The sequence below is a fragment of the Pseudomonas sp. JUb42 genome, from assembly GCF_024807945.1.
Taxonomy (GTDB): domain Bacteria; phylum Pseudomonadota; class Gammaproteobacteria; order Pseudomonadales; family Pseudomonadaceae; genus Aquipseudomonas.
Map to the genome: position 1 here is coordinate 1 of NZ_JANUFD010000019.1, position 112,455 is coordinate 112,455.

Annotated in this window: 110 protein-coding genes and 2 pseudogenes (1 of these 112 only partly in view); 38 read left to right on the forward strand and 74 right to left on the reverse strand. The window is 60.4% G+C overall.

Annotated elements, in window-relative coordinates; genetic code table 11:
• Positions 1-358 precede the first annotated feature (358 nt).
• The 4 genes and pseudogenes from M2401_RS34835 to M2401_RS29645 form a co-directional block, all read right to left on the reverse strand.
• A complete protein-coding gene (locus tag M2401_RS34835) occupies positions 359-1,213 on the reverse strand; it encodes a methyl-accepting chemotaxis protein (protein ID WP_409034009.1) in 855 nt (284 codons plus the stop codon).
• 9 nt (positions 1,214-1,222) lie between these two features.
• Positions 1,223-2,302, reverse strand: a pseudogene (locus M2401_RS34840) (cache domain-containing protein); the annotation flags it as partial.
• Between the two features lie 223 nt (positions 2,303-2,525).
• Positions 2,526-3,494, reverse strand: a complete 969-nt coding sequence (locus M2401_RS29640; protein ID WP_259109342.1) for a hypothetical protein — start codon at positions 3,492-3,494, stop codon at positions 2,526-2,528.
• Between the two features lie 183 nt (positions 3,495-3,677).
• Entirely contained in the window at positions 3,678-3,917 is a 240-nt protein-coding gene (locus M2401_RS29645; protein WP_259109344.1) for a hypothetical protein, read from the reverse strand.
• Positions 3,918-4,189: 272 nt separating this feature from the next.
• On the opposite strand from M2401_RS29645, the gene M2401_RS29650 reads away from it, so the two are divergent.
• From M2401_RS29650 to M2401_RS29665, 4 genes are all read left to right on the forward strand, one after another.
• Complete coding sequence (locus M2401_RS29650) at positions 4,190-4,744, forward strand: carboxymuconolactone decarboxylase family protein (RefSeq protein ID WP_259109346.1); 555 nt, start codon at positions 4,190-4,192, stop codon at positions 4,742-4,744.
• A gap of 61 nt (positions 4,745-4,805) precedes the next feature.
• On the forward strand, positions 4,806-5,528 hold the full coding sequence (locus M2401_RS29655) for an SDR family oxidoreductase (protein WP_259109347.1): 723 nt from the start codon (positions 4,806-4,808) through the stop codon (positions 5,526-5,528).
• Between the two features lie 48 nt (positions 5,529-5,576).
• On the forward strand, positions 5,577-6,215 hold the full coding sequence (locus tag M2401_RS29660; RefSeq protein WP_259109349.1) for a glutathione S-transferase family protein: 639 nt from the start codon (positions 5,577-5,579) through the stop codon (positions 6,213-6,215).
• 19 nt (positions 6,216-6,234) lie between these two features.
• Positions 6,235-7,347 (forward strand): alkene reductase, encoded by a 1,113-nt coding sequence (locus M2401_RS29665; RefSeq protein ID WP_259109352.1) that lies wholly within the window; start codon positions 6,235-6,237, stop codon positions 7,345-7,347.
• 198 nt (positions 7,348-7,545) lie between these two features.
• Here M2401_RS29665 and M2401_RS29670 read toward each other — a convergent pair whose 3' ends face one another.
• The gene (locus M2401_RS29670; protein WP_259109354.1) at positions 7,546-8,517 is read right to left on the reverse strand and encodes a carbon-nitrogen hydrolase family protein; all 972 of its coding nucleotides are present in this window, start codon (positions 8,515-8,517) and stop codon (positions 7,546-7,548) included.
• Between the two features lie 312 nt (positions 8,518-8,829).
• Positions 8,830-9,579 (reverse strand): SDR family oxidoreductase, encoded by a 750-nt coding sequence (locus M2401_RS29675; RefSeq protein WP_259109356.1) that lies wholly within the window; start codon positions 9,577-9,579, stop codon positions 8,830-8,832.
• A 191-nt stretch (positions 9,580-9,770) separates the two neighbouring features.
• On the opposite strand from M2401_RS29675, the gene M2401_RS29680 reads away from it, so the two are divergent.
• Positions 9,771-10,682 (forward strand): LysR family transcriptional regulator, encoded by a 912-nt coding sequence (locus tag M2401_RS29680; protein WP_259109358.1) that lies wholly within the window; start codon positions 9,771-9,773, stop codon positions 10,680-10,682.
• Here M2401_RS29680 and M2401_RS29685 read toward each other — a convergent pair whose 3' ends face one another.
• The 12 genes from M2401_RS29685 to M2401_RS29740 all read right to left on the reverse strand — a co-directional run bounded on the left by M2401_RS29685 (position 10,683) and on the right by M2401_RS29740 (position 23,273).
• Positions 10,683-12,296, reverse strand: coding sequence for an acyl-CoA synthetase (locus tag M2401_RS29685; RefSeq protein ID WP_259109360.1), 1,614 nt, complete (start codon positions 12,294-12,296; stop codon positions 10,683-10,685).
• Between the two features lie 107 nt (positions 12,297-12,403).
• Complete coding sequence (locus M2401_RS29690) at positions 12,404-13,273, reverse strand: oxaloacetate decarboxylase (RefSeq protein WP_259109362.1); 870 nt, start codon at positions 13,271-13,273, stop codon at positions 12,404-12,406.
• A 14-nt stretch (positions 13,274-13,287) separates the two neighbouring features.
• A complete protein-coding gene (locus M2401_RS29695; RefSeq protein ID WP_259109364.1) occupies positions 13,288-14,682 on the reverse strand; it encodes an MFS transporter in 1,395 nt (464 codons plus the stop codon).
• A gap of 105 nt (positions 14,683-14,787) precedes the next feature.
• Positions 14,788-15,480, reverse strand: a complete 693-nt coding sequence (locus M2401_RS29700) for a GntR family transcriptional regulator (protein WP_259109365.1) — start codon at positions 15,478-15,480, stop codon at positions 14,788-14,790.
• Positions 15,481-15,639: 159 nt separating this feature from the next.
• Entirely contained in the window at positions 15,640-15,984 is a 345-nt protein-coding gene (locus M2401_RS29705; protein WP_259109367.1) for a DUF3325 domain-containing protein, read from the reverse strand.
• A complete protein-coding gene (locus tag M2401_RS29710; protein WP_259109369.1) occupies positions 15,981-17,486 on the reverse strand; it encodes a PepSY domain-containing protein in 1,506 nt (501 codons plus the stop codon). The genes M2401_RS29705 and M2401_RS29710 overlap by 4 nt, the downstream gene beginning before the upstream one ends.
• Complete coding sequence (locus M2401_RS29715) at positions 17,483-17,788, reverse strand: DUF3649 domain-containing protein (protein WP_409034006.1); 306 nt, start codon at positions 17,786-17,788, stop codon at positions 17,483-17,485. The genes M2401_RS29710 and M2401_RS29715 overlap by 4 nt, the downstream gene beginning before the upstream one ends.
• On the reverse strand, positions 17,782-20,169 hold the full coding sequence (locus M2401_RS29720) for a TonB-dependent siderophore receptor (protein WP_259109371.1): 2,388 nt from the start codon (positions 20,167-20,169) through the stop codon (positions 17,782-17,784). The genes M2401_RS29715 and M2401_RS29720 overlap by 7 nt, the downstream gene beginning before the upstream one ends.
• Before the next feature lie 119 nt (positions 20,170-20,288).
• The gene (locus tag M2401_RS29725) at positions 20,289-21,230 is read right to left on the reverse strand and encodes a FecR domain-containing protein (protein ID WP_259109373.1); all 942 of its coding nucleotides are present in this window, start codon (positions 21,228-21,230) and stop codon (positions 20,289-20,291) included.
• On the reverse strand, positions 21,227-21,754 hold the full coding sequence (locus M2401_RS29730) for a sigma-70 family RNA polymerase sigma factor (RefSeq protein ID WP_259109375.1): 528 nt from the start codon (positions 21,752-21,754) through the stop codon (positions 21,227-21,229). The genes M2401_RS29725 and M2401_RS29730 overlap by 4 nt, the downstream gene beginning before the upstream one ends.
• A 124-nt stretch (positions 21,755-21,878) precedes the next feature.
• The gene (locus M2401_RS29735) at positions 21,879-22,553 is read right to left on the reverse strand and encodes an SDR family NAD(P)-dependent oxidoreductase (protein WP_259109377.1); all 675 of its coding nucleotides are present in this window, start codon (positions 22,551-22,553) and stop codon (positions 21,879-21,881) included.
• An 87-nt stretch (positions 22,554-22,640) separates the two neighbouring features.
• The gene (locus tag M2401_RS29740; protein WP_259109379.1) at positions 22,641-23,273 is read right to left on the reverse strand and encodes a transcriptional regulator; all 633 of its coding nucleotides are present in this window, start codon (positions 23,271-23,273) and stop codon (positions 22,641-22,643) included.
• Between the two features lie 177 nt (positions 23,274-23,450).
• Here M2401_RS29740 and M2401_RS29745 point away from each other — a divergent pair, with 177 nt between their 5' ends.
• Both M2401_RS29745 and M2401_RS29750 read left to right on the forward strand, forming a co-directional pair.
• Positions 23,451-23,828, forward strand: coding sequence for a hypothetical protein (locus M2401_RS29745; protein ID WP_259109381.1), 378 nt, complete (start codon positions 23,451-23,453; stop codon positions 23,826-23,828).
• Between the two features lie 119 nt (positions 23,829-23,947).
• On the forward strand, positions 23,948-24,694 hold the full coding sequence (locus M2401_RS29750) for an ABC transporter substrate-binding protein (RefSeq protein ID WP_259109383.1): 747 nt from the start codon (positions 23,948-23,950) through the stop codon (positions 24,692-24,694).
• A gap of 36 nt (positions 24,695-24,730) precedes the next feature.
• On the opposite strand, the gene M2401_RS29755 is transcribed toward M2401_RS29750, so the two are convergent.
• From M2401_RS29755 to M2401_RS34850, 4 genes and pseudogenes are all read right to left on the reverse strand, one after another.
• Positions 24,731-29,131, reverse strand: a complete 4,401-nt coding sequence (locus M2401_RS29755) for a response regulator (RefSeq protein ID WP_259109385.1) — start codon at positions 29,129-29,131, stop codon at positions 24,731-24,733.
• Positions 29,132-29,183: 52 nt separating this feature from the next.
• The gene (locus tag M2401_RS29760) at positions 29,184-30,341 is read right to left on the reverse strand and encodes a two-component system response regulator (RefSeq protein ID WP_259109387.1); all 1,158 of its coding nucleotides are present in this window, start codon (positions 30,339-30,341) and stop codon (positions 29,184-29,186) included.
• A gap of 201 nt (positions 30,342-30,542) precedes the next feature.
• The gene (locus tag M2401_RS34845) at positions 30,543-31,406 is read right to left on the reverse strand and encodes a methyl-accepting chemotaxis protein (protein WP_409034010.1); all 864 of its coding nucleotides are present in this window, start codon (positions 31,404-31,406) and stop codon (positions 30,543-30,545) included.
• Positions 31,401-32,357, reverse strand: a pseudogene (locus M2401_RS34850) (MCP four helix bundle domain-containing protein); the annotation flags it as partial. The gene M2401_RS34845 and the pseudogene M2401_RS34850, both read right to left, overlap by 6 nt.
• Here M2401_RS34850 and M2401_RS29770 point away from each other — a divergent pair.
• The 6 genes from M2401_RS29770 (at position 32,356) to M2401_RS29795 (ending at position 37,591) form a co-directional block, all read left to right on the forward strand.
• Positions 32,356-32,715 (forward strand): hypothetical protein, encoded by a 360-nt coding sequence (locus tag M2401_RS29770; RefSeq protein ID WP_259109391.1) that lies wholly within the window; start codon positions 32,356-32,358, stop codon positions 32,713-32,715. The pseudogene M2401_RS34850 and the gene M2401_RS29770 sit on opposite strands and share 2 nt — an antisense overlap.
• A 62-nt stretch (positions 32,716-32,777) precedes the next feature.
• Positions 32,778-33,380, forward strand: coding sequence for a TetR/AcrR family transcriptional regulator (locus M2401_RS29775; protein WP_259109393.1), 603 nt, complete (start codon positions 32,778-32,780; stop codon positions 33,378-33,380).
• Positions 33,381-33,677: 297 nt separating this feature from the next.
• Positions 33,678-34,448: an alpha/beta fold hydrolase gene (locus tag M2401_RS29780; protein WP_259109395.1), complete on the forward strand. Its 771-nt coding sequence runs from the start codon at positions 33,678-33,680 to the stop codon at positions 34,446-34,448.
• Positions 34,449-34,568: 120 nt separating this feature from the next.
• Positions 34,569-35,252 carry a type 1 glutamine amidotransferase domain-containing protein gene (locus M2401_RS29785; RefSeq protein WP_259109397.1) on the forward strand — a complete coding sequence of 228 codons (684 nt, stop codon included), beginning with the start codon at positions 34,569-34,571 and terminating at the stop codon, positions 35,250-35,252.
• Positions 35,253-35,335: 83 nt separating this feature from the next.
• Positions 35,336-36,076: an SDR family oxidoreductase gene (locus M2401_RS29790; RefSeq protein ID WP_259109399.1), complete on the forward strand. Its 741-nt coding sequence runs from the start codon at positions 35,336-35,338 to the stop codon at positions 36,074-36,076.
• Positions 36,077-36,313: 237 nt separating this feature from the next.
• Entirely contained in the window at positions 36,314-37,591 is a 1,278-nt protein-coding gene (locus tag M2401_RS29795) for a CynX/NimT family MFS transporter (RefSeq protein ID WP_259109401.1), read from the forward strand.
• Between the two features lie 2 nt (positions 37,592-37,593).
• Here M2401_RS29795 and M2401_RS29800 read toward each other — a convergent pair whose 3' ends face one another.
• The 5 genes from M2401_RS29800 to M2401_RS29820 form a co-directional block, all read right to left on the reverse strand.
• Positions 37,594-38,568 (reverse strand): GlxA family transcriptional regulator, encoded by a 975-nt coding sequence (locus M2401_RS29800; protein ID WP_259109403.1) that lies wholly within the window; start codon positions 38,566-38,568, stop codon positions 37,594-37,596.
• A gap of 5 nt (positions 38,569-38,573) precedes the next feature.
• Positions 38,574-39,116, reverse strand: a complete 543-nt coding sequence (locus tag M2401_RS29805) for a cysteine hydrolase family protein (protein ID WP_259109404.1) — start codon at positions 39,114-39,116, stop codon at positions 38,574-38,576.
• A 222-nt stretch (positions 39,117-39,338) separates the two neighbouring features.
• The gene (locus tag M2401_RS29810) at positions 39,339-41,309 is read right to left on the reverse strand and encodes an FUSC family protein (RefSeq protein WP_259109406.1); all 1,971 of its coding nucleotides are present in this window, start codon (positions 41,307-41,309) and stop codon (positions 39,339-39,341) included.
• Positions 41,309-42,217, reverse strand: coding sequence for an HlyD family secretion protein (locus M2401_RS29815; RefSeq protein WP_259109408.1), 909 nt, complete (start codon positions 42,215-42,217; stop codon positions 41,309-41,311). Before M2401_RS29815 ends, M2401_RS29810 begins: the two co-directional genes overlap by 1 nt.
• A 12-nt stretch (positions 42,218-42,229) precedes the next feature.
• Entirely contained in the window at positions 42,230-42,418 is a 189-nt protein-coding gene (locus tag M2401_RS29820) for a DUF1656 domain-containing protein (RefSeq protein WP_259109410.1), read from the reverse strand.
• Between the two features lie 141 nt (positions 42,419-42,559).
• Between M2401_RS29820 and M2401_RS29825 the strand changes: the two genes are divergently transcribed.
• Together M2401_RS29825 and M2401_RS29830 are read left to right on the forward strand one after the other, a co-directional pair.
• Positions 42,560-43,360: a helix-turn-helix domain-containing protein gene (locus M2401_RS29825; RefSeq protein ID WP_259109412.1), complete on the forward strand. Its 801-nt coding sequence runs from the start codon at positions 42,560-42,562 to the stop codon at positions 43,358-43,360.
• Between the two features lie 209 nt (positions 43,361-43,569).
• A complete protein-coding gene (locus M2401_RS29830; RefSeq protein WP_259109414.1) occupies positions 43,570-44,889 on the forward strand; it encodes an MFS transporter in 1,320 nt (439 codons plus the stop codon).
• Between the two features lie 72 nt (positions 44,890-44,961).
• Here the strand turns inward: M2401_RS29830 and M2401_RS29835 are convergent, their stop codons facing one another.
• Positions 44,962-45,876: a LysR substrate-binding domain-containing protein gene (locus M2401_RS29835; RefSeq protein ID WP_259109416.1), complete on the reverse strand. Its 915-nt coding sequence runs from the start codon at positions 45,874-45,876 to the stop codon at positions 44,962-44,964.
• Between the two features lie 111 nt (positions 45,877-45,987).
• Between M2401_RS29835 and metC the strand changes: the two genes are divergently transcribed.
• The 4 genes from metC (at position 45,988) to M2401_RS29855 (ending at position 49,497) form a co-directional block, all read left to right on the forward strand.
• Positions 45,988-47,139, forward strand: a complete 1,152-nt coding sequence (gene metC / locus M2401_RS29840) for a cystathionine beta-lyase (RefSeq protein ID WP_259109418.1) — start codon at positions 45,988-45,990, stop codon at positions 47,137-47,139.
• Between the two features lie 127 nt (positions 47,140-47,266).
• Positions 47,267-48,088: a transporter substrate-binding domain-containing protein gene (locus M2401_RS29845; protein WP_259109420.1), complete on the forward strand. Its 822-nt coding sequence runs from the start codon at positions 47,267-47,269 to the stop codon at positions 48,086-48,088.
• 3 nt (positions 48,089-48,091) lie between these two features.
• Positions 48,092-48,742 carry an amino acid ABC transporter permease gene (locus M2401_RS29850; RefSeq protein WP_259109422.1) on the forward strand — a complete coding sequence of 217 codons (651 nt, stop codon included), beginning with the start codon at positions 48,092-48,094 and terminating at the stop codon, positions 48,740-48,742.
• Positions 48,739-49,497: an amino acid ABC transporter ATP-binding protein gene (locus M2401_RS29855; protein ID WP_259109424.1), complete on the forward strand. Its 759-nt coding sequence runs from the start codon at positions 48,739-48,741 to the stop codon at positions 49,495-49,497. The genes M2401_RS29850 and M2401_RS29855 overlap by 4 nt, the downstream gene beginning before the upstream one ends.
• A 128-nt stretch (positions 49,498-49,625) precedes the next feature.
• On the opposite strand, the gene M2401_RS29860 is transcribed toward M2401_RS29855, so the two are convergent.
• From M2401_RS29860 to M2401_RS29880, 5 genes are all read right to left on the reverse strand, one after another.
• Entirely contained in the window at positions 49,626-50,966 is a 1,341-nt protein-coding gene (locus M2401_RS29860; RefSeq protein ID WP_259109426.1) for an MFS transporter, read from the reverse strand.
• Between the two features lie 114 nt (positions 50,967-51,080).
• On the reverse strand, positions 51,081-51,761 hold the full coding sequence (locus M2401_RS29865) for a GntR family transcriptional regulator (protein WP_259109428.1): 681 nt from the start codon (positions 51,759-51,761) through the stop codon (positions 51,081-51,083).
• Complete coding sequence (locus M2401_RS29870) at positions 51,758-53,467, reverse strand: dihydroxy-acid dehydratase (protein ID WP_259109430.1); 1,710 nt, start codon at positions 53,465-53,467, stop codon at positions 51,758-51,760. The genes M2401_RS29865 and M2401_RS29870 overlap by 4 nt, the downstream gene beginning before the upstream one ends.
• 15 nt (positions 53,468-53,482) lie before the next feature.
• Positions 53,483-54,826 carry an FAD-dependent oxidoreductase gene (locus M2401_RS29875; RefSeq protein ID WP_259109432.1) on the reverse strand — a complete coding sequence of 448 codons (1,344 nt, stop codon included), beginning with the start codon at positions 54,824-54,826 and terminating at the stop codon, positions 53,483-53,485.
• Positions 54,827-54,987: 161 nt separating this feature from the next.
• The gene (locus M2401_RS29880; protein ID WP_259109434.1) at positions 54,988-55,680 is read right to left on the reverse strand and encodes a glutathione S-transferase family protein; all 693 of its coding nucleotides are present in this window, start codon (positions 55,678-55,680) and stop codon (positions 54,988-54,990) included.
• A gap of 102 nt (positions 55,681-55,782) precedes the next feature.
• On the opposite strand from M2401_RS29880, the gene M2401_RS29885 reads away from it, so the two are divergent.
• On the forward strand, positions 55,783-56,682 hold the full coding sequence (locus M2401_RS29885) for a LysR family transcriptional regulator (RefSeq protein ID WP_259109437.1): 900 nt from the start codon (positions 55,783-55,785) through the stop codon (positions 56,680-56,682).
• 4 nt (positions 56,683-56,686) lie between these two features.
• Here the strand turns inward: M2401_RS29885 and M2401_RS29890 are convergent, their stop codons facing one another.
• Positions 56,687-57,601 carry a helix-turn-helix domain-containing protein gene (locus tag M2401_RS29890; protein WP_259109439.1) on the reverse strand — a complete coding sequence of 305 codons (915 nt, stop codon included), beginning with the start codon at positions 57,599-57,601 and terminating at the stop codon, positions 56,687-56,689.
• Between the two features lie 163 nt (positions 57,602-57,764).
• On the opposite strand from M2401_RS29890, the gene M2401_RS29895 reads away from it, so the two are divergent.
• The gene (locus M2401_RS29895) at positions 57,765-58,520 is read left to right on the forward strand and encodes an SDR family NAD(P)-dependent oxidoreductase (RefSeq protein WP_259109441.1); all 756 of its coding nucleotides are present in this window, start codon (positions 57,765-57,767) and stop codon (positions 58,518-58,520) included.
• Between the two features lie 139 nt (positions 58,521-58,659).
• On the opposite strand, the gene M2401_RS29900 is transcribed toward M2401_RS29895, so the two are convergent.
• From M2401_RS29900 to M2401_RS29915, 4 genes are all read right to left on the reverse strand, one after another.
• On the reverse strand, positions 58,660-59,064 hold the full coding sequence (locus M2401_RS29900) for a VOC family protein (RefSeq protein ID WP_259109442.1): 405 nt from the start codon (positions 59,062-59,064) through the stop codon (positions 58,660-58,662).
• Between the two features lie 187 nt (positions 59,065-59,251).
• Positions 59,252-59,557: a protealysin inhibitor emfourin gene (locus tag M2401_RS29905; RefSeq protein ID WP_259109445.1), complete on the reverse strand. Its 306-nt coding sequence runs from the start codon at positions 59,555-59,557 to the stop codon at positions 59,252-59,254.
• A gap of 15 nt (positions 59,558-59,572) precedes the next feature.
• Positions 59,573-60,634, reverse strand: a complete 1,062-nt coding sequence (locus M2401_RS29910; RefSeq protein WP_259109447.1) for a M4 family metallopeptidase — start codon at positions 60,632-60,634, stop codon at positions 59,573-59,575.
• 61 nt (positions 60,635-60,695) lie between these two features.
• Positions 60,696-61,658 (reverse strand): LysR family transcriptional regulator, encoded by a 963-nt coding sequence (locus M2401_RS29915; RefSeq protein ID WP_259109449.1) that lies wholly within the window; start codon positions 61,656-61,658, stop codon positions 60,696-60,698.
• 133 nt (positions 61,659-61,791) lie between these two features.
• Here M2401_RS29915 and M2401_RS29920 point away from each other — a divergent pair, with 133 nt between their 5' ends.
• The gene (locus tag M2401_RS29920) at positions 61,792-62,532 is read left to right on the forward strand and encodes an AzlC family ABC transporter permease (protein ID WP_259109452.1); all 741 of its coding nucleotides are present in this window, start codon (positions 61,792-61,794) and stop codon (positions 62,530-62,532) included.
• Positions 62,529-62,855, forward strand: a complete 327-nt coding sequence (locus tag M2401_RS29925; RefSeq protein ID WP_259109454.1) for an AzlD domain-containing protein — start codon at positions 62,529-62,531, stop codon at positions 62,853-62,855. The genes M2401_RS29920 and M2401_RS29925 overlap by 4 nt, the downstream gene beginning before the upstream one ends.
• A gap of 87 nt (positions 62,856-62,942) precedes the next feature.
• Here the strand turns inward: M2401_RS29925 and M2401_RS29930 are convergent, their stop codons facing one another.
• Entirely contained in the window at positions 62,943-64,364 is a 1,422-nt protein-coding gene (locus tag M2401_RS29930) for an MFS transporter (RefSeq protein ID WP_259109456.1), read from the reverse strand.
• Positions 64,365-64,481: 117 nt separating this feature from the next.
• Here M2401_RS29930 and M2401_RS29935 point away from each other — a divergent pair, with 117 nt between their 5' ends.
• A complete protein-coding gene (locus tag M2401_RS29935; protein WP_259109457.1) occupies positions 64,482-64,712 on the forward strand; it encodes a hypothetical protein in 231 nt (76 codons plus the stop codon).
• A 353-nt stretch (positions 64,713-65,065) separates the two neighbouring features.
• Here the strand turns inward: M2401_RS29935 and M2401_RS29940 are convergent, their stop codons facing one another.
• On the reverse strand, positions 65,066-65,452 hold the full coding sequence (locus M2401_RS29940) for a DUF4260 domain-containing protein (RefSeq protein ID WP_259109459.1): 387 nt from the start codon (positions 65,450-65,452) through the stop codon (positions 65,066-65,068).
• 99 nt (positions 65,453-65,551) lie between these two features.
• Between M2401_RS29940 and M2401_RS29945 the strand changes: the two genes are divergently transcribed.
• Entirely contained in the window at positions 65,552-66,436 is an 885-nt protein-coding gene (locus M2401_RS29945) for a LysR family transcriptional regulator (protein WP_259109461.1), read from the forward strand.
• Between the two features lie 2 nt (positions 66,437-66,438).
• Here the strand turns inward: M2401_RS29945 and M2401_RS29950 are convergent, their stop codons facing one another.
• The 4 genes from M2401_RS29950 to M2401_RS29965 all read right to left on the reverse strand — a co-directional run bounded on the left by M2401_RS29950 (position 66,439) and on the right by M2401_RS29965 (position 70,549).
• Positions 66,439-67,242 (reverse strand): alpha/beta fold hydrolase, encoded by an 804-nt coding sequence (locus M2401_RS29950; protein WP_259109463.1) that lies wholly within the window; start codon positions 67,240-67,242, stop codon positions 66,439-66,441.
• Between the two features lie 143 nt (positions 67,243-67,385).
• Positions 67,386-67,625 carry a hypothetical protein gene (locus M2401_RS29955; protein ID WP_259109465.1) on the reverse strand — a complete coding sequence of 80 codons (240 nt, stop codon included), beginning with the start codon at positions 67,623-67,625 and terminating at the stop codon, positions 67,386-67,388.
• Between the two features lie 364 nt (positions 67,626-67,989).
• Positions 67,990-69,174, reverse strand: coding sequence for a M20 aminoacylase family protein (locus tag M2401_RS29960; protein WP_259109467.1), 1,185 nt, complete (start codon positions 69,172-69,174; stop codon positions 67,990-67,992).
• Between the two features lie 49 nt (positions 69,175-69,223).
• Positions 69,224-70,549 (reverse strand): MFS transporter, encoded by a 1,326-nt coding sequence (locus M2401_RS29965; RefSeq protein WP_259109469.1) that lies wholly within the window; start codon positions 70,547-70,549, stop codon positions 69,224-69,226.
• 160 nt (positions 70,550-70,709) lie between these two features.
• Here M2401_RS29965 and M2401_RS29970 point away from each other — a divergent pair, with 160 nt between their 5' ends.
• The gene (locus M2401_RS29970) at positions 70,710-71,627 is read left to right on the forward strand and encodes a LysR family transcriptional regulator (protein WP_259109471.1); all 918 of its coding nucleotides are present in this window, start codon (positions 70,710-70,712) and stop codon (positions 71,625-71,627) included.
• Positions 71,628-71,802: 175 nt separating this feature from the next.
• Here M2401_RS29970 and M2401_RS29975 read toward each other — a convergent pair whose 3' ends face one another.
• The 4 genes from M2401_RS29975 to M2401_RS29990 form a co-directional block, all read right to left on the reverse strand.
• Entirely contained in the window at positions 71,803-72,342 is a 540-nt protein-coding gene (locus M2401_RS29975; RefSeq protein WP_259109473.1) for a TetR/AcrR family transcriptional regulator, read from the reverse strand.
• Between the two features lie 148 nt (positions 72,343-72,490).
• Positions 72,491-73,282, reverse strand: coding sequence for an SDR family oxidoreductase (locus M2401_RS29980; protein WP_259109475.1), 792 nt, complete (start codon positions 73,280-73,282; stop codon positions 72,491-72,493).
• A gap of 13 nt (positions 73,283-73,295) precedes the next feature.
• Positions 73,296-74,621 (reverse strand): MFS transporter, encoded by a 1,326-nt coding sequence (locus M2401_RS29985; protein ID WP_259109478.1) that lies wholly within the window; start codon positions 74,619-74,621, stop codon positions 73,296-73,298.
• 47 nt (positions 74,622-74,668) lie between these two features.
• Positions 74,669-75,607: a 3-keto-5-aminohexanoate cleavage protein gene (locus M2401_RS29990; protein WP_259109480.1), complete on the reverse strand. Its 939-nt coding sequence runs from the start codon at positions 75,605-75,607 to the stop codon at positions 74,669-74,671.
• Between the two features lie 151 nt (positions 75,608-75,758).
• On the opposite strand from M2401_RS29990, the gene M2401_RS29995 reads away from it, so the two are divergent.
• Positions 75,759-76,787: an AraC family transcriptional regulator gene (locus tag M2401_RS29995; protein WP_259109482.1), complete on the forward strand. Its 1,029-nt coding sequence runs from the start codon at positions 75,759-75,761 to the stop codon at positions 76,785-76,787.
• 5 nt (positions 76,788-76,792) lie between these two features.
• Here M2401_RS29995 and M2401_RS30000 read toward each other — a convergent pair whose 3' ends face one another.
• The 4 genes from M2401_RS30000 to galB all read right to left on the reverse strand — a co-directional run bounded on the left by M2401_RS30000 (position 76,793) and on the right by galB (position 80,819).
• A complete protein-coding gene (locus M2401_RS30000) occupies positions 76,793-78,058 on the reverse strand; it encodes an OprD family porin (protein ID WP_259109484.1) in 1,266 nt (421 codons plus the stop codon).
• Between the two features lie 228 nt (positions 78,059-78,286).
• Positions 78,287-79,369, reverse strand: a complete 1,083-nt coding sequence (locus M2401_RS30005) for a 4-oxalomesaconate tautomerase (RefSeq protein WP_259109486.1) — start codon at positions 79,367-79,369, stop codon at positions 78,287-78,289.
• Positions 79,369-80,088: a 4-carboxy-4-hydroxy-2-oxoadipate aldolase/oxaloacetate decarboxylase gene (locus tag M2401_RS30010; protein ID WP_259109488.1), complete on the reverse strand. Its 720-nt coding sequence runs from the start codon at positions 80,086-80,088 to the stop codon at positions 79,369-79,371. The genes M2401_RS30005 and M2401_RS30010 overlap by 1 nt, the downstream gene beginning before the upstream one ends.
• The gene (galB, locus tag M2401_RS30015) at positions 80,085-80,819 is read right to left on the reverse strand and encodes a 4-oxalmesaconate hydratase (RefSeq protein ID WP_259109490.1); all 735 of its coding nucleotides are present in this window, start codon (positions 80,817-80,819) and stop codon (positions 80,085-80,087) included. The genes M2401_RS30010 and galB overlap by 4 nt, the downstream gene beginning before the upstream one ends.
• A 183-nt stretch (positions 80,820-81,002) precedes the next feature.
• Between galB and M2401_RS30020 the strand changes: the two genes are divergently transcribed.
• Both M2401_RS30020 and M2401_RS30025 read left to right on the forward strand, forming a co-directional pair.
• Positions 81,003-82,184, forward strand: coding sequence for a LysR family transcriptional regulator (locus tag M2401_RS30020; protein ID WP_409034011.1), 1,182 nt, complete (start codon positions 81,003-81,005; stop codon positions 82,182-82,184).
• A gap of 192 nt (positions 82,185-82,376) precedes the next feature.
• Entirely contained in the window at positions 82,377-83,660 is a 1,284-nt protein-coding gene (locus tag M2401_RS30025) for an MFS transporter (protein WP_259109494.1), read from the forward strand.
• A gap of 68 nt (positions 83,661-83,728) precedes the next feature.
• Here M2401_RS30025 and M2401_RS30030 read toward each other — a convergent pair whose 3' ends face one another.
• From M2401_RS30030 to M2401_RS30050, 5 genes are all read right to left on the reverse strand, one after another.
• Positions 83,729-84,499 (reverse strand): SDR family oxidoreductase, encoded by a 771-nt coding sequence (locus M2401_RS30030; protein ID WP_259109496.1) that lies wholly within the window; start codon positions 84,497-84,499, stop codon positions 83,729-83,731.
• 189 nt (positions 84,500-84,688) lie between these two features.
• A complete protein-coding gene (locus M2401_RS30035) occupies positions 84,689-85,846 on the reverse strand; it encodes a GGDEF domain-containing protein (protein ID WP_259109497.1) in 1,158 nt (385 codons plus the stop codon).
• Between the two features lie 128 nt (positions 85,847-85,974).
• Positions 85,975-86,688: an arsenical resistance protein ArsH gene (gene arsH, locus M2401_RS30040; protein ID WP_259109499.1), complete on the reverse strand. Its 714-nt coding sequence runs from the start codon at positions 86,686-86,688 to the stop codon at positions 85,975-85,977.
• Positions 86,689-86,707: 19 nt separating this feature from the next.
• A complete protein-coding gene (locus tag M2401_RS30045) occupies positions 86,708-87,178 on the reverse strand; it encodes an arsenate reductase ArsC (protein WP_259109501.1) in 471 nt (156 codons plus the stop codon).
• Between the two features lie 43 nt (positions 87,179-87,221).
• Positions 87,222-87,578: a metalloregulator ArsR/SmtB family transcription factor gene (locus M2401_RS30050; RefSeq protein WP_259109503.1), complete on the reverse strand. Its 357-nt coding sequence runs from the start codon at positions 87,576-87,578 to the stop codon at positions 87,222-87,224.
• 197 nt (positions 87,579-87,775) lie between these two features.
• Here M2401_RS30050 and M2401_RS30055 point away from each other — a divergent pair, with 197 nt between their 5' ends.
• Positions 87,776-88,978, forward strand: a complete 1,203-nt coding sequence (locus M2401_RS30055) for a diguanylate cyclase (protein ID WP_259109505.1) — start codon at positions 87,776-87,778, stop codon at positions 88,976-88,978.
• A 12-nt stretch (positions 88,979-88,990) separates the two neighbouring features.
• Here M2401_RS30055 and M2401_RS30060 read toward each other — a convergent pair whose 3' ends face one another.
• From M2401_RS30060 to M2401_RS30075, 4 genes are all read right to left on the reverse strand, one after another.
• Entirely contained in the window at positions 88,991-89,782 is a 792-nt protein-coding gene (locus M2401_RS30060) for an ABC transporter ATP-binding protein (protein WP_259109507.1), read from the reverse strand.
• A gap of 17 nt (positions 89,783-89,799) precedes the next feature.
• Complete coding sequence (locus M2401_RS30065; RefSeq protein ID WP_259109509.1) at positions 89,800-90,537, reverse strand: ABC transporter permease; 738 nt, start codon at positions 90,535-90,537, stop codon at positions 89,800-89,802.
• A gap of 14 nt (positions 90,538-90,551) precedes the next feature.
• Positions 90,552-91,271, reverse strand: a complete 720-nt coding sequence (locus M2401_RS30070; protein WP_259109511.1) for an ABC transporter permease — start codon at positions 91,269-91,271, stop codon at positions 90,552-90,554.
• A gap of 422 nt (positions 91,272-91,693) precedes the next feature.
• Positions 91,694-92,590 (reverse strand): LysR substrate-binding domain-containing protein, encoded by an 897-nt coding sequence (locus tag M2401_RS30075; protein WP_259109513.1) that lies wholly within the window; start codon positions 92,588-92,590, stop codon positions 91,694-91,696.
• A gap of 104 nt (positions 92,591-92,694) precedes the next feature.
• On the opposite strand from M2401_RS30075, the gene M2401_RS30080 reads away from it, so the two are divergent.
• The 3 genes from M2401_RS30080 (at position 92,695) to M2401_RS30090 (ending at position 95,822) form a co-directional block, all read left to right on the forward strand.
• Positions 92,695-93,483 carry a 2OG-Fe(II) oxygenase gene (locus M2401_RS30080; protein WP_259109515.1) on the forward strand — a complete coding sequence of 263 codons (789 nt, stop codon included), beginning with the start codon at positions 92,695-92,697 and terminating at the stop codon, positions 93,481-93,483.
• 102 nt (positions 93,484-93,585) lie between these two features.
• Complete coding sequence (locus tag M2401_RS30085; RefSeq protein ID WP_259109517.1) at positions 93,586-94,443, forward strand: transporter substrate-binding domain-containing protein; 858 nt, start codon at positions 93,586-93,588, stop codon at positions 94,441-94,443.
• A 206-nt stretch (positions 94,444-94,649) separates the two neighbouring features.
• On the forward strand, positions 94,650-95,822 hold the full coding sequence (locus M2401_RS30090; RefSeq protein ID WP_259109519.1) for an HPP family protein: 1,173 nt from the start codon (positions 94,650-94,652) through the stop codon (positions 95,820-95,822).
• Between the two features lie 12 nt (positions 95,823-95,834).
• On the opposite strand, the gene M2401_RS30095 is transcribed toward M2401_RS30090, so the two are convergent.
• The 11 genes from M2401_RS30095 to M2401_RS30145 all read right to left on the reverse strand — a co-directional run bounded on the left by M2401_RS30095 (position 95,835) and on the right by M2401_RS30145 (position 106,394).
• The gene (locus M2401_RS30095; RefSeq protein WP_259109521.1) at positions 95,835-96,716 is read right to left on the reverse strand and encodes an NAD(P)-dependent oxidoreductase; all 882 of its coding nucleotides are present in this window, start codon (positions 96,714-96,716) and stop codon (positions 95,835-95,837) included.
• 23 nt (positions 96,717-96,739) lie between these two features.
• Entirely contained in the window at positions 96,740-98,083 is a 1,344-nt protein-coding gene (locus M2401_RS30100) for an MmgE/PrpD family protein (RefSeq protein WP_259109523.1), read from the reverse strand.
• Positions 98,084-98,272: 189 nt separating this feature from the next.
• A complete protein-coding gene (locus M2401_RS30105; protein ID WP_259109525.1) occupies positions 98,273-99,040 on the reverse strand; it encodes an SDR family NAD(P)-dependent oxidoreductase in 768 nt (255 codons plus the stop codon).
• Positions 99,037-99,861: an N-acyl homoserine lactonase family protein gene (locus M2401_RS30110; RefSeq protein WP_259109527.1), complete on the reverse strand. Its 825-nt coding sequence runs from the start codon at positions 99,859-99,861 to the stop codon at positions 99,037-99,039. The genes M2401_RS30105 and M2401_RS30110 overlap by 4 nt, the downstream gene beginning before the upstream one ends.
• 44 nt (positions 99,862-99,905) lie before the next feature.
• Positions 99,906-100,667, reverse strand: coding sequence for a carboxymuconolactone decarboxylase family protein (locus M2401_RS30115; RefSeq protein WP_259109529.1), 762 nt, complete (start codon positions 100,665-100,667; stop codon positions 99,906-99,908).
• A gap of 163 nt (positions 100,668-100,830) precedes the next feature.
• Complete coding sequence (locus M2401_RS30120) at positions 100,831-101,220, reverse strand: cupin domain-containing protein (protein ID WP_259109531.1); 390 nt, start codon at positions 101,218-101,220, stop codon at positions 100,831-100,833.
• On the reverse strand, positions 101,217-102,128 hold the full coding sequence (locus M2401_RS30125; RefSeq protein WP_409034007.1) for an NAD(P)-dependent oxidoreductase: 912 nt from the start codon (positions 102,126-102,128) through the stop codon (positions 101,217-101,219). Before M2401_RS30125 ends, M2401_RS30120 begins: the two co-directional genes overlap by 4 nt.
• Positions 102,129-102,153: 25 nt before the next feature.
• Positions 102,154-103,506 (reverse strand): MFS transporter, encoded by a 1,353-nt coding sequence (locus tag M2401_RS30130; protein WP_259109532.1) that lies wholly within the window; start codon positions 103,504-103,506, stop codon positions 102,154-102,156.
• A 51-nt stretch (positions 103,507-103,557) separates the two neighbouring features.
• Positions 103,558-103,953, reverse strand: coding sequence for a carboxymuconolactone decarboxylase family protein (locus M2401_RS30135; RefSeq protein ID WP_259109533.1), 396 nt, complete (start codon positions 103,951-103,953; stop codon positions 103,558-103,560).
• An 82-nt stretch (positions 103,954-104,035) separates the two neighbouring features.
• Positions 104,036-105,463, reverse strand: coding sequence for an aldehyde dehydrogenase family protein (locus M2401_RS30140; protein WP_259109534.1), 1,428 nt, complete (start codon positions 105,461-105,463; stop codon positions 104,036-104,038).
• Between the two features lie 40 nt (positions 105,464-105,503).
• Entirely contained in the window at positions 105,504-106,394 is an 891-nt protein-coding gene (locus M2401_RS30145) for an NAD(P)-dependent oxidoreductase (protein ID WP_259109535.1), read from the reverse strand.
• Between the two features lie 162 nt (positions 106,395-106,556).
• On the opposite strand from M2401_RS30145, the gene M2401_RS30150 reads away from it, so the two are divergent.
• Positions 106,557-106,883, forward strand: a complete 327-nt coding sequence (locus M2401_RS30150; RefSeq protein ID WP_259109536.1) for an NIPSNAP family protein — start codon at positions 106,557-106,559, stop codon at positions 106,881-106,883.
• 143 nt (positions 106,884-107,026) lie between these two features.
• On the opposite strand, the gene M2401_RS30155 is transcribed toward M2401_RS30150, so the two are convergent.
• Positions 107,027-107,707 carry a GntR family transcriptional regulator gene (locus M2401_RS30155; protein ID WP_259109537.1) on the reverse strand — a complete coding sequence of 227 codons (681 nt, stop codon included), beginning with the start codon at positions 107,705-107,707 and terminating at the stop codon, positions 107,027-107,029.
• A 260-nt stretch (positions 107,708-107,967) separates the two neighbouring features.
• Here M2401_RS30155 and M2401_RS30160 point away from each other — a divergent pair, with 260 nt between their 5' ends.
• The 4 genes from M2401_RS30160 to M2401_RS34360 all read left to right on the forward strand — a co-directional run bounded on the left by M2401_RS30160 (position 107,968) and on the right by M2401_RS34360 (position 110,586).
• On the forward strand, positions 107,968-108,240 hold the full coding sequence (locus M2401_RS30160; RefSeq protein ID WP_259109538.1) for a CopG family ribbon-helix-helix protein: 273 nt from the start codon (positions 107,968-107,970) through the stop codon (positions 108,238-108,240).
• The gene (locus M2401_RS30165) at positions 108,240-108,515 is read left to right on the forward strand and encodes a type II toxin-antitoxin system RelE/ParE family toxin (RefSeq protein ID WP_259109539.1); all 276 of its coding nucleotides are present in this window, start codon (positions 108,240-108,242) and stop codon (positions 108,513-108,515) included. The genes M2401_RS30160 and M2401_RS30165 overlap by 1 nt, the downstream gene beginning before the upstream one ends.
• 8 nt (positions 108,516-108,523) lie before the next feature.
• On the forward strand, positions 108,524-108,982 hold the full coding sequence (locus M2401_RS30170; protein WP_259109540.1) for a GNAT family N-acetyltransferase: 459 nt from the start codon (positions 108,524-108,526) through the stop codon (positions 108,980-108,982).
• Positions 108,983-109,089: 107 nt separating this feature from the next.
• A complete protein-coding gene (locus tag M2401_RS34360) occupies positions 109,090-110,586 on the forward strand; it encodes a methyl-accepting chemotaxis protein (protein WP_310504163.1) in 1,497 nt (498 codons plus the stop codon).
• 231 nt (positions 110,587-110,817) lie between these two features.
• Here M2401_RS34360 and M2401_RS30180 read toward each other — a convergent pair whose 3' ends face one another.
• A protein-coding gene (locus tag M2401_RS30180) for a TonB-dependent receptor (RefSeq protein ID WP_259109541.1) crosses the window boundary here: on the reverse strand, positions 110,818-112,455 show its 3' portion. 765 nt of this gene lie beyond the right edge of the window; only the last 1,638 of its 2,403 coding nucleotides appear in the window; the start codon falls outside the window, past its right edge; the stop codon is at positions 110,818-110,820.

The following is a 112,455-nucleotide window of genomic DNA, read 5'->3' on the forward strand; positions in this document are numbered from 1 at the left end:
TTGATTCAGTTGTTAAAGAGCGGTGGGTTGATTCTTTCGTCTCAACCGAGGCGCGCATTCTACAGCGTCCTCTGTATCTGTCAAGCGGTTATTTTCATTACTTCATCAACGAAATCAACTACTTAACCCCGCACCAACATCGAGATGCTCGTTAGCGGGAGGCGAATAATACAGGATTAAAACACCTGGTCAACCCCAGTCCGATAATTCTTTTAACCATCAGCAGACCCCGGCTTGCCACAATGAGAATGCCCTGCTTGCGCCCCGCTGCCGCCGGTGTAACGCACCGCGGCACTGGACGACAGCATGCCGCCCAGGCTCACGCTGCTTATATAAGCAGGTTCAGACGCAAACCCGGTCAGTATTTGAAACGCCCCACCAAACCTTTGAGTTGCCCGGAGATATCAGTCAAACGCCCAGAACCGCTCTGTGCCGAATGGGCGAACTCTTCGACCAACTGGGCGTCGGCATGGATTTGCGCAATGTGCCGGTTGATTTCTTCGGCTACCTGGTGCTGCTCCTCCGCCGCCGTGGCGATCTGTGTGTTCTGGTCGCGAATGGCGTCCACTGAAAGCCGGATTTTATCGAAGCTGTTGCGGGCCTGTTCGATACATTCCACGCTGGTTTGCGAGAACTGCAAGCTACCCTGCATCTGCTGCGTTACTTCCTGGGTACGCTTTGCCAGATTGCCGAGCAAACTATCAATCTCACCCGTAGAGTCGGCGGTACGTCTTGCCAGGGCGCGCACCTCGTCGGCGACCACGGCAAATCCACGCCCCTGATCACCCGCCCGTGCGGCCTCGATCGCCGCATTGAGTGCCAGAAGATTGGTCTGCTCAGCGATCGAACGAATGGTGTCGAGGATGCTATTGATGTTTTTGCTGTCCTGTTCAAGCTTCTGCATGGTATCGGTGGATTGCTGCAGATCCTGGCTCAACTTCAGAACGCTGCCCGTGGCCTCGCTGATGTGCTTCTGGCCGTCATGCACATCCCGATATCCATCGTCTGCACTCGAAGCGGCCTGACTGCAAGAGCGGGCAACTTCGTTGGCGGTTGCCACCATTTCATTGAAAGCCGTACTGACAAGCTCCACCGCTTCGCGCTGACGACCGGCGACTCGATCCATATTCTTAGCGACCTCGTGGGTATCAGCCGCTGCACTTTGCAACTCTGACGAAGCGCCACCAATACGCTGCATCAGATGAGCGATCATCCCCAGAAATTGGTTAAACCACCCAGCCAGTACCGCTGTTTCGTCCTTGCCCTGGACTTTGAGTTGACGGGTCAGGTCGCCCTCGCCTTCAGCTATTTCCTGCAAACCATCGGCGACGCCCCGGATAGGTCGCACGATAACACTGGCAAAACTTGCACCGACGATTGCGAAAATGATGGCCAGCGCACCGGCGATAGCTGCGATCAGCCAGGTAAGACTGGATGATTTGGCCATCACCTCGTCGCGCTCAATTAGGCCAATGAACCGCCATCCCAGTCCTTTTGAGCTGACCACGTTGGCCATATATACCTTGCCATCAATCTCGATCTGAGTCGCGCCATCGCCACCTTTGGCAAGGGCCGCATAATTGGCACCGAGGTCAGCCATCGGCTTGAAGTTGTGCTTCGCATCACTGGGATCGACAAGCACGTTGCCGTTAGCCTCGACCAGCATCAGGTAGCCGCTGTCACCCAGCTTGATATTTTTGACGAGTTCGGTCAGTTGCTTGAGAGACACGTCAAGACCGACCACGCCGACCAGACTACCCGCAGCGTCAGTGACCGTATGAACAGTACCGATCAGGGATACATCATCCGGAGCCCAGTAATAGGCGCCCGTACGCACAGTCATGCCCGGTGCGGCGAGGGCAGCCTTGTACCAGGGACGCTGGCGCGGGTCGTAGTTGGAAATCTTGGGATCGTCAGGCCAGCTGGCGTAGCCGCCGTCGCTCAAGCCGAGGGAAAGATAAGCCGTCGTAGGATGGCTCTTGGCGAAGCCATCGAAGATATCCAAGAGCTTATGGTTAGTCTCGGTGAGCGGCAGTTTCGCTGCATCAGCAGCGATGTAACTCTTCAAATCCTTGGCCAGGACGATACGAGGGTCTTTGGCGATGTACTCGACGTTCTGACTGATACCGTCGAAGAACTGTGTCATTCCGTTATCGATCTGGCGGATTTCCCGGCCGCTGCTATCGACGAAATTGTCCCGCGCGGCGTCGCGTACGTTCACTACCACCAGCGCCGCAACCACAATAACGGGAAGACAAGCGATAGCGGCGAATCCCCACGTCAGCTTCTGTTTGATATTCATGATTTCTTCCGTAGGGTTTATAGGTTTTAGTCGGCAGAAACAACGGCAACGCTGTGGTTGATTTTTAGACGGACAGCCACTCACCACTCCTTAAGACTTATCGACCGAGGCCACATATTCCTGAATGCCACTCGCGCGTCTGCAGATGAATAGCATGGTTTCAGATGTTCGGAGCCTGGCTATCGGCTTGCGGCCTCGAAACCGGGCCGACGAGTGAGGGGTATCAGGGATTGGATTTCATCCGGCCGCAGATTGCCGTGCGCAGGCAACCCCAGGCAATTGCTCCGATGATCAGCACCTCGCCTGCGCCAATCAGCAGGTTGAATGAAAATGCGATCGGTTGCTCGGCCCAGTAAAAAATCGTCGACCCCGTGCGAAAGCCGCTGACGCGCAGCCGCCCGGTAAACAGAGCGGGCACCAATGCGACGACGTTTACCAACTCCAGCACTGCCAGGAAGGCGCCCAGCAAGGTCAGCAGGGCGCGTGCAGGAACGCCCGGTTTTTCGGTCGACTCAGACGCAGGCGTGAGTTCCTTTCCTTTAAGCTTGAGTTGCCTGGCGCCCTTCCAGGCACTCTTGCGGGTGGGTGCTGGAGCTGGCCGATATGAGGCTGGCGTCGCACCGGCCGCTGAAGCCGCGACGACCTCGGTGGGCACGGCCACGCTCAGGTAGTCCGCCAGCTCACGCAGCCACAAGTCGGTGCGTTTGCTGCCCGGCACGATAGGAACATTGTCGGTCGTCAAGCGGTGCTCGGTGCCATCGCGCATCACCAGCCACAACTGGGTGTAGGCCGGCTCGGCTTGCGGGCGGCGGCGAAGTTCGAGGTATTTGGGCGCATCAATTCTGAATACCGAATGCACACGCTCGCGGCGTCCGAAAAAGTTGCGGGTGCGACGCTTGCCTTCACCGGCGAGTCGCGACAGCAGCAAAGTCTCGCGCAGGCCGGTGTAAACCATCAGCATCAGGCCAAGGGCTGGAATCAGCAGCAGCCCGAGAACCATCAGTAATAAGGACAGTGGATCCAGGTCAGTCGGCAGAGAATCGCCATCGACAATCGCCAGTACGACAAAAGCCAGCGGCGCGATAAAGCCAAGTCCGGCTGTCAGCAGCACGAACCCGCTTTGCAGCAGATTGCGCGAGTGGATGTGCAGGTCATCCTGCGCGGTGCGCTCGAAACGATGTCCAATCAACATAATGCGCCGCCTTTAAGACCGCTCTCAGGATCGTGACAAGCGGCTGCACGCCGCGGACCAGGATTGTGTTTCAGGCAGCGCAGAATAGCTCATGCCGAAGTCGCCGGGTGGGATGCCGGTCTTGTACAGACAAACTAAAAGCCCAGACGTATGCCTGGGCCTGGATAGGATTATCAGCACTTACTATTCCGCATCAATAAGGCTATCCGTCTTCGCTGTGCCGTTATCTCGATGGGTCTGGGCATCCTGATCAGAGCCCGGATTGCCGGGTGGCGGGTTCCAGTCTTCCGGTCGTTCGTCAGCACCCTGTTTTGGCTCGGAGTCGGCTCGTTCAAGGCCTGAGTCATGGTCCTCTCCCGTATCCAGCGTTTTTTCGTCGGGGCCCGGATATGCCGCCTCCGGTCCATTATTCTCGATCGCCATAACGGCTCTCCCATCTGCGGCGCAGGACATCTGCGCATAAGAGTGTGAAAGGTAGCGCGAGGAGGAAGTGCCACTAAGCCGACGGGCGGAGCTCGCATCACGCGCCACTGCGCCTGTGCTCGCCAGCAAGTTGGCTCTTGCCGAAGCCCTGCCTTGACCACCACTTATTCCCCCCAAGCATGACTCATATGCCCCTGCCCTGCGTTCCGCAGCCCGTCCGGTAACAGCAAGATAGCCCCAGCACTCTTGCTGCCCCATCCAAGGACACTGCGATGACTACTTTTACCCGTCACACCCTCGATACCGCTCCAGCCGAATCCCAACCCATTCTGGCAGCCGTCAAAGGCGCCTTTGGCTTTGTGCCGAACCTGCAGGGCCACATGGCCGAATCGCCGGAGTTGCTCGCCGGTTACAGCCAGCTGTGGGACTTGTTCGGCAAAAGCACACTGACAGCCCATGAGCAGCAAGTGGTTTACCTGACCTCCAACTTTGAAAACAACTGCTACTACTGCATGGCCGGTCACACCACCCTGGCCAAGATGATCGAGATGCCCGCCGATGTCATCGAAGCACTACGGGCAGGTAGCGTGATTCCTGACGCGCGGCTTGAGGCCTTGCATGTGTTCACCACGGCCGTGGTCCGTGAGCGTGGGTTCGTCGGTGATGCAGGCGTCGAAGCCTTTCTGGCAGCAGGCTTCACTCGGCGCAATGTGCTTGAGGTAGTGCTCGGCGTCGCCACCAAGGTGATGAGTAACTACACCAACCACCTGGTGCATACCCAACTGGACCCGTTCATGAAAGGCAACGAGTGGACCAAACCGGTCTAAACGGTCGCCTGGGCCTGCCCTCCCTCAGCCCGTCCTGCGGGCTGTTCTCCAAGGAACACAAATGAATAGCCGTACTTTCCTGATTACCGGTGCCAGCAAAGGCATCGGCCGGGCGCTGGCCCAGTCCCTGGCGGATGCCGGTCACCGCGTTGTCGGCATTGCCCGTCATGCCGATGACACTGACTTCCCCGGCATTCTGGTTCCGGTTGATCTAAGCGATCGCCAGCAAACACAGCAGGCCCTTGATGAACTGGCCCGGCAATACCGCTTCGATGGATTGGTGAACAACGTTGGCCTGGTACGCCCGCAACTATTGGGCGAAGTGGATCTGGATGATTTCGATGCAGTGATGCGCGTGAACCTGCACGCCGCCCTCCAGGCCACCCAAGCGCTGTTGCCGGGCATGCGAGCGCGGGGATGGGGGCGCATCATCAATATCTCCAGCCTGACGGTACTGGGCATTACCCATCGTACGGCGTACGCCGCAGCCAAGGCAGCGATGGTCAGCTTTACCCGCTCCTGGGCACTGGAACTGGCTACCACGGGCATCACCGTCAATGCCGTTGCGCCGGGCCCGACAGAAACCGAATTGTTCCGCGCCAACAATCCGCCTGGCAGCGAGGGCGAGGCGCGCTATCTGTCCGGCGTCCCTCTGGGCCGCTTCGGCAAGCCAGAAGAAATCGCTGCGGCGATTGCCTTTCTCCTGTCCGAACACAGCAGCTTCATTACCGGCCAGACCCTGTTTGTCGACGGCGGCGCATCAATCGGCAAGGCCGCCTTTTAGCCACCGTCTCAGCGACCGGCCCTCCCACTTGTAACGAGAATTTTGAATATGTTGATCGTTCACGCTTTTGCGACGCCCAACAGCGTCAAGGTGCCCATTGCCCTGGAAGAACTGGGGCTCGAATACCAACTGCTGGCGGTCAATATCCGCCAGGGCGAGCAGAAGCTTGCGGCCTTCGTTTCGTTGAACGCCAACGCCAAGGTCCCAGTGCTGGTCGATAGCGAAGCCAACGACGGCCAGGGCATGGTGCTGACCGAATCGGCTGCCATTCTGGTCTACCTGGCCGAACGCTATAAACAGCTGCTTCCGGCGCAAGGCGTGGAACGCGCCAGGGTCTTCGAACAATTGTTTTTCCATGCCAGTGCCCTGAGCCCCGCGTTCGGCCAATCCGGCTTTTTTCAAAAGCTGGCCAGCGAGCCCAATCCTGTGGCCGTCGCCCGCTTCCACGGCGAAGCCAAACGCGTCCTGGCCGTTATGGACGGCCAGTTGGCCAACAGCGAGTTCGTCGCGGGCAGCGGCTTTTCCATCGCTGACATCGCCCATTTCGGCTGGCTATGGCGCCGTGAATTTGCCGGGATCGACTTCAGCACCAGCCCGAACGTCGAACGTTGGTACAACGCCGTCAGCCAGCGGCCTGCGGTGATTCGCGCCATCGAACGAACCAACGCCCTCCTCCCTCAAGCCTGATTCCAAGGACTGCACATCTATGAGCAAGCAACTGCTGTTCACTCCGACATCGGTCGGCCCGTTTACGCTTAAACATCGCGTGGTAATGGCGCCCCTGACCCGCATGCGCTCCAGCGAAGGCAATGTGCCCAACGAAATGATGGCCGAGTACTATGCCCAACGCGCTACCCCCGGCGGGCTGATCATCGCCGAAGCGACCCCGGTTTCGCCTTACGGCTTCGGTTATGCCGGTGCGCCCGGAATCTTTACCCAGGCCCAGGTCGAGGGCTGGCGCAAGGTCGTGGACGCCGTGCATGCCAAGGGCGGTGTGATATTCCTGCAGCTGTGGCACGTAGGCCGTCAATCCCATTCCTTGTTGCAACCGGGCGGCATCGATCCGGTGGCACCATCGGCAATCCAGGCAGAGGGCTATGCCTATGCCCAGAGCGGTGCCGTGCCGTTCGGCATGCCACGGGCGCTTCTGCTCGAGGAAATACCCGCCATTGTTGAAGAATTCCGTCACGGCGCAGAACTCGCGAAAAGCGCAGGCTTCGACGGCGTTGAAATCCATGGCGCCAACGGCTATCTGCCCGATCAGTTCCTGCAGGATGGCACCAACAAACGCACCGACGCCTATGGCGGTTCGATCGAAAACCGCGCCCGCTTCCTCCTGGAAATCACCTCGGCGGCGACATTGGTATGGGGTCCGGGGCGTGTCGGCGTGAGGCTGAGCCCGTCCAGCAGCTACGGCTCAATGCACGACAGTGATCCAGAGGAGACCTTCGGTTATGCCGCCAAGGCACTCGACACGCTGGGGCTGGCCTACCTGCATATCGTAGAACCCCGCATCAAGGGCGACGACACCCTCGATAAAGACGCCGCGCCCGTTGCCGTCCACTACTTGCGCCCCTTGTTCTCCGGGCCGATCATTGCTGCTGGCGGATTTAACCGGGAAAGCGCAGAAGAACTGCTGTTCCAGGGCGATGCGGATATGGTCGCATTTGGTCGTGCATTCATAGCCAATCCGGACCTGCCACGCCGCCTGCAGGAAAACCTGCCGCTCAATGCCTACGACCGGGACACTTTCTATGGCGGCGATGCTGGCGGTTATACCGATTATCCGTTTGCCGCCCAACAGGTAAGCAGCGAATAATGAAAAGCCTGTAAGCCATCAATATTACTTACAGGCGAATTTTATCATCTACTATTGCGCATTAATACAACTCCCCCCTACAAGGGTACCGTTCTAAACCACTCACCGACGAGTGCCATATAATTAATAAGCAATCACAAGGCTACGCTTCAGCAGGCGGTCTTACTGCGCTCTGCCTCACAATAGGGGCCACGTATATCAATCCTCAAACGAAACAACATTCTGACGACGACGATCAACTACCAGTCGCGTCACGTCCGGACGGGAATAGTGACCCGCATGATCCAGATTCTGTCTTTCGCGGCGAACTTCATTGCGGTCCAGCGTTGCCACCAACAGACATTCCTCACCGACAGCCGGAGGGATCACCCACTCGCCATTTGGCGCAGCGATGCATGAACCGCCGTTCGCCAGGACCTCAGGGCAATTGGCGAGTATCAGGTCCAGGTGCGGGGTATCGGCGGGGAAATCTTCACGGCGCATCAAGGCCGATACCGAGATGGTGTAACTGCGCCCTTCCTTGGCAATGAAGCGGGTGATGTCATCGGTATTGCGCAAATTGCCCGGCCACAGCGCCACATGCAGGTCCTCGCCTTGCGCATACAGCGCGGCACGGGACAGCGGCATCCAGTTTTCAAAGCAATTGAGGCCGCCCACGGTAAACGAATCCAGTGGGTGAACCCGCAAGCCGTGCCCATCGCCCGGCGACCAGGTCAGGCGCTCTTCATAAGTCGGCATCAGTTTGCGATGTACTGAGCCGATCACGCCGTCCGGGCCGATATAGACCCGCGAGCAATAAACGCTGTAGCCGCCACGATCGGCCGGCCGCTCGATACAACCGAGCATCACGGCGATGTTATGCCTGGCTGCGGCAGCGCAAACGGCGTCCAGGTGCCCGGCTTCGATCTGTACTGCCTGCTGCAGGTAGTAAGCATGGATATCTTTCTGGATCGAGTTATTGAAACGCGCGCCGTCGGTCAGCTCCAGCCAGAACGGATAGCCAGGTAACAGTGCTTCGCCGAAGGTGACGAAGCGGCAATGCTGCGCAGCGGCCCGTTCGATGTAATCGATTACTTTCGCAACCGTCGCGTCACGATTCAGCCAGACCGGCGCGATCTGCGCCAACCCGACTGTTAATAGATCCAGGTTTTGTGTTTGCGTGGAAGACATGCCGTTATTTCCTCGGGTAAATACCGAATGCGTTTATGCATCCGGTTTAATCAATCATGGAGTCGCTCTCTATGATTCATATCCTACCCAGTACGTTGTAGGCTGCCATCCACCCGAAAATCAAATGCGCAAGATTACGCAAGTGGCGTAATCAGTCAGACGCAAGAACAATGATTCGCCTCTCGTAAAGCAAGGCGCCAGATCATCAGAATTAGAAGGGTTCATAAGTTGATTCATTATTGCCACTGTCCTGTATCAACAACTGAATGACCGCAACAGCGCCGCCCGGCATTACGCCGGGCCACGCTGTCCTCAGACCTGGGCCATGCCGCCATCGACGAACAGTTCGATGCCGTTGATGAAGCTCGCCGAGTCAGAGGCCAGAAAGGCCACGGCCTTGCCGATTTCCTCTGGCTCACCCAATCGGCCCAGCGGCACCTGGGAGGCCAGGGCATCGAACAGGCCCTGACGCGCTTCTTCAGGGACCAGGTCACCCAGGCCAGGCGTGCGGATCGGGCCGGGGCTGACCACGTTGACGCGGATGCCACGGTCTTTCAGGTCCAGCGCCCAGGACCGTGCGAAGTTGCGCACTGCGGCTTTGGAGGCGCTGTACACGCTGAAGTTGGCGGTGCCACTGACCGAGGTGATGGACGAGGTGAGGATCACCGAGGCGCCGTCGGTCAACAGCGGCAAGGCTTTTTGTACGGTGAACAGCACGCCGCGTACGTTGGTGCCGAAGATGCGGTCGAAATGCTCTTCGGTGATGGCACCCAGGGGCAACATGTCGCCGCCACCGGCATTGGCGAAGAGGATGTCCAGCTTGCCGGCGCTCTTGGCGATCTGGGCGTAGACCGCGTCGAGGTCGGAAAGCACCGAAGCGTCGGCACGAATCCCGGTTGCGGCGGCGCCGATGTTGGCGACTGCGGCGTCCAGTTCCGCCTGGCGACGACCAGTGATGAAGACCCGGGCACCTTGCGCTGCCAGTGCCTGTGCGGTGGCCAGGCCGATGCCAGTGCTGCCGCCGGTGACCAGTGCGATTTTGCCGTTCAGTTGTGCGTTCATGATTGACTCCGATTCGTGACTTGAGAGATTGGCTTGGGCCCCGACCTGCGTTGGCGACCTTGTCGCAGCGCCTGCTGTCCGGGCCATGGCGCTACTCTAGGCCTCGACCCATTATTGAAAAAGCGCGCACAATGGAATCACTATCCACGTACATGGATAATCCAGCGACTATCTACAAAGGGTCTGAATGAATGGATCAGCTTTCGGCAATACGTGCCTTTGCCCGGGTCGTGGAAGCAGGCAGCTTTACCCGCGCCGCCGCCTCCCTGGATATGCCCAACGCCACGGTGAGCAAACTGGTGCAGGATCTCGAGGCGCATCTGAACGTACGCCTGCTGCAACGCACGACACGGCGGGTCACGGTGACGCCCGAGGGGCAGGACTATTACGCCAAGGCCACCCGCGTGCTGCGCGATCTTGAAGACATCGACTCGTCATTCAATATTGCCCGCAGCACACCGCGCGGGCACCTGCGGATCGACGTCGGCGGCTCAACGGCGCGGGATGTACTGATTCCGCTGCTGCCGGATTTCCTCGCGCGCTATCCCGATATCCGCATCGACCTGGGGGTGTCCGATCGCTCGGTGGACCTGATTGGCGATAACGTCGATTGCGTGATTCGCGGCGGCCCGCTGGACAGCTCATCATTGATCGCACGGCCTATCGGGCGGGCGCCGATGCTGACCTGCGCGACGCCCGCCTACCTCAAGCAATACGGCGTACCGGCTTATCCTGAGGAACTGAAAAACGGCCACAAGCTGATCGGCTATCTATCGACGCGTACCGGCCGGGCCTTTGCGTTTCGCTTTGAGCATGAGGGGGAACGGAGCGAGATTGCCATCGACTATCGGGTCGGCATTAATGAAAGCAATGCCCACCTGGCCGCCTGCGTCGCCGGGCTGGGCATCGTCCAGACCTTTACCTATGCCGTGGATGCTGGCCTGCGCGATGGCAGCCTGGTGGAGATATTGCGCAAGTGGCGGCCACCGGCCTACCCCTTCCACGTCGTCTACCCCCATAACCGCCATGTCACCCAGCGCCTGCGCGTATTTATCGACTGGCTGGTGGAGTGTTTCCCGGCGAGGCTTGGCACAGGCGACTGATCATTCCCTGGCCCTCGCCCGCAACAAAAACTTCTGCACCTTGCCGGTGGAGGTCTTGGGCAGCGGCCCGAAAATCACCGTTTTCGGCACCTTGAAACCGGCCAGCCGCTCACGACAGAAATCGATGATCTCGACCTGGCCGATCTGTTCATGGCCGGGTTTCAGGGCGATGAACGCGCAGGGTGTTTCGCCCCATTTGTCGTCAGGCTTGGCGACCACGGCGGCCTCCAGCACGGCCGGATGGCGATAAAGGATGCCTTCGACTTCGATGGTGGAGATGTTTTCGCCGCCGGAAATAATGATGTCCTTGAGGCGGTCGCGGATCTCCAGATAACCGTCGGGATGCCACACCGCCAGATCGCCGGAGTGAAACCAGCCATCGCTGAAGGCTTCATCGGTGGCCTTGGGGTTGCCCAGATAACCCTTCATCACGGTATTGCCGCGCAGGCAGACCTCACCGATGGTCTGGCCGTCCTTGGGCACCGGCACGCCGGTTTCCTGATCCAGTACCGTGACCCCTTCCAGGGTCGGGTAGCGCACCCCTTGTCGGGCCTTGACCGTGGCCCGCTCGTCCGCGGACAGCTCATCCCATTCCTCCTTCCAGGCACACACGGTGACCGGCCCGTAGGTTTCCGTCAGGCCGTAGGCATGGGTGATTTCGATGCCCATTGCCTGCACCGAGGCGATGACCTGGGCTGGCGGCGCGGCACCGGCAGTCATGGCCCGCACCGGGTGCGCGAACGTCACCACCTCGGCGACGTTGGCCAGGCCATTGAGCACGATGGGCGCGCCGCACAGATGGCTGACCTTGTGTTCGTTGATCAGGCTGATGATTTTCTGCGGGTCGACCCGGCGCAGGAACACATGGGTCCCGGCCTGGGCGGTGATGGTCCAGGGGTAGCACCAGCCATTGCAATGGAACATCGGCAGCGTCCACAGATAAATCGGATGCAGGCCCATGCCCCAGGCCATCTGATTGCCGATTGCATTCAGAAAGGCGCCGCGATGGTGATAGACCACGCCCTTGGGATCGCCGGTGGTGCCTGAGGTGTAGTTGAGGGAAATCGCTGCCCACTCGTCTTCGGGCCATTGCCAGTCGAAATCGGCATCGCCGCTGGCCAGTAACTCATCGTAATCCAGCTCGCTGAGTTGTTCGCTGGCGGCATATTCAGGGTCGTCTACATCGATCAGCAGCGGCGGCGTTTCCAGCAGCGCCAATGCGGCGCGAATCACTCCATGGAACTCCCGGTCGGCAATCAGTACCTTGGCTTCGCCGTGCCTGAGCATGTAGGCAATGGCCGGGGCATCCAGGCGCACATTCAGGGTATTGAGCACGGCACCGAGCATTGGCACGGCAAAATGCACTTCGAGCATCGCCGGAATATTGGGCAGCATCACCGCGACGGTGTCGCCCTGCTTGACGCCCTGCCTGCTCAAGGCCGAGGCCAACTGGCGGCAACGCGTGTAGGTCTGGCCCCAGGTACGCCGAATGGCACCATGAATGACTGCCGGATAGTCAGGGAAAGTACTGGCCGTACGTTCGATAAAGCTCAGCGGCGTCAGGGCGATATGATTGGCAGGGCCTTTGGCCAGGCCCTCGAGGAAGATCGACATAGGGGTACCCTTGGCTGATTGTTAGCTCTTGTGGTTGGTACGACGATAGCAGGTGTTCATGCGCGGCGAACCCTGCATCGCTCCAACGGGGTAGCGGCTGCCAATCTTTACTGCGCATGCGTGCGATCAAACTCCCACACCGCCGGGAAGCCCATCAGCTCGCACATTTTCTCGAACGAATACAGCTGTTCCTGACTCTCCAGCGTACCTTTGCGTGCCTTGAGCTGGCCGTAGACCTGATGCAGCGCCTGGGTCACGGCGAGGAATCCCGAGGCCGGATAGATGGCCAGGGAGAAACCGAGGCGTTGCAGTTCTGCCGGTGACAATTGTGGCGTACGCCCGCCTTCGACCACGTTGATGATCAAGGGCGCGTCGAAGCGCTTGCCGATGGCTTGCAGTTCTTCTTCGGATTCCGGCGACTCAAGGAACAGCACGTCGGCGCCCGCTTCCAGATAAGCATCGCAGCGGCGCATGGCCTCGTCCAGGCCCAGGGAGGTACGGGCGTCGGTGCGGGCGATGATCAGCATGTCCGGGTCTTGCCGGGCTTGGGCGGCGACGCGGATCTTCTGCACCATGTCCTGTTGGGCAATGACCCGGCGACCAGGGGTGTGGCCGCATTTCTTCGGAAATTCCTGATCCTCCAGCTGAATACCCGCCGCCCCCGCCCGCTCATAGCCGCGCACGGTATGGGCCACGTTGAGCAGGCCGCCGTAGCCGGTATCGGCATCGCAGATGATCGGCGTGCGGCTGGCGGCGCAGAACGCCGTGACCCGGTTGAGCATGTCGGTATAGGTGGCCAGGCCCGCATCGGCTTCGCCCAGGTATGAGGCAACGGTGCCGAAGCCGGTCATGTACAGGCAGTCAAAACCCATGCTGTCAGCCACGCGCACGGAGATCATGTCGAACACACCCGGCGCGACGACCAGTTCGTTACCCGCCAGTTTTGCTTTGAGTTGCTTTCTCAAGGATGCAGTCATGACAGCTCTCTCACTTAATGATGAAGGTCTTTGGTGGCGCCCAGGTGATGCTCGGCGCGCGGCGACTCGGGGGCCTGCTCGGCAATGTCTTCAAGGGAGCGGCGGTTGGTTTCGATGCCGAAGAAAAACAGCACGGCGGCCATGACCAGCAAGGCGCTGATAATCACCAGCAGCACATTCTCAATATTGCCCAGGGCATACACGGCCACCACTATATGCGGCGCGGCGATCCCGGCAATACGCCCGGCCGCCCCTGCCACACCACTGCCGCGCATGCGGTTTTCGGTGGCGAACAATTCCGGGATATAGGTGGCGATGCCCAGGGCAACCAGCAGATAAGTCAGGGTGAACAGCACGAAACCCAGGCCCACGGCCATCTCGATGCTGCTGGACTGGCCGTAGAACCAGCCGACCACGGCGGCGGCAATGGAAATCACGATGATGCCGTTCTTGCGCCCGATACGGTCAGCCAGCGCGGCGCCGACCAGCGCACCCGCCGGACCGCCCAGGGACATGAGCGCGGTGTAGCCCAGAGAGGCCTTCAGGTCGATGCCCTGATGCAGCAGAAAAGTCGGCACCCAGACGATAAAGCCGTAGATCACCACGTTGATCGCCACCTGCACACAGATGGCGATCCAGGTCCGCCGCCGCAGCGCAGGGCCGAACAGCTCAAGCATGCGTGTCTGCCTGACCGGCGCCGCATAGGTTTCGGTGATCGGCGGCAAGGCGCGGCCCTGGGCGGTTTCGGCTTCGATCTGCTCGAGTATGGCGTTGGCTTCGCTGAAACGCCCCTTGGATTCCAGCCAGCGCGGTGACTCGGGCATTTTCTTGCGCAGCACCCAGATCACCAGGGCGCCAATGCCGACCAGGGCAAACATGGAGCGCCAGCCCACGGTGGGAATCAGCAGGTAGCCGATGAAGGTCGAGAAAAACAGCCCGGCATTGGTGATGAACGACAGGTACGCCGACCATTTGCCGCGCACGGCTGGCGGGATGAACTCGCCGATGGAGCCATAGCCGACGACGATTTCCGCCCCCAGGCCAAGACCCATGATGAAGCGACAGGCGATCAGCCACTCCATGTTCGGCGCGAAGGCTCCGGCCAGGGAGGCCAGGCCGAAAATCGCCAGATTGAATTGATAGGTGAACTTGCGTCCCTTGGCATCGCCCAGCACGCCTGCGGCGATGGCACCGATCAGCATGCCGATGAAGGTCGACGAGAGGAATGCGGCATTGAGCATCAGCGACGACCAGCCGCTGCGCCCCAACTCGCCGAGCACGCCACCGGCCAGGTACAGATCGAAGGAGTCGAGGAACATCCCGCCACCAATCAACCAGAGGATACGTCGATGAAATGTCGACGTGGGTAAACGGTCCAGCCTCGCACCTGCATTTACTGTGCTTACCATCGTTGCGTCTCCTGCCGTTTTTATTTTTGTGTCCCCGTGGGGGCAGCTGCTTACGCGGGCATCAACTTCGGGTACAGCGTTGTCATCGTGGCGATACCACTGCGTTTATTGCTCGATGTCCTCCTCCAGCAGGCTGTGGTTGAGCCTGGCCATGAGCGAGGTTTGCGCGGCGAGGATATGGCAGCGCATGGCCGCCTCCGCCCACGCAGGATTCCTGGCTCGTACCGCCTGCACGATCTCGATGTGCTGGCGCGCGCTGCGCTCGCGGTCGGCATCGCGATAGCTGGCGTAGGTCCACTTGATCAGCGGCACTTCCTTCATCGATTGCAGCGAATGCAACAGGCGGCGATTGCCAGCGGCAGCGGTGAGAATTTCGTGAAAGCGCTTGTTGGTCTCGAACCAGGCGTCGGCAGGCTCGGCGTCCTGATCGAGGCTGGCGATCACCCGCGTGCGCTCGGCCAGGGCATCGAGTTCGATTAGTTGTTCGGCAGTGATCAGCGGCACGGCCTGGCCGACCAGATAAGGCTCAATCAGCAGACGGGCCTCGAAGATCTCCTCGACATCCCGAGCCGACCAGCGCCTGACCCGGGCGCCACGATTGGGCAGCACCTCCAGCCAACCCTCGGCCTCCAGACGCCGAATCGCTTCGCGCACAGGCGTGCGGCTGACGCCAAGGTCCTCGGCAATACGGGACTCACGAAGAAAATCACCAGGCGCATAACGTGCGTCGCTGATGGCTTTCTTGATCATTGAATAGGCGTCGTCTGCAGGAACCAGACTGAGGTGAGAAATTGGCATCGTATACAATTATCCGTAATCAGCTAGTTTTTGTGTTTTATTCGCTGATTAAAACCGTAAATTGTATGCAATATTCTGTCAAGCACGGAATGCAGCCCACACCTGTGGGAGCCCTCAGTCCAATTCGAAGGGTGTGATACTTGAGATCAGCAGCAGGATCTACGCCCGTGCCAAAAAACACCCCACCCCAGCCATCAGCGCCAGGCCCAGCGCCAGCTTGCCAGCAGCCGGGATCAGCCGGGGAACATAGGCCAACGCGAAGTTCAGCCCATAGCCGAGACCAGCCAGCGCGCAGAACCACAGCACCCACGACCGGCCATTGGGCGCCAGCCACAGGCAGCAGGCCAGGGACGCAGCTATACCGATGAAGCCGAGCCAGCGCAGGCTGCGTTGGTTCAGGCGTGTGATGCGACCGTTGAACACCTCTCGGTGATGGCGATTCAGGGACAGGCACAGGGAGGTCAGGGCTGCGTACAACAGCGCCGCCCAGGTCAGTACGATCATGATCTCGACTCGATCTGGCGGGTTGCTCGGGTAGACCGACGACCGCTCGGGCTTCGGCACAGCCGCCACAGGACAAAGGCAAAAGCGCCCGCAAACAGCACACAGAACAGGTTCAGGCCATTAACGGCGTCCGGGCCGGTGATCAGGTCGAGCAACGGTACCCCCGCAAACGCCAAAGCGCACAGCAGCGCCTGTTCGCGCCAGACACGGCGGATCGAGCGTACCTGAGCATGCAGGATCGTCATCAGCCAGACCGCGAAGAACACCTGTACTTCAACGATCTCCCGACCCGGCAAACCGCCAGGAACCAAGCGGTTGCCCCAAAAAAAGCCAGCCATGGCCAGGGGCAGGCCGATTATCACCGCCACGTTCAGCCCCTCGATCCGCCGATACAAGCCGCCGGTAGCATTGCCCTTGCGCTTGACCACCCACAGCTGCAGGCCGGTGGCGATCATGATCGTGCCGCCCAGGCCGCTGATGAACAACAGCAAGCGCAGCAACGGCTCGGCAAAGTGCGCCAGGTGAAGCCCGTAGAGCACGCCGTAGAAGGCCTTGGCCGGCCCAGTGGCGTCCGAGGTTTCGATCAACTCACCGCTCACGCCATTGAGCACCAGGCGTTGTGGCAATGACGACACCTGGTCCTGGGTGTCCCTGATCAGTTCGATCCGCGCATTGGTAGCCCCCGGAGAACCGATGGCCACGCGGGCAATGTGCCCCTCGCCCCACTGCTGGCGGGCCTGTTCGTTCAGCCTGGCGTAAGGTGCCAGGTCGGCCTTTTCCGTTGCCGGTGCCGCCGGTGGAGTGAAATCACGCAGATCGCGGAAGTAGGCGCCGCGATCACCGCCATAGACCAGGTCGATACCCCACGGCACATACATGAACATCAGGGTGACCAGGCCGGTGTAGGTGATCAGCACATGAAACGGCAGGGCCAGCACGCTCAGGGTGTTGTGCGCATCCAGCCAGGAACGCTGGCCCTTGCCGGGGCGGAAGGTGAAGAAATCCTTGAAGATGCGCCGATGGGTGATCACGCCGCTGATAATCGCAATGAACATCAACATACTGGCGACACCGACGATCCAGCGCCCGATGATCGGCGGCAGGCTCAACTGGAAGTGGAAACCGTAGAAGAAGTCGCCGCCGAAGGTCTTGCGCGGCGCAACGGGCTGCTGCGAGGCGGGGTTGAGCAGTTCGCTGTTGTAGCGCCGCTCGCCCGCGGCCTGCCACATGACCTGGGTCACCGGCAGGCGCTCAGTGGGCAGATCAATCAGCCAGGAGTTGGCAACCGGCGCGCGGTCGTGCAGCCAATCCATGGCCTGCTTGAGGGATTGGCTTTGACTGACCGGCGCGCCGGAGGGGATTTCCGGGTGCATCCAGCCGGTGATTTCGCTGCGGTAATAACTGGCGGCACCGGTGAGGAAAATCGCCAGCAGCAACCAGCCGACGATCAGCCCCGACCAGGTGTGCAGCCAGGCCATGCTTTGCCGAAAGCCCTCCTTCATGCCCCACCTCCCGACAGCCATAGATAGCAGCCGCCCAGGATCAGGCAAGGAATCATCAAGCCGTACCAGGCACGCCAGGCCGAGCGCGCCGCGAACACCCATATCACCGCCATGCACAGGACCAGGAAAGCCGGCAGCGTCGCAGTCAATGCCGACTCGACACGGCTCAGCGACAGGCTCAGGGCCAGGCATGCCGTGACCAGTGCCGTCAGGGTATAACCACCCACCAGGGCGGCCATTACACGGGAGAACACCGCCAGCCGATAACGGCCGGACGCTGCGGTTGCGATCGGTTTTACCACTGGTAGCTCACTGTGCCGATAAGGCTGCGTTCATCGCCGTAGCGACAGGAAGTGCTGCACGACAGATACGACTCGTTGGTCAGGTTCTGGGCTTTTGCGGCCAGTTGCCAATGCTCGTCGATGTCGTAGCTGACCCGGGCGTCAAAGCGGGTATAGGCCGGGATCTTGCGTTCGGTGATGGTCGGCGAGGTGCGGGTGGTACCGGTGTACAGCGCACCAAGGCCGACCTTGACCTGGGGCAGGCCGAACCCGGCGAGGCGGTAGTCGGTCCAGAACGACGCGTTGTGGTACGGCACACCTTCCAGGCGCTTGCCGACATTGCTGGCCACGTTATCTTCCAGCACATGGGCGTCGGTGTAGGTGTAGCCCGCCGTCACACTTAGGTTGTCGGTGAGATCAGTCTTGCCTTCAAGCTCCAGGCCCTTGGAGCGGCTTTTGCCGTATTGCTCATATTGGGCCGTCAGCGAGTTGTAGCTCAGGGCGTTGGTCTGGGTCAGGGAGTACAGCGCGGCGCTGAGCAGGGTATTGGCGCCGGGCGGCTGGTAGCGGATACCGACTTCGTACTGCTCGCCTTCGATCGGGTCAAAGGTGCCGGCCACGCCCGGGTTAGCCACATCGGCGGGCTGGAAAGACTGGCTGTAGCTCGCATAAGGCGCGATGCCATTATCGAAGCGATAGAGCAGCGCGATGCGCCCGGTGGGTTTCTGATCGCTGCGCGGGGTACGGGCCTGGTTTACAAAGGAGTAATTGCGACTTTCCGCCCAATCCTGACGCCCGCCCATCAACAGCACCCAGTGATCGTCCAGGGTGATCTGGTCCTGCAGGTAGATACCGGCCTGGCGACTGTGGATATCCCAGCCGGAGTCCGGCGCGGTATTGGCGCCGACACCGGTGTAAGCGAAGGTCGAGAGGTCCAGGGTCGGCGCCAGTTGCGGCACCGTCGCACTGATATGGCGATGGGTGTCGTAGGTCTTGTGGTAGTAGTCGACACCGGCCAGCAGGGTATGGCGCCAGCGGCCTGCGTCGATTTTCCATTCGACGTTGTTATCGCTGGTCCAGCCGGTGGAGCGCTCCTGGCGTTCGCTGTAGCGACGGGTCAGCTTGTTGCCGGAAATCGAAAAGGGAATCAGATAATTCCACGACACGTCGGCCTGGTAATAACGCAGGGCGTGGCGGACTTTGAGGGTATCGCTCAGGCGCTGCTCGAATAGATAGCCCACCGTGTCGATACGGCTGTTGAAGTGATCGTAGCCGGGCTCACCGACGAAATCGTCACGACCGATCTTGCGCCCGGGATTGGGGCTGTAGGTGGTCATGGCGTAGGTCAGCGGCGGCGTCAGCCCGGTCAGGGCTTCGGTGTGGCTGGCCAGTACGGTGAGGGAAGTGTCTTCGTTTGGCCGCCAGGTAAACGAAGGCGCGATAAAGCGTTTGTCATCACGGATATGATCGACCTGGGTGTCACTGTCGCGCCACAGACCATTGAGCCGATAGGAGAACTCGCCCTCCTCGTCCAGCGGCCCGGCCAGGTCGAAGGTGTACTGCTGGCGATCATGACTACCGTACTCGGCGCTGATCCGGTGCAGCGGCGTATCGGTGGGACGCTTGCTCACGGCATTGATCAGGCCACCGGGCGACAACTGCCCGTACAGCACCGACGACGCCCCCTTGAGCACCTCGGCACGTTCCAGGCCGAACGGCTCGATGCCACCGTCGTAGACGCTGGATTGCAATTTCATGCCGTCCAGCAGCACGCCACCGGTACCGGAGCCAACGTTGAAGCCGCGCAAGGTGTAGTCGTCCGCCACCCGGCTGAAGCCATTCGGCTGGCTGACAAAGCCTGGCGTGTAGCCCAAGGCGTCGGCCAGGGTATCGCTCTTGCGGTCGTCCATCTCGGCACGGGTGACCACGGAAATCGATTGCGGCGTTTCGATGATCGGCGTGTCGGTCTTGGTCGCACTGGCCGAGCGTTTAGCCACATAGCCGGATACCGGGCCGTAGGCGCTTTCCTGATCGGAAAGCGCATTAACCGTCGACACGCCAAGGGTCAGCACGCCCGTTTCCGGTTGCACGCTCAGGGCGCCGCTGGCACTCACTCGCAGGGACAGGCCGCTGCCTTGCAACGCTTGCCCCACCGCTTGTTCCGCAGTCATCTGCCCGGATACCGCATGGGCCTGACGGCCTTTGACATCATCGGGCAGAAACACCACCTGGCGACCGCTGCGTTGGCCGATGGCAATCAGGCTCGCCTCCAGCGGACCGGCCGGTAACGAGTAGCTTTGCAGCTCAGCAACCGCGCCCGCTTGTGCAGCGAGGGTCAGAGGAACAGGCGCAACGATAAAGCTGATGGCAATGGCCAGGGGGCACAGGAACTGGGGACGCATGAGTGAATGACTCTCCGGTGTCGGGACAGGATTGCTGTGAACGTCACAGCGCTGCCTTTGTTGTGCAACGAGGCCGGAGAATATTAAGAGGCGCGATGAAATATTTTTCTGAGGGTCCATCAGCCGAGGGACATCCGGGTCCAGAGCCCCAGGAAACGCTCGATACGCAACGGCAGCACATCAGCCATTGCCGCCAGTGCCTGGTCGCTGTGATCGAGGCTGAACAGTCCGGATATTTTCAGCTGCCCCGCATCCGCGCTCAGGCTCAGCACGCCGCGATGATAAGGGCGCAGGGCCTCGATGACCGAGGCCAGCGACTGGTCACGGGCCTCCAGCATGCCCTGGGACCAGGCCGCCGCGCTGACGGCCGGCGTGCCAACCCCTTCGATACCGGCGCTCGTCAGGCGCGCGCCCTGCCCTTGCGCCAGGGTCATGCGGCTGCCGTCACGGTGCGTCACCAGCACGCTGTTGTGCAGTGCCCAGACCCGGGTCTCGCCGGGGAACAGCATCATCATGCAGCGCCCCTCGGCCAGGCTGGCAGTGCCCAGGCGCGAGCACAGGCGGAACAACTCGCGATCGGCAGCCTGCACATCGGCGATGACGCCGCCGTCGAGCAACTCGACATCGCGCTTGCGCCGCTCAAAGTCCAGATTCACCGCGCTTTGCGCGTTGAGCAACAGGGAAGAGCCGTCCGGCAAGGTAATGCGCTCGCGCTGGGCGGTGCCGGTATTCAGGTCGGCACGTAACCCGGCAAGCTGCCAACCCGGTCGCGTCAGGCAATAACTGCCCGCCGCCAGCCCGCCCAGGCCCAGCGCCCCACGCAGGAAGGTGCGTCGATGCAGGGGTGGATCCTTGGCCAGCATGCGCCCGGAGACACCCTCGACCCCGGCAAAAGTCGCCTGCAGGCGTTGCTGCAATTGCTGCCAGGCCTCCTGATGCTGCCGATCGGCCGCCAGCCAGCGTTCGAAGGACTGCTGTTGCTGCGGATCGAAACAGCCCGAGCGCTGATGGGCCATCCAGTCAATGGCCTCCTGCACGGCACTGGACAGCGCCGCGCTCATGCCAGGGCCTGGAAGCAGGCACGCAAGCCCTGCACCACATATTGATGAACCCGGGGCGCTGAAACACCCAGTTCCCTGGCAATCTCTGCGTAGGTCATGCCATCGAGCTGGCTGTACAGAAACGCCGCCCGGGCCCGGGAAGACAGACCATCAAGCAGCCGGTCGATCTCGATCAGCGCCTCCACCGCCAGGGCCTGCTGCTCCGCCGACGGGGCGAACTGCTCGGGTTCGTTGGCCAGGGCCTCGAGATAGGCGCGCTCCAGATCACGACGGCGCCAGCTGGCGTACATCAAGCGCTTGGCAATGGTCGTCAGCAGGGCTCGCGGCTCGCGAATCGAATGCGGATCCTCCAGCGCCACAACCTGGGCAAAGGTTTCCGAAGCCATGTCCGCCGCATCACTGGGGCAAGCCAGACGCGCGCGCAACCGTTCGAACAACCAACCGTGATGGTCGCCGAACAGTTGATGAAGCAGATGCTGGCGCGCCGTCAGAGAGGCGCGAGGGACACAGGAATGGACAGCCATTGCGAATCACGAATGAAAATGGTTATCAATTCTGACAAATTGTAAAAGCCGTTGCAATGAAAGGTGCAGGTGCAGGCTCAGGGGCAATGACTGAGCCTGAACAGGGTCGACACAGGTGGACCCCCTACCACGGCATAGTCTGGTCCTCCCAACGGGTATAACCCGCCGTCCGCGTATCGCCTTCGAGCAAGGCCACGCGCACGACTTCACGGGCGCCGTCTTCCAGGGATGAGGTCCCTTCGAAGTTGTTCAGGTTGGTGCTGGTGAACTCAGGCGATACCGCATTGACCCGTATGCCCTCGGCTTCCAGTTCGATGGCAAAGCCCAGGGTGATGATATTCATCGCCGCCTTGGAGCCCGCATAGCCGGGGCTGAACATCGCCCGGTAGGGGAAATCCGGACTTGCATTGAGGGTCAGCGAGCCTACCCCGCTGGAAACATTGACGATGCGCGCAGCCGACCCGGCGCGCAGCAACGGCAGCATGGCCTGGGTCACCGCCACCACGGCGAAGACGTTGGTTTCCCAGAGCAGGCGCATATCGTCGAGGGCAATGGTGCTGGCCGACATGGTCTTCATGTAGTCGGCCAAGGAGACGTCCAGCATGGCCGGAGGACGGGAGATCGCCGCGTTGTTCACCAGCAGGTCGAGATGACCATATTCAGCCTGGATACGCTCAGCGGCTGCGGCAATGGACGCCGCATCCGTGACATCCAGCTGCACGAAGTTCACGCCCTCGCCGATCTGTTCGGCCGCTGCCTGGCCCTTCTGCGCATCCCTGCTGGATGGGTGATGGCTCACCATAGCGCCCAGGCACAGGACTCACGATATTCAATAGTCCGCAGATCTAGTTTGACAGTCCGGAATCACAAGAAAAGAGAATCGGGATCAGGGTTGTTTCACGTAGCTATAGACCGCCGCCCGGGACACCCCCAGATGTTGCGCAATGACTTCCATGGATTTGCGCACCTCAAGGTGCCCGCTGTCTTTCAGTTCGCGCAGCAGCGCACGCCGGTCTTCGGCCTTCAGCGCCCGTGGCGTCGAGGCCTGGCGCGCGGCGAATTCGTCGATGCGCTGGCGGATGATGTCGGCGTTGCTGGTGTCCAGGCTCTCGGTGACACCCTCTCTGGCGATTGCAGTGAACTGGCCAACGGCGCTTTGCAGGCTCTGGAACAGGCTCAGGTCGAGGTTCATGCACAGTGCCGCCACATAGATCCCCTTGGAATCCTTGATGCCGATGGACGTGCTCTTGGCCTGTCGACCGTCCGGGAAGCGATTGGCGTAGTTGGCGAGTACCTGCGGGTATTGCGGATCGGCGATTCGCGCCAGGCCCAACTCAGTGGCCGGATCACCGATCCTGCGGCCCGACAGGTTGTTGTGAATGGCATAAATGGCGCGGGCGGGATCCTGCAGGTCATGCACCACCACCTCGCAAAAAGGCGCGAACGTCTCTCCCAGCCCCTTGGCAATCTGGTCCAACTGTTCGAGAAGGTTGGCGCCTTCGTCTCTCTTTGCGCTCATGGGGGCTGACTCATACGGGGGGTAATGGGCGCCACGATGACAAACTATCCATAAATAATCAAAATGCCCATCTGTGCCGCTGCATGCCAGACGCATCTCTGCGCCCTGCTCCGCTATGCTTCGACGCAGCCATCGCTGGCAATGCCACGACGTCCCTCCCCCAATCCAAGGGCCACCATGAACAAGCACGCGGCAGGCTTTCTCGTTTTTAACGCGGTGTTTTCAGTGCTGTGCGCCCCTGCGCAGGCGGGCACCTGGCAGATCTGCCGCATGGAGCTGCGCATCACCGACGTGCTGAAACAGCCGTCGGCGCAGCTACAGGCTCAAGTCCTTAAGGTAAGCGCCAAGCCTGCTACGGCAGAATGTCCGCAGCAAAACACGCACATCACTTTCGTTCCGGAAACTGCGAACTATCAGGCGATGGTGCCGCGTCGGCAGTGGCCGTCCACAGGGCAGTCGGTGCAAGTTGAATACCGCTATCTGGACGGCATCTGCAAGGGAGACGGTCATGAGCATCCCTGCCGCATCAAGCATTACTCTTTAGTCGCACGCTAGCGGATAGCCGTGCCAATCTTTGCTTCGGCGCAGCACCATGCGGTTGTCAGGGTCTATGCTTACCTGGTTCGTGCTGGCAGCCCATTCTTGAGCGCCAGGCAGTCCAACAGGCAGATCATGTGAACTATTCGATACTCAGCGCTGCGCTGCTCTGCCTGTTGTTCGGCACCGATGCCAGGGCCGGGGAATATCAGGTCGTGACCGAAGAATGGGCACCGTACAACTATCAGGAACACAACCAACTCAAAGGCATGACCACCGAGGTCGTCCGGGCCATCATGGCGCTGACCGGAGATGACTTTGAAGTGGTGCTGCTGCCGAGCATGCGCGCCTCCCATATCCTGCAAAACCGGCCCAAAACCATCATGTATTCCATGTTCCGCACACCAGCGCGAGAACCGCTGTACAAGTGGGTCGGTCCGATTGTTGAAGATGCGATACATCCCTACCAACTGGCCAATGCTGCGCCGCTGAACTCTCGGGAGCAACTGCTGAGCGCTGCGCAGATCACCACGCGCCATGCCGGCCTGCTGCCTCAGGTCCTGGAGTCACAGGGCTTCACCAACCTCGATAAAAGTGCCACCGAAAACCTGCAGCTCTACCGCATGCTGCTGGCCGGACGCACTAATATCATCGTTGGCGATACCGACGCCGGAGTGGTCTATTACAGCCGCCAGCTAAACATTGCGCCCGGCACGCTGCGGCAGATTCCCGTCGAGGTCTATCGCTCATCGCTCTATATCGCTTTCAGTCGCGACAGTGACGATAAGGTGGTGGCGGCCTGGACCAATGCCCTGGAGCAACTGCGCCAGTCGGGTGAGCTGGCGCGTATTCAGCAGCGGTATCAGAACCCCGCAGAGAAATAAGCCGTTACGGCGACACTTCGTCCCCCGCCCGCCACCTCAAGACATATCAGCAAGCAGCTCCAGCGCCTGATCGAAGTCAAAGGATTCGGCTTGCTGGATGACCTGATGCAACTGCGTGGCAATCAGCGGGTCCGGCGCCAGCCCTTGCAGTTCATGCAGGGCCGTCAGCGCCTGGGCATCACTCTCGCCAAGCAAGTACCGGACGTTGGCCAACCGTGCCTGCCACTCACTGTTTAGCGGTGGTGTGGCGACGGATTGCGTGGACGATGTCGGTTCGCTCAATACCAGCAAACCGTCCAGCACCGTTATTAGGCAGCGTTGGACTTCGGCCAGTCGTTCAACCAGTACCTGCTGCACGTCACCCTCAAGACAGGCCTGCTCCAGTTTGCCGGCGGCTTTCGCCACTTCAATGGCACCGACATTACCCGCCGTGCCCCGCAGCGTGTGGGCCAGTCTGGCCATGAGCGAAGGATCGCCTTGGTCCTGCGCAGCCAGGAACTCACTGTGAAACGCCAGGTTCCCGATGCGGAACTTGCGCAGCAGACGCAGGTACAGCTCGGCCTTGCCCATGCAGGTACTCAGGCCTGCATTGAGATCAATACCGGGCAAGCTGGCGGGCAGGATCGGCGCAGCTACTGTGCCGACCAGGGCCGCCTCGGCGCCAGGCACTCCGCGGCCAGGTCGCGGGTGTATCCACTTGGCCAGGGTGGCGAACATGCTCTCGACGTTCAGGGGCTTGGAGATATGGTCGTTCATGCCGCAAGCCAGGGCCCGCTCGCGGTCCCCCGCCATCGCGTCGGCAGTCATGGCAATCACCGGCAGATCCGCCCAACGCGGCTGCTCGCGTATCTGGCGGGTCGCGGTATAACCGTCCATTACCGGCATCTGGCAGTCCATCAGCACACCATCGAAGTCCGCGTCACGCTCCAGCTCGTCGAGAGCTTGCGCACCGTGAATGGCCATACGCAGTTCGATGCCGGCGCTCTCCAGTAACTCGCAGGCCAGCTCGCGATTCAGCTCGTTGTCTTCCACCAATAACAATCGTGCGCCGCGCAAGCCGGCCACGGCACTGGCGCTGTGGCCGAGTCGCTCGTCCGCGCGGACATCAGCCTGGGGGGCCTTGCCGAGCGCCGTGCCCAGCGCCTCAAGCAAAGTGGATGGCGTCACGGGTTTGGTCAGCACCACCGGCAATTGAATGCCGCTGCGCAAGGCCTCCTCTCGCGCTTCCTCGCGACCGAAAGCGGTGACCATGATCACCGACGGCGTTTGCGCCAGTCTGGCGGCCTGCATCTGCCGTACCGTTTCCACGCCATCCATGCCTGGCATGCGCCAATCCATCAGCACCAGGTCATAGGGCAGCACCTTGACTTCGGCTTCCTTGAGCATGGCCAATGCAACCCGGCCGCTGTGTGCGACATCCACCTCCACGCCAAAACTGCGCGCCATGCTGGACAGAATCTCCCGTGCGCTGGCGTTGTCATCAACCACCAGGACACGGCGGCCCAGCAGTTCATCGGCGGTAACCATGCGCCGCAATTGGCCGTCCTGCTGCACGCCCAGGCTCACCTCGAAATGGAAGGTGGAACCCTGCCCCGGCTCGCTCTCGACCCAGATGCGGCCGCCCATGAGCTCCACCAGATGCCGTGAAATGGCCAGCCCCAGCCCAGTGCCGCCGTATTTGCGCGTGGTGGAGCTGTCGGCCTGGCTAAAGGGTTGAAACAGCAGCGCACATTGTTCGGTGCTCATGCCGATCCCGGTGTCACGTACCCAGAAGTGCAACTGCGCCTGTTCTCCCACTGCACCCTGCTGCTCGATGCCGAGCACGATTTCGCCCTCTTCGGTGAACTTCGTCGCGTTGTTGCCCAGGTTAATCAGGACCTGACCGAGGCGCAGCGGATCGCCAATCAGGGCGGTCGGCAGTTGCGCATCGGTGCTGAACAACAACTCAAGACCTTTGTCCTCGGCCTTCAGGCCAATCATGCTGGCAAAGCCGTCGAGCACGTTTTCGAGGTGGAAGGGAATATGCTCCAGGTGCATCTTGCCGGCCTCGATCCGGGAGAAATCGAGGATATCGTTGATGATCACCAACAGATATTCCGCCGAACGATGCACCTTCTCGATGTAATTGCGCTGGCGATGGTTGAGCTCCGTTCTCAACGCCAGGTAGCTCATACCGATGATGGCATTCATCGGCGTGCGGATTTCGTGGCTCATGGTGGCCAGGAAGTTGCTCTTGGCCTGGGTCGCTTGCTCGGCGACTTCGCGTGCACGCTGCACTTCGGCCTCGGCGATCTTGCGGTCGGTAATGTCAAAGTACCAATTGGCCCCCAGGCCCCGCTCGCCGGGCGTCATCGTGACGGCCGAAACCAGTACGTCGAAGCGTGTACCTGCGGCGCGCTGCAGGGTCGTCTCGAAGTTCAGCACGACACCTTGAGCTGCGGCAGCGAGAAAGCGCTGGCGCGCCTGTGGATCGACCCAGAACTGCTCAGGATTCGTCCCCTCCAGCTCGGCCAGGCGGGTCTCGAACAGGCTCTCGAACTGCGGATTACAGTAGGTCGGACGACCATCGGCATCTCGGATCACCATGGCTACCGGGCTGCTGTCGAGCACCGCGCGCAACTGGGCCTCGCTGGTCTGGACGGCCGCCTGCAACTGACGGCGTTCACTCACATCGCGCACCGACGCACAGACACACACCCCCCCGCCTTCCAGACTCGGCAAATGCGACAGGCTGATCTCTGCCGAGAAAAGACTGCCATCCTTGCGCACGCCTTGCAGGTCGTCCAGCTTGGCCCCCATCTGACGAGTACCGCCGTGGGCCACGAAGCCCTTGCGCAGCGCCACGTGCCCCCCGCGACTGGGCACCGGCACCAGACAATCGATGCTCTGGCCAATCAGCTCGCCGGCGCTGTAACCGAACAGTTGATCCAGTTGCCGGTTGGTACGCAGGATTTGCCCCTCTGCATCCACCACCAGCATGCCGTCGGGCGCCGCTTCGATAATCCCGCGGTACCAGGCCTCGGTTGCGCGCAGTGCCGACTGCTGGGTTTCCAGTGCCAGCGCCTGCGCTTCCAGTTGCAACGCCTGTTCCGCCATTTCGTTGGCCTGACGGCGGGTTTCGGCCAGGAGGGTCTTGACCGCCTGATTGCGCTCCAGAATCGCCATGGCCGTCGCCAGGCGTGGCATGGCCTCCTGCAACAGCAGCATTTCGCGCTCGCCCACCGGCTCCAGCCCGGCCAGTTCAAGAACGCCCAGCAGCCGCTCACCACGCATGATCGGTTGCAGCAGCAGGCACTTGGCGGTCATCTCGCCAAGCGATGAATGCAAGCGCCAGTAAGGCTCCGGCAATGCCTGAAACTGGCGCGGCTGGCGATCCACCGCGCACTGACCCAGCAGACCATCGCCGAACACTACCTGCGCCTCGGGCGGCCGCCCGGAATCGGTGGCATAACAGCCCATCAGCAGCAGCTTGCCGGACTCCTCCTGTGCGCTATACAACACACCCTGGCAGATGCCCTGCAGGCTCGCCATGCACTGCAGGAATACGTGTGCCAGCTCGGCCGGTGATTCCGCCTGCTGCAAATCGACCTGTAATTGCGCGGTATGCGCCTTGATCCAGCGTTGCCGCTCGAGCTGTTGGGATTCGGTCTGCAGTTTGGCAATGGCCCGCGCCAGATCACCCGTCTCATTGTTCAGATCGGTATGGGGAATGGGCTGATCGAGCTGCCCTGCGGCCAGTTCGTCAACGGCAACCCGCACCCGATTGAGCGGATTGCGGATCGACTGGCTGACCAGCCAGGACAACAGCAACGCCAACGACAAGCCGCCGAACAACAGCACGTAGGTCAGCATCGTGCTGCGTTCGGCAAACTCGGCAATATCCTTGGCCGTGTCGCGAATCGAGGCTTCCTTGATTTGGGCGATCGCTTGCAAAAGAGTGTCGGCCTGCCGGGCAAGCAGCTGGAACTCATTGCTATTGAGCAGTAGCAGTGCCCGATTCTGCTGGCCTTGATCAATCAATTGAAAGGCCTGGTCGCTATGACGCTGCAACTGCTGCAGCAGCAAGTCGAACTCTGCGAAGCGAGCCAGATTCTCCGGGCGCTTGACCGTGACTTTGGCGTGGGCAAGGGCCTGTTGCAGACGCTCCTGGATATCGCGTAACTGTTGCAGGGATTCGACGCGAATCTGCGCGCTGTCGGTGCCCACTGCACGTTGCAGCGCTTGCATCATATAAGGCAATTGCACGCGCGCTTCATGCAGGTGCCCCAAGCCAACCAGCTCCTGGAGATACAGGTTTTGCATGTCATGCTTCAGCGATTGCTGAGTGCGCAGGCTTTGCACGCCGAGCACCAGGACCAACAGCAGCAGCGCTGCGAAACCCAGAATGAGTTTGTGCAGCAGCGCAAGGCGCTCAAGCAGTGTGCGCAATCCGGTCATGCCCTATCCTCGCGAACCTGATAAAAAACCTGACAAAGGTACAACGCAGGGTTCATGGGGTCTGGCCACTACGCTCCAGGGCAGCCTTTTTCTCGGCCATGTCCTGATCGGTATCAGCGAAACGCGCGGCAATGCCCTGGAACTGCTCGACACAGGCCATAAAGGCATCGCAGACATCCGGATCGAAATGCGTGCCTCGTCCCTCGCGGATAATTTCCACAGCCTGCTCGTGCGGCATCCCAGATTTATAAACCCGGCGGCTGATCAACGCGTCATAGACATCAGCGACTGCCATCAGCCGGGCACTGATAGGGATGGCGTCACCGGCCAGTGCCTGGGGATAGCCACTGCCGTCCCACTTTTCCTGATGGCTGTAGGCGATCTCCTTCGCCAGGCTGAGGAAGTCGGCACGGATGCCCAACTGATCTTCGGCGTGCTGAATGGCATCACGCCCCAGCGTGGTATGAGTCTTCATGATCTCGAACTCTTCCTCGGTGAAGCGTCCCGGCTTGAGGAGGATGTGATCGGGAATGCCGATCTTGCCGATGTCGTGCAGAGGGGCCGACTTGAACAGCAGCAGAATTGTCTCGCTCGTGAGGAAGTCACGGAAACGCGGATGATCGCGCAAGTGCTCCGCCAGGACCTTGACGTAATGCTGGGTCCGGCGGATATGGTTGCCGGTTTCGTTATCACGAGTCTCGGCCAGTGACGCCATGGCCTGAATGGCCACATCCTGAATCGCGATCACTTCGCGGGTCCTGCGCTCCACCTCTTTTTCCAGGTAATCGTTGTGATCGCGCAGGAAATCCTTCGCCGCCTTGAGCTTGAGCTGGGTGTCCACCCGCGCCAGGACCAGCGCCGGCCTGACAGGTTTGGTGATGTAGTCGACCGCACCCAGTTCCAGGCCATGAATCTCGTCTTCAGTGCCGGCCATGGCGGTCAGGAAGATGATGGGAATCTCACGGGTACGCGGTTCGCGCTTGAGCTGCTGCGCCACTTCATGGCCGGACAACCCAGGCATCATTACGTCAAGCAGGATGAGGTCCGGCAGGCTGTCACCCTGGAGCACACGCAAGGCCTTTTCACCGCTGTTGGCCACCTTGACCCGATAGCGGTCCTTGAGCAGATCGGTCATCAACAGCAGATTATCAGGCGTGTCATCCACTACCAGCAGAGTGGGCGGGCTGTAACGACTGTGTTCGGCGTTCATGGCGGCGGACTCCTTTGCCAGACATTGACTTCCTGACGCAACACTCCTGCCGCCGCCTCAGCGCAAATGAGCTTAGCTGCAGTTTTTCAAGGTTGCTGGGCGTTATCGAGTCGCCCAAACTACCCCCTGATCAAGACCGGGTAAAACCAAAACAAGGCATACCGGCGCCCTGTGCAAGCGACTGCCGGTACCGGGCCCCAATCAAATCTGGAAGTGCTTGACCAAGGTATTCAGTTCATACGCCAGGCTTGCCAGGGATTGCGAGGCTATCGTGGTCTGGCTGGAGCCTTCCGAGGATTGCACCGACAATTGCTGGATGTTCAGCAGGTTCTGATCGACCGCCCGGGCGACATGGGCCTGTTCGTCGGCCGACGAGGTAATCACCATATTGCGGTCGTTGATTTCGTCGTTGGCCGCGACAATATCCGCCAGCGCCTGTTGCGCCAGTTCGGCCAGTTCCAGGGTCTGCTGGGTCATATTGCTGCTGGTGAGCATGGTGCTGACCGCGTTGGTCGTACCGGCCTGAATACTGCCGATCATCTGTTCGATTTCCTGGGTCGACTGGGCGGTGCGATGGGCCAGGGCACGGACTTCGTCGGCAACCACGGCAAAGCCCCTGCCCGCCTCACCCGCCCGGGCCGCTTCGATAGCGGCGTTCAACGCCAGCAGGTTGGTCTGTTCAGCAATCGCGCGGATAACGTCGAGTACCTTGCCAATGCTCTTGGCTTGATCGGCCAGGCTGCTGACCTGTCCGGAGCTGACTTCAACGCCACGGGTCAGCGAGTGAATGGAGTTCAGCGCCTCGACCATGCGCTGCTGACCTTTCACTGCGATATTGCGCGACTCCTGGGACAGCTCGGAGGTGGACGCCGCATTTCTCGCCACTTCTTCAATGGCCGTGGTCATTTCGGTGACGGCCGTGGCCGCCTGCTCGATCTCGCCATGTTGCTGTTGCAGACCACGGCTACCTTCGGCGGTCACTGCATTGAGCTCTTCCGCCGCAGCGGCCAGTTGATTGGAGGACCCGGTGATTTTCTGCAAGGTCTGCACGAGGTTGTTGCGCATGATCTCCTGCGCCTTGAGCAAGCGCGTGGCTTCGTCGTTGCCCGTCGGGTTGATTGGTTGGGTCAGATCGCCCTTGGCAATGGTTTCGGCCACCTGCACCGCTTCGATGATCGGGCCGGTGATGCTGCGGGTCAGTAGCCAGGCAACCAGAATGGTGCCGGCACCCACCAACAGGATAACAATTACGATGCCGCTCACTGCATGCTCATAGGCATCCACCGAGTGCTGACCGGCCTGCTCCGCGCCCTTGTTGGCCAGATCGATCAGTTGATCGAAGTTCTTGGTCATCTGCTCATAGGTTTCGCGAATGCTGTTGAGAAATGCCCGCGCGCCATCTTTATCGCCGGACCGCGACAGCTTGAGCATATTGGTGTGGTTATTGGCGTAGGCATCGAGGCTCTGGTTGAACACAGCGAGACGATTTTTTTCCTCGCTCGTGTTCAACAACGCAGCGTATTGGCTCAGTTGCTCCTTGACGCTCTTCAGGCGCCCTGACGACTTGTCTTCGTACGTCTGCATTTCAGCGTCGGTGCCCGACAGGATATGCGCCATTTCTCCCAGGCGAAAACGATCCAGGGAAGCATTGGCCAGGGCAAGGATCCTGACGCGCTGCATCCAGTTGTTCTGGATGTCGGAGGCCTGGAATTGCACCTCATGAATCTGCTTCAACGCAAACAGACCCAGAAGCACACTGAGCAACGCTATCGCAGCGAAACCGATAAATGCTCTGGCAGCGATTCTTATATTTCTCAAACCCATGGTTTTTCGCTCGCGCTGGAAAGATAGTTGGCAGTATCCGGTCAGGCTATCGGGATTCTCGCCCGGCGAACACATCCTGACACTACTCTCTACATTCGACAGAAAACCTAATATCTTTAGCGGTTTGAGGGGGCATATCGAAGCTGGCTCCCAGGATCCGACCATTGTCTGAGTATCCAGGGGGTGTGGCATGCAAGCTGTCGACGCGAACCGTCTGAAGATCTGGCAGGCACTTTCAGAGTTTTTCCTCGACACCGAGATCGATGACGCCACCTTTGACTATGTCGCGAGGGCTATCCTGGAAACCGGCTATTCGCCTTTCGAAGTCCAGAGCATTCTGTGGCGTGAAGTATTTCCGGTATTGGAAGCCAACCTCAGGTCGGTGGTCGGCGAATGGGCAGGATGGACAGACGACTGGCTGCTCGAGCATCTCAAGGTGCGCGAAATGGCAGCAGCCAGGCCCGGCACTAACGATATTGCCAGGGAAATCAGCCGCTGCTGGGGCCGCGTGGCCCTGCGACTGCCGCCGCCCATGTCCGAGAACCAATGATCTCGACTGCGCCTGTAAAAACCGCTAGTAGACCGATCAACTAGTAAGATATTATGCCAGCCATGAACAGTCCAAAGAAACGCGAAAACTCCGACGTACGCCAAGGCATCCTCGATGTCGGCCAACGCATCATGGCCGCCAAGGGGTACTCCGCCGTGGGCCTCAATGAAATCCTGGCCGAAGCGGGCGTCCCCAAGGGGTCGTTCTATCATTACTTCGGCTCCAAGGATGCGTTTGGCGAAGCGATCCTGGAAAGCTATTTCCACGACTACCTGAGCGAACTCGACCAGACCCTCAGCCAGCCTGGCCTCGACATGGGGCAGCGCTTGCTCAACTACTGGCGCATCTGGCAGGACACCCAATCCTTTCTCGATTGCCAGGGCAAGTGCCTGGCCGTGAAGCTGGGTGTGGAAGTCGCCGACCTCTCGGAAGCCATGCGCGCCGTACTCAAGCGCGGCACCTCGGGCATCACCTCACGCCTGGCGCGTGCCATCGAAGCCGGTGCTGCCGAAGGGTCGTTGAAGATCAACGACGACCCCGATGCCATTGCCCAGAGCCTTTATCAGTTGTGGGTTGGCGCCAGTGTCATGGTGAAGATCTCACGCAGCACCGAGCCGTTTAGCACCGCCATGGCTACGACCCGGCAGATCCTCCGTCTCCCCTGAACAAACAGCAACCCCTTGTGGGACCGGCTTTAGCCGGGAAGGCTTTAGTACTGCCGATGCATCTTTAGCGTCTGCACCTGAGTCTTCCCGGCTAAAGCCGGTCCCACGGGCGTCATACCCCGCCATATATATGCCTGGCCACGCTCTGGCACCGCACTCCTGACATCTGATCCAACCTCTTTTTTTCCGCAAATTCACGATCGCAAAAAAAAATTAAAAAAACACTATACGACTGGTCTAATTGTGATTACAGTAGCCACACATTCACTCAACAGCCCCAAGCGAAGGAACACCGTGATGAAAGCCCGAACCAAACTCGCCGCACTCGTAACCTCATTAGCGCTGTTGGGCCATGCCGGTCTGTCCGCTGCCCAGGAACAAAGCGCCAAGGCTCCCGCCAAGACCGTCGTGCTGGTTCACGGTGCTTTCGCCGATGGTTCCTCCTGGAACAAGGTGATCCCGATTCTGGAAAAAGCCGGCCTGAAAGTCGTCGCCGTACAGAACCCGCTGGACTCCCTGGCCGGCGATGTCGCCTACACCAACCGCGCTATCGCCAATGCCGAAGGGCCGGTGGTGCTGGTGGGTCACTCCTGGGGTGGCGCGGTGATCACTGATGCAGGCGTAAACGACAAGGTTCACTCGTTGGTTTACGTAGCGGCCTATGCGCCGGACAACGGCCAGTCGGTACTGGATACCGCCAAGGACTATCCGCCGACGCCGGGCCGGGTCTCGTTCGTCAAGGATGCAGACGGCTACGTCAAAGTCAGCGATGAAGGCGTCTTCAAATACTTCGCCCAGGACCTGCCAAGGCCTGAACAGGAGCTGGTCGCCGCCACCCAGGGCGCGCTGAACAGTCGTGCACTGAGCCAGCCGGTCACCCATGCCGCATGGCACACCGTCCCTTCTTATGTAGTGGTGGCACGCAACGACGCAATCATTTCGCTACAACAGCAACTGGACCAGGCCAAGCGCATGCATGCGGTTTCGGTTGAAGTCCCGTCGAGCCACGTCGCCATGCTGTCTTACCCGCAAGTCGTCGCTGATCTGATCATCAAGGCTGCGAAGTGATCTAAAAAGCGACCTAAAAAGTGATCTAAAATTTGTCCGCCAACTAGACGACCAGTCTAATTATATCCAAGGGTTCCTAACGAACCCGCCATACATCCAACTGAAACAAGGAATCGCAAAATGAAAGTTCTTATGGTCCTGACCTCCCACGACACCCTCGGCAACACTGGCCGCAAAACCGGCTTCTGGCTCGAAGAGCTGGCGGCGCCCTACTACGCCTTTCTCGATGCCAAAGCGGAAATCGTCCTGGCCTCGCCAAAAGGCGGCCAACCGCCACTGGACCCGAAAAGCAACGAGCCGTCGTTCCAGACCGACCTGACCCGTCGCTTCGAGACCGACCCCAAGGCCACCGCTCAACTGGCCGCCACCGTGCGCCTGGACAGCGTTTCCCCCGCCGACTTCGACGCGGTGTTCTATCCAGGCGGCCACGGCCCGCTGTGGGACCTGGCTGAAGACAAGAACTCGATCCAGTTGATCGAAGGTTTTCTTGCCGCCGGCAAGCCTGCCGCCCTGGTCTGCCACGCACCTGGCGTACTGCGTCATGTGAAAAAGCCTGACGGCACACCACTGGTGCAAGGCAAGAAAGTCGCCGGTTTCACCAACACCGAAGAAGAAGCCGTAGGCCTGACCAACGTCGTGCCCTTCCTGGTTGAGGACATGCTCAAAGCCAATGGCGGCCTGTACTCCAAGGGCGAAGACTGGGGTTCCTACGTCGTCACCGATGGCCTGCTGATCACCGGCCAGAACCCGGCCTCGTCCAGCGAAGCGGCGAAAGTCCTGATCGCCCGCCTGAACAACGCTTGAGTGAGGCTCCGGCGGGAGAGGCTTTCTCCCCCGCCGGGTCTGCTCGACTAATCCCATTCGAAATTACGCAAGAAGGTAGTGTCATGAGCAAAGGTATTGCAGGAAAGGTTGTGCTGATCACCGGCGGTAGCACCGGCATTGGTGCTGAAGTCGCCCGCTTGCTGGCCAGTCGAGGCGCCAAAGTCGCAGTGGCAGCGCGTCGCCAAGACAAGCTCGACGAGGTCGTCGCCGAAATCACTGCTCAAGGCGGTGCGGCAAAGGGCTACACCCTGGATGTCACCAACAAGCATCAGGTGCAAGAAGTGGTTGCCGCCGTGGTGGCTGACTTCGGCAAGCTCGATGTATTGATCAACAACGCCGGTCTGATGCCGATCCGGCCGATGTCGGAGGTCAACACCGACGAGTGGGACGCCATGATCGACGTCAACCTCAAAGGCACGCTCTATGGCATTGCGGCGGCGCTGCCACGCTTCATCGCCCAGGAAAGCGGCCACATCATCAACCTGAGTTCGGTAGCCGGGATCAAAGTCTTTGCACCGGGCGGCACGGTTTATTCAGGGACCAAATTCGCCGTCAGCGCCATTTCCGAAGGCTTGCGCCAGGAAGTCGGTGACAAGATCCGCGTGACCTCCATCGAGCCCGGCGCGGTGGACAGCGACCTCAAGCACAGCACGTCCGGCACCGCCAAAGACAACGTGCTGGATTTCTACAAACAAGCCATCCCTGCCGCCTCAGTCGCCCGGGCAATCGCCTTCGCCATCGAACAGCCTGATGACGTGGATATCAACGAAATCGTTATTCGGCCGACGCGGCAAGAGTTCTAAGGAACTGGCTCAGGAGCCCCGAGGCAGTTGCGAATTTGCGGGAGAGCGTTGTGGGAGCGAATTCATTCGCGAAAGCGGTAGTCCAAGCGATGCAGATGCAGTGGATGTACTGACCTCTTCGCGAATGAATTCGCTCCCACAAGTTGCCTCCCACACCAGTTGTGCTCCCACAAGTTCGCCACCCCACTTTGCCCCTACCGATTCAAGTCCTTTCATTTCTCACTGGAGCATCAAGACATGCAAAGCATTTGCACCGCCCTGCCTGCCGAGCCGCACCGTGCTCCGGGCCTGGAAATCACCCAGCGTATCCACTTTTCCACGCCGAGCAACCAGGCAGATTTCGTCGAGAAGCCCCAGGCCCTGTCGATCGCCCTGGCCATCCTGTGCATCGTGCTGGTGGCCCTGACCCTGCGTCCGGCGATCGTATCCATCGGCCCACTATTGCCTGGCATGCAGCAGGCGTTTGCCCTGTCCCATACCCAGGCTTCGCTGCTGACTGCCATTCCGACCCTGCTCATGGGGTTGCTCGCCTTGCCCACGCCATGGCTGGCCCGCCGCTATGGTCGTGATCGCGTCATTCTGGTCGCCCTGGCCGTGCTCTGCATCGCAACCGCCTTGCGTTCGTTCGCCGGTTCCATCGGCCTGCTGTTTCTGAGTACCGCCGGGGTCGGCGCCGGTATCGCCGTGGCCGGTGCGCTGATCGCCGGGTTTGTCAAAGCCAGCTACCCCAAGCAGGCCGCGCTGTTGATGGGCGTATACGCCACCGCCCTGGCACTGGGCAGTACCGTCGCGGCTGCGCTCACCGGACCACTGACTCTCGAGACTGCCAGTTGGCGCATCAGTGCCGGCTTCTGGGCGCTGCCGGTGGTGATCGCGTTCATTGCCTGGCTGTATATCGAACGCCGGGGCCGCAGCGCTGAACAGAGCAAGACCTCCGGCGCGGCCCATCCCATGCCCCTGCGCAACCCTACGGCGTGGCTGATCGCGCTGTTTTTCGCCTGCAACAACGTGATTTTCTACGCCTACATTTCCTGGATCGCGCCGATGTATGTGGACTTCGGCCGCACGCCCACCTCGGCCGGGCTGATCCTGGCGAGCTTTACCCTGGCCTTCATGCTCGCCAACCCGGTATTCGGTCTGCTGAGCCGCAACGAAGATCGCCGCATAGCCTTGGCAGTGAGTTCGGCGATCGCCTTTGTCGGCATCCTGGCCACGGCCATCGCGCCCCAGGCCATGCCTTTCGTGATGGTTCCGGTGATTGCTTTCGGCACCGGCGGCGCCTTTACCCTGGGCATGACTCTGCCGCTGGATAACACCCGCTCATCCGCCGAGGCCAACGCCTGGAACGCCATGGTCTTGCTGTTCGCTTATGTGATTGCCGCAGCGGGACCACTGCTGATGGGGTATCTGCGCGACGCTACCGGAAGCTTCCAGCCATCGCTGTGGCTGATGGCCGGAGTGAGCCTGACCATGGTCGCGCTGACCCCGTTTCTGAAGCCTTACCTGCACAAGTAAGGCTACAACTGGCGACTCTCAGAGGGCGGCGCTGCTTCGTATTTACCCCAGATACGCCGCAGATGCCGCGCCGAACCGAAACCTGAACGCTCGGCAATGGCTTCCATATCCAGGCTCGACTGCACCAGTAACTCACGGGCCACAGTGACCCGCAGCCGGTGCAGGTAATCCAGCGGGCTGATACCAGCATGCTCATGAAACAGCCGCGCAAGATGCCGACTACTGGTGCAGGCCAGGCTGGCCATACGGGTAACGCTCCAGTCATCACAAGGCGCAGCAGCAACGGCGTCCTGCACCCGATGCAGGGCCGGATGCAAGTGATTGCGCCCCGAAACCCAGGGTGACAACTGCGGATCCGCGCCACCGCGACGCATGTACACCACCATTTCCCGAGCCACGGCGCAGGCCAGTCGCGGCCCGGCCAGTTCGGCGACCAGGTGCAGCGTCAGGTCGATACCCGCAGTGACACCGGCGCTGCAACTGATCCGCTCATCCGTGACATACAGGCGGTTTTCCAATACCCGGGCCTTGGGCGCGATCGCCTGCAATGCTGCGCACAGGGAATGGTGAGTCGTGCACTGACGACCGTCCAGCAATCCGGCCCGCGCCGCACTCAATGCCCCGGCACAGATACACAGCAGCCGCTCCTGCGATGGCGCAAAAACCTGCTGCAACCATTCAGTCAACGTGGCGCTGGCCGTCTCGAATTCCCCCTGGCGCGCTGCTGTCACCTTCGACGTAGAACCGACCAACACCACCAAAGTGCCGGGCAGCAGGGTCTGCGGCAGCGGCGCCAACCCTGTCAGCGGCAGACTGATGGAAGTCTGCAAGGCGGCCACCGGGCTGACGTACTGCAAGTCAAATTGCACGGCGCCTTCGTCATCGATCTGGGAAGCCAGGCGCAGCACTTCCGCCGGCCCGGCAAGGTCGAGCATCAGCGCATTCGGCAGCAGCACGAACAGCACGGGAATCGCCATCGCTATCAGCCCTCCAACGCCTGGGCGACCGTGACGATGCGGGCAAAGCGGCCTTCCAGCACCAGTTCCGTACGCTCACGAATTTCCGCCGGGCTGTAGGTGCGGCCACTGCGGGCGTGGGTCATGGGGAAGGTCAAGGTCGCTTCGCTGACGTAGTCGACATTGAACCCACTGTCAGAGGCATGCCGCGTGGTGGTCTCGCAGCACTGCTCGGTGCGGATGCCGCTGATGATCAGGGTATCGATATGTTTCTCCGTCAACCAGGCCGCCAGTCGGGTACCGGCCAGTGCGCTGTGGTAATGCTTGTGAATGACAAAGTCAGGGGTGATCGACAACTCGTCCAGGGCGCGGATATTGCCCGACGCCAAGGAGAAATGCCCCTGATCTTCGATGTGAAAGACTTGTACCACCGGGATGCCTTGCTGAACACAACCATCGATCAGTGCCTGTTGCTTTTCCAAGTACGCCGGCAGGTCATTTTCGGACCAATAGGTAGAGTGACGGAACGAATGTTGAACATCAATAACGATCAGGGCTTTGCGGCTCATGGCGGGTCCTTCATAGCTGTTATGCAGTGGGTGATGGCGGCCATTTTAAGGATGAGCCGCAGATACCAATAGACCCGGGCAGGACCGTCTCAGGACGGTTTCGGACATTGACGTGTGGGATCGGCGTCAGCCAGGAAGGCACAGGCATGAACGCCGCATTTTTTATCGCTTTCGCGAACGACGTCCCGGCCGAAGCTGGTCTCACAACCATGCACAGCTAACTCAGGACAGCGATCTGAAGGCCGCGTCATAGCAGCCCAGCAGCCAGGCCACATCGGCATACACGTCTGCCAGATAGCCTGCACCCGAGCGCCTGAGAGCGTTTGCAGTCCGGCGCGCCTGGGCCGCACCGATACCCAGGTGATTGCGGCTCGCAGCGATACGTTGCAGGCCTCGGCTGCCATGGACGAATTCGCTGGATCCTGGCGCGGCATCGGCCAGGGTCTGGCGGACCCTGACCAGCTCTCGGCTCAACTGGATCGACAGGCAGGCCAGGCCCGTGATCCGCTCAGCCTGCGCGCTGTCCGTCAAGGATTGCAGCAGCACGATGCGATGCTGTTGTCGCGCCTGCCAGCGCTCATGATCAAGCCGCTGACCATCACGCAGCAGCCGTAAAACCTGCTGATGAATCACCTCGCCCAAGGCGGGCATGCCAGCGGCCCTGGGTCGAGGCAGCAACTGAAACGCCAACAGACTCATACACAAGGCAATGACGGTGGCCAGCGACTCATTGGCGAATTCGACAAAGTCGTAACTGGCGGTCAGGCCCGTGCTTACCAGGGTATTGAACACAATCAGATAGGCCACGCCCTGCAAGGCACGCTGAGGCTTGGTGGTGGCGTGGATACCGAAGTACCAGAAAACCCCCAGGCTCAACACCAGCAGCGCAAATCCGTTGATCAGCGGGAACAGCAAAAACTTGCAGGCAGCGGCGGCCGGGATCGCATAAAGCGTGCCTTTTATGAAGCTCACGGTGTTGCTCTGCGCATAAGCCGATGCGGCGAACAGCGTGCAACAGGGACCCAGCACAGCAAACACCGTGGGCCCCTGGTTCCATCCGCTCAAATACCAGACCACGCCAGCCCCGGCATAGGCGATGAACGCGCGCAGGCCATTGTGTAAGGCATCAGGATAATTTCGATGAAAAGCAATTTTACGAAGGGCGACGGGAGCACCCTGTTCAAGGGCAGCAAAGCTGGTCAGGGCCAGATAGATATCCTTCACTCGCTCGATCAGGCGTTTGCTGTTGAGTCCGGGGCAAATCCCATTGACCCGCTGCTCGAGCCTGGACAGACAATTCCCCAGATCTTGCGCGGCCAGCGAAAAGCCAGAGGGCTCAACCTCAAGCTGCCGGCCTATCCGCTCAAGCGTGGCCTGCAGATCGGCCGTCCAGGCAGGATCCACATGCCTTAAGCCATCGCCATCGCGGGCCAGACAGACGTCGATACTCGCAGACTGCACATGGGCCAAGCCGGCCCTGATCGCACCCACTCTCGACTCCAGTCGCAGCGACTCCCCTCGCCCCAAGCCCAGCAAGTCGTCGATTTTGCCGATATCCATCGTCAGGCTCGAATCATGACGGATAACGCCTGCATCAGTCTGAGCAAGTCGGCCGGATAATGACTCAATGGCCCGTCGCGCCACATCCGCCAGCGCCGCCTCCAATTTGCCCTCAACTGTTGTGCGACTGAACAAAATGGCCGCCAGACTGATGCTGAACACCCCCAGGATCACTGCCGTGCCTCGAGTCATCAGATGTTCAAAGCTGGTAGCGGGCTCGACCAGCGCAGGGCCCAGAGCAAGGCACACCGTATAGCCGGCGACGATCGCCGCCGTTGCCATATAGTGCCGCAGCAACGTCATTGCCCAGGTACACAGGCCCAGCCAGAGGCCCATGCCAATGATAAGCAAGAGCATCTTCTGCGCAAACAGTCCCATGAGTACAAACGCTGCGAACAGGCCGATGAGCGTGCCCAGGGCCCGGTAGGCACCTTTGCCGGTTACCGCACCCTGTACCGGATGGAGCAACAGCAGCACGGTGGAAGCGCCGGTGAATGGCGAGTCCAGTTGCAGATAAAGACCCAGGCCCAATGCCAGGGCCGCGGCCAACAGGCTACGCAAGATGTAGAAGAGACTGCCCTGATTCAAGGGCAATGGCAGCACGGCGGCGGCCCGGCGCAGGTAGCTGAGCATTACAGGTACTCCTGCAACCAGTTGGTCAGCCGCCAGTGCCGGATCGCACCCGGCTGGGCCACTTCCACGCTGGCGGTCATGCCCGCCGCCAATTCGACGCCGTCAGGAATGTCTTCCAGCTCGATGCGCACCGGCACCCGCTGCGCCAGACGAATCCAGCTGAATACCGGGCTCACCGCAGGCAAGCCGCCCGAGCTACGGGACTCATTGTCGTCGGCGATGCCTCGGCCAATACTGGCCACGCGGCCCTGGAGAACGGCGTCGTAGCCCAGCAATTTGACGGAGGCGTCAGCACCGATCCGCACGCCGGGCAGTTTGGTTTCTTCGAAATAGCCGGTCACCCAGAAGCTGTGGCGATCGACGATAAAAATATTGGTCTCCCCTGCAACCGCATAATCCCCCGATTGCAGGCGCAACTGCGCCACGTAGCCGTCAACGGGCGCGTATATCGCCGTGCGTTGCAGGTCCAGTCGGGCCTGGTCGAAGCGGACTTCGGCCGAGTTCATCCTGGCCTTGGCGACGGCCAGATCGCGGCCGGCATTGTCGACCTCCTCCCTGGCAATCGCGTCGCCCAAGCGATTGCGTCGAACGAGTTGATCCTTGCGCTGCTGATAAATCTCCCGCGCCTCAACCAGCTCGGCTTCACGCTGCTGCCTTGCCAAAAGATAGGCCTGGCTATCGATGCGGTAAAGCAGGTCTCCCTTGTGCACCACCTGGTTGTCGATGACCTGCAACTCGCTGACCTGCCCGGACACTTGCGGCGCAATACGAATCACCTGAGCACTGACCCGCCCGTCCCGGGTCCAGGGCGCGAGCACGTACGCCCGCCATAGCTGGGAGCAAAACACGATTGCGACGGCGCAGACCAGTAACGTGAATGCGCCTTTGAGCAATTGGGTCATGGACATGTTCGTTCTCGATCAGAATTTCAAGACAAGCACGGCGAGAATGATCACCGAGACCGCAAAACGCAGCAGGCCCGGATGCCAGGCATGTTCGAAACCTCTGCGCAGCAGCCGCGCCAGCACGGCATGGAGCAAGGTCGCGATACCCAGATAAACGAACAGAGGGGGGAAATAGAGGTTGGAAATCGAAATTTCGCTAAGCATGCAAGGCCGCCCATATCAGTTACTTGCCGGGCACCGGAACGGGCTGCGGCTGATCAGGAAAAAGATTACTGGATGGCCTGAGTTGCCGATATTGAGTACGCTGCCAATAAATAATCAAATCCAGACAAGCTGCCATATCCCATGAACACGCCCGATCGTTACCCCTTGGAGCAATCCAGCCTGGATAGCCTGCCCCAGGCTGCCGTCGCCCTGATGCTTGAGCCGGGGCAGAACGACACGGAAGTGCCGGTCCATCGTCACCGCAAGGGGCAACTGGTGGTGGCCTATCGCGGCGGCATCGTCTGTACGGTCCCGGATGGCGTGTGGATGGTTCCACCGCAGTTTGGCGTGTGGATTCCGGCCGAAATCGAACACAGCAATCGGGTGACGGCCAACGCCAGGGTCTGTTTCCTGTTGGTTGAGCGCGGCATTGCGGCCTTGCCTGATCAATGCTGCACCCTGGTGCTAAGCCCGCTCATCCTGGAACTGATCGCTTACCTGAGTGAACAGGACCAGGCCTATCCTGCCGACAGTCCCGTCGCGCGTCTGGTCGGGGTGCTGCTGGAACAACTGCAACAGGCACCTTGCGAACAGCTCTATTTGCCGCTGCCAAAAAACCTGCATTTACGGGCCATCGCCAAGGCCCTGGCAGAACACCCCGCCGACCGCTCGACCATGGCCGGCTGGGCCCGGCGTAGCGCCATGAGCGAGCGCTCCCTGGCGCGGCTGATCAAGCAGGAAACCGGGCTGACATTCGGCACCTGGCGCCGACAATGGCAGATCATCGTCGCCTTACAGAGCCTTGCGGAGGGTGTATCGGTGCAGAGGACGGCTGAAGCGCTTGGCTATGAGTCGGTCAGCTCCTTCATCGGCATGTTTCGCAAAACGCTGGGCTCGCCTCCGGCGCGGTACATGCGCAGCGTTGTCGGGCGCCAGGGTTGAGGGCCGGAGTTTGGACGGGACCTTCAATGCGCGAGCGCCATCCCTACGGCGCATCGCCTCGCCTGCCATCGCCGCTGACGATGGCACGCTCGCCAATGCCTGATATACACCTCGCGCCCTCGACTCCTACTATCGGCGAAGACTGATCATCCGTACGCCCGCCGTATGGATCGCCAACAATAATAAATCGAGTCCCGCGAGGTTCCGCCATGAAAACCCTGACTTCCGGGCAAGCGCCCGGTATCACGTCCCTGGACGCCAGCGCGCAATTGAGCGTCGGCCAACGCTATGTCACTTTGGGCGGCTCCTGGGCCGCGTGGTTGTTCGATGCACTGGATGCCACAGTGTTTGGCTTTGTTCTGCTGGCCATTGCCAAGACCTTCTCCGTCGGGCTGGGCGATGTGGTCTCCACGGTGGCCTGGTTCCTCCTGGCGACCGGTATCGGCGGCTTCTTCCTCGGCAATCTCTCCGACAAGATCGGCCGCAAGAGAACCATGATGTTGTCAGTGTTCGTCTACGGCACCGGCACCTTGCTGTGTGGCTTTGCCGACAGCCTGTGGCAACTCAACCTGTTCCGTTTCTGCGTCGGCATCGCGGTAGGCGGGTTGTGGTCTGCCGCAGCGGCACTGGTCTCGGAGATCTGGCCCGCCGAGGGTCGCGCCAAGGCCTTCGCGGTGATGCAGACCGGATGGTCGGGCGGTGGCTTGCTGGCAGCGATTTTCGCCTGGAGCTTGCTCGACAGCAGCAACCCGGAATCCTGGCGCACCCTGTTCATCTATGCCTCGATCCCGGCCTACTTCACCCTGGTGTTCATCTGGCTGTTCGTCAAGGAGTCGCCGGTGTGGCTGGCCAACCGCGAGTTCATGCGCAACAACACCGATAAAGGCCGCCTGCTAGAGATCTTCAGCCCGCAGTACCTGAAAGTGACCCTGCTGGGCCTGAGCATTTCCGTGCTGGGCATGTACGGCTACTGGATCATCACCACCTTCATGCCGGCCTATCTGCAGAACATTCTCAATGTGCGCATCGATCAGGCTCCGGTGTTCGTCATCTGGATCGGCATTGGCGCCACCATCGGTTACCTGGCCTACGGCTATCTGGCAGAAATCGTCGGCCGGCGCCTGTCGTTCGCGATTTTCTTTGGCGGCATGGCGATCATGGTGCCGGTGTTCGCCTACTCCGCGACCCTGATGCCCCTGACTGACGGCAAGCTGCTGTTCACCACGCAAAACGTCATTACCCTCGGCTCGCTGGCCGCGCTGCTGGGCTTCTTCACCGGATATTTCAGCGGCTTCGGCGCCTGGTATTCCGAGTTGTTCCCCACCAGCATCCGCTCCACCGCCTCGGGCTTCTGCTTCAACTTTGGCCGCGTGGGCGCCATTGCCGGTATCAAGCTGGTGCCGGTCCTGATCCCCTTGGTCGGTTTCACTGCGACCATTTCCCTGGCTTCGGTTTCCTATGCGATTGCCGCCGTCATGGTCTTCACCTTGCAGGAAACCAAAGGCGTACAGCTCACCAGCGGGAACTGATTGACAGTTGTCGGCCGACTCGCCACACCCTCAAGTCAACATTGTTGACTTGAGGTATCAACCTTGCGCAGATCAAACCTTCAAACTCTGATGCAGCCTTTTCAAGTCCTTGTCCAGGCGAATGCGCATCGCCCGGATAAACTGCCTGGCGTTCTCCGGCAATGGCTTGCCGGGGCGGAACACCAACAGGCTGGCAAAGCGTACGTCGACGCTGAATGGCTTGACGACCAGTCCCCGATCCATGAAATCGCAGACCGCCACAGGATTGACGAACCCTACACCGACACCCAGCAATGCCAGTTCGCACAAAGTGTGAGAGTAAGCGGTTTCGACGCGAATCTTCAGTTCTACACCCGCCTCACGCATCGCCGCTTCCAGGCGGTGCCGACTACTGTCTTCGGGATTCAGCGCGAGGAAGTCTACTTCTGCCAGGTCCTTGGGCGTGATCACTCGCCGCTGCGCCAGTGGATGGGAAGCATGCATGACCACCACACCGATGCTGTCCAGAAATGCCGAGTGCTCAAGACTGGCCACCGGCATCTCGTCTGCCATCAGGCCGAAGTCACATTGCCCCGAGGAGACCTGCTGATGCACTTCCCTGGAGCTCAGTACGCGCAGGGAAACCTGCATGTCCCGCTGCGCCAGTTCGAAGTCCGCCAGCACCCGTGGCAGGAAGGAATTACCCAGCGCGGGATGCACGGCGATAGTCAGCCGCCCGATACCCAGGTGTCGCAGGCTCTTGAGCCGATGCTCGATGGCTTCGAAGCCGACGAACAACTGGTCGACATCGATCATCAGCGCGGCCGCTTCCTGAGTGGGCACCAGTCGTCCACGGGCGCGGACGAACAGCTGCAGGCCGGCGCCCTCTTCCAGCTTGCGAATCGCCTGGCTGACTGCGGGCTGCGAAATGCCCAGTAACATCGCCGCCTTACTGGTCGTGCCCGCCGTCATCACCGCACGAAACACCTCGATTTCCCGAATCCCCACAGGCCATACCTTATAACTTCAGCTTATAGAGTAAATAAGTTTACGCCTATTACGCCGTCCGCCGTGTCCTTAGAATCGAATCACTTCCAACGGCCGCAGGGCACGCCCATCATGAGCTTTACCGACCACGCCAATAACCCGTTCGCCAGCCTGTCACCCGCCGTATGGCGTGGTTCGACGGTAGTCTTCGATACGTTCGAAGACTTCGTCGGCCGTAAGTCCCGCCAGCCGGACGGCTACAGCTACGGCATCACCGGCACCCCGACCGCACGCGGGCTTGAACAACGCATTGCCCAACTGGAAGGTGCCAAACATTGCATCGTCACGCCGTCCGGTGCTTCGGCACTGATAACAGCGGTCATGGGGTTTGTCCGTGCTGGCGATCATTTGCTGATTTCCGACTCCTGCTACGGCGCCCTGAAAACCTACGCCCGTAACTGGCTGGCCAACCTCGGCGTCGAGGTCGAGTTTTATCCGCCGACCATCGATGCCGGGATCGAGGGGCTGATCAAACCCAATACTAAAATGATCTGCCTGGAAGCCCCCGGCACCGTCACCATGGAAATGCAGGACATCCAGAGCATCGCGGCCATTGCCAGGCGTCATGGGGTGATGACCATGATGGACAACACCTGGGCCAGCCCGCTGTACTTCCGCCCTCTGGAGCACGGAGTTGATCTGTCGGTCGAAGCCGTGACCAAAGTGTTCAGCGGCCACTCCGATGTGCTGATGGGCAGCATCAGCATGAACAACCTGGATTATTACGGCTGCCTGCGCGAGACCCAGAGCATCATGGGCCAGGCCGTCAGCCCCGAGGACTGCTTTCTGGTCCTGCGCGGCCTGGATACGCTCAAGGTGAGGATGGCTGAACAGAGCCGCAATACCCTGACGATCGCCACCTGGCTGGAAAACCATCCCATGGTCCAAGAAGTGCTGTTCCCGGCGCTGGCGAGCAACCCTGGCCATGCCATCTGGCGTGAGCAGTTCGCAGGCAACGGCTGCCTGTTCTCGATGATCCTGCAACCGGCTGACGAGTCGGCACTCGGCGCCTTCTTCAACGCCCTTGGGCATTTCCCTATTGGCGCCAGCTGGGGTGGCACCCACAGCCTGATCGCCTACTACCCGGCCAGCCAGCAACAGGCCCGGGCCTTTTCGCCCACCGATCAACCCATCGTACGGATATCCATCGGCCTGGAGGACCCGGACGTGCTGATCAGCGACCTTGCCGCAGCGCTTGAGCATTACCGCCAGGCCCGCCTTTAAACCGCGCCCTCATCACGACTGTCTGGCAGGCAAGACAGCAGATCTTGTCGCCTAATCTCTCTTCGAAGTGCTGCCACCTTGCGCCGTTCACATAACGGGCGGCGACCCTGAATTTAAAGGATGGATTATGAAAACAATCACCGGCATTCGATACGCGCTTTCGCTATTGGCCCTGGTGCTCGCAGGTACCAGCCATGCACAGGCCGAAGACTCACTGGCCAGCCTCAAGCAACGTGGCGAAATACGCATCGCCAATACCCAGTCCAGCCCGCCCTGGAGTTTCATCGACGAGCAGAACGCACCGACAGGCTACGACGTTGCCGTGGCCAACGAGGTCGCAAAACGCATCGGTGTACCCAAGGTGATTTTCATCGCCGACAGCTTCAAGAACTTCGTCGAAGGCCTGAAAACCGACAAGTATGACCTGGTCATGAACGACCTGACGCCCACCCCGGAGCGAGCGTTGCAAGTGGACTTCTCCGAGCCCTACGGCGTCGAGGAGTTCCGGATCTTTTTGCTCGACAAGAACACCGATATTCACGAACGCGAGGACCTTGCCGGTAAATCGGTGGGTGTTACCGCCGGCACCAGTAACGAGTCCTGGTCACGCAAGCACCTGACGCAATCCGATATTCGCACCTATGAAAATGGCGGACTGGTGTTCAACGACCTGGCCAACGGGCGTATCGACGTGGTGATCTCGTCGTGGTTCGGCGGCGAGAAATATCGGGTCGCCAATAACCTGCCATTGAAAGCCGTGGGTGCTCCGCTGACTTACCAGCTCTCGGCTGCGGCCATGCGCAAAGGCAGCGACAGCCTCAAGGCGGCGGTCAACAAAGCCATTGCCGAGATGGTCGCCGATGGCACCCTGGACGCGTACACCCGACAGTTCATCGGCCCTGACTACCAGATGACCGCTGATATCAAAAAAGCACTCGCCGAGGAATGACCCATGCTGGAATTGTTCCTGCGTACCTGGCCACTGCTCAAGACCGCAGTGCTGGTCACCCTAGGCCTGGGGCTTGGCGCATTCGTGCTCGGCAGTATATTGGGGATGGGTGTAGCGCTGCTGCGTAACTCGCCCTTGAGACTGCTACGGGCCATCGCCTTCATGTACGTCTCGATCTTTCGCGGTACGCCCCTGCTGGTGCAGATCCTGCTGATCTATTTCGGCCTGCCCCACTACGGCATAACGCTGTCGCCGATCCCTTCGGCGCTGCTTGCCCTGACGCTGTTTTCGGCGGCCTACCTGAGCGAAAACTTTCGCTCAGGCATCAATGCAGTCGATCCCGGGCAATGGGAAGCCTCACTGGCCATGGGCATGGGCTACTGGACCTGCCTGCGCCGGATCATTCTGCCCCAGGCCGTGCGTATCGCCTTGCCGCCGGTGGGCAGCCGCCTGATCGCCCTGATCAAGGACACCTCCCTGGCTTCGACCATCACCGTGGTCGAGATGACCCGGGTTGCCGAACAGGTGGGTGCAGCCACTTTTCGCTACATGGAAATGTTCCTGATGATCGGCTTCGTCTACTGGCTGATCAATCAGGTCCTGACCCTGATCCAGACTTACCTTGAAGGCCGCATGACGAGGCGCTACCGATGAGCCAGAGCAAAATCAAAGTCACCGCCGTGGCCAAGGCATTCGGCACCAATACGGTACTCAAGAATGTCGACCTGAAAGTTCAAGCCGGTGAAGTGGTGGTCATCCTCGGCCCCTCGGGGTCGGGCAAGACTACGCTGCTGCGCTCACTCAACTTCCTCGAACAGCCCGACAGCGGCACCCTGGAAATTTGCGGTCACCGTATCGAAGTGGTTGCCGGCAAGGGCCTGAGCCGCGCTGACCGACAACAGATCACGCAACTGCGGCAACGAACGGCCATGGTCTTCCAGTCGTTCAATCTGTTCCCCCATCTGACCGCCTTGCAGAACGTTATCGAAGGGTTGATCAGCGTCAAGAAGGTCGCCAAACCCGAAGCCATCAACAAAGGTATGGCCCTGCTGGAACAGGTCGGACTGGCTGACAAGGCAGACAGCTACCCTGCGCGACTGTCCGGGGGGCAGAAGCAGCGCGTCGCCATCGCCCGTGGCCTGTCCATGGACCCGGAAGTGATCTTCTTCGATGAGCCGACTTCAGCCCTGGACCCCGAACTGCGCGACGAGGTGCTGCTGGTCATGCGTAACCTGGCCAATGCCGGCATGACTATGCTGGTGGTGACCCACGAATTGCGCTTCGCCCAGGAGGCAGCCGACCGGGTCATCTTCATGGAAGGGGGAGTGATCGCCAAGGATGCCACGACAGAGGCATTTTTTTCCGCTGACAGCGGCGAGCGGATCCAGCAGTTTTTGCGGCGTTATTGATCAGCACATTCTCGAAAGATGTTGGGCAGGCTTTAGCCGGGAAGGGCAAGTAGGGTCGAGGTATGTTTACCTCTGGCCATATTGTCTTCCCGGCTAAAGCCGGTATCACAGAAAATCAATAATCCTTTTCAGGAGACGGTTGCACTCGCCGCCCGGGTTTCTTCACTGCAGACCACGACCTTCCTCGGCCGGATCTGGCTCGCTGCGATGATCCCCAGCAGTACGCAGAAGGCAATGAAGTACCAGCCATAGGAGTAGTCCTTGATCCCGGCACCATCGATTACCACCAGGGCGGCAAAGATCTTGGCAGAGAATGCCGCGAAGGTATAACCCACCCCGTTGACGAAGCCCATGGCCTTGCCATACACCTCCGGCGTGAATATTTCTGCGGGTACCGCCAGAAACGGCCCCCAGGCCATATTGCCGAAGAAACCCATGCCGCACAGCGCGACCATCAGCAGGCCCTGATCAGCGGTTTTCAGGCTGGCCAGCAGGACGATGAAGGGAATCAGGCCGATAAAACAGGCGAGGATCATGACCCGGCGATTGCCCTTGAATACCTTGTCCGACAGATACGAAGAAATGAAACTGCCCACGGCCCCCGAGAGAAAATACGCCGCACTCCAGATGCCCATCTTGACCAGCGAAAAGCCGAACACATCGGACAGGTAAAGCGGAATCCAGGTCAGGGCACCATACAGGGTGATCTGCATGACCACGTCGACAAACACCACCGCCACATAAGAACGCTCCTTGAAGAAGTCGCGGAACCTGACGTTGTAGTTCTTCAGGATCGACGCCTGGGACGAGGCATATGAGCCTTCGATAATCGTGCCGTCGGCAATCTCGTCGCGGTAGGCGTATTCCATATCGGCTTCAGTGGCTTTGGGATGTTGCTCTGGTCGATCGAAGATCCAGAACACAATCATCAGCAGCGGAATGATCCCCGCCGCCCCTGTAACGAAAAACACCATGCGCCAGCTCTCGGCATGCGCCGCCATCTGGGTCGCCAGCACACTGGCCCAGGCCGGAGTGAGGATCCACGCCCAGGACAGCAACGCCTGGGCGCGGGCCCGGCCCTGCTTGTTGAACCAGCGCATCAGAATTCTCGCGGAAGGCACATATTCGGTCCCCACCATCATGCCGAACAGCGCCATCCGCCACAGGTACTCTTCGCGGCTCTGGATGAAGCCCATCCACACCGTCATGATCGACCATGCAATTACCGAAAAGACCAGGATGCGCTTGGCGCCGAACTTGTCGGTGAGAATGCCCGATACATACTGGGATGGGCCGTAGAACAGCAGCATAAGGAAGGCACCAGTCCCGATATCGGTCGTGGTCAGGCCGATATCGTGGGCCATGGACGGTAACAACACACTTGTCTTGACGCGATCCAGATACTGAATGCTGTAGGCCATGAACAGCACGATTGCTATCCACCACCGCAAGGGGAGTAGAGCTTTCATCTTCTGTTTCTCCGCTATTTATTGTTGTAGTTGTTCTAACATACGTCTGACATATTAGATTAAGGATGACAATGACATGCATCGGCCCCCTCGGTGTTCAAGCGTTACGGGTTATCAGTCGATGGTTGCCCGGGTAAAGGCTTCGACGTTATCCAACAGCATATCCAGGTCACGCATGGCGTCTTCGGGTTTGCCTTCGGCTATATGCTGCGCAATGATCGCATGCAGCAGTGCGGTTTCCGGCAAGTTGGCAAAGCGCTTGTAATAAGCGAACCAGAAGCGTCGCGAGAGACCTTGCATCAGTTTCATGACCGATGAGGCGTACTCGTTCCGACCGGCCTTGATCACCAGTTTGTTGAACCTGCGATCAAGCTCGAGAAAGGCTTCACCATCGCTGGTCTGGCTGGCCACCCGCATGCTCTGCGCCAACTGGCTGAACTCGTCGCGTTCAACGTCCTCGGCTCTTCTGGCTGCAGCGCCGACCAGATAGCGCTCGACTTCACGGCGTACTTCCAGCAACCGTAGCTGCTTCTTCACGTCCATCTCCGACACCACGATGCCGCGCTTGGGCATGATCACCACCAGGCCTTCGCGGGACAGTTGCTGCAAGGCTTCCCGAACCGGCGTGCGACCCAGGCCTATCAGCGAAGAGAGCATGTTCTCTGAAACCATCTGGCCTGGCGGCAGCTGCAAGGTGGCGATCAGTTCCTCGATCTGGGCGTATGCCAGATCGACCTGACTGTCCTCTTGGACCAGGTTGATTTTTTCTGGAATTCTCTTCGCTAAAGAAGTCATTGCCGTTGTTTTTCCTGAATGATCGAGCGTTTGCCTAACACAGCGCCACAGGATAAAGGCTGGACGAGTTGCTGGTACATAGCCAACCAACCCTTTTCGGTTGTCGGCGGCCGTGGCAACAGTGCGCCAAGTCGCTGAGCAAGGATGTGCGGGGTGATATCGATATCAATGCTGCGCTTTATCAGATCGATATTGATCATATCACCGGTCTCCACCACCGCCAGCGGGCCACCCTCCGCCGCTTCCGGCATGACCTGGCCGATGGTAATGCCGCTATTGAGCCCTGATAGCTCACCGTCGGTAATGACCGCCACGTCGCTGCCAAAACCGGCGCCAACCAGCGCAGCCATGAAGCTGGCGGCGAATACCGTACCCGGGCCGCCTTTGGGGCCGAGCATGCGCAGCACCACGACGTCACCGTTGCGGATACCGCCACCCTCCAGACCTTCAATCGCGATACGCTCGTCTTCGAAGACCACTGCCCGCCCGCTGAACTGACGCACGTGGGCGGGCACCGCCGACAGCTTGACCACGGCGCCGTCCGGAGCCAGATTGCCGCGAATGACAATAAGGCCGGGCTCGGCGCGCATCGGCGAGCTCAAGGAGGCGATATGTCGGGGGTCCGGCGTGGCACACGCCGCCAGGTTCTGCGCCAGGGTCTGGCCGGTGACAGTGAGAACATCAGCGTCCAGCACCTCAAGCAACTGTTTCATGGCCCCGGCGCAGCCACCGGCAGCAGCGAAGTCTTCGATGCGATCCGGCCCATTGGGACGAACCTGCGTCACCTGGCCCAAGCCGCCAGCGGCCTCGAATTCAGCGATGATATCGATTTCGCACTCGGTCTCGATGGCAATGGCCGTGAGATGGCGCACGACGTTGACCGAGGCACCGATGGACACAGCGGTGCGCACTGCATTGCGAAAGGCGCCGGCGGTCATGATCTGTCTCGGCCGCAGGTCATCTTCCACCAGTCGGACAATGGCCTGCCCCGCCCTGCTGGCCAGTGCATACATCTCGTCGCTGCCTGCACGGATCGGTGCGTTGCCGGGCAGGCTCATGCCCAGCGCCTCGGCCATACAATGCATCGAGTTGGCGGTGGCCATCCCGGCACAGACACCCGGCCCCTTGATCGCATGACGGGTCATTTCGGTCAGGTCGTGCAGTTCGATCTTGTTGGCTTTAAGGGCGCCGACGGCTTTGTAGACCTCTTCGATATCTACGTCTTTGCCGCCGCACTGGGAACCCAGCTGGAAGCCGCACGTCAGCACCAGGCTCGGCACGTTCAGACGACCAGCCGCCATCAGTTGCGCCGGTGTGGTCTTGTCGCAGGACGCCAGCAGGATCATGCCGTCCAACTCGGCGCCTTCAACCTGAACCTCGACGTCATTGACCAGCAGGTCGCGGGTCGGCATCAGGTAACGGCCTTGTTTGCCGGCACTGGTGACAAAGTCCGAAGGCGCCACAGTACGAATTTCGAAGGGCAATGCCCCTGCCGCGCGAATGGCGTCCTGCACCACCCGGGAAACATCGTCCAGGTGCTGATAGCAGACGGACAATTTGCTTGAGGAATTCACCACGGCGATCTTGGGCTTTTCAAAATCCTCTTCGGCGATGCCCATGGCAATCCACTGAGAACGGCGTACCGCCCAACGGGTTGTGCCTGGCTCGAAGTTGCTGCGATATTTTCTGTCTGGCTTGTCACTCATTATTGTTCTCCCACCTCAGTCCAGCCTTGCTTCTTCACGATTGAGCAGCATGCGAATGTCACTGCCGTTTATTGTTCTGGCCGCCACGTCCTCCTTGGCCATCAGCGCGGCGGCATGGCCGATGGCATGGCCATAGGAAAAGCACTGCGCGGTCACGCGAGCGGAGGCGACCGCCTCGTGTTCGGCGCTCAGGCAGCGGCCGGCGGCCAGCAGCCCCTCGCCTTCACTGGGGACAAAGCAACCAAAGGGCACTTCATAGAAATCGTTGAGCAGCCACTCCACCCGGGGTTTGGCCCCTGAGTGCAGTTCGATGGGCCAGGGCGAACGGGCGATGCCCTGGGCAGATTTTTCCCCGGCGAGAATGGCCGCGTTGGTCAACAGGTGAGTGCCCTGGATTTGCCGAGTCTCGCGCACGCCGACTTGCGGCGCGGAGTCGTTGACCCAGCTGGCGCCGCAGCCTTCGAGGTAGTCCTTGAAGAACCTGGCGTACTCGCGAAGCTGGGTCCGGCCGTTTATCTCGGCTTCGGTGAAGTCCTGATAGCGCAACGGGTTCAGCTCGCGGCCGTCATTGCCGGTGATCCGCGTGCAGTTGCATAGCAGCTCATCGGGGCGCGGCGTCTCGAACAGCCAGATCTTGCTACGTGGCAGCTTGTAGCCCCGGACATTGGCATCAGCGATCATCTCGGTCACGACCGCAGGCATGATCGTGTCCAGGCCATAGGCTTTGTGCAAACGCCCGACATCCACGCCCGAAAGCTTGAAGATCATGGTCGGATTCTGGACCCGGCCATTGTCGCCGCTGAACGTCGGCACACCGACCATGGCTGCCAGATCGGCATCGCCGGACGCATCGATGGTGACCGGTGCCAGCACCGATAACTTGCCCTGTTTGGTGTAGACCTGGGCGCCCAGGGTCTGCTCGCCTTCACGAATCACGTCGGTGACCAAAGCGTGATAGATAACCGTTACCCCCGCTTCCACCAGCATGGCATCGGCCACATCGCGCCAGACCAGCGGGTCGTGGACACGGGTGAAGGTCTTGCCGTATTTGACCGGCGCGGTGAGACCGTTGCGCGATTCCATGGCCCGGATGAACTCGTCAACAAATCCGTGCACAACCTGTACCGGGCGAGACAGGGTGTCGCTGGCCTCGTACAGGCCACAGATGGTTCCCGACAGGCCCGCCACCGCCCCGCCGCCACAAAAACCGTATTTCTCGATCAACACGACCCGACACCCCTGACGGGCGGCAGTCACTGCCGCAGCCAAGCCTGCAGCACCGCCGCCGGCAACCAGCACATCGGCATGCAACGTCATGCGCTGGCGGTTATCGAGGATTAATGAATGCTCTGAGGACATGATGTTGCACTCGCTTGTTGTTATGGCTTAACCATCACATGCGTCATAGGATACTGTCAATATACCACTGACATATTAGTTGATTCCTAAAAATCAATTCACTCAGCCCCGATCATCCTGGGGCTGAGCGTTATCGCGGTGCAGCAGTAATCAGGCTGGGGTTATTGGCCTGGCAGCCCATGGGCAAACAGGCTCGCCCGGGTCTGCTCGTCGGTTTCCTGCTTGAAGGCGAACCGTGCAGGCAGCTCGGCGACGCGCAGGGCCGCAGGCCGGGCGTTGATTTGCTGATAGAGCCGCGCGACGTTGGGGAAGCGCGTCCAGGCGTCCTCGCCCATGAGGTACGCCAGCCCACGGCACCAGCCCCACAGGGCCATATCGACGATGGAATAATCGTCACCGAGCATGTACGGACGCGTTGCCAGGTGCTCATCGATGATTGCCCAGTGCCGCTCTGCCTCGAAGCGGTAGCGATGCAGCGCATAGGCCTGGCCCGCTGGCGCGTAGTGGGTGAAATGCACCGCCTGACCGGTAAATGGCCCGATGCCGGAAGCTATAAACATCAACCAGGACAGCAACTGCGCCTGTCCCGCCGCCGATCGGTCGCCAAGAAAATCCCCGGTCTTGTGGGCCAGATGCAGCAAAATCGCCGAGCTATCAAAAATGGCGATACCTTCGTCCACAATGGCCGGGACTTTGCCATTGGGGTTGATGGCCTTGAACGAAGCCAGGTGTTGCTCACCCTTGTGCACATCTACCGGTACCAAGCGATAGGCAATGCCGGTTTCCTCCAGAAATAACGCGACTTTCGAAGGGTTAGGCGTAGGGTGATAGTAGAAGTCGACAGGCTGTTGCATGGTCGTTCCTTGCTGTTTTGCTGAAAGTGGAACGAAGCTTAAGAGCAGCCCCTACGCGAGGGTGAGTCGTTAGATTCGATAGGAGGTATCGGAGTTGTGGATATGAAAAGGTCCGATCTGTATTTGCTGATCTCACTGGATACCTTGCTCGACGAGCTGAATGTGACCCGCGCGGCGCAACGCATGCATATCAGCCAGCCAACCCTTTCAGGCCATCTGTCACGCCTGCGCGAATTGTTTCAGGACCCATTGCTGGTGCCGTCGGAAACCGGCCGCGGCATGGTCCCGACCGAGCGGGCACTGGCATTGCGCGCTGGCCTGGCTGATGCCCTGTCGCAGCTGCGCCAGGCCGTGGCACAGCCCCATGAGTTCGATCCGGCGAGCTCGGCGCGCACCTTCGTGGTCGCGGCCAACGACAGCGTATTCACCATCCTGGCCCTGGACGTCATGGCCGAGCTGATGCGCTACGGCAATCCCGAGCTGCGCATGGCCGTCGTGCCACCTTATGACACCGGCCTGGTGGAGCGTATGGCAAGGGGTGAGGTCGATCTGTTTCTCGGCGATATCGACAAGGTGCCGGATACGCTCAAGGCGCGCTTTCTGCTCAGCGACGATTTCGTCCTGGCGCAACGCCGTGATCACCCGCGCGGCACCGGCGCACCGGATCTCGCCGAGTATTGCGCGCTCAACCACGTCATCGTGTCATCACGAGCGGAGTTCACCACCCCCGTCGATACCGCCCTCGCAGCCCTGGGCAGCAGCAGAAAGGTGGTCGCCGCCGTGCCTAGCTACAACCAGGTGGCCTTGGTCCTGTCGCAAACCGATGGCGTAGCGACCCTGCCCAGGCAATTGCTGCAGCGCTACTCAGCCATGGTGGACCTGCTTGCCCTGCCCTTCGCCATGCCCTCGTTTCGCCTGGCAATGGCCTGGCATCCACGGGTGCAGAGTGACGCGGCGAGTATCTGGATCAGGGAATGTTTTCTGCGTGTACAGGGCGGATAACGCCCTAGCCTCGCCGATACTCCCCAGGCGTTACACCCGAATGACGCTTGAACAAGTGGGCAAAGTGGCTTGGGCTGCTGTAGCCCACCTCAAGGGCAATCTCGATGACGCTCATATCCGAGTTCAGCAGCAGCCGACGCGCCTCGTCCAGGCGTAGCTGAATGAAATACTGCGACGGCGCCTGACCGGTCGCCTTGCGAAACATGCGGCTGAAATGAAATTCGCTCATATCGGCCTCCTGTGCCAGTGCCATAAGACTGAAGCCAGTGGCAATGCCCGCCTGCATCCGCTCGATCACCCGCTGCAACTTGTAGGCAGGCAGTGCATTGGCCGAACGTAAGTTGGCCTGTTGGTTTCGATAATTGCGCACCAGATGCACCGCCAGAGCCTGGGCGATACCGTGGATATACAGCGGGCTCGCCTGTCCCGGCCCCGTCATTTCGTCATACAGAAACCTGATCAGGCGCGACACCTGGGTGTCCCTTGCTCCGGAAATATCACGCAGGTGCAAGGTGTCCGCCTGTCCCGTCAGCATCTCCCTCGCCGCCAGGTCCAACAGACGCTGGCTCAGATAGACATGCGCCACATGAAAACCTTCATCGCTGTGGGCGTGCCAGCGCATCTCATAAGGTTGCGCAGACATGGTCAGAAAGAAATCATCGGCACTGACCGCACTTTCCAGCCACTCCCCGCCCATCTCGCGCTCCTGCACCCTGGCGCTGCCAGCCAGCACCAGTACCAGCAGCGGCTCGGCAACGGCCGGAACCAGTAAGGGGCGGTGGGTGCTGTGGTGGGTGTATAGCTGAAGTTGCAGGTCGGCATCACGGAAAAGGCCGCCGGCCTGATGATCCCCGGCAGGCAGATAGTCGGGCATCTGCTGCGCCGGAATTCGCAATTTCAAGGGTTTACGAATAGCCATGATGGTGCAGCTGTCAGGTTTGGAATGCCTCATGTTAGACGATTAAAAAGCAAAATCCCGATAGTCCGGCAAGAGCACGTCAGAAGCAGTACGGCGGATCAGCGAGAGTAACGGCCTAGTCCAGTGGCGTTCCTGCTGCTGAACCTTATTGCCGGAGAACATCATGACAATCAACACTCGTGGAGAATTTGCAGGCCAGGTCGCCCTGGTCACCGGAGCAGCCAGTGGCATAGGCCGAGCAGTTGCCCTGCTGCTGCATGAACGTGGCGCCCATGTTGTGGCTGAAGATCGAAACCCGACAGTCCATGATCTGGCTCGCCCAGGCCTGGTACCGCTAGTCGCCGATATCAGCGCAGATGGCGCGGCCGAAGCCGCAGTGGCGACCGCGATCGAGCATTTCGGACGTCTGGATATCCTGGTGAACAATGCCGGGATCATCATCAATAAGTTGCTGGTCGACATGACGCGAGACGACTGGGAGCGTATTCAACAGGTCAATGTCACGGCGGCGTTTCTGCATGCTCGGGAAGCGGTCAAGGCGATGATCCCCAATCGCAGCGGCGCCATCGTCAATATTGCCTCCTATGCTGCCTTCCAGAGCTTCCCGACCATCTCCGCTTACGCAGCCTCCAAAGGCGCGTTGGCGCAACTGACCCGCACCCTCGCCCTGGAAGTGATCGGCCAAGGCATCCGGGTCAACGCAGTCGGTTCAGGGGATGTGCTGACCAATATCCTCAATGACGTGGTCGACGACGGCCCGGCATTCCTCGCCCAACATGGCCAGACCACACCGATCCAGCGCGCCGCGCAGCCGGAAGAAATCGCCGAGGTGGTGGCGTTTCTGGCTTCGCAGCGGGCGTCCTATCTGGTCGGGGCGGTGGTGATGGCCGATGGTGGGATGAGTGTGACTGCAGGTTAGGTGGGAGCCGCCTTGGTGGCGATCGAGTGCGAAGCGCTCGTAATGACGTCGGTGAATGACCCTCCGCCATCGCCAGCAAGCCGGCTCCCACAAAATCTCATCTCATTGCAAATATTTGCGCCATGTTTGATACGCGCCTTCACCCCAACACCCCATCCGCATGCACAAAGCACAGCTTGTTGCCCTCGGGGTCGCGGCAATAGGCGCCGAAATAATCCGGTGAGTAGTGCGGCCGCAGTCCCGGCGCGCCTTCATCCGTAGCGCCCGACGCCATTGCCGCTTCCCAGGCCGCTGACACCTGCTGCTGAGAGGCAGCGGCAAAGCTGACCTGCACGCCATTGCCCCAGGTCGCGGGCAAGCCGTTGAAAGGTTTCTGCACGAAAAACTGCGGCCAGCGCTTACCCGGACGCTGCCAACCGGCCCCGGCAGGTCCACCGTCCGCTTCATCGGGCATGCGCTGCATGCCTAGCGGGGTGAGGATGGCCTCGTAGAACGCAATCATGGACGCCAGATCCCGGGCGCCCAATTGGATATGACTGAACATGAATGTTCTCCCGCCTATCAAAAAAATCAGTACAGATCGAATTGAAATACGATCTCTGTAGGACCGGCTTTAGCCGGGAGGGCGTCTTTGAAGCTGATGGCGCCCTCCCGGCTAAAGCCGGTCCTACAGTCAGATGTTTGCTGCGCGGCATCGCGCCAGCACGGCGTCAAAGACGGGCCGGGATCTCCTATTGATCGACATGCCGTCGTACACAATGCAGCAGACTCTCCAACGGCCCGGCCGACCCCGGCGCCTGAAAGCAAACCGTATGCTGGCGCCCCTTTTCGCTGATCGACAAGGTGTAGCTCAGGCAATTCGGTGCCTGTTGCTCTGCCTGGCTGTCGCCGGACAGTTGGAAAAACCCCGACGCTTCCACCAACTGGCGCAACTCCTGCTGATCGGCGTCAGACAGGTTGTTTACGTCAAGCGTGCGCGGAGTACTCAGCCCAGGGAAGTATGCGACGCCCCCGCTCTGGGAAATGGAAATTTGCATGATGCCTCCTGTCACTCAAACCTTGATCCCAACCGCCGCCCACCCGGCCTTGACCGCCTTGTGCTCGTGCTTGCCCGTGCCATACAAACGCCCTGCTACATCATGGGTAATACGGGCAAACAGCGAGAAGCCGGCATTGGTGCGCAGGCGTGAGTCGCGCAAGGCGTCATACCAGATACGCCCGGCCGCCTCCCAGGCATAGCCGCCAATGGCCGTGGCGACCTGGTAGAACGCATGATTGGGAATGCCGGAATTGATATGCACGCCGCCGTTATCGTCATAAGTGTGGACAAAGTCGTCCATGTGTCCAGGCTGCGGGTCCTTGCCCAGTACCGGGTCGTCGAACGCGGTGCCCGGTGCTTTCATCGAACGCAGCGCCGTGCCTTTGACTTTCTTCGTGAACAGGCCTTTGCCGATCAGCCAGTCGGCGTCTTCAGCCTTCTGTTTTAGCGCGTATTGCTTGATCAGCGAGCCAAAAACATCCGACAGGGATTCATTCAGGGCGCCGGGCTGATTGAAATAAAGCAACCGCGCCTCATCCTCGGTGACCCCATGGGACAGCTCATGGCCAATCACATCAAGGGCAATGGTAAAGCGGTTGAACAGCAATTGATCGCCATCACCGAAAACCATCTGCGCCGAATTCCAGAAGGCATTGTTGTAGTCGTGGCCAAAGTGCACGGTCGCATCCAGGGCCATGCCGGCGTCGTCGATGGAGTTGCGGTCGAACACCTCGGCGAAGAAGTCGAAAGTCGCGCCCAATGCACCATAAGCTTCATCCACCGCCGGGTCGCCGCTGACCGGTTGGCCTTCGCCCCTGATCAGCCGCCCCGGCAGGGTGTCGCTGCCGTCGGCGCTGTAGATCGATCGGCGCTTGCCCGAGGCCCCGGTGGCGACCAGTTGCGCCGGCCCTCTGGAAGGTTTCGTCACCATGCGCAAGGCGCGGAAGGTGCTGTCTTTGGCTCGGGTGCGCAACGCAGCATCACGTTGGGACTTGCTGCCATGGCGGGCAATCTGGTCGAGCAGGTACGGCGGAATCAGGCAAAAAATCGGCTGACGCTCATGGTGATCACACATCGGCGGGCTCCATTCGGTGAGAGGGATAGCCAGGCCGCATGCTTCATGCACAGCGCCGGCTCTAGACCTGAACACCAAACTGCGCGAGCAACCAATCCTTCAAGCGCACACACGCCGGATCGTCCTGCCTCTTCTCGTTGATCATCAGGTATTGAAGTGACCCTTTTAAAACCAGTTCTTCTGCAACCGGTCGGACCAAACGCCCCTGTTCGATGAGATGGCCGACCAGATGAGCCCAGCCCAGGGCCAGCCCCTGCCCATCGAGGGCCATCTGCACCAACAGGCCGTAGTCGTTGCTGCTGAAGTAATGCGGGGTGTCCGCGGCCGATATCTGCAGGTCATGGGACTGGAAGGCGAACCACACATCCCAGTCCACCTGCTCGGTAAGCTGGGAGCGGCCATAGGGGTTGAGGTCCAGCAGCGTGCTCTGGCGCATGCCTTCCAGAGTGCTTAGCTCGGGATGAGCGGCCAGATATTCAGGCGTACAGACCGGGTAAACCACTTCGCAAAACAGCGGAATACGCAGGTAGCCGGGGCGCAGGTCGGAGGTCTTGGTAATAAAGATATCAGGATGGATGCCCGGCTCGATGGCGAGGAAATGCTGGGTGGTGATGATATTCAGGTCGACATCGGGGTTGGCGCTGAAGAAGTGCCTGAGCCGGTGGGACAGCCACAGCCCGGACAGCGCCGGGGAGCAGCAGAGGGTCAGGCTGTGCTTGTCGTTTTTCTCCCGGCGTATGCGTTCGGTGGCCTGGAAGATATTCAGCAGCGACAGCTGCGCGGCATCGAACAACGCGGTGCCGGGTGCGGTCAGCCTGACCTCCCTCCCCGTGCGAATGAACAGCTCGGTGCCCAGATACAGTTCGAGATCACGAATCTGTCGGCTGATCGCCGCCTGAGTCACGCACAAGGCGTCCGCCGCGCGGCTGAAGTTGCGGTACTTGGCCGCCGCGACAAACGCCCGCATGGCCTTGAACGATGGCATTTTCATCAGCGCCTGATCAGGCTGGGAGTGTTTCGTCATAACAAAATGTGCCTGTTTCCCCGGAGAAAAAGTCGGTTCTGCCCGCAGGCGCCGACGCCTACAATTTATCCCATGATGCTCTGTGCTGCGCCAGCTTCATCGCGCGGCAGTAAACCTATAAAAAGGAAGGAAAATGTCGTACAGAAGTGGCCGGGAAGCGTTCATGCATGGGGTACGAACACTGCTTCCATTGACACCTGGGGTCATTCCATTCGGCCTGGTAACGGGCTATATGGCGGTGCAGATGGGTATGTCGCCGGGCACCAGCATCGGCATGACCCTGCTGTTCTATTCCGGATCGGCGCAGATGGTGGCCCTGCAACTGCTGCATACCGGCGCCCTGCCGGTCACCATTGTGGTCACTGCGCTGATCATCAACCTGCGTTTCATCATGTACAGCGCCTCCCTGGCGCCTTATGTACATCATCTGCCGCGACGCTGGACCTGGCCCATGGCTTATCTGCTATCGGACCAGTCCTACGCCCTTTGCGTGCTGAAATTCGCCTCCGGTGAACTGGGCCGCTTCGCCCACCACTTCTACGCCGGCACGGCGATCAGCATGTGGCTGGCCTGGCAGCTCTCGGTGGTGGCCGGGATTTATCTGGGCGCCAGCATCCCGCAGAGCTGGTCCCTGGGCTTTGCCATTCCCCTGTCGTTCCTGGCCCTGCTGATTCCCGGCCTGCGCAGTATGGCCAGCCTCGGCGCGGCGCTGGTCGGTGGCGTGCTCGCGGTACTGGCGATCAACCTGCCCTACAACCTGGGTCTGGTCACGGCATCCATCGGCGGGGTAATTGCCGGTCTGGTTATCGAAAGCCTGCGTAAACCCCGGGTGCACGACGCATCGGTGAGTGGCGCAGAAGGACAAGCGCAATGAATGATCTGGCCTTGTGGGGGCTGTTCCTGGCAGCAGGCGTCGGCACCTTCGCCCTGCGCCTTTGCTTTGTCGAGCTGCACGGTCGGTTTCACATGCCGGAGCTGCTCAAGCGCGCCTTGCTGTATGTCCCGGCCAGTGTGCTGGCGGCCCTGGTATTGCCTGCGGTGGTGTTTGCCCCTGGGCATACCGAACTGGTGCTGGAGAACCCGCAGATCCCTGCCGCTCTGGTCGCGACCCTGGTGGCCTGGAAAACCCGCAATACCCTGCTGACCCTGGGTCTGGGCATGGCTGCACTCTGGGGTTTCAAATTGCTGGGGCTGTGATTCTTGCTGGCCCAGGAACGAAAAAAGGTGGCCGTCCATTTTCCCCCGAGAATGGACAGGCCACCTTTTGCTGTAGCGACGACTGACTTACAGGTCAGTGATTTCCTTGTGACGCGGCACCAGCAGCTTCATCACGGTCCAGGCCACCAGGTACGCCAGGGCGCAGATGGCGAACATGATCATGTAGCCGGTGTGAATGTCGTTGATCGACTTGTAGTAGTCGAACACCCAACCGCCGATCTTGGTCATCACCACGCCGCCCAGGCCACCGGCCATACCGCCGATACCGACCACGGACGCCACGGTCTTTTGCGGGAACATGTCGGACACGGTGGTGAAGATATTGCACGACCAGGCCTGGTGCGCCGAGGCACCGACACCGATCAACAGCACCGGCACCCAGAAGCTGATGTAACCGAAGGGTTGCGCCAGCAGCACTACCAATGGGAACAGGGCGATGACCAACATGGCTTTCATGCGACCGTCATAGGGTTTGTCGCCCTTGGCCATGAAGTAGGCCGGGAACCAGCCGCCGCCGATACTGCCAACCATGGTCATGCTGTACAGCACGAACAGCGGCAGGACGATGGCCGCGCCCTTCATGCCGTATTGCGCCGACAGGTAGGTCGGCAGCCAGAACAGGAAGAACCACCACACGCCGTCGGTCATGAACTTGCCAAAGGCAAAGGCCCAGGTCTGGCGATAGGTCAGCAGCTTGAACCAGGAGACTTTCTTGCCGACAGCACCCGGCGCTGCGTTGGCGATTTCCTGCTCGCTCTGGTCGCTGCGAATGTATTCCAGCTCCTGGGCAGTCAGGCGTTTCTGTTGCTCAGGCTTCTGGTACAGGGCGATCCAGACGGCAACCCAGACGAAACCCAGCATGCCGATCACAATAAAGGCCGCTTCCCAGCCCCACATGGCAGCAATCAGCGGCACGCAGATCGGCGCGGTGATAGCGCCGACGTTGGCACCGGAGTTGAAAATACCGGTGGCCAGAGAGCGCTCTTTCTTCGGGAAATACTCGGCAGTAGCCTTGATCGCAATCGGGAAGTTACCCGACTCACCTACCGCCAAAACCGCCCGGGCCAGCATGAAACCGGCAATCGACACCGGGATAGCGGCTACGCCCAAGGCGCCGCAGATGGCGGCGATGCCTTCACCCAGCGGCACTGCCAGCGCGTGCATGATCGCGCCGGTGGACCAGATGCCAATGGCCAGGATAAACGCAGTTTTGGTGCCGATCTTGTCGACAAAACGCCCGGCGAAAATCATCGAAATCGCATAGACGAACTGAAACACCGAGGCGATGTTGGCGTAGTCGGTGTTGCTCCAGCCAAATTGCGTCGACAGATCCGGCGCCAACAGGCTCAGGACCTGGCGGTCCAGGTAGTTGACCGTGGTGGCGAAAAACAACAGCGCACAGATGGTCCAGCGATATTTGCCTACCGTCTTGCTGACGCTCTGCGTAGCGCTGACCGCTTGCGGGTGGGTGGACTCGTTCAGATTCATAGCATCACTTTATTATTGGATTATGCCGATCATCTCTCGACAACGAAGTGAGAGCGCAGGTGTACGTGCTCCAGGCGCAGCGGCTGGAGTCAGACCTCAAGACTGTTTTGTGGGACGGTGGGCGGCACCGAGCCTGACAATGCGCAAAGGCAGGCGGGCGCGGCGTTCAACGAGATGGGTAAGCAAGTCGAGTTCATCATGGGTCGACACTCATTTTTATTTTTAGGTTTGGACGTCAACAATCATCGGTCGTCGTACAACAATCTTCCTTATAGCGAGCGTTATGGCTGGCTGTCAATCTGGAAAATGGTAGTACGTAAAGGAGGAAGTTGCCTGCTGAAAGGCTGATTGCGCAACCATAGTTGAACTAAAGCTGCGCATCGGGGATGGAGGTTAGTGGGCGGTTAGTGAGAAAAATTTCTGCTGCACCGTTGTACGACAACACATATCGCCCATATGAAATGCGGTTATTTTGTTGTGGGAGCGAATTCATTCGCGAAAGCGGTATTTCAAACGATACCAATGCGTCGGGCGCACCGGCCTATTCGCGAATGAATTCGCTCCCACAAGATTTGCGCCCCGCTTCAGTTAGTGTTTGCTGCATGACAACGCGGTGTCGTAGACGGGGCGGGATCTCCCACGAAAATCATTCCAGTCCAGAAAGCTGTGCCGGCTTTCGGCTCTCGCAGTAATGCCAGCCTCTACCGCCCCACCACCCCCAAATGGGTAAACCTGAACCCCTGCGGCGACTTCAGCCCATAACCCAGCATCCGATCAAATCCGCAATGGGCCAGGCATAGCGCGCCCAGAGCCCCAAGAATCGGTATCCCCATGCTGATTCCCCACGCAAGCAACAGCGCACCCACCGCGTAAACATGGGCGAAGTTGTAACAAACCGCCCCCACCCTCGCGCCAAACAGATAGCCGAAAAAGCTCAGATCCAGCGCAAAGAACAGCAACAGTGCACACCACCACGACAGTCCATCGTTCAAATGCCAGAACAGCGCGATGCCCGCAACAAAGACCAGGGCGGCCTCGACGCGCTGCCAGATGATGGTGGAGAGATGCAGTTGGGGATTAGCGGACATGGGGCTGAACTCCTGAAAGATGAACCCATTGTGCTCAACCTCTACTCATACGAAGATTGCCGCAACCTCTCTAGAAGCCATACAAAAATGGATAACCCTATGCCACGCGAACCGGACTGGGAATGGTATCGGACGTTTCTCGCGGTCCTGGAAACAGGCTCGCTCTCGGCCGCCGGACGCGCCTCGGGGATGGCGCAGCCGACGGTGGGCCGACATATCGATGCACTGGAGTCAGCCCTGGGCCTGAAGCTGTTTACCCGCTCATTCGATGGCTTCGCCCCCACCGACGCAGCCTGGTTGCTACGGCCCTATGCCGCCAGCCTGGCAGCGACCTCGGCCGCATTGCTTCGGGCTGCGGGCAGCCATGGCACAGAGGTGCGCGGCACGGTGCGTTTGACGACGAGCGAAGTGATGGGCGTCGAGGTGCTGCCGCCGATTCTCGCGGCATTGCGCGATGCGCATCCGCAACTGGTCGTCGAACTGACGCTGTCCAACGCGCCAGACAACCTGCTGCAGCGTGAGGCCGATATCGCCGTACGCATGTTTCGCCCGACCCAGGACGCCCTCATCGCCCGTCGCGTTGGCGCCATTGAAGTCGGCTTATATGCACATGAAAAGTATCTTGCGGCAAAAGGCGCGCCCGCGTCCCTTGACGACTTGTCCGCCCATGCCCTGATCGGTTTTGATCGCGAGACCGCCTTTATCCGCCGTTTCCTCGAGCAATTCCCCATGTTCGCCCGCCCTGCCCTGGCCTTTCGCGCCGACAGCGAACTGGCGCAACTGGCCGCGTTGCGCGCAGGCTTTGGTATCGGGGTCTGCCAGTCAGCCGTCGCGGCCAGGGACAAGGCGCTCATACGGGTGCTGCCAGCGGCCTTCTCCGTAGAAATGGACACCTGGATCGCCATGCACGAAGACCTGCGCGATAACGCCCGCTGCGCGGTGACCTTTGCCGCGATTGTTGATGGGCTCAGTGGCTATCAGTAGCGCTAGCCGATTTCAGCGAGAAACCGCAGTAACTCGGCATTCACCGCCGCCGGCGACTCCAGCATCGCGATATGTGAGGTATTGGTCAGCACCACCAGTTGCGCACCGGCAATATTCTCGGCGATGAGCGCAGCGGCGCTTGGTGGTGTGCTGGGGTCTTTGTCGCCCACCAGAACCAGGGTCGGGCAGACGATTTCAGCAAGGCGCGGGAGAACCTCAAAGGTCGCGATCATTCGCCACATGGCCGCATGCACCTCGGGATTGTTGGCGAGCATGGTTCTTGATATCCGCTCGATCAGGTCCGGCCTTCTGGTCCGGGTTTCAGGGGTAAACCAGCGCTCCAGGCTGGAGTGCAATACGGCAGCCATCCCACCCTGCTCCACTGTCTCGGCCCGGGCACGCATGCCGTCGCGCACCACATCGGCAAAAGTCGCTGCCGTGGCAATAAGCGACAGCGAGCGCACCTTGTCCGGATAAGCCAGGGCAAAAGACTGGGCGATCATCCCGCCAACCGAAATACCCACCACATGCACCGCGCCCTTGCCGAGACTGGCGACAAGCCGCGCCAGACGATCACTGATACCTACGAAACTCAATGGCTCGGCAGCGACGGGCGAACGACCATGCCCGGGCAAATCCAGAGCGATCACGTCGTAGTGGGGCTGTAGTACTTCTATCTGGTCGGCCCAGTAGGTCAGGTCGTGGCCCACCGGGTGGATCAGGATAACGGTGGCGCCGTCCCGAGGTCCTGTTCTCACCCAGTTCAGGCCGGAGTCATCCTGCAGATCAGTATCGGTTGAAAGCATCGCGTGAGGTCCTCTGTCAGTTCTGCGGGGATACTACTCCCTTGCAGACCAAGAGGACCTTTGTAGTGAATTCGGGCCGTCGCATCGGTCGGTTGAATGAGCTGCAGATGTTGCGGGACCGCTGTCTGATTCAGACAGTTACGTCATGCTTGATGGGGGGTGAGACCTTGCGACCTTGCCGCCAACCCTTCGATCACTTGCTTGACCACATCCAGATGGCGAATCGCCGAGCGGGCCAGGGGGCGGTATTCGGGGGTGGTGTTTTCGGCGGTTTCGTAAACGATGGCGGCGACGTCATTGAGGTAGTCGCAGGCGAAGATCAGAGCGTCTTCGGTTTTGATATCGGGGTTGAGGGTGAACAGGTGCGGAAACGATGTACTCATAGGGATTCCTTTAATTCGGTTGAGCCATCACGTCCTCGCGACTAAACGAGGGGTGGCGGCTGTGCACGGATTAGTCGACCGGTAATCCCCTAACCCGGCGCACCCGAAGGTGCCCCGTGCACAGCCGCCATAAAACACCACACCGGCATCAGAAATACCGGCGTGGGCAGCGACCAATCAGAGGGGGAAAACGGGCGACTAAACCCTGTCGTCAAACACAACGACGGGCAGCAAATTAGTCGCCTGTTCAGCCATCTTCAAGCGCTGCCAGAGCATATCGGGAAATTTCAGAAGAGTCCTACAGCCCAGCAGATTCGGGCCTGACAAGCTGTTGCCGGATATGTAGGAAAGCCCGCCAGAACCGTCAATTCAGATAGCGTTCCACCAGTCGCGCCCAATACGCGGCACCGATGGGCAGGTTCTTGTCGTTGAAGTCATAGGCCGGGTTATGCACCATGCAGCCATCCTCCCCCACCCCATTGCCCAGACGCAGGAAACAGCCTGGACGCTGTTCGAGCATGTAGGCGAAGTCCTCGCTGGACATGAGCTGGTCGGCATGGGCGATCACCTGCTCGTCGCCTACCAGTTCCCGGGCGACTTGCAGGGCGAATTCGGTTTCGGCATCGTCGTTGTCGATCACCGGGTAACCCGCCATATAGTCGATCTCTGCCGTGGCGCCGTAACTGGCGGCCTGGGCGTGAACCAGGGCCTCGATGCGCTCCTGCAACTGCTGGCGGACCTGGGTGCTGAACGAGCGGATGCTGAGTTCCATGTAGGCACTGTTGGAAATCACATTATTGGCGACCCCGGCCTGGAGCAGGCCGACAGTCACTACAGCGGTCTCGACAGGGTTGATATTGCGCGCAACGATGGTCTGCAGCGCCATGACGATGCTGGACGCGACCACGATCGGGTCCACCGTCAGATGCGGGCGTGCAGCGTGACCGCCGACGCCCTTCAGGGTGATGGCGACCTTGTCGCTGGCCGACATGAACGGCCCGCGACGAAACACAAAGGTGCCGGGCGCTTCGCCGGGATGGTTATGCAAACCGAAGACGGCATCACAGGGGAAGCGCTCGAACAGCCCGTCCTTGACCATGCGTTGCGCGCCACTGTCGAAGCCCTTCTCTTCCGCAGGCTGGAAATACAGGTGCACGGTGCCATTGAAGTTGCGGGTGCGCGCCAGGTACTCGGCAGCGCCGAGCAACATGGTGGTATGGCCGTCATGGCCGCAGGCATGCATTTTCCCCTGATAGACACTGGCGTAAGGCAGGCCCGTCTGCTCGGTCAAGGGCAGTGCATCCATATCGGCGCGTATGCCGATGCTCTTGCCGCTGCCCACTGTCAGCGTGCCCACCACGCCCGTTTCACCGACGCCTTCGGTGACGGCAAAGCCCCAGCCGCGCAGTTTGTCAGCGACCAGGCGCGCGGTCTGTATCTCTTCGTAGGCCATTTCCGGATGCTGGTGAATATGTTGGCGGATACGGGTCAGTTCAGGGATTTGCGGGCGCAAGTCATCGACTTCGCAGTAGTGAAGTTCAGCCTTCATCACAATGAGTTCCTGTTAAAAAGAGAGGGATTGCAGCGGTGGTGCTTAATTAAACCGAAGGAGTCGCCTCGTCCGCCTGCTTGGGCAAATGCAGGGCCAGGGTGCACAGGCCGCCGATGACCAGCAGGGTCGCCATGGCGGCCATGCCCTCGACGAAAGACCCGGTAAAAGTCTTCAGGGCACCGATGATCGACGGGCTGACAAAGCCGCCGAACGCGCCAATGCTGTTGATCAAGGCAATGCCGCCTGCCGCCGCCGTGCCCTTCAGGTAGCTGGTAGGGCGCACCCAGAACACCGCATAGGCGGCATAAGTTGAAAGCGTCGCCAGAGTAATGCTGCACAGGGCCATGGTCAGATTGCCCGCACTGAATCCGGTCAACAACAAGCCGATCGCGCCGAGAAACGCTGGTACCGCGCCATGCCAGCGACGTTCGCCAAGACAGTCAGAACTGCGTGCATTGAGCAGCATCGCAACGATCGCCGCGCTGTAGGGAATCATCGAGTAAAGACCAATCTGGAAAATGTCCTTGACCCCGGCATCGCGCAATAAGGTCGGCAGCCAGAAACTGACGGTGTAGAGCCCGCAGATCAGGCAGAAGTAGATCAACGCCAGCCAATACACCCGCCAGTCTTTCAGCGCTCGCGCAAACGTATGCTGTTTTGGCGCCTCGACCTGGCGCAGATCATTGGCCAGCAGGTTCTTTTCATCACGGGTCAGCCAGTTGGCCTGGGCCGGGCTGTCACTGAGGAAAAAGAACGCGAATATCCCCAGCACGATGCACGGTGCGCCTTCCAGGATAAACATCCATTGCCAGCCGGCGAGCCCGTGACTGTCGGCAAACGCGCACATGATCCAGGTCGACAACGGCCCACCGATGATATTGGAGACCGGGCCGGCCAGCAGCACGCAGGCCATGACTTGCGCCCGGCGTTTGCCGGAGAACCAGAAGGTCAGGTAGAGGATCATGCCGGGGGCGAATCCGGCTTCGAAGACTCCCAGGAAAAACCGCAGCACGTAAAAACTGGTGCTGTCGTGGACGAACAGCATCGCGGTGGATGTTGCGCCCCATAACAGCATGATGCGGCTGAGTGTCCTGCGCACGCCGACCCGAGCCAGCCACAGGTTGCTCGGCACTTCGAACATCACATAACCGATAAAGAAAATCCCCGCAGCCAGGCCATAGGCCGCGTCGGTCAGGCCGAATTCCTGCTGCATGGCGATCTTGGCGTAGCTGATGTTGACCCGGTCCAGATAAGCCAACACGTAGCACAGCAGGAGAAACGGCAGCAGGCGCCAGCTGACCTTGCGATAGACCGCGCGCAGCGCTGAATCATCAGCGGGAAGTGAAGTGACAAGCGTATCCGCTCGTTCCATGGTGAAGCCCTCGTCAATAGCGCGTTTTTATTATTGTGTGATTCAAGAGAGCTTGGCATCGCTCCGTTGACAACGAGTATGGGGAGGGCGAAAAATCCGAACAATAGCATTTCTTTAGATCAAGCGTTGCTTTTTAGTCAACATTCAGCAGGAGCAAAAGGTGCACATATCCGGCTTGAGCGAACGCCGCCTCCACTACTTTCTTCAGGTCGCCGAAGCGGGTTCCATTCGTGGCGCGGCCGACCGCCTGGGTATTGAACCCTCGGTGGTCAGCCGCCAGGTCCAGCAACTGGAAGACGAACTGGGCGTGCAACTGCTGCAGCGCCATGGCCGGGGCATCATCCCCACCGAGGCGGCGAAACTGGTGATCGATCATTGCCGGGAACGGCGCTCGAGCGAAGCATTGCTGCTGACCCAGATCGGCGAATTGAAGGGCCTGGAACGCGGCGAAATCCATATCGTCGCCGGCGAAGGCTTTATCGAAGAACTGGTGCGCTGGGTGCTTCAGGACTTCTGCCAGCAATACCCCAAACTGGTGGTGACCCTGGAGTTTGCCAACGCCGTGGATGTGGTGCGCATGCTGGCCAATGACCAGGCCCATATCGGCCTGGCATTTCGCCCGCCCATAGATCCGGCAATTCGCACCGTCGAGACACGCAAGCAGCCGATGTGCGTGATCACCTGGCCAGATCACCCGCTGACCCGGCAAAAGCAGCCACTGGCGCTAAGCGATGTAACGCCCTACCCGGTCGGCCTGATGTCCCGCGGCTTTGGCCTGAGCAACCTGGTGCAGTTGGCCGAGTATTCCGAACGCATCCAATTCCAGCCCAGTCTGGTCACCAACTCCATCGCCACGCTCAAGAGCTACGTCAAGGCTCACTTGGGTGTGACCTTTCTGTCCGCCCACGCCGTGGCCAATGAAGTTGCCCAGGGCACCCTGGTCGCCCTCAGGACCCGTAACGAGATATTCGAAAGCGCGGAGGCGCAATTGATGGTGCGCGCAGGCCGCCAGATGTCCTTCGCGGTGGAGCGGTTGCTCGAGATGCTGAGTCGAAATGCTCTGTTTCAGGGGGGCTAAGGGGCCTAGCCCATTGCTGCCGGGCTGTCATAAATAATGTGGGACCGGCTTTAGCCGGGAAGGCGCAGGCAGGATCGATGCACTTCTATATGCCTGTCATATCGTCTTCCTGGCTGAAGCAGGTCCCACAAAAAGCCAGATAAATTCAGGAAGTCATGATTCTTTTGAGTTTCAATCACGCCACTGGAAAAGGCCCCGCCACCCAATAAGCCTCAAGAATATTGTCGTAAACCTGCACATCATCGCAGCCCCGCGCCACCAGTTGCGCACCTTCGACGGCGGCGAAAATCGCCATTGCCCATTTGCGCAGCGCCACCGGGTCGCGATCATGGGGTTCAAGGTCGAGGACCTTGACCAGCCAGTCGGTCAGCAGTTGGGTGAAACGGTGGACCTGCACTTGCACTTCTGCGGCGAGGTCGGTGTATTCGGCCGCCATGATGCCGCCCAGGCACATGCGGTTTTCCCGGACCAGAGTGGCGCGGAAAACGTCGATATAGCTCTTGATGCAGGTTCTGCGGTCTTTCCAGGTGTCGAACACCTGATTCAGGTATTCGAGGAACTCGTCGGTGTACTGATGGGCCAGGGCGGCGCCCAGATCACCTTTGGTGGGAAAGTGGTAATGAATGCTCGAGCTTTTTACCCCGACCGCCGTTGCCAGGTCGCGAAAACTCAGGGAGTTATAGCCTCGCGCCTGCACCATCGAACGAGCTGCCATCAGCACAGCCTGCTTTGTGTCGCCAGTGGCCACGGTCGTATCCCCCAAAAGGGTTGAATGTATTGAAGCAGCCCTGCCCGGTCAAGGCGGGGCTGCCGACACACTCGAGGCTGCTGGTTGCCTGATAGCCATCGAGCAAAGGGTGCAGTCAAAGATACTCGACGTTGCCATCCACACTGATAGCCTGCCCGGTCACATTCATTGCAGCCTGGGAGGACAAGAACAACGCCATGGCGGCGACGTCTTCCATGGTGACCATGCGGCGCAGGGAGATTTTTTCCAGGTACTGCTCGCGCATGGTGTCGAAGCTGATATCTAGGGCCTTGGCCCGGGCGTCGATAACCCGGTCCATGCGCTCCCCCGCCACAACCCCTGGCAGAATGGCGTTTACCCGCACATTGTCCGGTCCCAGTTCGTTGGCCAAGGATTTCATCAGGCCGACAATCGCCCATTTTGTCGAGGCATAGGGCGTGCGAAACGGATAGCCCAAGCGCCCCGCCACCGACGACATGGCAATGATGTGCGGGTTGTTCTGCGACTGCTTGAGGTACGGCACGGCCTTGCTGAGGAAGTAGTACTGGCTGTTGAGGTTGGTCGACACCGTCTGCTCCCAGGCGTCGGCGTCCAGCGCCTCGATATTGCCTGTCGGCCCGGCAATTCCGGCGTTATTGACCAGCACATCGACGCCGCCCAACAGGCCGATGGCTTCGTCCATGATGCGTTCGACATGCAGCTTGATGCCCACATCCACTACGCCCCCATGCATACCGGGGTATTCGCGCTTCATGCTGTCCACGGCGGCGGCGTTGATATCGCAGATGTACACCTGGGCATCAACCTCATGAAAGGCCCTGGCAATGACCGCGCCTATGCCAGCGGCACCACCGGTAATGATTACCTTCAAGCCCTTGGGCGGTGTCAGCAAATCAACAATCTTCATTAACTCTCTCCTGTTATTCCGTGACCGCTGTCGCCATCAGCGGGCTTTCTTCGGCATCGATGGCCCTGGCCAGCAACGGCACCAATAGCAGCCCCAGCACGGCGGCGCTGACGATCACGTAGAAACCCGACGAGCTCAAGCCCGAGGCCTTTTCCACTAGGCCAAACAGATAGGGGCCGGCAAAGCCGCCGAGCAAGCCAATGGTATTGATAAAGGCCAGCCCGGCCGCCGCCTGAATACCCTGCAGGCGCTTCATGGCCACGGCCCAATAGATCGGCAGCACGCCACCAGCGAATAACGAGGTGGCGCTAAACAGCGCGATGCGCACCAAGGCGTCATCAATCAGCGTAAAGGCGACTGAACTGAGAATCAGGCCGCCAGTAAACAGGCCCAGACAGTAGCAGTCCCGGGCGATTCGGCGATGAATACGCGGCAGCACCAGTACGCCGCAGAGAAAGCCCACGCCCACACTGCTGGACAGCAGCCCGACCGTCAGCGGCGCGGTAATTTGCATCTGCTGGATGATCGACGGGGTGAAGAACACCAGGCCGACGAAGGCGACCTGATTGAGGAAGTAGATCAGGCCAATCAGGATCGTGGTCGGTCGCTTCAATGCCTTGACCCAGTGGCCGGAATACTCGTGGGAATCGCCATGACCGGGCAGCAGCGCATGGGCTTCAAGGGAATCGGCCTGTTTCTTGGTCAGCCAGCGCGCATGGCGCGGGCGCTCGGGCAGCTTGAACCAGAGGATGACACCGACCACGACGCTGGGCAGGCCTTCGAGCAGGAACATCCACTGCCAACCATGCAGGCCGCCGATGCCGTCCATCTTCATCAGCGCGCCACCAATCGGGTTGCCGATCACCAGGGCCAAAGCCGGCGCCAGGTAGATCCAGCCAATGGCAATGGCGCGGTCCTTGGGCGCAAACCACAGGGTGACCATGTACATAAGTGCCGGAAACAGGCCTGCCTCGGCGATGCCCAGCAATACCCGTAGCAGGTAGAAAGACCATTCCCCCTGGACAAACATCATGCAGGATGACAGCACGCCCCAGCTCACGGCAATCCGCGAGATCCAGCGACGCGGGCCGATGCGGTGGGCCAGCAGGTTGCTTGGCACTTCCAGCAACGCGTAGCCAATGAAAAATATCCCCGCGCCCAGGCCATAGGCGGCGGCACTGATGCCAAGGTCGGTGCTCAAGGCGGCCTTGGCCAGGGCCACGTTGGTGCGGTCCAGGTACGACATGAAATAAATGGCGCACATCAACGGGATGAGCCGGACCATTGCGCGCCGGGTGGCAAGCCAGTGCGTCTGGGCACTGCTGGACGTGTTGATCATGATGAAACCTCTTGTTGTTATTTTTCTGGTTTATTCAGGCGAAGGGCTTACAAGTGGACATTGTGCTTGCCCTTGAGCCCGAGCATCTGCCGGGCCTCGGCGGGCGTGGCGATGTCATAGGACAGCTCTTCGAGGATGTGGCGGATCTTGCGCACTTGCTCGGCGTTGGTCCTGGCCTTGACGCCCTTGGCCAGGTAGATGCTGTCTTCCAGGCCCACGCGGACATTGCCGCCCATGATCGCACCCAAGGTCACGAACGCCATTTGATGGCGCCCCGCACCGAGGATGGAAAATTCGTAATTCTGGCGACCAAACAGCCGATCCGCCGTGGCGCGCATGATCGTCAGATTTTCCGGGTCGGCGCCCAGGCCACCGAGAATGCCGAAGCAGGACTGGATAAACAGCGGCGGCTTGACGAACCCCTGCTCGACGAAATACGCCAGGTTATACAGATGGCCGACGTCGTAGCACTCGAACTCGAAGCGAGTACCGTGCTCGCCCAGCTCGAGCATGATGGCCTTGATGTCCTTGAAGGTGTTCTTGAACACCACATCCTCCATGCCTTCGATGTGCTCCCTCTCCCATTCATGATTCCAGGAAGAAATCTTCCCGGCGATGGGGTGAATGGAGAAATTCATCGAGCCCATGTTCAGCGAGCAAAGCTCCGGTTTGGCGATCAGCGGATAGGCCAGGCGCTGGGCCAGGGTCATGCGCGTGCTGCCACCGGTGGTGATATTGATAATGGCGTCGGTGGCCCGGGCAATGGCCGGGACAAACTGGCTGAATACCTCGGGGTCCGGAGTCGGCCGACCGTCCCGGGGATCACGAGCATGCAGGTGCAGTACCGCAGCACCGGCTTGTGCAGCCTCGATGGACTGTTCTTCGATCTGTGCGGGGGTCAGGGGCAGGTATTCGGACATCGACGGCGTATGCGTCGCACCGGTGATCGCGCAGGAAATAATGACTTTGCGGTTCGGCTGACTCATGCAGGTGACCTGTATTGTTATTGTTGGAATGGGCAGTCGACCGGCTTCGTCGCTGCGGCTGTGTAATCAAGCTTATTGAATTTATCGCCCATCGGTAAGATCATTAACGGACATCAATGAATCCCAAAGGGACACTGACAGGAGTCAGCCGATGCCCCCGAAAATGCCCCTGTTCAACGAACGCATCTACGCCCCCTACAAGATTGCCGCGCTGGTGGAAGTCCTCGGCGAACAGGGCATCATGGCAGTCGATGCTTTGCGCGGCAGCGGCGTGGATGAAGACAAGATCCATGACGCCACGGCGCTGACTTCGGTGCGGCAATATGCGGCGGTGTGCGGTAACGCGGTGAGCCTTTCCACGGACCCGGCCACGCCGTTCAAGACCGGCGCGCGCCTGCACCTCTCCGCCTATGGCATGTATGGCTATGCATTGATGTCGTGCCTGTCGTTGCGCGATTACTTTCGCCTGGGGGTGAAATATCACTCCCTGGCAACGCCGACCCTGACCATCGAATGGCACGAATACGCCGACGAAGCGGTATGGACCTTCCCCGATGCCTCTACGCCGAGCCCGTCCCGGGAAATCAAACAGTTCTGGATCGAGCAGCAATTCACCCAGCACGTCACGCACTTGCAGGACGTGTTCGGCAGAAGCTGCCCGCCGACCAAAGCCTGTTTTTCCTACCCGGCTCCGGCCCATGCCGATATCTACGCGCAATACCTGGGCTGCCCGTGCATCTTCGACCACGACCAGTGCGAGCTGCACTACGACAGTTCGATCCTCGATCAGAAGCCCCACCTGGCCCACCGCCTGACAGCCACCGTCCTGCAGGAAACCTGCGACCGCCTGATCGGCCAGGCCAAGGTGTCTTCGGGCATCGCCGGGGAGATCTATCAGATGATGATGCAGACCCCCGGCGAGTTCCCGAGCATGGAAATGGCCGCCGAGAGGCTGCACATGACCACCCGCAGCCTGCGCCGCAAGCTGCTGGAGGAAGACACTTCGTTTGTGGCCATTACCGATGACGTGCGCTGCTCCCTGGCCATCGAATACCTCAAGACCACAATCATGAGCACCGACGATATCGCCCTGCTGCTGGGCTTCTCGGAACCGACCAATTTTCGTCGCGCCTTCAAGCGCTGGACCGGCAAGACCACCAAGGACTATCGCCAGGGCTGACGAGCCTAGAGAATCGACAGCGGGTAACTGACGATCAGGCGGTTTTCGTTGAAGTCGGACAGGCTGAAGTCGCGCTTGATCACCGAGTTGCGCCAACGCAGCGACAGGTTCTTCAACGAACCGCTCTGGATCACGTAGGTCAGCTCGGACTCCCGGCCCCACTCCTGGCCATCGGTGGACCCGCCGGAGTGCACGTTGTCGCCGCGAATATAGCGGTTCATGAGGGTCAGACCCGGCACGCCGAGGCCAACAAAATCGAAGTCATGGCGCACCTGCCAGGAACGTTCCTGGGCAAAGTCATAGCTGTTGCTGAAGCTGTCGTTGGCCAGCGTCGCGCCGCTGGTGCCGTTGAGGCGCATCCAGTTATCACCGTCGACTTTCTGCAAGCCGAGATAAAAAGTGCTGGCCAGATAACGCGCCGAGAGCAACGCCGACCAGGTCTTGTTATCCAGTTCACCGGCCAGTTTCTTGCCATCGTCGCTACCGCTGAAATAACCCAGATTGGCACCTAATACCCAGCTGCCTACAGTCTGACTGTGGGTAAAGTTGAAGTAGCGTTGACGATAGATATCTTCCAGTTGGGCGTACCACGCACCTACTTGGCTCTGATTGTTATTGAATGAATACTCGACGCCGGAGAAGTTGAATCGATCGGACGTCACATCCGGTCTATTGAACATCGACATCTTTTCCATACTGGCATCGTTGCGCGGGCTATTACCGCGAAACTGGCCGCCATAAAAGGTAAAGTTCTCCAGATCCTTCGAGGTTATTTGCGCGCCGCGAAAGGTCTGCGGCAACGAACGGCCGTCGTCGGAGCGAATCACCGGCAATGTGACCACCCACTCGCCAATACGCGCCTGGGTCTTGGCAAAGCGCATTTTCGCCGACACCGCCAGCCGGCCAAAGTCATCGGCGGGCCGGCCGTCATCGTGCACTGGTAGCAACTGGGTATTAGCGGTGCCTTTGCCGCCGTCAAGCTTCTGCGAATACAGGCCCAGCGCATCCACACCGACCCCCACCACGCCCGAGGTATAACCGGAGCGTGCATCCATGATCACACTCTGGGTCCACTCCTCGGCCTTGCCCTGGGGATAACGGCTTTCAGTGAAGTTGCGATTGATATAGTAGTTCCTGAAGTTAGCATTGACGTGGCTGTTTTCGATAAAGCCTTCGGCTAAACAAGGCAGGGAAGTCAGCGAGCCACTCAGGGCCAGAAATTTGAAAGACGTCGAAACGGTCCTGCTTTTAAGAAGGGCGTGATAGCGCATAAGAACTCTCTTTTATTTTTATTGGGCGAGACGTGTTCATGCAAAATCGTCAGGGATTTATAACAGGCGATACTCCGCTGCCAGCGTCCGGGTCTGGTCATCGCGCTGTTTTTGATCAACTGTTTTGCACCGGGTAATCCTAGTGGGATTAGTCGGCAAGGATAAGATCTTTAGCAGACAGTATGAGATCTAAAAGGGACAATCGCTTTTTCCTTCATGCCACTACCGTCAAGCGCTGCCAGACCACACCGCCGCCGGTATCCGCACCCAGCCATCAAACAGCAAGCGCGCAGTACGTACCAGGCCGCCACCGGCGACCTGGCCGTCGTGCAACTGCATCTGCACAGTGAATTCCCCCGTAGGGTGCTCCACCTGCAACTGCTGGGTCGCGGCCTTGTGGACATGGGCCAGGGGTTGCGCCACCGAACCTTCGATCAGGCAGGCCGCCGCCACGCTGACCGCGCCAAAGACGCCAATGGCCGCATGGCAGCGATGGGGAATGAAGGTCCGGGTACTGATCGCGCCGCCTGCACGGGGCTCGGCGATCAGGCACATCTTCGGCACATTGCGCTGGCTGACGTCACCCAGCTTCATCAACGGCCCGGCCTGGAGGCGAATGGACTCCAGACGCGCCTTGAGCTCGGCATCGGCGTCCAGCAACTGAGGGTCTTCATAGCCGCTACGGGCCAGATCGGCAGCCCGGATCAGCACCACCGGCATGCCGTTGTCGATGCAGGTCACGGCAACGTCGTCGATGACATCGCAGGCATTGCCGGTGGGCAGCAAGGCGCCGCAACTGGAACCGGCAAGGTCCTCGAACTCGATGACCAGTGCCGCGCCCTGCCCCGGCACACCGTCGATGCATGTGTTGCCGCTATAGCTGACTTCCCCACCCGGCGTCGACACATGGGCCACGGCAATCTGCCCGGTGTTTTCCATGAAGATCCGCACCTGGGTGACTTCGGGACCCGCCTTCACCAGGCCGCGCTCAATGGCAAACGGCCCGACACCGGCGAGGATATTGCCGCAGTTCTGCCCGTAATCCACTCGGGGCTGATCCACCAGCACCTGGGCGAACAGGTAGTCGACATCGGCATCTGTCCGGGCGGACTTGCCGATGATCGCCACCTTGCTGGTAAGGGAGTCGCCGCCACCGATGCCATCGATCTGCCGCGGGTCCGGCGAGCCCATGACCGCCAGTAATACCCGGTCACGCAACGCCCCCTGTTCAGGCAGATCGCCCGCCAGGAAATAGGCGCCTTTAGACGTCCCGCCGCGCATCAGCAGGCAGGGTATGCGGGTCTGACTCATCAGTTGCGGTCGATCTCTTCCACCGTGTCGAAGTATTGCAGCCCCTTTTCTGCCAGGCGGCCGCGCATGTCATAGATGTCCAGGCCCAGCTCACCGTTGGCCAGGCGTAGGCGCTTGTGCTCTTCAAGATCCGCGCGTTTGCGGGTCTTGGCAAGTACATCGGCGAGTTCACCATGACGCACCACCACTACGCCGTCGTCGTCGGCGACGATGATATCGCCGGGCTCGATCAGTTGCCCGGCACAGACGATCGGCAGGTTCACTGAACCCAGTACTTCCTTTACCGTGCCTTGGGCATTGACCGCGCTGGACCACACGGCAAAGCCCATTTCCCGCAGGGTGTGGGTGTCGCGCACACCCGCGTCGATGACCAGGGCGCGCACGCCGCGAGCCTGCAGAGAAGTCGCCAGCAGGTCGCCGAAGTAGCCATCGGTGCACGGCGAAGTCGGCGCGACGACGAGAATATCGCCGCTGCGGCATTGTTCCACCGCGACATGGAACATCCAGTTGTCCCCCGGCGCCACCGACACCGTGACCGCCGTGCCACTGAGGCTGACACCCTGCTGGATGGGCCTGAGGGCGGTGCCCAGCAAGCCCTTGCGCCCCTGGGCCTCATGCACGGTGGCGACGCCAAAGCGCGCCAGCTCATCGATCAGGCCCGCATCGGCACGGGGAATAGTGCGCACCACGACGCCGGTTTTACCAAGCAGCTGACTCATCCCAGATTCTCCGTGACGCGAGGGAAGATGCTTTGATAGCCCTCGGCATAAATGATATTGCGCGTCGAAGCGATGCCGACGTTGCGCTTGGCCTGCACGCCGCGTTGCTGGGCGACCCGGGTGTAGTACTCCCACAGGTGCTCTTGCCCGGCCATGCACTGGATGGCCGCGTATTTCTTGTCCCAGACTTCGGTGATATCAAGCAACACGTCCGGACGCCATTCGCATTGTTCCGGCTGATGCGGTTCGAAGCTATAGACCGGCGGCGCGCCGATGATTTTCTCGCCGGGCCGATAGCCTTCCGCCTGGGCGATGATGCGCGCCTCCTGGGTGAGGTTCATGGCCAGGGGATGATCGTAGTTGTAGGGGTCTTTCAGCGAATGGCTGAGCACGAATTCCGGCTGCACGCGGCGGAAGACGTCTGCCAGGCGCAACAGGGTTTCGGTGTCCGCACGCATCGGATAGTCACCGATATCGAAGAACTCGATGCTGGCGCCGAGGATTTCTGCAGCGGCCAGGGCTTCGCTACGCCGGGCAGCCTTGACCTTGTCCTCGGTCATTTCGCCCTTGCGCCACAGCTTGGCCGACTCGCCGCGCTCGCCAAAGGACAGGCAGACGATATGCACGGCATAGCCCTGCTGCACATGCAGGGCAATGGAGCCGCCGGCACGCCAGACAAAATCAGCGGAATGAGCACTGACTACCAGCGCGGTTTTTTGTGCGTCGATCATTGCGGGTGAACCTCGTGCTTTTTGAAAAGCATCGCACCGCAGGTCGCCGCCGAATAATGCATTGCGCCTTGTCTGGTATGCTTTTTCCTTATGGCTATTGCCGGATGCGCCGAGCATAGTCCCGCCGCTGTGGGCCCTGGGGAGAGTTGAAACGCCGTGTTTAGTGATGAGCTGGTCAATCTCATGCAGGTCCGGGCCTTCGTCCGGGTGGCGCAACTGGGCAGTGTGTCCAAGGCTTCCGAAGCGCTATACCGGGCCCAGTCGGTGGTGACGCGGGCGATTTCCGAACTGGAAGCGCAACTGGATGTGCCGTTGTTCGAGCGTCATGTGAACGGCATGCGCCTGACCGAATACGGCGAAAAAATCCTGCCACGGGCGCTGGGGGTCATGGCCGAGCTGGAGTCCATTCCGCGCCTGCTCGATCAGGCCGACAGCAGCATCGAGCCGCTTTACCTGTTCCAGGCCCGGCGTCTGCAAATCTTCGTCAAGCTCTGCGAAACCCGGCATATGCAGACGGTGGCCCGTTACTTCGGACTCAGCCAGCCGGCCATCAGCTCGGCACTGAAAGTCCTCGAAGGCGGTTGCGGCCACTCGCTGTTCGAACGTACGCCCAAGGGCCTGGAGCCGACCCGGGTCAGCCAGGACATCCTGTTTCCCATCCGTCGGGCCCTCAACGAGCTGCGCCATATCGGCCCGGATATCGTCGCCATGCGCGGCTCATTGCAGGGCGTAGTGCATATCGGCGCGCTGCCATTGGGCAGGACGCGCATCCTGCCCGAGGCCATTGTGCGGCTGACCGCAGCCCATCCGGGTATTCGTGTGATCACCAACGAGAGCCCCTTTGACCTGCTCGCCACCGAGTTGCGCGTCGGTGACGTCGACTTTATCTTCGGCGCCCTGCGCTCCGCCGACTACGCCAGCGATCTGTTGGGCGAGGCGCTGCTCACCGAAGAAATGGTGGTTCTCGCCCGACACGACCATCCCCTGTGCTCAGCCCCTGTCGCGTCCCCTGAACTGGCCACTGCGCGCTGGGTCTTGCCCCGGGCGGGCTCCCCTGCCCGCCGCCTGCTCGACGCCTGCTTTGCCGAGTCCGGCATGCAGGCGCCCTGGCCGGTGGTGGAAAGCGGCGATATGGCGATCATTCGCGGCCTGTTGATGCGCTCGGACATGCTGGCCGCAGTGTCCATGCATCAACTGGAGCAGGAAATCGCTTCCGGCGAGCTGTGCAGGCTCGACGTGCAACTGCAACAGACCACCCGCCCCATCGGCCTGATCTACCGCAACGCCTGCCTGCACTCAGCCGTGGCCGAGGCCGCCATGAACGCCATTCGCCAGGTCATTAACGAATTACCAAGGGACGTCTAAAGCCCCGGCCTCCCCCTTCAGGTATCGTTTTTGTTTATCCAGTTTTTCTCAACAAGGCAAAACAAGCCCGTAATCATTGGTCAGCCCAGACCATAAATATAATCGCAGGCTCCATCAGTATTTCGCAGCAGCCGGATTTCCGATTCCGAATTAGCCTGCCGACTTCCTCCTATAAAAATAAAGGAAAGCATCATGCGACTGGGTTGGTATTCGGACTTGAACAAACAGGAGAAGCGCACCTATTGGGCCTGCTTCGGTGGTTTCACCCTCGACTCGATGGACTCCACCATCTATGCCCTGATGATGCCGGTGCTGATGACCGTGCTCGCCCTGAGCAAATCCGACGCGGGTCTGCTGGGCTCCGTATCGTTGATCGGCAGCGCCATCGGCGGTTGGGGTGCCGGCATGTTGGCCGACCGTTACGGCCGTATCAAAGTCATGCAGGCCACGGTCCTGTGGGTGGCGACCTTCACCTGCATGGCCGGATTCTGCAGCGGTTTCTGGACCTTCCTGCCCGTGCGCTTCCTGCAAGGCATCGGCTATGGCGGTGAGGCGGTCGTCGGCGCGGTACTGATCAGTGAAGCCATCAAGCCCGCCTTGCGCGGTCGCGTCGCGGCGTCGGTGCAGAGCGGTTATGCGGTGGGCTACGCGATTTCCCTGACCGTCATGCCGGTGGTGTTCGCCTTCCTGCCAGAAGACATCGCCTGGCGCGCATTCTTTGCCATCGGCCTGCTGCCAGCCCTGCTGATCTGGTTTATCCGCCGCCTGGTACCGGAGTCCGCCGCCTTCCAACAGGTAAGCAAACAGTCGAAGAAAATCGACTTGCGGGTGATTTTCGGTCCCGAGCATCGGCGCATCACCCTGATCAGCACCGTGCTGGCCAGCGGTATCTTCGGCGCCGCCTACATCATGATTACCTGGTTGCCGACCTATATGCGCATGGTCCTCAACCTGCCGGTGGCGTCTACCTCGGGCTATCTGGCGGTGAACATCATCGGTTCGCTGATCGGCCCGTTCGTCTACGGTCTGATCAGTGACTACATCAGCCGCGGCAAGGCCTTCATGCTGTTTCTGGTCTGCCAGACGGTGGTGGTCTCGGTGTACATGTTCGCCCCGATCAACATGACCATCGTCCTCGCCCTGGGTCTGTTGCTCGGCGCCTTCCAGGGTGGCCTGGCCTCGGGCCTGCCCCTGGCGTTCTCGGAGCTCTATCCGACGCGCATCCGCGCCAACGGTGCCGGTTTCTGCACCAGCTTCGGTCGTGGTTTTGGCTCGATCATGCCGGCAGCCGTGGGCTTCGCCTCAACCCAGATGAGCCTGCCCGTGGCCATGGGTATCTTCGCCGTCAGCTCCTACCTCATCGCATTCATTGCCGCGATGTGCCTGCCAAACGCTACCGGGGTCGAGCTGAGTGACGATATGGGCCAGGTCAGTGAGGCGCCTGGTGCGAACAGCAAGCTGCGTACGGCAGAGTAATCCGCGACAAATACCCATGACCGCAGGACCGGCTTTAGCCGGTCCTACAGGGCTGCTAGATGACAGCCCTATACCAACGCATGCTCCGCCCCGTCCATGGTGATGATGGTGCCGGTGATATAACTGGCCTTGGCCGACGCCAGAAACAGCACCACATCGGCGATCTCTTCGGGCTTGGCCATGCGCCCCATGGGGATCTTCTGCACGCTACGCTGGATCGCTTCTTCCACCGTGCCACCGGCATGTCGCGCCTCGGCGACCATACCTTCGGCGACCCGACCGGTTTCGGTCAGCCCCGGATTGATCCCCACCACCCGCACGCCGGAAGCGGCATAGGCGTTACCCATTCCCGCCGTGGCCAGCATCAGCGCCGCATTAGCCGAACCGCCCGCCAGGTGCGTGGGCTTGGCCACTTTGCCACCGGCGCCGATGATATTGACGATCACCCCCTGCCCGCGCCCGGCCATCAACTTGACCACCGGGTCGGCGACGTTGATGGTGGAAAAGAACTTGGCATCCATGGCGGCACGCCAGAACGCCGGCGTAAGGTCTTCCGGCGCCGAACGCTTGGCCGCGCCTGCCGAGCTGACCAACACATCGATCGGCCCGACTTCCCGCTCGACCCGCTGCACAAGGGCCGCCGCCGACGCCTCGTCACACAGATCAGCGGCAAAACCGAACGCACCGGGCAGTTGCGCCAGCGCTTCATCGATATTGGCCTGGGAGCGCGAACTGATCACCACCCGCGCGCCTTCTGCAGCAAATTGCCGGGCACAGGCCAGGCCAATGCCTTTGGAACCACCGGTGACCAGCACAACCTTTGCGTCGAAGCTTTTCATGACCTGTTTCCTCGAGTGGAAAATCGACGGTCACCTTACGCCAGGGGGTGGGCTGGCTAAAAGTGAAAGGTGACTGTGGGACCGGCTTTAGCCGGGAAGACGATACGGCAGACGATAGAGATGTATCGCTCGTACCAATGCCTTCCCGGCTAAAGCCGTTCCCACGGAAAAGCTCCGCAATTCAATTGATCAGCATGTCTGGGTCCGATCCTCCACCCGAATAACGTCGCGTCCATCACGCTTGGACTGGTACAGCGTGGCATCGCTACGCTCGATCAGGGCTGCGAGGCTGGCCGGTGGCTGGTCGAACAGGTCGGCGCCGATGCTCAGGGTCACGGCCTGAGGCGTGGTGAAGGCCTGAACGGCGGCCTGGTTGAATTGCTCTCGCAGTGCCTTACCCAGATGCGTGACGATAGGGTTCGAAGCATCGCTGAGCAAGATAACGAACTCATCGCCGCCCAACCGCCCCGCCAGCGAACCCTGTGGCAGCAGCCCGCGAATGATCTCGCTCAGGGTGACCAGCAGGCGATCGCCCGCGCCATGGCCATACAGGTCATTGACCTGCTTGAAGTGGTCGATATCGATCAGCAGCAAGGCTCCGGGGCGCGCTTTCGACACGTCTGCCAGCAAGGCCGGGGCGCGGACTTCCAGGGCGCGGCGGTTATACAGCGCGGTCAGCGGATCACGTTCGGCCAGGCGCGAGATGAGCTGTTCGCGGCGATGACGCTCGGTGCCGGTCATGGACAGGGCGATCAGCATGACCGCCATCGCCCCCTCCACCAGAGATATCTGAATGATCTCGCCACGGAAGGCGGCCAGATCAATCAACGTGCCCGGCACCACGGCGGTGATCGCCTTGGCGATATAGAACAGCCCGTGGACCAGCAGCACATAACGCAGCTGCACCGCCCCCACGCCCCACGACGTGCCATGGGGACGCAGCAGCACGCTGGCGCGCAGGGTCAAGGAAGCCACCAGCAATGAGTTGACCAGCAGCATGACCTTGGACCAGGGCTGCTCACCGGGCAGTAACAAAAGCGCCAGCCATACGACGAAGATCAGGTTCCAGACCCGGGACAGGCGCACCTGAGTAAAGCGCGCAACCCCCAACAGGAACAACCAGTGGGCGGTCACCAACAGCCCGTTGGCAAACCAGATACCGATCAGCAGAATTCCGCTGCTGCGCAGCAAGGCCAGGGTCGAACCCACAGTTATAGTGGCAAAACCTGCGCTCCAGAACAGCAGCGAAGGCTCGCGAATGCTGCGCCACTCCACCGCCAGATACAGGGCAGCAGCTGCCGCAAGGGCGATGGTGAGGGTCAACATCGTGGGTGGGTCGAGCGCCATGTCTTCAACAGCCTGTGTGCTTTTAAGTAAAAAGGCACAATTGTAAGCGCTCGATGCGGTTTTCGCCGGGCATTACGTCGGTTGTCGGGGGCATCAGGCTTGACGTCTCGCTATTGCCACCCGAATAGTCAGATCGAACGCTGATTGACCCGTTTCGAAAGTTCTTCGGCCGACTCCTTGCGCTCGGAATAGCGATCCACCAGATGGTCCTTGCGGTCGCGCAGCAGCAGTGTGAATTTCATCAGCTCCTCCATGACATCGACCAGGCGATCATAGTAGGAGGACGGTTTCATCCGCCCGGCGTCATCAAACTCGGTGAACGCCTTGGCTACCGAAGATTGATTGGGGATGGTGAACATCCGCATCCAGCGACCCAGTACCCGCAACTGGTTGACCACATTGAACGACTGGGACCCACCGCAGACCTGCATCACCGCCAGGGTTTTGCCTTGCGTGGGGCGTACCGCGCCCATGGCCAGGGGAACCCAGTCGATCTGCGCCTTGAACACGGCACTCATAGCACCATGACGCTCCGGCGAGCACCAGACCTGCCCTTCGGACCACTGCATCAACTCGCGTAACTCGACGACCTTGGGATGGGTATCAGGAGCGTCGTCGGGAAGCGGCAAGCCACTGGGATCGAAGATGCGCGTCTGCGCACCCAATTGCTCCAGCAGGCGTGCGGCCTCCTCGGTCACCAGACGACTGAACGAGTGCTCACGGGTTGATCCATATAGCAGCAGGATGCGTGGTTTGTGCTCGAGGGGCTGGCGTGGTTGCAGGTCGGCCAGGGTCGGCAGATTGAGCAGTTCGGCGGCGACGTTAGGCAGGTTTTCGTTCATGAAGCTTCCTCGGTTCGATTTACAGACTGCCGATGCGGGCCAGTTCGGCTTGCAGCTGTTCACGGCTCAAACGGGAGAACGGCAATGCAAGGAAGGCGTTGGCTCGCTTGCGGATCTTGCCCAGAGTGATCTGGAAGGCAGCCTCGATCTCGGCTTCGCTGCCGCTGACCTCGGACGGATCCGCCAACCCCCAGTGTGCCTTGACGGAGGGACCAAAGAAGATTGGGCAGGCCTCACCCGCAGCCCGGTCACAGACAGTAATCACGACGTCAGGCGCAGAGTCGGCAAAGGCATCAGAGGCCTTGCTGCCCAGCCCATCCGTGTCGATACCTGCGGCCTCCAGGGTTTGCAAGGCTCGCGGATTGACCCGACCGCTGGGGAAACTGCCAGAACTCACCGCCTCGAATCCTGCGGGTGCCAGGTGATTGAATAGCGCCTCGGACAGGATGCTGCGGCAACTGTTGTGGGTGCACATGAACAGAACTTTCATAGACGGCTCACAATTAAATATTCAGAGAAACCAGGGTGCCGGATCAGTTGCAAATGGTCTGATTGGGCGAGCTGGCATTCATCTCGCTGAGCCTGCGGGCGTCAGCCTCCAGCCAGTCTTGATTGGCGGCAGCGATGCTTCGCAGCAGGTCGATGACCCACGCTGGCAATTCGGGGTGCAGACGGTAATAAATCCACTGGCCTTTGCGCCGATCCATGAGCAAACCGGACGCGCGCAGAAGCGCCAGATGCCGGGATATCTTGGGTTGGCTTTGCGCCAGCGCGCCGGTCAGCTCGCAGACGCAGAGCTCGCCCTCGCGAACGATCAGCAAGGTAATGCGGGCACGGGTTTCGTCCGCCAGGCTTTTGAAGACGTCAGTGGGGGTCAGCGGTAGGGTCATGGCTGCCTCTGTGGCCAAGATCAAAACATACGAAAAATCGAATATACGATAATTCATATATTCGATAAAGCACATATTGAAACTCACAACCGAACCTGCCGCTGCCGGGAAAGCGAGGCTCTGCCATAATGCAGGCTCGTTGACGACTGTAACCCTGATCCCACCATGCTTTTATCTTTGCTCCTGGTAGCCTTCTGATGTTGCTGAACGACCCGATCACCCTGCTGCTGGTGCTGATCCCGTTCGGCCTGATGACCCTGGTCATGCTGTGCCTGTCCTATGCCGGGATCAGTAAAAGCAACGCGCCACTGCACTGGTGGGTGGCGGGTGATCTGTTTCTGGCAGCGTATCGCGGGGTGCCGCTATTGCAGGCGGGCGTACTGGACGAGCGTTTTTCGGCGCTGTGGGTGTTGTCCCCTACCCTGACCTTCCTGCTCAACGGCTTGTTGCTGCAACTGGCGATGACAGCCCACACCCGCGCCCTGGCCACGCTCTGGCAAGGGCCGATCGGGCGCGTACAGCAGTTGCGCGAGTTGCTGGCGCTGCCGTTACTGCAAACTGCCGGTTGCCTGCTATTGCTGCACAGCAGTTGGCTGTTGCCCTGGTTCTTTCTGATGCTGGCGCTGAGCGTGGCCCGTCAGTTGCGGCTCACCTGGCCGTTGCACACGCGCTTTCGCGGGGCCTGGGGGCTGATCTTCGGGCAGGGGGTGATCGTGCTGTTCCACATCTGGAACGCAAGCAACCTGAGCCTGAATCCGCTCCCGCCGTTGGCGTTCGATGAACCGGACATGTTCTCGCTACCGGCCCTGTGCATCGATTTCCTGGTGTCGTTCCTGTTCACTCTGAGCTTCGCCCTGTGCCTGCAAGAGCAACTGCGCCAGCAGATCACCCAGTTGAGCATTACCGATGCCCTGACCGGCGCCCTCAACCGTCGCGGTGCGGCGCCGATCCTGCGGCGCGAATGGGCCAAGGCCAGCAGCGAGCGCTATCCCATGGCGGTGGCGATGATCGATCTCGATCACTTCAAATCCATCAACGATCAGTTCGGCCATGCCTTGGGTGACTCGGCCCTGCAAGCCTTTGCCAATACGGTGGAAAGGCTCAAGCGTCAGTCCGATGTATTCGTGCGCTGGGGCGGCGAGGAGTTTCTGCTGGTATTTCCGCGCACCGACCTGGAACAGGCTCAGGCCTTCATGCGCCGCCTGCGCGAGGCCTTGCATACGCAGCAGCCGGAGCCGGAACTGCCGTTCAAAGTCAGCTTCAGTGCCGGTCTTGCCGACCTGGAAAGTGCCGGCAAACGCGATGATTTCGAAGGCCTGTTACGGGTCGTGGACAAGGCCCTGTACCGCGCCAAGCAGCAGCGCGGCGGGGTCGAAGTGGTGGAAGCGGCAGATCTGTAATCGCCGCTCGGCTCACTCGGTACTGCGCTGGTTGTGGCTGGCGACGAACTGGCGGAAACGCTCGGTGGGCAGGCCCTCGAACAACTCATCAGGCGTACCTTGTGCGTCGATCACGCCCTGGGCCATGAACACCACGCGGTTGGAGACATGGCGGGCAAAGCCCATTTCGTGGGTCACCACTAGCATGGTCCGGCCTTCTTCGGCCAGGGAGCGCATGACCCTCAACACCTCCCCCACCAACTCCGGGTCGAGTGCTGAAGTCGGCTCATCGAACAGCATCACCTGGGGATTCATGGCCAGGGCCCGGGCAATGGCGACCCGTTGCTGCTGGCCGCCGGACAGGTGCGCCGGGTAGTAATCACGGCGGTCATACAGCCCGACCTTGTGCAACAGTTGCTCGGCTTCCTCCACGCACTCGGCACGGGAACGCTTGAGTACGCGCATCGGACCTTCGATGACGTTTTGCAGCACGGTCATGTGCGACCACAGATTGAAGCTCTGAAAGACCATGCCCAGCTTGCTGCGCATCGCCTCGACCTGACGGGTATTGCTCGGCAGCAGGCGGCCGTTGGCATGCTGCTTCATCTCGATAACTTCACCATCGAGCACGATGCGCCCCTCATCCGGGGACTCCAGCAGGTTGATGCAGCGCAGGAAGGTGCTCTTGCCGGAGCCGCTGGCACCGAGGATCGAGATGACATCGCCTTTATGGGCATCCAGAGAAATCCCCTTGAGCACCTGCACCGATCCGAATGACTTGCAGATATTGCTGACCGACAGCGCGGCCTGGACGTGTTGATTCATGACTGGCTCCGCGGCAATCAAAGGGATGGAGGGGTTTGCGCCGACACGGTGGTCGCTCGCTGTGTGGGGCGTTCGCGCAGGTGCGGCGAGAGTCGATACTCGACCCAGGCCATGGCCCGCACGATGAGGAAGTTGAGCACCAGATATATCAGCGCCGCGCAGAGGAAAACCTCCATGGTCCGGTAGGTGCGCTGAATGATTTGCTGGGCAATACCGGTGACATCCCACACCGTCACCAGGCTGGCGATGGCCGTGGACTTGAGCATCAGCACCGCTTCGGTGGAATAGGACGGCAGCGTCTGGCGCAGGGTTACGGGGGCGATCACCCGCCACAGCAGGGTCCAGCGGCTCATGCCCACGGCCAGCCCCGCCTCGATCTGCCCTTGCGGCACGCTTTGCAGACCACCCCGGATGATTTCAGCGGTGTAGCCGGCGGTGCACATCGCCAGGGCGACCACCGCACAGCCGTAGGGCGAGCGCAGCACGTCCCACATAAAACTGGCGCGGACCGCCGGAAACTGCCCGAGGCCGTAGTAAATAAGGAACATCTGAATCAGCAGCGGTGTGCCGCGAAACAGCATGATGTAGAAGCGCGCCGGGTAGCTGAGAAACGGCCAGCGGCTGACGCGCATGGCGACGACGCCCAACGACAGCAGCAGGCCCAGGGAAAGACTGAAGAAAAACAGGCTCAGGGTCGTGGGCAGCGCCGCCAGAAGCTTGAGCATGGTGTCGCTGAGAAAGGCAAAGTCGATCATTGAATGTTCCCCGCTCAGGAATGTGGCGTGCGGCGCTGGGTACGCTGCACGCGGGATTCGGCAATATTGAACAGGCGACCGGACAGCCCGGTCAGAACCAGATAACAGACGCCGCCGACGATGTAGAAGGTAAAGGCCTGATGGGTCGAACCCGCCGCCACCTGACTGGCGCGCATCAGTTCGACGAGGCCGATCACCGAGATCAGCGCAGAGTCCTTGAGGGTCATCTGCCAGACGTTGCCCAGCCCGGGCAACGCGTAGCGCCAGATCTGCGGAATCAATACGCGCCGCACGCGCATGCTCCAGGGCATGCCGATGGCCAGGGCGGCTTCCAGCTCGCCCTTGGCCACGGCCAGGAATGCACCGCGATAGACTTCGGCCTGATAGGAGCCGGAGATCAGGCCCACCGCCAGGGCGCCGACCAGAAACGGCGGCATGTCGACAAAACCTTCGCCGCCAAACCAGTGGTTGACAGCACCCGCCACGGTGGCACCGCCGAAATAGAACAGGTAGATCACCAGCAGCTCAGGAATCCCGCGGAACAGGATCGAGTAGAGATCTCCCAGATAGCGCCACCCACGCTTCTTCGACAGCTTGGCCGCCGCCACCGCGCTACCGGCAAGCGCCCCGACCATCAGCGCCATCAAGGTCAGCAGCACGGTGGTGCCAGCCGCCTTGAGCAAAGCCATGCCCCAGCCGTGCGGGCCAAAACTGAGCAGTTGCAAGAGATCCATAGCGTTAATCCTGCCGCGAGCAATGAATATTGGTATCTGGCGACATCCGCCAACTTATACATACTTGTCTTTACAAGTAGATGCAATTTGATTGCCATATCGCTCGCAGCAACGTAATTGCGAGCAGGCAACCGCTCTGTTCAGGTGCCTGTGGGGCGGTGAAGTTCCAATCGATAGCGGCAGCAAGGTGGCGGATGGCGATGCGCGACGCTGCAGATTGGGGCGCAGAGAAACGGCGGGCCCCAGGTGAGTGCGTCGTGCTGTAACAGCGGGGTGAACTGGCGTCTGTAGTGATACAACGCAATTATCTGGACTGAAATGAGATGTGGGAGCCGGCTTGCTGGCGATGGCCTTTGATCAGGCACTGATATCTTTGCGAGCGCTTCGCACTCGATCGCCACCAAGGCGGCTCCCACAAGTAATCAAGGCGCACCCAATATTTCGATCAGGCTCTGCACATTCGCCCGCTGGCGTTTTTCCGTCGGCACAAACGCGCAATAGGGATGCCCCAGGGACAGCGACCGTGACGACAGCGCAATCAGGCGACCCGAAGCCAGGTCCGGCTGGGCGATGAGTTTCTGCCCCAGGGCAATACCGCAGCCGAGCCGGGCCAGCGTGATGGACAAACTGGACAACCCGGAGCGCCGCCCCAGCGCCGGATCCGGTGGCACCTGCCCCGGCTCAGCGGCGTACCAGTCACTCCAGGTCGGATGGGACGCATAGTTGGCGCCCCACTCGGTATGGATGAACAGGCTTTCATGGATTCGGCCGAGATCGAAATCGCTGTTGCCATGCCGATACCACAGCTCTGGCGCGCAGAGCGGCACGACCTGATCGTGCATCAGCGCGATCACCTCCATCCCCGGATAGTGATAGTCGCCGTAACTCACGCGGATATCGACGTCCTGCCGGGCCAGGTCCACCGGATCGTCCTCGACCCGCACATCAACCGACAACTGTGGATAGCTTTCCAGCAACGTCGCCAGCTTTGGCGCCAGCCAGACCTCGGCCAGGGAGAACGGCACGCTGACGATCAACCGGGTGCGCATCTCGCCTTCGAGCAAGCGCACCGTCATGGCGGCGATATCGTCCAGGGCCCGCGATGTCTGCGGGTAGATGGCCAGGCCAGCGTCGGTCAGGGATAGCCGGTTGCCATTGCGCACAAACAGCTTCTTGCCGAAATACGCCTCGAGATGACGGACCTGCTGACTGACGGCGGCAGCTGACACCCCGAGTTCCGCGCCGGCCCCAGCGAAGCTGGACAGGCGTGCAGCGACCTCGAAGGTCCTGACAGCATTCAGCGGAGGCAGCCTCTTCATCAACATCTTCCTTAAGTTTTACTAGGGGGAGGCTAACAATTTTTAGCGTTGTTGCGAAGATTTCCTCAGGTTAGGTTAAAGCCACACCTACCTGGAGGGCCGACATGCACACCGTTATCAATCTTCAGCGCTATCCCCTGGATCGGCCAGACAGCGAGGAATGGACCGCCCTGGTCAACCACGCCAAGGCCGAACTGGCCCGCAACGGCATGTTCAGCCTCGAAGGGTTTATCCTGGCCGACCATGCAGCCCTGGCCGCCCGGCAGATCCAGCCGACCATGGACGGGCAGTCCCATACCCACAAGCGCTCGCACAATATCTATTTCAAACCGGATATCCCCGAACTGGCTGCTGATCACCCAGCCTTGCACAAGGTCGAAACGGTGAGTCACACGCTGTGCGCGGATCAACTCGCGGACAGCCTGGTCACAACGATCTACGAGTACCCTCCGCTGGTGGATTTCCTCAGTGCCGTCATGGAAAAACCGGCGCTGTATGTGATGGCCGACCCCTTGGCCAAGGTCAATGTGATGAGCTATCGGGAGGGCGAGACGCTGAACTGGCACTTCGACCGCTCGGAGTTCACCACTACCCTGATGCTTCAGGCGCCCGACGCCGGCGGTGAGTTCGAATACCGCAGCGACCTGCGTACCGCCGACAACCCCAACTACGAAGGCGTCGCCGAACTGCTGCAAGGCCGCGACCCCAACGTGCAGAAATTGCGATTGAGCGCTGGCACACTGAATGTGTTTCGTGGGAAAAATACCGCCCACCGGGTAACGCCGGTACGTGGTCAGCGTGAACGTATGGTCGCGGTGTTCTCGTACTATGAAAAACCTGGCGTGATGTTTACGCCCGAGGAACAGCTTGGTTTCTACGGGCGTGCGGTCTGATTCAGCCCTTCGCCAGTCGCGGGGACATAATAAAAACCAGACGTTCCATGGCTTTTGATCTAGCTCTGCCAGTCTTATTCTAATTATTGGATGGGGAAACACATGGGCCACACCTACAACGTCACCAAAAGAATCCTTGCATGTGCAGCGTTGGGCAGCAGCCTGTTATTGGGCGGCACCGCCTTCGCCAAAGACTGGACCTCGGTTCGGGTTGCCACCGAGGGCGCCTACGAGCCATGGAACATCACCCTTCCCAGCGGCGAGATCTCTGGCTTCGAGCCTGAACTGCTCAAGGACGTCTGTGCCCGGATCAAGCTGGAATGCAAGCTCCAGGCGCAGGACTGGGACGGCATGATCGCGGGCCTTAACGCGGGCAAATTCGATGTATTGATGGACGCCATCGTCATCACTCCGGAACGTCAGGAAGTCATCGCTTTTTCCAAGCCTTACGCCAATACCCAGGCGGTGTTCGTCAGCGCCGATCCGAAGCTGATCGCCAGTATGCCGAGCAACGAAATCATCAAGCTCAGCGGTGATCCGGTTGCCGACAAGGCGGCTGTCGACAAGATGAAAGCCCTGGTCAAAGGCAAGACCCTGGGCATTCAGTCGGGCACCGCCTACACCGATTTCGTCGAGAAAAACTTCAAGGACATCGCCACCATTCGCGAGTACAAGAAGTCCGGCGAACACATGCTTGACCTCAACGCTGGCCGTATCGACCTGGCTTTCGATGATGTGACCTTCTTCACCTCCGCCCTGGACAACCCCGATAACAGCGCCGTGAAGATGATCGGCCCGAAAATCGGTGGTGATATCTGGGGTCCGGGCGAAGCACTGGGCTTCCGCAAGGCCGATAACGACCTGCGCGAGAAATTCAACGGCGCACTGACGGCGGCGCTGGAAGATGGCACGGTAAAACGCCTTTCGGAAAAATGGTTCAAGGCTGATATTCGTCCTTGATGCATAACGGCTAAATGCCAACCTTGTTGGAGCCGGGCTTGCCCGCGAATCAGACGACGCGCAGTACCAGTTGCACCGCGTCATCGTTCTTCGCGGGCAAGCCTCGCTCCAACGGGATAACCGCGCAAAGGCAAACGCGCTGTGCCAGGCCGCCAACGGGCGCTACAATCTGCGCCTAATTCGACCTGCCTGCTGCCAACCTGATCATGCCTGCCTTGCCCGACCCTGCTCCCGAATCCGCAAAACCCGCGCGCCCGCTGCTGACCTGGCTCAGATCCCTGTGGCCTGCCCCCCAAACCCTCAATACCCGGGAAAAACTGCGGGCCAGTTGCGGCGCCGCCCTGGGCATCCTGCTGGTCGCCGTTGCGGGCATGCTCTGGTTGCGCGGCAGCATGAGCGCCGATCACAGCCTGCTCGCCCTGGCCCTGGTCGCGCCGATCGGCGCCAGTGCCGTACTGGTATTCGCCGTACCCTCAAGCCCCTTGGCGCAGCCTTGGTCGGTGGTGGGCGGCAATACCTTGTCGGCGCTGGTCGGCATTGCCTGCGCCAAATGGATTCCCGACGCATCGATTGCCGCAGCGGTTGCCGTCAGCCTGGCCATTGCCGTGATGATCGCGACCCGTAGCCTGCACCCACCGGGCGGCGCATCGGCGCTGCTGATGGTGCTGGCAGGTTGTGATCGCTTTGCCTTTGCCTTCAGTCCGGTGCTTACCGATTCATTGCTATTGGTTGCCGCCGGGCTGATCTACAACAACCTGACCCGACGCCCCTGGCCTCACGTGGTTCATCCGAAAGCGCCGACGGCCAATAGCCGCTTCAGTACGGCGGACCTCGATGCCGCACTGGCCCATTACAACCAGGTGCTGGACGTCAGCCGTGATGACCTGCAAAGCCTGCTTGAGCAAGCCGAAGCCTCGGCCTATCAGCGCAAGATGGGCGAGATCCGCTGCGCCGATATCATGAGCCGGGAGCTGATCGTCGCGCGTCAGGAAATGCCCCTCAAGGACGCCTGGGCGCTGATGCGCAAGCACAAGATCAAGGCGCTGCCGGTCATCGACAGGCAACATCATCTGCTCGGTATCGTCACCGTTGCCGACTTCATGAAACAGCTGGATCTCGACGCCCATGAAGGCGTCGGCTGGCACCTGCGCGCCCTGCTGCGGCAGAAACACAAAGTCCGCCCCGTGACCATCGTCGGCCAGATCATGAGCCGTACGGTGCGGGTCGCCAGCGCCGACCGGCTGTTGAGCGACCTGGTGCCCGTGTTCTCCGAGAACGGCCACCGGCACATTCCGATCATCGATACCGAACGGCGCCTGGTCGGCATCGTCACGCAGTCAGACTTGATCAAGGCGCTTTACACCGCCGTGCGGGCGTAATGGGCAGGCCTTTCATCGATTCGACCAGCCCTCGATGGTCCGCACCAGTTCGGTCAGATCCCGCTCGCCACCATCCTGCTGCGCGGCAACGTTCCACAATTGCCGCGCCGCATTGCCCAGCCACATGGGTACGCCGAGGGCCTGACACTCTTCAACCGCCAGACCGATGTCCTTGCAGACACTGGACACCGGGAAACCGAAATCGTAGCTGCCCGGCAGGACGTGCTTGGGGAATTTATCCAGGGTGGCGCCGTTCTTGCCGCTACCGGCGTTGATCACCTCCATCATCACCTGAGGATCAAGGCCACCCTTGATGCCTGCGGCGTAGGCTTCCGAGGTGATGGCGAAGGCAGTGGTCGAGAGCATGTTGTTGAGCAGCTTGAGCAACTGGCCCTGCCCGGCCTGTTCGCCGACGATAAACACCTTGCCGAACACATCGAATAGCGAGCGGACCCGGGCCACGGCTTCAGGATCGCCTGCGACCATGATTGCCAGCGCCCCGCGAGCGGCACCTGCCGCCCCGCCGCTGACTGGCGCATCGACGGTCTCGATGCCACGTTTAAGCAATCCGGCGGCGACTTCCTGCTCGGCCCGTGAACCCACCGTGGACAAGTCCACGAGAATCCGTACAGCCGCTCCCTCGACGATACCGCCCTGCCCCAGCGCCACCGCCTTGAAAATCGCCGGGCTGGGCAGGCTAGTGAAGATGACTTCGGCGCTGTCAGCCACTTCCCGCACGCTGTCGGCAACCCGGGCGCCCAGACCGGCAAGCTCGGCGAGGGCGGCCGGGTCCTTGTCGAAAATCACCAGGGCATGGCCCTGCTCCAGCAGGCGTCGGGCCATGGGCCGGCCCATCACCCCCACACCAATGAAACCCAGTTGTTTGTCGCTCATAATCACTCCTGATGCAAAGACAATCAGCCTCGTGCCAGACGCATGACCGCGCCCGCATCGTCGGCTTGTTCCAGAGACCACAACCGCTCGATCAGGGGCTGTGGCGTGCAAGTCGAACCGCCGTATCCGGCCAGTTCGCACAGTTTGTCGGCCAGGGCCTGATCGCTCAGCGGCGCACCGAGGCTGCCCCGGGCCACTGTAATGGCGCAGCTCAGGCTGGCGCCGGTGCCGAAGAACAGCTGTACCTGCGCGGACTCCACGGCGAAGTCAGCGTTATCGATAAAATGCAGCAGCGGGTACAGGGCGCGCAGGCCTGGGTCGGCGACTGCCGGGTCGCTAAACTCCGCCAGCCCGGCGCGTCCGGTGGACAGCGCAACGGCGCAGGCATGCTGGGCGCTGACCTGGGATTCACGGCCGCTCTGAATGGCCGGGCGATCTGTGCGCTGGCGCAGCAACGGGTGGCCGGTCAGCTCGATGCGGGTCAGGTCTGCCAATACGCAATCAGGATTGCGCGACAGTTCCAGACAGGCTTCGATCACCGGATTCAACACCACGCCACAGGGATATGGCTTGTAGGTATTGGCATTCAAGGCCCAACGCTCGCCGAGGCCTTGGATGATCTGCCCGTAATCGGGGCTCTCGCCCATGACCCGCAGGAAACCGCGCTCACCCTCCAGAGGAAACTCGGGGCCGTTGAAACCTTGCTCGGCCAGCAGTGCCGAGAGCAGGCCGTTACGCGCCGCGTTGCCGACGCCAATGCTTTTCGCCGCACTGCCCAGGGTCTCCACCAGCCCGCCGGATTGGGCACTGGCCGAGCCCAGCGCCCAGGCTTGTTGCCGGGCATCCAGGCCGAGCAGTTTGCCCACCGCCATGGCCGCGCCGAAGACGCCGCAGGTCGAGGTGATATGCCAGCCGCGGCGATAGTGTTCGGGGGAAATCGCCATACCCAGGCGACACTCCACTTCCACACCCAGAACGAAAGCCAACAGCAATTGCTCGCCGCTGACTGCCTGGCGCTGCGCCAGGGCAAACAGCGCAGCAGCGACCGGGGCCGTAGGGTGGATAATGGTCGGGATATGGGTGTCGTCGAAATCGAAGACATTGGCACTCATGGCGTTGAGCGAGGCCGCGTTGAGGATATCCATGGACTCGCCACGGCCAATGATCCCGGCCTGCTCGCCCGCGCTGAAGCCGCTGAACAGTTTGACCGCCGTGACAATGTCCGGATCGTTGCAACCGGCCAGGGCCACGGCAAAGTAATTGACCAGGGCGCGCTTGGCTTCATGGCGCACCAGAGGCGGTATATCGGCCCAGGTGGTGCGGGTGACGAATTCGCTGAGTAATTGCGTGACAGCAGGAACCTGCATGGTGCCTCCGTTGGTTGGGTAGATATCCGCTAAACGCGAGACCTGTAGGAGCCGGGCTTGCCCGCGAATAGGCCGGTACATCCGCTGCATTCTTTGCGGTTGAACGATCGCCTTCGCGGGCAAGCCCGGCTCCAACGGTGTCTATCGTTTTATACGAAACCGCGAGGTGTCATAAACGGCGCCTGTGCCTCACCCCGCCAACCACCCATCATCCACCGGCAAGGTCGCGCCGGTGATCGACGCACCGCTGTCACTGCACAGAAACACGATCAGATCCGCCACATGGGCCGCGTCGACAAACCGCCCGGTGCCTTGCTTGCCGCGCAGGAATTCCCGGGTGGCGACCTCACGATCCAGCTGTTGGTCGGCCATAAGATCGGTCAAGCGCCCTTCGATGTTCGGCGTCAACACCGAGCCCGGACACACCGCGTTGCAGGTGATGCCCTGGCCCAGGGTTTCCATGGCCACGGCACGGGTAAAGCCCAGCAGCGCGGTCTTGGTGGTGACGTAGTCGATACGGTTGGCAATCGCCCGAGAGCCATACGCCGAGGACATATTGAAAATCCGCCCCCAGCCCCTGGCACGCATACCCGGCAGGCTCAGTTGCACGGCGCGAAAGGCAGCGGTCAGGTTGACCGCCAGGGCCTGGTCCCAACGCTCGACGGGAAAGTCTTCAAGGGGCGAGAAGTGCCGGACCACGGCGTTATTGACCAGCACATCCACTGTACCCGCAGCCGTCATCATTGCCTCGACACCCGCTGCGCTGGACAGATCGGCCTGCACATAACTGACCGCCACTTTGTGCTGGCGGGCCAACTCACCACAGGTGGCGCGCATATCGGCGGCGGGCTCAAGCCCGTGCAACAGTACATCGCACCCCGCCGCCGCCAAACCTGTCGCCATGGCCAGGCCGAGGCCATTGGACGAGCCGGTAATCAACGCTCGCTTACCCTTCATGCACTGGCTCCGATGCGCACGGCAAACGACGGTGTGGCCGGGTCTACCGGGGCAAAGCGGTTCATCACATCCGGGTCATGCCCCGGAATCACCACGGCACCGGGGCGCAGCAGCCATTCACGAATCTGCGCATAGCCTTGATACATGTCCGCCAGACTGTCGAGCACGGCGAATGGCCGGTCAGCATCCAGCTCCTCGTAGTAGTGGATCGCGTCGGAGGCGAGAATGACCGGCCCTTCCGGCATTTCGATGATCACTGCCAGCTGCCCCGGCGTATGCCCGCCCAGCTCATGCAGTTCGATACCGGGAATCAGGGTGTTGCGCGGTTCATCCAGCAACGTGATGCGCCCGGCCTGTTCCAGTGCCTGCAGACGCTCGATATCCAGCGCGTCGATGTGATGGTGATACTGCGGGCGGTGGCCCATGTCGGTGCCCCAGAAATCGAACTCGCGGCGGGACATGACGATCTGTGCGTTGGGATAAAGGCCCAGATTACCGGCGTGATCGTAGTGGGCATGGGTCAGTACCAGCAGCTTCACTTCGGCCGGATCAATGCCCAGGCGCGCCAGGGCGTCGGCCGGGCTGACCACCGGTTGGCGCTTGCGGGCCAGGGCCGCTTCGGGGCTGAAGCCGGTGTCGATGACAATGGTCTGTTCGTCGTTGCGGAAGATCCAGAAGAAGTAATCCATGGTGATTTCCGCATCCGCCTCACGGTAGGCGCGGAAGTTGTAATAGCACTCGCTCTTGGTGGTCTGGCGAGTGCCATAGCGCACCACGATCACTTCGGGGTTGGTCCAGTTGGTCGGATTATTGTTGTTCATATCGACTCCAGGTTCGGACTAAAAGACGGTTCGGATTTTCGGATTCAGGTTGGCCGGGATTCGCCCAGTGCCTGCTCCAGCATCGGCGCCGCTTCAAGGGCGCCGTGAATGCCGATCACGCTGACGATCTCGAGCATTTCCATCAGCTGTTCCTTGCTGGCGCCGTAACGCAGGGCGTTGCGCATATGCAGCTTCAGGCCTGGCACGTAAAGGTGTGTGGCGGCGGCATCGAAGGCGCAATACATCAGCTCTTTCACTAGCGGCGACAGCACGCCTGTGCGCCACGGCACCGACGAAAACTCGACGTAGGCCTCGAATAGCTCGGGGTCCAGCTCCAGCAGCCCCTCCCACGACGAATGCCAATAGCCACGGTTCTCGACAAAGCTGCTCTTCAGCGCCTCGCGCCGGGCATCCAGGGGTTCAGGACCGTTGCGCAGGCCTTCTTCTTCCAGCACTTGCAACAGCACCGGCACGCCGACATTGGAAGCATGGATGCCGACGGTACTAATCAACTCCAGTACCTCGGTCAGCTCTTCACAGGTCGCACCATGGGCCAGCGCCACGCGCAGATGCTCATGAATGCCAGGGCGATAGAGATGGGTTGCGGCGGCGCTGGCAGCGATGCCGATAAAGGCCTTTACCTTGTGTTCCAGGTGATTCTTCTGCCACGGCACGGCAGCGAAACCGGCATAGGCTTCGACAAAGCCAGGGTCCAGGCGCAGGAGGCTATCCCAGGACGGATTCCAGGTGCCGCCACTGTGCTCGAAGGCAGCCCGGGCTTTGAGTTGTTGTTCGGTCAGTGCCATTTCATGGTCTCCTGTGGGGCGAGCGTTTCAAGCACAACGCCCACCTCTGAGGTGGAATATGGGTTCGTTGGAGCCGGGCTTGCCCGCGAATTGGGTGATACGGTATGCCTGACAAACCGCGTCGAGGCCTTCGTGGGCAAGCCCGGCTCCAATAGCCTCAGCCCTAGGACGCCGAACGCAGATAATCCGGATCGCTCACCGCTTCCTGCCACACGGTCTTGCCGATGGAGGTGGCGGTATGGACCATGAAGTTCTCGGTATTGGCGCCGTGCCAGTGCCGCTCGCCGGGGCCGATCCATACGGTGTCGCCCTGGCGAATCACCTGGGGCGCCTCGCCTTCCAGGCAGATCCAGCCACTGCCCGCAGTGACATAGAGTACTTGGCCGAATTCATGGAAGTGCCAGAACGTCCGGGCGCCGGGGTTGAACGACACGTTGTTGATGGTCACGCCGTCCGTCGTCGGCATCACCGGGTCGGCCCAGACCACGCCGGTAAAGGTTGCGCCGCGCTGTTCGGAAATGGCGCCTTCGACGCTGCCGTGAATAACCTTCATGCCTTGTCCTCTTTCCAGGTTTGATGAAGCCGCACGCCACCGGACATATCGCCGATGGCGTCGACAACCTTGTTGCTGATCTGATCGCCGTAGCCCAGGGCGACTTGCAGGCCAAAACTGGCCAGGGGGCCTGAGGCATTGAGCGAAGCGACACCCAGTTCCCGCACGCGATCGATGTAGAGCACCACGTCCTTGTTCATCAACTTGCCGGTCAGGCCACCTTCCAGGTAGTTGCCGTCGACGATGTAGGGGAAGCGCTTCTGCGTGGCGAAATTGACCCCGCTGCTGCTGTTGAGCACATCGAGCAACTGGTGCAGGTCCAGGCCAGCCTTCTTGCCCGCCACCATCACCTCGGCGGTGGCGGACAGGCTCACGGCATTGAGAAAGTTATTCAGGGTTTTGGTGGTATGCCCCGCCCCGCTCTCGCCCATGTGAAAGACCTTGCTGGCGATGGGCGCGAACACCCACTCCAATGCAGCGACACTGGCGGCATCGCCACCGACCATCAGGGTCAACGCGCCCTTCTCTGCCGCCGCCGCGCCACCAGAGATCCCGGCGTCGATGTACTGCACGCCACGGGCGGCAAACAGCCCGTGCAAGCGCACGGTGGAACTGGCGGCAGCGGTGCTCAGGTCAACCACGATCTGCCCTTGGCGACAGTGGCGCAGCAGACCGTCCGGGCCTTCGACAACGGCCTCGACCACCTTGCTGTCGGGCAGCGACAACAGCACCACTCCCGCCTCTGCCACGACGCTGGCAATGGAGTCCGCCACCTGGGCGCCAGAGGCTGTTACCCGTTGGGTGTCGGTGTCATAGCCCACTACGTTGAGGCCCGCGTCGACCAGGCAGCGAGTCATGCGCCCGCCCATATTGCCCAGGCCGATAAAGCCAATGGTTGTGTTGTTCACAAGTACTCTCCTGTTCTGCCGGGCGTCAGAAATCGACGTCCTTGGTTTCCGGGCCCATGTATGCGCCGATGGTGGCGATCACGCCGCCCACGCATAGCAGCACTGACGGCGTCATCGTGAAAGGCATGAGCTGGCCCAGCCAGGCCATGTAGAAGGCGTAGAACGACGGGATGATCACCGACAGGCTGAAGCCGACGCCGAAACCGGTGGCGCGCACGTCGGTGACAAAACGCTCGTTGATGTAGGTCACGATCACGCCCCATGGCGCGGTTACCAGCACCGACAGCAGGCAGACTAGGGTCATGATCACCGGCAGCGACAGCCCCGGCACATTGGCCAGCACATACATGATCCCCGCGCCCAAGGTGGCGATGATCGGGCCGAGGGTGAGAAAGAAGCGCCGACGACCGATCTTCTGGCCGATCATGCCCGAGGCGATATAGCTGAAGAACAGCACCGAGTAAGCGATCAACAGCGTGCCGGTGACCTGCATGCCGGACAGGTGCAGGGTGTTCACCAGCAGCCCGGTCGGCAGGAAGATGGTGATGATGTTCTGGGTCAGCCAGAAGCCGGTCATCATCAGCAACACTTGCAACAGGTTGCGGCCGCTCTTGCCCTTGAGCAGGTCGGTCAGGGGCAGTTTTTCCCGGGGTTTCTTGCCGGTATCCTCTTCCCAGATTTCCGATTCCGACACCGCATAGATGTAGTACAGCGCCAGCACCCCGGCCAGGACCGCACCAATCACGAAAGGAATGCGCCAGCCCCATTGCACATACGGCGAACCGGGGCCGTCCAGGGGGAACAGCATGAACATCAGCATCGCCACCAGATTGATGCTGACATAGGCCAGGGGGAAGCCGGCGATGATCAGCCCGCCGACAAAGCCGCGCTGATGTTTTTTCGAATACTCGATGGCCAATGGCATGGCCCCGGTATAGCCGCCGCCGAGGAAGATGCCATCAACGAAACGCAGCAGCACCAACGCCCAGTACGAGGCGATACCGATGGTCTCGTAGCCCGGCAGCACGGCGATCAGCAGTGTCACCACGCCAAAGCCCGATACCGAATAGATCGAGGCCATGCGTCGCCCGGTCTTGTCGGCAATCATGCCGAACAGCAGCGCGCCGATGGGCCGCCCCAGCAGCGTGGTGATGAATACCAGAGAGGCGAGAATCGCCGCCATGCCCGGCGACAACTGGGCCGGCTGGAAGAAGAACAATACCGGGGACAGCACGACCACCGGCAGGTAGATGTCGAACATGTCGATGTATTCGGAGAAGAACGCGCCTTTGATCGCGTTCCTTCTTTTCTTCTCGATCGATTGATCGGTTTCGGCCAGCGCTTTGGTCGGGGCTGGGACCGGGGCGGAGATACTCATGACGTTTCCTTATAATTATTGTTGAACGACAAGCGTGTGTGCAGTCGCGGCTCAGGCGCCCTGGGTTTCCGCCTCGTAAGCCTTGATTGCTTCGGATGCGACGCGGAACGCCGCCAGGCCCACGGGCATGCCGCAGTAAATCGCCGCCTGCATCAGCACGGCGCGGATCTCGTCCTTGGTCACGCCGTTGCGCAGGGCGCCGCGCACATGCACGCCCAGTTCATGGTGCTGGCTCATGGCGGTGAGCATGGCCAGGTTGAGGATGCTGCGGGTCTTGAAGGGCAAGGTTTCATCGCCCCAGATTTCGCCCCAGCAGGCTTCGGTGACCAACTTCTGCATCGGCCGATTGAAGTCATCCGCCGCCGCCCAGGACTTCTCTACATGCTGATCGCCCAGCACTTCCTTGCGATTGTTGAAACCCTGATTGAAGCGTTCGTTATCACTCATGCTGCTCTCCCGTTTTCCGTACTATCGACCGATTGTCATACAGTCTAAAAAGGCAAATTTTTTACGTAAAACCCGGCGACCTTCAGTCGCCGTAACCCACCATGGCTTTGACTTCCAGATACTCGCGCAAGCCGAACTCGCCCCACTCACGGCCATTGCCTGAGCGCTTGTAGCCACCGAAAGGCGCGGCGAAATCGGCGGGCGGATAGTTCAGATGGACACTGCCAGCCTGCAAGGCGCGGGCGACATTGCGGGCGCGTTGCTGATCGGCGGATTGCACATAGGCCGCCAGGCCATAAGGCGTGCCGTTGGCGATCTGGATAGCCTCGGCCTCGCTGTCGTAGGCGATCATCGACAGCACCGGGCCGAAGATTTCTTCCTGGGCGATGCTCATCTGCGCAGTGACATTGGCGAATACCGTAGGCTTGACGAAATAGCCGATGTCCAGCCCTTCAGGCTTGCCGACGCCGCCAGTCACCAATTGCGCACCTTCATCGATACCGGCCTGGAGCAGCGTCTGTACCCGTTGCCATTGCGCACGGTTGACCAAGGGTCCGAGCTGAGTCGATTCATCGTTGGTCGCACCAACCTTGAAGGCTTCGGCGGCCTGCCGGGCAATCTGTATGGAGTCATCCATCAGCGCCCGGGGGATCAGCATCCGCGTCGGAATCGAGCAGGACTGGCCGCTGTTGGTAAAGCAGGCGGCGACGCCACGGGTTACAGCATTGTGCAGATCGACGTCGTCGAGAAGGATATTGGCCGACTTGCCGCCCAATTCCTGGGCCACGCGCTTGACTGTCTCGGCGGCGGATTTCGCCACCTGCACCCCAGCCCGGGTCGAACCAGTGAACGACAGCATGTCGATATCCGGGTGGGCCGACAGCGCCGCGCCGACACCAGGACCGTCACCATTGACCAGGTTGAACACCCCGGCCGGCACGCCCGCTTCATCCAGCACTTCAGCAAACAACAGGCTGCTCAGGGGCGAGTACTCGCTGGGCTTGAGCACCATGGTGCAACCGGCAGCCAGGGCCGGGCCGACTTTCACCACGATCTGGTTGATCGGCCAGTTCCACGGCGTGATCAGCCCGCAGACGCCCACCGGCTCATAGCGCAATACTGTATTGCCCTGACGCTGCTCGAACTCGAAAGTCTTCAGCACTTCGATCAGTTGCTTCAAATGCAGCCAGCCACGGGGCACCTGGGCATTGCGTGAGGCGGTAATGGGCGAACCCATTTCCACGCGCATGGCCTGGGCGAACTCTTCCTGGCGGCGTTCGTAGATCGCCACGATACGCTTGAGCAGTTCGATGCGCTCACTGACGCTGGTTTGCGAGTACCCAGGCAAAGCCTTGCGCGCGGCATCGACAGCACGCTCGACATCCGTGGCGTTACCCAGGGCCAGGCGTTCGATGACTTGTTCAGTAGCAGGGTCGATGACGTCGAACCAGGTCGGCGCAGCGGGCTCGACCCACTGTCCATCGATGTAAAAACTGGCGGCACGAGACATGCGGTGTGCTCCGTTGCTGATCCTGAAAATACTCAGGCAATCACTGGCCTTCTTTGGCCAGCATCCGGTACATCTCGGTGTGGTCGGTGGCAGGCGTGGAATCCTGCGCCACCTCATCCCAGACCTTGATGGTGCCCTGGCCGAATGTCAGCGGGTAATCCAGGGCATCGGACAGACCCTTGGCGATCTTCAGGTCCTTGTTCATCAACTGCATCGAGAAGCCGGAACCGAAGCTGCCGCTGAGCATGAATTGCCTGGCTTTATTCAGGGAGGTATTGCTGCCGCCGCTGGAGGCGTTGAGCACATCGACCATCACACCCGGGTCGATACCGAAGCGCTTGGCCACATGCAGCGCCTCGACCGTCGCCAGCAGGCCGGAGGCCGAGACGAAGTTGTTCAACGCCTTGGCCGCGTGACCCGCGCCCGCTTCGCCGATATGCAGGATGTTCTTGCCCATGGCGTCGAGCAGCGGCTGGCAGCGCTGCATCACTTGCACGTCACCACCGACGAGAATCGCCAGGCTGCCGTCGACCGCGCGCTTGACGCCACCGGAGACCGGCGCATCCAGATAATGCAGACCGAGCGCTGCGAGTTTCTGCCCCAGTTCACGGGAGCGCGCAGGCTCCGAAGAGCTCATGTCGATCACCACCGTGCCCGCAGTCAAGGCCGCGGCCCATCCCGACTTGCCATCCGCGCCCAGCAGCACGCTTTCGACAATGTTCGAGTTGGGCAGCATAGTGATGAGGGCATCGAGGGAACCGGCGTTGTCAGCCGTCAGCGCGCTGGCGCCGAGGGCGCTCTGCACTTCTTGCAGACGCCCGGCATCGGCATCGGCGAGAAACAGCTGGAAGCCGGCATTGCTGAGGCAGGAAGTCATCGGCAAGCCCATCATGCCAAGGCCGATGAAGCCAATCCGTTGCGGTTGAGTCATTGCTTGCGCCCTATTGTTTTTGTAGAGGGATTCGCGGCGGCAGCAGGATATTTTTTGCCCGCTGCACGTCAGCAGTTGCGACAAAACTATATGACTGTCATACAATCGGTCAATAGGCTACTTCGCCTATTTCTTGACCGGTACTTACTTGAGGAGCTGGAAATGATTGTCGAACTACGCATCTACCACTGCGCACCCGGCCGCCTGCCGGCCCTGCACGAGCGCTTCAGCAAGATCACCCTGGGTTTTTTTGAAAAGTACGGAATCGAGCAGATCGGTTTCTGGACGGCCCTGACCGGCGACAGTAACCAGACCCTGACCTATCTGCTGAAATGGGACAGCCTGGCCGACCGCGAAACCAAGTGGAACGCCTTCCAGGCCGACCCCGAATGGCAGGCCAAGCGCGCCGAGACAGAGGCACAGGCGATTATCGTGCAACGGATCGAGAACCAGTTTTTGACGCCGGCGGCTTATTCAGCGTTGCGCTGATTGGCCTGTGACGCCACCCGCGAACGCTGGTCCGTTGGAGCCGGGCTTGCCCGCGAAAGCCTCAACGCGGTGTACCTGACTCATCGCGCTGTTCAATTCGCGGGCAAGCCCGGCTCCAACGTTACCTGCTCAGGCTCAGGCGCTCACTGAACCGCGTGAACGTCATTCTGCGCCAGCAATTCCAGCACATTCTTCGACGCATTTTCCACATGCAGCAACGCCGCCGCACAGGCGCCGGCCTCGTCGCGCAGCTGGATCATGCGCACGATTTCCTTGAGTTCGGCCAGGGTATGCACCATTCGCCCTTCTCGCCCGAGAGACAGGGCGCGCAGCAGGCTGACGCGATTATTCAACTGTTCCAGCATGCCGCCAACCACGTTGCTCTGCTCGATATCCAGCAACACATGATAGAAGCGCCGTTTGATATCCAGCAGCGCCGCGCCGTCCAGGGACGCGGTATGGGACTGGGCGACGAATTCGTCGAACACCTCGGCCAACTCGGTGACATCCTCGTCACTGGCGTAGCGCACGAAGTTACGCACCGCGAGCACTTCCAGTGCGCCGCGCACGTCGTAGATCTGAATGGCATCCTTGGCGTCCACCGAAGCGACATAGGCACCGCGATGGGGCACCTGCTCTACCAGGCCTTCGGCCTCCAGTTGCCGTAGCGCTTCGCGCAATGACGTGCGACTGACATCCATCGCCGTATAGAGCTGCTGCTCGACCAGTCGATCACCGGGCTTGAAACGCCCGGAGATGATTTCATTGCGCAGTGCATCCTGCACCTGATGCCGCAAGGACGAGGCCTGACGCTGTACTTTCATGTGGTAATCCCTGAGACCCTGTCATTCATTACTGCGCCCATCGACAGCAGCGCCTGGAACACACCATAGCCCATGACATGGACCGACCGGGCAAAATCATATTGTATTACAAATGCTTTTCAAGGATGGCAGATTCAAACCTTGGCACTTCAACGTGTTGATAGCGAGCCAAACGCGTTACCTGCTTGAAATTTACTCGTGGACCTCTATGATTTAAATTTAATCGCTTTCAATCAATTTCAATCATATTGGTGAACACCATGGCTCACAGCGCAGAAACGCGGGTCGTTACCGCCCATGTGCCTTTGCTTCTTGCGGAAAAAGTCGATCAATTGGCCCTACGCCTTGAGCGCTCCAAAGGCTGGATTATCAAGCAAGCGCTCATGGCCTGGGTTGACCAGGAAGAAGAACGCAGCCGGCTGACGCTGGAGGCCATGGCCGATGTGGACGCCGGTCGTGTGATAGACCATCAGTCTGTACAGGCTTGGGCCGACAGCCTGGATAGCGACAATCCCCTGCCGGTACCCGAATAATGGAGTTGATGTGGACCGGTAAAGCGCTGTCTGATTTATCCCGCCTTTATGAATTTCTTGCCCTGGTCAACCGCCAGGCCGCTGCCCGCACTGTTCAACAACTGACCTCATCTCCTACTGTGCTATTGAACAATCCGAGGCTCGGTGAACGCCTTGACGAGTTCGAGCCTCGCGACGTCAGGCGCCTGTTGATCGGCGGCTTTGAATTGCGTTACGAAATCCAGGGGCCGACGCTGTATGTCCTGCGCCTGTGGCATACCCGCGAAGACCGATGAGACAGCCCATGACCTCACCCAACCTGCGCCTGGCAACGCCCCTCGACATCCCCGCCATCCAGCGCATCGTCCGGGATGCCTACTCGCCCTACATTGCACGCATCGGTCGCGAACCCGGGCCGATGAGCGATGACTACGCAGCCTTGATTGAGGCGCAACGCGTCCAGGTACTCGAGCGCGATGGCGCGATTGATGGCTTGCTGGTATTGATCCCCGAAGCCGAGGCGCTGCTGCTGGATAACGTCGCGGTGTCACCGCATGCCCAGGGTTTGGGGTTGGGTCGCACATTAATGGCGATTGCCGAACAGACGGCACTGGACTTGGGCTACTGCGCCATCAGGCTCTATACCAATGAAGCCATGGTCGAGAACCTGGCGATTTATCAGCGCCTGGGCTACGTGGAAACCCATCGCGGAGAAGAAAACGGGCTAAAACGGGTGTATATGTGCAAAGTAATGGCTGAATGATGGCACCTTCATTGCTACATTGAACCGGCAGTTCACGCCCGTGCTCTGTATCAGACACACCCCAGCCCTCGTGATGTCTTCTGCGCCACAACATGGAGTCCGTGTGCATGCCGTTACCCGCCCGTTTTCTTGAGCACTACCGCAAGGCCGACCGCACCATGCTTGGCGTGGTCTGGCTGATGTTCTTCTTTTCCTTGGGTCTGGCTTTCTGGCATGACACCTTTATTCAGGCGTTTGTCATCGGCGGCGGTACCAGTCTGTTACTGACCCTGGCCTATCGCCTGATCGGCGGTACGCGCCTGATGCGTTGCGCGCTGGGCATGGGTCTTATGGTCATGGCCGCGCTGCATATCAATCAGGCCCTGGGCGTGATCGAGTCGCACTTCGGCATTTTCGCTCTGCTCGCGGTGCTGACGTTCTATCGCGACTGGCTGCCGATCCTTGTCGCGGCGGCCACCATCGCTGTGCACCACGTGCTGTTCCATGCCTTGCAGATGCAGGGCTGGCCGGTGTTCGTGATGGAGCACCATGGCGGCTGGAGCATGATTTTCGTGCACGCGCTTTATGTGGTCATGGAGACCATCGCCCTGCTCTACCTGGCCACGCAAAGCCAGGCCGACGCGGTGGAAAGCCAGGACATGCTGGACAAGATGCTCACCGCCACTTCGCAGTTCACTCTGGATGCCGGGCCAGACAGCACCGGCAGCGCCCATGTCTCACTTGCGCAGCGTTTCGATCAGTTCCTGTCGCAGATCACCAGCCTGATCGACGGCGTCACCCGAGACTCCCATGGCCTCGGCCAACTGGGTCAGGAACTGGCCAGGGCCAGCACTACGCTGGAAGTCGGGGCACGCAATCAACTGACGGAAATTGCCCAGGTGACCGGATCAATGCAGCGCATGGGCGACGCCATGCAAAATATCACCGTCAACGTCGAGCGCGCCGCCGAGCACGCCGGCCAGGCCAGTGTGCAGATAACCAAGGGCCAGGAAAGCGTCAACCGCGCACAGAATGAAATTGCGCTACTGGCCTCAAGCATCAAGGGCACCAATGAAACCGTGCAGTTGCTCGCCGGGCATGCCGACCAGATCGGCACCGTACTGGAAGTGATCAGCAGTATTGCCGACCAGACCAACCTGCTGGCCCTCAACGCCGCCATCGAAGCCGCTCGCGCCGGTGAGCAGGGCCGCGGTTTTGCCGTAGTCGCCGATGAAGTGCGCAACCTGGCGCAACGCACCGCCGTGTCCACCCAGGAGATCAAAGCCATCATTGATGCCCTGCAACAGGGCAGCAGCAAGGCTGTTGCGGCCATGCAGGACAGCCACAAAGGTGTCGAGCGTTGCGTTGAGGACAGTCAACAGGCGGCGGCGATGCTACGGGCGGTGGGCAGTGATATTTCCCATATCGATGAGCTCAATGGCCATATCGTTAACACCACCCGCGAACAATCCAGCGCCAGCGATGAAATCGTCGGGCGCCTGGCGTCGGTGCAGAGCATTGCCCGCAGCACCGCCGACGACGTCGAGACCCTGGCCCTGAGCAGTCAGCGCCTGCCGCCGATTGCCGTGCGCCTGGATGCATTGGGGCGCACGTTTCGGCAGTAGGCGCCAATAGGGCGATTTCTATGGATTGATTGTGGGAGATCCCGCCCCATCTAAGCCGCCGCGCTGTCACGCAGCAAACACTGACCGGGGCAGGGAGCAAATCTTGTGGGAGCGAATTCATTCGCGAAGAGCACAGGTACATCCGACGCATCTTCATCGGTTGGAATACTTTCGCGAATGAATTCGCTCCCACAGTTCGCTCCTACCGAGTCTGCGGCCTGCGATAGATGATCAAAACCCGACCGTCGCCGAGAACAGATAAGTCCGTGGCGTCGCCAGGGTCAGGCCCGGCTCGCTGTCATCCGAGGCACCGGCCGAGCTCCAGTAGCGCTTGTCCGCCACGTTTTCGATATTGGCGCGCAGGGTGACGGCCTTGTCGTCGACTTTGAAGGCGTAGCGCATACCCACGTCGAAGCGCTCCCAGGAATCGATTTCCTTACTGTTGGCCTGGTCCAGATACTGTGAGCTGGAGTAGATACCGCGCCCGGTCAGGGTTACGCCCTGCAGGCCCGGCACATCCCATTCGGCACCGAGGTTGACGTTGTACTCAGGTGTGGCAGGCGCACGGTTGCCGTCGAAGGTGCCGTTGGCGGTGCCCTTGAGCTTGCTGTCGATGTACATGACGCCGCCCAGCACACGGAAACCCTTGAGCGGCTCGCCGAACACGCTCAGCTCCGCGCCGCTGTTCTCGCGCTTGCCGTTGGGGCCGAAGGTGCGCGTGGTGGCGTTGGTCTCGTAGGCCGGTTGTTTGATGCGGAATACTGCGGCGGTGACGGCCACAGGGCCGAAGTCATACTTGGCGCCCACTTCGACCTGACGGCTGATAAATGGCGGGAAAATCTCGTCTTCGTTGATCGAAGTCGACGGCGCAATCTTGCCCTGGCTCAGGCCTTCCATGTAGTTGGCATACAACGACAGGCGTTCGGTGGCCTTGAACAGCACGCCACCGGACGGCGAAACCTTTTCTTCGTCATAGGCTGTGTCGCCTTTGACACCATCACTCCAGTCATCGACCTTGACCCGCTGCCAGCGCCCACCAAGGGTCAGCAACAGGCGGTCATCGAAGAAGCCCAGGGTGTCGGACAGCGCCACGCCGCTGAAGCGGTTCTCGGTGTAGACCTTCGGGTCATAGCGTGTCGGCCTGCTCGGCGTCGGCGTTTGCACCGGGTTGAACAGGTTGCTGGGCGCCGCCGCATAACGCGCGCCACCGTTTTCGAAGTCCATATAGAAGTAGCTGGCCGCCAGGTTGACCTCATGACTGACCGGGCCAGTGTGGAACCAGTTGCGCACGCCCGCCGTGCCTGTGCGCACGTTTTCGTCACGGGTGAAATCCCGTGGCTGCACGCTGAAGTCCCCTGCCGTATTGGTGATCGCCACGGCATGACGAAGGAAGTCATGGTTGCTTTTACGCGCACCGACACCGCCATAGACCATCACCGAATCGCTGACGTCGTACTCGGCATTGACCGTGCCGAAGGTGTCCTTGGTGCGCGCCTTGCTCCAGCCCTCGGCATAGTTGTCCCGCACATCATTGGGGTTGGGCACCTTGGCATTGGCACCGATCTGCACGCGTTCCTGGGGCGCATCGGTATCGCGCTCGGTATGGCCGATATCGGTGGACAGGCGCAGGCGATCACCACGGAAATCCAGGCCCAACACGGCCATCTCGCGGTCGACACTCTGGTGATCCCACTCGGTGTCCCCCGACTGCTTGACGCCATTGAAACGCAGGCCGAACTGGTTTTCGTCACCAAAACGCCGCCCCACGTCCACCGCCCCACCGACCTGATTGTTCGAGGCGTAGCTGCCGGTAAATTCGGTGATGGGCTTGTCGGTGGCGCGCTTGGGCACCACGTTGATGCCGCCGCC

What these genes read in the sequence shown, in the direction of transcription:
- M2401_RS34835 (WP_409034009.1), bottom strand. Translation starts at nt 1,213, where the DNA reads ATGATCGCTCATCTGATGCAGCGTATTGGTGGCGCTTCGTCAGAGTTG.
- M2401_RS29640 (WP_259109342.1), bottom strand. Translation starts at nt 3,494, where the DNA reads ATGTTGATTGGACATCGTTTCGAGCGCACCGCGCAGGATGACCTGCAC.
- M2401_RS29645 (WP_259109344.1), bottom strand. Translation starts at nt 3,917, where the DNA reads ATGGCGATCGAGAATAATGGACCGGAGGCGGCATATCCGGGCCCCGAC.
- M2401_RS29650 (WP_259109346.1), top strand. Translation starts at nt 4,190, where the DNA reads ATGACTACTTTTACCCGTCACACCCTCGATACCGCTCCAGCCGAATCC.
- M2401_RS29655 (WP_259109347.1), top strand. Translation starts at nt 4,806, where the DNA reads ATGAATAGCCGTACTTTCCTGATTACCGGTGCCAGCAAAGGCATCGGC.
- M2401_RS29660 (WP_259109349.1), top strand. Translation starts at nt 5,577, where the DNA reads ATGTTGATCGTTCACGCTTTTGCGACGCCCAACAGCGTCAAGGTGCCC.
- M2401_RS29665 (WP_259109352.1), top strand. Translation starts at nt 6,235, where the DNA reads ATGAGCAAGCAACTGCTGTTCACTCCGACATCGGTCGGCCCGTTTACG.
- M2401_RS29670 (WP_259109354.1), bottom strand. Translation starts at nt 8,517, where the DNA reads ATGTCTTCCACGCAAACACAAAACCTGGATCTATTAACAGTCGGGTTG.
- M2401_RS29675 (WP_259109356.1), bottom strand. Translation starts at nt 9,579, where the DNA reads ATGAACGCACAACTGAACGGCAAAATCGCACTGGTCACCGGCGGCAGC.
- M2401_RS29680 (WP_259109358.1), top strand. Translation starts at nt 9,771, where the DNA reads ATGGATCAGCTTTCGGCAATACGTGCCTTTGCCCGGGTCGTGGAAGCA.
- M2401_RS29685 (WP_259109360.1), bottom strand. Translation starts at nt 12,296, where the DNA reads ATGTCGATCTTCCTCGAGGGCCTGGCCAAAGGCCCTGCCAATCATATC.
- M2401_RS29690 (WP_259109362.1), bottom strand. Translation starts at nt 13,273, where the DNA reads ATGACTGCATCCTTGAGAAAGCAACTCAAAGCAAAACTGGCGGGTAAC.
- M2401_RS29695 (WP_259109364.1), bottom strand. Translation starts at nt 14,682, where the DNA reads ATGGTAAGCACAGTAAATGCAGGTGCGAGGCTGGACCGTTTACCCACG.
- M2401_RS29700 (WP_259109365.1), bottom strand. Translation starts at nt 15,480, where the DNA reads ATGCCAATTTCTCACCTCAGTCTGGTTCCTGCAGACGACGCCTATTCA.
- M2401_RS29705 (WP_259109367.1), bottom strand. Translation starts at nt 15,984, where the DNA reads ATGATCGTACTGACCTGGGCGGCGCTGTTGTACGCAGCCCTGACCTCC.
- M2401_RS29710 (WP_259109369.1), bottom strand. Translation starts at nt 17,486, where the DNA reads ATGAAGGAGGGCTTTCGGCAAAGCATGGCCTGGCTGCACACCTGGTCG.
- M2401_RS29720 (WP_259109371.1), bottom strand. Translation starts at nt 20,169, where the DNA reads ATGCGTCCCCAGTTCCTGTGCCCCCTGGCCATTGCCATCAGCTTTATC.
- M2401_RS29725 (WP_259109373.1), bottom strand. Translation starts at nt 21,230, where the DNA reads ATGAGCGCGGCGCTGTCCAGTGCCGTGCAGGAGGCCATTGACTGGATG.
- M2401_RS29730 (WP_259109375.1), bottom strand. Translation starts at nt 21,754, where the DNA reads ATGGCTGTCCATTCCTGTGTCCCTCGCGCCTCTCTGACGGCGCGCCAG.
- M2401_RS29740 (WP_259109379.1), bottom strand. Translation starts at nt 23,273, where the DNA reads ATGAGCGCAAAGAGAGACGAAGGCGCCAACCTTCTCGAACAGTTGGAC.
- M2401_RS29745 (WP_259109381.1), top strand. Translation starts at nt 23,451, where the DNA reads ATGAACAAGCACGCGGCAGGCTTTCTCGTTTTTAACGCGGTGTTTTCA.
- M2401_RS29755 (WP_259109385.1), bottom strand. Translation starts at nt 29,131, where the DNA reads ATGACCGGATTGCGCACACTGCTTGAGCGCCTTGCGCTGCTGCACAAA.
- M2401_RS29760 (WP_259109387.1), bottom strand. Translation starts at nt 30,341, where the DNA reads ATGAACGCCGAACACAGTCGTTACAGCCCGCCCACTCTGCTGGTAGTG.
- M2401_RS34845 (WP_409034010.1), bottom strand. Translation starts at nt 31,406, where the DNA reads ATGCGCAACAACCTCGTGCAGACCTTGCAGAAAATCACCGGGTCCTCC.
- M2401_RS29770 (WP_259109391.1), top strand. Translation starts at nt 32,356, where the DNA reads ATGCAAGCTGTCGACGCGAACCGTCTGAAGATCTGGCAGGCACTTTCA.
- M2401_RS29775 (WP_259109393.1), top strand. Translation starts at nt 32,778, where the DNA reads ATGAACAGTCCAAAGAAACGCGAAAACTCCGACGTACGCCAAGGCATC.
- M2401_RS29780 (WP_259109395.1), top strand. Translation starts at nt 33,678, where the DNA reads ATGAAAGCCCGAACCAAACTCGCCGCACTCGTAACCTCATTAGCGCTG.
- M2401_RS29785 (WP_259109397.1), top strand. Translation starts at nt 34,569, where the DNA reads ATGAAAGTTCTTATGGTCCTGACCTCCCACGACACCCTCGGCAACACT.
- M2401_RS29790 (WP_259109399.1), top strand. Translation starts at nt 35,336, where the DNA reads ATGAGCAAAGGTATTGCAGGAAAGGTTGTGCTGATCACCGGCGGTAGC.
- M2401_RS29795 (WP_259109401.1), top strand. Translation starts at nt 36,314, where the DNA reads ATGCAAAGCATTTGCACCGCCCTGCCTGCCGAGCCGCACCGTGCTCCG.
- M2401_RS29800 (WP_259109403.1), bottom strand. Translation starts at nt 38,568, where the DNA reads ATGGCGATTCCCGTGCTGTTCGTGCTGCTGCCGAATGCGCTGATGCTC.
- M2401_RS29805 (WP_259109404.1), bottom strand. Translation starts at nt 39,116, where the DNA reads ATGAGCCGCAAAGCCCTGATCGTTATTGATGTTCAACATTCGTTCCGT.
- M2401_RS29810 (WP_259109406.1), bottom strand. Translation starts at nt 41,309, where the DNA reads ATGCTCAGCTACCTGCGCCGGGCCGCCGCCGTGCTGCCATTGCCCTTG.
- M2401_RS29815 (WP_259109408.1), bottom strand. Translation starts at nt 42,217, where the DNA reads ATGTCCATGACCCAATTGCTCAAAGGCGCATTCACGTTACTGGTCTGC.
- M2401_RS29820 (WP_259109410.1), bottom strand. Translation starts at nt 42,418, where the DNA reads ATGCTTAGCGAAATTTCGATTTCCAACCTCTATTTCCCCCCTCTGTTC.
- M2401_RS29825 (WP_259109412.1), top strand. Translation starts at nt 42,560, where the DNA reads ATGAACACGCCCGATCGTTACCCCTTGGAGCAATCCAGCCTGGATAGC.
- M2401_RS29830 (WP_259109414.1), top strand. Translation starts at nt 43,570, where the DNA reads ATGAAAACCCTGACTTCCGGGCAAGCGCCCGGTATCACGTCCCTGGAC.
- metC (WP_259109418.1), top strand. Translation starts at nt 45,988, where the DNA reads ATGAGCTTTACCGACCACGCCAATAACCCGTTCGCCAGCCTGTCACCC.
- M2401_RS29845 (WP_259109420.1), top strand. Translation starts at nt 47,267, where the DNA reads ATGAAAACAATCACCGGCATTCGATACGCGCTTTCGCTATTGGCCCTG.
- M2401_RS29850 (WP_259109422.1), top strand. Translation starts at nt 48,092, where the DNA reads ATGCTGGAATTGTTCCTGCGTACCTGGCCACTGCTCAAGACCGCAGTG.
- M2401_RS29855 (WP_259109424.1), top strand. Translation starts at nt 48,739, where the DNA reads ATGAGCCAGAGCAAAATCAAAGTCACCGCCGTGGCCAAGGCATTCGGC.
- M2401_RS29860 (WP_259109426.1), bottom strand. Translation starts at nt 50,966, where the DNA reads ATGAAAGCTCTACTCCCCTTGCGGTGGTGGATAGCAATCGTGCTGTTC.
- M2401_RS29865 (WP_259109428.1), bottom strand. Translation starts at nt 51,761, where the DNA reads ATGACTTCTTTAGCGAAGAGAATTCCAGAAAAAATCAACCTGGTCCAA.
- M2401_RS29870 (WP_259109430.1), bottom strand. Translation starts at nt 53,467, where the DNA reads ATGAGTGACAAGCCAGACAGAAAATATCGCAGCAACTTCGAGCCAGGC.
- M2401_RS29875 (WP_259109432.1), bottom strand. Translation starts at nt 54,826, where the DNA reads ATGTCCTCAGAGCATTCATTAATCCTCGATAACCGCCAGCGCATGACG.
- M2401_RS29880 (WP_259109434.1), bottom strand. Translation starts at nt 55,680, where the DNA reads ATGCAACAGCCTGTCGACTTCTACTATCACCCTACGCCTAACCCTTCG.
- M2401_RS29885 (WP_259109437.1), top strand. Translation starts at nt 55,783, where the DNA reads ATGAAAAGGTCCGATCTGTATTTGCTGATCTCACTGGATACCTTGCTC.
- M2401_RS29890 (WP_259109439.1), bottom strand. Translation starts at nt 57,601, where the DNA reads ATGGCTATTCGTAAACCCTTGAAATTGCGAATTCCGGCGCAGCAGATG.
- M2401_RS29895 (WP_259109441.1), top strand. Translation starts at nt 57,765, where the DNA reads ATGACAATCAACACTCGTGGAGAATTTGCAGGCCAGGTCGCCCTGGTC.
- M2401_RS29900 (WP_259109442.1), bottom strand. Translation starts at nt 59,064, where the DNA reads ATGTTCAGTCATATCCAATTGGGCGCCCGGGATCTGGCGTCCATGATT.
- M2401_RS29905 (WP_259109445.1), bottom strand. Translation starts at nt 59,557, where the DNA reads ATGCAAATTTCCATTTCCCAGAGCGGGGGCGTCGCATACTTCCCTGGG.
- M2401_RS29910 (WP_259109447.1), bottom strand. Translation starts at nt 60,634, where the DNA reads ATGTGTGATCACCATGAGCGTCAGCCGATTTTTTGCCTGATTCCGCCG.
- M2401_RS29915 (WP_259109449.1), bottom strand. Translation starts at nt 61,658, where the DNA reads ATGACGAAACACTCCCAGCCTGATCAGGCGCTGATGAAAATGCCATCG.
- M2401_RS29920 (WP_259109452.1), top strand. Translation starts at nt 61,792, where the DNA reads ATGTCGTACAGAAGTGGCCGGGAAGCGTTCATGCATGGGGTACGAACA.
- M2401_RS29925 (WP_259109454.1), top strand. Translation starts at nt 62,529, where the DNA reads ATGAATGATCTGGCCTTGTGGGGGCTGTTCCTGGCAGCAGGCGTCGGC.
- M2401_RS29930 (WP_259109456.1), bottom strand. Translation starts at nt 64,364, where the DNA reads ATGAATCTGAACGAGTCCACCCACCCGCAAGCGGTCAGCGCTACGCAG.
- M2401_RS29940 (WP_259109459.1), bottom strand. Translation starts at nt 65,452, where the DNA reads ATGTCCGCTAATCCCCAACTGCATCTCTCCACCATCATCTGGCAGCGC.
- M2401_RS29945 (WP_259109461.1), top strand. Translation starts at nt 65,552, where the DNA reads ATGCCACGCGAACCGGACTGGGAATGGTATCGGACGTTTCTCGCGGTC.
- M2401_RS29950 (WP_259109463.1), bottom strand. Translation starts at nt 67,242, where the DNA reads ATGCTTTCAACCGATACTGATCTGCAGGATGACTCCGGCCTGAACTGG.
- M2401_RS29955 (WP_259109465.1), bottom strand. Translation starts at nt 67,625, where the DNA reads ATGAGTACATCGTTTCCGCACCTGTTCACCCTCAACCCCGATATCAAA.
- M2401_RS29960 (WP_259109467.1), bottom strand. Translation starts at nt 69,174, where the DNA reads ATGAAGGCTGAACTTCACTACTGCGAAGTCGATGACTTGCGCCCGCAA.
- M2401_RS29965 (WP_259109469.1), bottom strand. Translation starts at nt 70,549, where the DNA reads ATGGAACGAGCGGATACGCTTGTCACTTCACTTCCCGCTGATGATTCA.
- M2401_RS29975 (WP_259109473.1), bottom strand. Translation starts at nt 72,342, where the DNA reads ATGGCAGCTCGTTCGATGGTGCAGGCGCGAGGCTATAACTCCCTGAGT.
- M2401_RS29980 (WP_259109475.1), bottom strand. Translation starts at nt 73,282, where the DNA reads ATGAAGATTGTTGATTTGCTGACACCGCCCAAGGGCTTGAAGGTAATC.
- M2401_RS29985 (WP_259109478.1), bottom strand. Translation starts at nt 74,621, where the DNA reads ATGATCAACACGTCCAGCAGTGCCCAGACGCACTGGCTTGCCACCCGG.
- M2401_RS29990 (WP_259109480.1), bottom strand. Translation starts at nt 75,607, where the DNA reads ATGAGTCAGCCGAACCGCAAAGTCATTATTTCCTGCGCGATCACCGGT.
- M2401_RS29995 (WP_259109482.1), top strand. Translation starts at nt 75,759, where the DNA reads ATGCCCCCGAAAATGCCCCTGTTCAACGAACGCATCTACGCCCCCTAC.
- M2401_RS30000 (WP_259109484.1), bottom strand. Translation starts at nt 78,058, where the DNA reads ATGCGCTATCACGCCCTTCTTAAAAGCAGGACCGTTTCGACGTCTTTC.
- M2401_RS30005 (WP_259109486.1), bottom strand. Translation starts at nt 79,369, where the DNA reads ATGAGTCAGACCCGCATACCCTGCCTGCTGATGCGCGGCGGGACGTCT.
- M2401_RS30010 (WP_259109488.1), bottom strand. Translation starts at nt 80,088, where the DNA reads ATGAGTCAGCTGCTTGGTAAAACCGGCGTCGTGGTGCGCACTATTCCC.
- galB (WP_259109490.1), bottom strand. Translation starts at nt 80,819, where the DNA reads ATGATCGACGCACAAAAAACCGCGCTGGTAGTCAGTGCTCATTCCGCT.
- M2401_RS30020 (WP_409034011.1), top strand. Translation starts at nt 81,003, where the DNA reads ATGCAGGTCCGGGCCTTCGTCCGGGTGGCGCAACTGGGCAGTGTGTCC.
- M2401_RS30025 (WP_259109494.1), top strand. Translation starts at nt 82,377, where the DNA reads ATGCGACTGGGTTGGTATTCGGACTTGAACAAACAGGAGAAGCGCACC.
- M2401_RS30030 (WP_259109496.1), bottom strand. Translation starts at nt 84,499, where the DNA reads ATGAAAAGCTTCGACGCAAAGGTTGTGCTGGTCACCGGTGGTTCCAAA.
- M2401_RS30035 (WP_259109497.1), bottom strand. Translation starts at nt 85,846, where the DNA reads ATGGCGCTCGACCCACCCACGATGTTGACCCTCACCATCGCCCTTGCG.
- arsH (WP_259109499.1), bottom strand. Translation starts at nt 86,688, where the DNA reads ATGAACGAAAACCTGCCTAACGTCGCCGCCGAACTGCTCAATCTGCCG.
- M2401_RS30045 (WP_259109501.1), bottom strand. Translation starts at nt 87,178, where the DNA reads ATGAAAGTTCTGTTCATGTGCACCCACAACAGTTGCCGCAGCATCCTG.
- M2401_RS30050 (WP_259109503.1), bottom strand. Translation starts at nt 87,578, where the DNA reads ATGACCCTACCGCTGACCCCCACTGACGTCTTCAAAAGCCTGGCGGAC.
- M2401_RS30055 (WP_259109505.1), top strand. Translation starts at nt 87,776, where the DNA reads ATGTTGCTGAACGACCCGATCACCCTGCTGCTGGTGCTGATCCCGTTC.
- M2401_RS30060 (WP_259109507.1), bottom strand. Translation starts at nt 89,782, where the DNA reads ATGAATCAACACGTCCAGGCCGCGCTGTCGGTCAGCAATATCTGCAAG.
- M2401_RS30065 (WP_259109509.1), bottom strand. Translation starts at nt 90,537, where the DNA reads ATGATCGACTTTGCCTTTCTCAGCGACACCATGCTCAAGCTTCTGGCG.
- M2401_RS30070 (WP_259109511.1), bottom strand. Translation starts at nt 91,271, where the DNA reads ATGGATCTCTTGCAACTGCTCAGTTTTGGCCCGCACGGCTGGGGCATG.
- M2401_RS30075 (WP_259109513.1), bottom strand. Translation starts at nt 92,590, where the DNA reads ATGAAGAGGCTGCCTCCGCTGAATGCTGTCAGGACCTTCGAGGTCGCT.
- M2401_RS30080 (WP_259109515.1), top strand. Translation starts at nt 92,695, where the DNA reads ATGCACACCGTTATCAATCTTCAGCGCTATCCCCTGGATCGGCCAGAC.
- M2401_RS30085 (WP_259109517.1), top strand. Translation starts at nt 93,586, where the DNA reads ATGGGCCACACCTACAACGTCACCAAAAGAATCCTTGCATGTGCAGCG.
- M2401_RS30090 (WP_259109519.1), top strand. Translation starts at nt 94,650, where the DNA reads ATGCCTGCCTTGCCCGACCCTGCTCCCGAATCCGCAAAACCCGCGCGC.
- M2401_RS30095 (WP_259109521.1), bottom strand. Translation starts at nt 96,716, where the DNA reads ATGAGCGACAAACAACTGGGTTTCATTGGTGTGGGGGTGATGGGCCGG.
- M2401_RS30100 (WP_259109523.1), bottom strand. Translation starts at nt 98,083, where the DNA reads ATGCAGGTTCCTGCTGTCACGCAATTACTCAGCGAATTCGTCACCCGC.
- M2401_RS30105 (WP_259109525.1), bottom strand. Translation starts at nt 99,040, where the DNA reads ATGAAGGGTAAGCGAGCGTTGATTACCGGCTCGTCCAATGGCCTCGGC.
- M2401_RS30110 (WP_259109527.1), bottom strand. Translation starts at nt 99,861, where the DNA reads ATGAACAACAATAATCCGACCAACTGGACCAACCCCGAAGTGATCGTG.
- M2401_RS30115 (WP_259109529.1), bottom strand. Translation starts at nt 100,667, where the DNA reads ATGGCACTGACCGAACAACAACTCAAAGCCCGGGCTGCCTTCGAGCAC.
- M2401_RS30120 (WP_259109531.1), bottom strand. Translation starts at nt 101,220, where the DNA reads ATGAAGGTTATTCACGGCAGCGTCGAAGGCGCCATTTCCGAACAGCGC.
- M2401_RS30130 (WP_259109532.1), bottom strand. Translation starts at nt 103,506, where the DNA reads ATGAGTATCTCCGCCCCGGTCCCAGCCCCGACCAAAGCGCTGGCCGAA.
- M2401_RS30135 (WP_259109533.1), bottom strand. Translation starts at nt 103,953, where the DNA reads ATGAGTGATAACGAACGCTTCAATCAGGGTTTCAACAATCGCAAGGAA.
- M2401_RS30140 (WP_259109534.1), bottom strand. Translation starts at nt 105,463, where the DNA reads ATGTCTCGTGCCGCCAGTTTTTACATCGATGGACAGTGGGTCGAGCCC.
- M2401_RS30145 (WP_259109535.1), bottom strand. Translation starts at nt 106,394, where the DNA reads ATGACTCAACCGCAACGGATTGGCTTCATCGGCCTTGGCATGATGGGC.
- M2401_RS30150 (WP_259109536.1), top strand. Translation starts at nt 106,557, where the DNA reads ATGATTGTCGAACTACGCATCTACCACTGCGCACCCGGCCGCCTGCCG.
- M2401_RS30155 (WP_259109537.1), bottom strand. Translation starts at nt 107,707, where the DNA reads ATGAAAGTACAGCGTCAGGCCTCGTCCTTGCGGCATCAGGTGCAGGAT.
- M2401_RS30160 (WP_259109538.1), top strand. Translation starts at nt 107,968, where the DNA reads ATGGCTCACAGCGCAGAAACGCGGGTCGTTACCGCCCATGTGCCTTTG.
- M2401_RS30165 (WP_259109539.1), top strand. Translation starts at nt 108,240, where the DNA reads ATGGAGTTGATGTGGACCGGTAAAGCGCTGTCTGATTTATCCCGCCTT.
- M2401_RS30170 (WP_259109540.1), top strand. Translation starts at nt 108,524, where the DNA reads ATGACCTCACCCAACCTGCGCCTGGCAACGCCCCTCGACATCCCCGCC.
- M2401_RS34360 (WP_310504163.1), top strand. Translation starts at nt 109,090, where the DNA reads ATGCCGTTACCCGCCCGTTTTCTTGAGCACTACCGCAAGGCCGACCGC.